The sequence below is a fragment of the Streptomyces sp. OZ13 genome (genome assembly GCF_052068155.1).
GTDB lineage: Bacteria > Actinomycetota > Actinomycetes > Streptomycetales > Streptomycetaceae > Streptomyces.
Window position 1 is genome coordinate 167,730 of the sequence record NZ_JBQHCZ010000009.1, and the last position, 110,812, is coordinate 278,541.

102 protein-coding genes and 1 tRNA gene (2 of these 103 only partly in view) are annotated in these 110,812 nt (G+C 72.5%); 52 read left to right on the forward strand and 51 right to left on the reverse strand.

The window, feature by feature from the left end; translation table 11 throughout:
* The 4 genes in view from ACTMTU_RS21305 to ACTMTU_RS21320 are tightly spaced (each overlapping or abutting the next) and all read left to right on the forward strand, a layout consistent with a single transcriptional unit that may run on beyond the window.
* Positions 1-221, forward strand: partial view of a DUF742 domain-containing protein gene (locus ACTMTU_RS21305; RefSeq protein WP_441265090.1) — the 3' portion only. Its footprint begins 139 nt before the window's first position; 221 of the gene's 360 nt are visible here — the last part of the coding sequence; its start codon lies beyond the left edge, outside the window; the stop codon is at positions 219-221.
* Complete coding sequence (locus tag ACTMTU_RS21310) at positions 196-855, forward strand: GTP-binding protein (RefSeq protein WP_441265091.1); 660 nt, start codon at positions 196-198, stop codon at positions 853-855. Before ACTMTU_RS21305 ends, ACTMTU_RS21310 begins: the two co-directional genes overlap by 26 nt.
* Complete coding sequence (locus tag ACTMTU_RS21315; protein ID WP_441265092.1) at positions 852-2,093, forward strand: cytochrome P450; 1,242 nt, start codon at positions 852-854, stop codon at positions 2,091-2,093. Before ACTMTU_RS21310 ends, ACTMTU_RS21315 begins: the two co-directional genes overlap by 4 nt.
* Complete coding sequence (locus ACTMTU_RS21320) at positions 2,090-3,322, forward strand: cytochrome P450 family protein (protein ID WP_441265093.1); 1,233 nt, start codon at positions 2,090-2,092, stop codon at positions 3,320-3,322. Before ACTMTU_RS21315 ends, ACTMTU_RS21320 begins: the two co-directional genes overlap by 4 nt.
* Positions 3,323-3,380: 58 nt before the next feature.
* Here the strand turns inward: ACTMTU_RS21320 and ACTMTU_RS21325 are convergent, their stop codons facing one another.
* Positions 3,381-4,946: a FadD3 family acyl-CoA ligase gene (locus tag ACTMTU_RS21325; RefSeq protein ID WP_441265094.1), complete on the reverse strand. Its 1,566-nt coding sequence runs from the start codon at positions 4,944-4,946 to the stop codon at positions 3,381-3,383.
* 66 nt (positions 4,947-5,012) lie between these two features.
* Between ACTMTU_RS21325 and ACTMTU_RS21330 the strand changes: the two genes are divergently transcribed.
* From ACTMTU_RS21330 to ACTMTU_RS21340, 3 genes are read left to right on the forward strand one after another with little or no spacing between them, the layout of a single operon-like run.
* Entirely contained in the window at positions 5,013-6,161 is a 1,149-nt protein-coding gene (locus ACTMTU_RS21330) for a lipid-transfer protein (RefSeq protein ID WP_441265095.1), read from the forward strand.
* A gap of 1 nt (position 6,162) precedes the next feature.
* On the forward strand, positions 6,163-6,585 hold the full coding sequence (locus tag ACTMTU_RS21335; RefSeq protein ID WP_441265096.1) for a Zn-ribbon domain-containing OB-fold protein: 423 nt from the start codon (positions 6,163-6,165) through the stop codon (positions 6,583-6,585).
* Positions 6,582-7,358 (forward strand): enoyl-CoA hydratase/isomerase family protein, encoded by a 777-nt coding sequence (locus tag ACTMTU_RS21340; protein WP_441265097.1) that lies wholly within the window; start codon positions 6,582-6,584, stop codon positions 7,356-7,358. Before ACTMTU_RS21335 ends, ACTMTU_RS21340 begins: the two co-directional genes overlap by 4 nt.
* 27 nt (positions 7,359-7,385) lie before the next feature.
* On the opposite strand, the gene ACTMTU_RS21345 is transcribed toward ACTMTU_RS21340, so the two are convergent.
* Both ACTMTU_RS21345 and ACTMTU_RS21350 read right to left on the reverse strand, forming a co-directional pair.
* Complete coding sequence (locus ACTMTU_RS21345) at positions 7,386-7,877, reverse strand: hypothetical protein (RefSeq protein WP_441265098.1); 492 nt, start codon at positions 7,875-7,877, stop codon at positions 7,386-7,388.
* 180 nt (positions 7,878-8,057) lie between these two features.
* Positions 8,058-8,705 carry a TetR family transcriptional regulator gene (locus tag ACTMTU_RS21350; protein ID WP_441265099.1) on the reverse strand — a complete coding sequence of 216 codons (648 nt, stop codon included), beginning with the start codon at positions 8,703-8,705 and terminating at the stop codon, positions 8,058-8,060.
* Between the two features lie 282 nt (positions 8,706-8,987).
* Between ACTMTU_RS21350 and ACTMTU_RS21355 the strand changes: the two genes are divergently transcribed.
* The 3 genes from ACTMTU_RS21355 to ACTMTU_RS21365 all read left to right on the forward strand — a co-directional run bounded on the left by ACTMTU_RS21355 (position 8,988) and on the right by ACTMTU_RS21365 (position 13,479).
* On the forward strand, positions 8,988-9,911 hold the full coding sequence (locus ACTMTU_RS21355) for a VOC family protein (protein ID WP_441265100.1): 924 nt from the start codon (positions 8,988-8,990) through the stop codon (positions 9,909-9,911).
* Between the two features lie 265 nt (positions 9,912-10,176).
* A complete protein-coding gene (locus tag ACTMTU_RS21360; protein ID WP_441265101.1) occupies positions 10,177-12,525 on the forward strand; it encodes an outer membrane protein assembly factor BamB family protein in 2,349 nt (782 codons plus the stop codon).
* Between the two features lie 339 nt (positions 12,526-12,864).
* Positions 12,865-13,479 carry a hypothetical protein gene (locus ACTMTU_RS21365; RefSeq protein ID WP_441265102.1) on the forward strand — a complete coding sequence of 205 codons (615 nt, stop codon included), beginning with the start codon at positions 12,865-12,867 and terminating at the stop codon, positions 13,477-13,479.
* A 3-nt stretch (positions 13,480-13,482) separates the two neighbouring features.
* Here the strand turns inward: ACTMTU_RS21365 and ACTMTU_RS21370 are convergent, their stop codons facing one another.
* The gene (locus ACTMTU_RS21370) at positions 13,483-14,661 is read right to left on the reverse strand and encodes an acyl-CoA dehydrogenase family protein (protein ID WP_441265103.1); all 1,179 of its coding nucleotides are present in this window, start codon (positions 14,659-14,661) and stop codon (positions 13,483-13,485) included.
* A gap of 113 nt (positions 14,662-14,774) precedes the next feature.
* Between ACTMTU_RS21370 and ACTMTU_RS21375 the strand changes: the two genes are divergently transcribed.
* Both ACTMTU_RS21375 and ACTMTU_RS21380 read left to right on the forward strand, forming a co-directional pair.
* Complete coding sequence (locus ACTMTU_RS21375) at positions 14,775-15,944, forward strand: thiolase C-terminal domain-containing protein (protein ID WP_441265104.1); 1,170 nt, start codon at positions 14,775-14,777, stop codon at positions 15,942-15,944.
* Between the two features lie 37 nt (positions 15,945-15,981).
* Complete coding sequence (locus ACTMTU_RS21380) at positions 15,982-16,662, forward strand: pyridoxine/pyridoxamine 5'-phosphate oxidase (protein WP_441265105.1); 681 nt, start codon at positions 15,982-15,984, stop codon at positions 16,660-16,662.
* Here ACTMTU_RS21380 and ACTMTU_RS21385 read toward each other — a convergent pair.
* The gene (locus ACTMTU_RS21385) at positions 16,611-17,072 is read right to left on the reverse strand and encodes a Zn-ribbon domain-containing OB-fold protein (protein ID WP_441265106.1); all 462 of its coding nucleotides are present in this window, start codon (positions 17,070-17,072) and stop codon (positions 16,611-16,613) included. The genes ACTMTU_RS21380 and ACTMTU_RS21385 overlap by 52 nt on opposite strands.
* Entirely contained in the window at positions 17,072-17,521 is a 450-nt protein-coding gene (locus ACTMTU_RS21390; protein ID WP_441265107.1) for a DoxX family protein, read from the reverse strand. The genes ACTMTU_RS21385 and ACTMTU_RS21390 overlap by 1 nt, the downstream gene beginning before the upstream one ends.
* A gap of 152 nt (positions 17,522-17,673) precedes the next feature.
* Here ACTMTU_RS21390 and ACTMTU_RS21395 point away from each other — a divergent pair, with 152 nt between their 5' ends.
* The 4 genes from ACTMTU_RS21395 (at position 17,674) to ACTMTU_RS21410 (ending at position 22,778) form a co-directional block, all read left to right on the forward strand.
* Positions 17,674-18,837: a flavin-containing monooxygenase gene (locus ACTMTU_RS21395; protein ID WP_441265108.1), complete on the forward strand. Its 1,164-nt coding sequence runs from the start codon at positions 17,674-17,676 to the stop codon at positions 18,835-18,837.
* 488 nt (positions 18,838-19,325) lie between these two features.
* Entirely contained in the window at positions 19,326-21,557 is a 2,232-nt protein-coding gene (locus tag ACTMTU_RS21400; protein ID WP_441265109.1) for an acetate--CoA ligase family protein, read from the forward strand.
* Positions 21,548-22,339, forward strand: a complete 792-nt coding sequence (locus tag ACTMTU_RS21405; RefSeq protein ID WP_441265110.1) for an enoyl-CoA hydratase/isomerase family protein — start codon at positions 21,548-21,550, stop codon at positions 22,337-22,339. Before ACTMTU_RS21400 ends, ACTMTU_RS21405 begins: the two co-directional genes overlap by 10 nt.
* A gap of 139 nt (positions 22,340-22,478) precedes the next feature.
* Positions 22,479-22,778: a helix-turn-helix transcriptional regulator gene (locus ACTMTU_RS21410; RefSeq protein WP_441265111.1), complete on the forward strand. Its 300-nt coding sequence runs from the start codon at positions 22,479-22,481 to the stop codon at positions 22,776-22,778.
* A gap of 39 nt (positions 22,779-22,817) precedes the next feature.
* Here the strand turns inward: ACTMTU_RS21410 and ACTMTU_RS21415 are convergent, their stop codons facing one another.
* Positions 22,818-23,705 (reverse strand): hypothetical protein, encoded by an 888-nt coding sequence (locus ACTMTU_RS21415; protein WP_441265112.1) that lies wholly within the window; start codon positions 23,703-23,705, stop codon positions 22,818-22,820.
* Between the two features lie 125 nt (positions 23,706-23,830).
* Between ACTMTU_RS21415 and ACTMTU_RS21420 the strand changes: the two genes are divergently transcribed.
* Both ACTMTU_RS21420 and ACTMTU_RS21425 read left to right on the forward strand, forming a co-directional pair.
* A complete protein-coding gene (locus ACTMTU_RS21420; protein WP_441265209.1) occupies positions 23,831-24,421 on the forward strand; it encodes a flavin reductase family protein in 591 nt (196 codons plus the stop codon).
* Positions 24,422-24,460: 39 nt separating this feature from the next.
* Positions 24,461-24,967, forward strand: coding sequence for a DUF1203 domain-containing protein (locus ACTMTU_RS21425; protein WP_441265113.1), 507 nt, complete (start codon positions 24,461-24,463; stop codon positions 24,965-24,967).
* Here the strand turns inward: ACTMTU_RS21425 and ACTMTU_RS21430 are convergent.
* Entirely contained in the window at positions 24,957-26,267 is a 1,311-nt protein-coding gene (locus ACTMTU_RS21430) for an MFS transporter (RefSeq protein WP_441265114.1), read from the reverse strand. The genes ACTMTU_RS21425 and ACTMTU_RS21430 overlap by 11 nt on opposite strands.
* A 72-nt stretch (positions 26,268-26,339) precedes the next feature.
* On the opposite strand from ACTMTU_RS21430, the gene ACTMTU_RS21435 reads away from it, so the two are divergent.
* Complete coding sequence (locus tag ACTMTU_RS21435) at positions 26,340-27,326, forward strand: GlxA family transcriptional regulator (RefSeq protein WP_441265115.1); 987 nt, start codon at positions 26,340-26,342, stop codon at positions 27,324-27,326.
* A 78-nt stretch (positions 27,327-27,404) separates the two neighbouring features.
* On the opposite strand, the gene ACTMTU_RS21440 is transcribed toward ACTMTU_RS21435, so the two are convergent.
* From ACTMTU_RS21440 to ACTMTU_RS21450, 3 genes are all read right to left on the reverse strand, one after another.
* A tRNA-OTHER gene (locus ACTMTU_RS21440) sits at positions 27,405-27,524 on the reverse strand.
* Positions 27,525-27,713: 189 nt separating this feature from the next.
* Entirely contained in the window at positions 27,714-28,763 is a 1,050-nt protein-coding gene (locus ACTMTU_RS21445; RefSeq protein WP_441265116.1) for a Zn-dependent alcohol dehydrogenase, read from the reverse strand.
* Positions 28,764-28,876: 113 nt separating this feature from the next.
* Positions 28,877-29,857: an SDR family oxidoreductase gene (locus tag ACTMTU_RS21450; protein WP_441265117.1), complete on the reverse strand. Its 981-nt coding sequence runs from the start codon at positions 29,855-29,857 to the stop codon at positions 28,877-28,879.
* 83 nt (positions 29,858-29,940) lie between these two features.
* Between ACTMTU_RS21450 and ACTMTU_RS21455 the strand changes: the two genes are divergently transcribed.
* A complete protein-coding gene (locus ACTMTU_RS21455) occupies positions 29,941-30,867 on the forward strand; it encodes a cyclase family protein (protein ID WP_441265118.1) in 927 nt (308 codons plus the stop codon).
* Between the two features lie 90 nt (positions 30,868-30,957).
* Here the strand turns inward: ACTMTU_RS21455 and ACTMTU_RS21460 are convergent, their stop codons facing one another.
* From ACTMTU_RS21460 to ACTMTU_RS21475, 4 genes are all read right to left on the reverse strand, one after another.
* Positions 30,958-31,413, reverse strand: coding sequence for an ATP-binding protein (locus ACTMTU_RS21460; RefSeq protein ID WP_441265119.1), 456 nt, complete (start codon positions 31,411-31,413; stop codon positions 30,958-30,960).
* A gap of 446 nt (positions 31,414-31,859) precedes the next feature.
* Positions 31,860-32,786, reverse strand: coding sequence for an acyl-CoA dehydrogenase family protein (locus ACTMTU_RS21465; RefSeq protein ID WP_441265120.1), 927 nt, complete (start codon positions 32,784-32,786; stop codon positions 31,860-31,862).
* Positions 32,786-33,919, reverse strand: a complete 1,134-nt coding sequence (locus ACTMTU_RS21470; protein WP_441265121.1) for an acyl-CoA dehydrogenase family protein — start codon at positions 33,917-33,919, stop codon at positions 32,786-32,788. Before ACTMTU_RS21470 ends, ACTMTU_RS21465 begins: the two co-directional genes overlap by 1 nt.
* Positions 33,919-35,115, reverse strand: coding sequence for an amidohydrolase family protein (locus ACTMTU_RS21475; RefSeq protein WP_441265122.1), 1,197 nt, complete (start codon positions 35,113-35,115; stop codon positions 33,919-33,921). Before ACTMTU_RS21475 ends, ACTMTU_RS21470 begins: the two co-directional genes overlap by 1 nt.
* 131 nt (positions 35,116-35,246) lie before the next feature.
* Here ACTMTU_RS21475 and ACTMTU_RS21480 point away from each other — a divergent pair, with 131 nt between their 5' ends.
* Positions 35,247-36,743, forward strand: coding sequence for a class I adenylate-forming enzyme family protein (locus ACTMTU_RS21480; RefSeq protein ID WP_441265123.1), 1,497 nt, complete (start codon positions 35,247-35,249; stop codon positions 36,741-36,743).
* Between the two features lie 301 nt (positions 36,744-37,044).
* Here ACTMTU_RS21480 and ACTMTU_RS21485 read toward each other — a convergent pair whose 3' ends face one another.
* Both ACTMTU_RS21485 and ACTMTU_RS21490 read right to left on the reverse strand, forming a co-directional pair.
* The gene (locus tag ACTMTU_RS21485) at positions 37,045-37,560 is read right to left on the reverse strand and encodes an EF-hand domain-containing protein (RefSeq protein ID WP_441265124.1); all 516 of its coding nucleotides are present in this window, start codon (positions 37,558-37,560) and stop codon (positions 37,045-37,047) included.
* Between the two features lie 191 nt (positions 37,561-37,751).
* Entirely contained in the window at positions 37,752-38,126 is a 375-nt protein-coding gene (locus tag ACTMTU_RS21490) for an STAS domain-containing protein (protein WP_159695137.1), read from the reverse strand.
* Between the two features lie 286 nt (positions 38,127-38,412).
* Between ACTMTU_RS21490 and ACTMTU_RS21495 the strand changes: the two genes are divergently transcribed.
* Positions 38,413-38,994 carry a sigma-70 family RNA polymerase sigma factor gene (locus ACTMTU_RS21495; protein ID WP_364599567.1) on the forward strand — a complete coding sequence of 194 codons (582 nt, stop codon included), beginning with the start codon at positions 38,413-38,415 and terminating at the stop codon, positions 38,992-38,994.
* 35 nt (positions 38,995-39,029) lie between these two features.
* Positions 39,030-40,421 carry a maleylpyruvate isomerase N-terminal domain-containing protein gene (locus ACTMTU_RS21500; RefSeq protein ID WP_441265210.1) on the forward strand — a complete coding sequence of 464 codons (1,392 nt, stop codon included), beginning with the start codon at positions 39,030-39,032 and terminating at the stop codon, positions 40,419-40,421.
* A gap of 105 nt (positions 40,422-40,526) precedes the next feature.
* Here the strand turns inward: ACTMTU_RS21500 and ACTMTU_RS21505 are convergent, their stop codons facing one another.
* Positions 40,527-41,849, reverse strand: coding sequence for an MFS transporter (locus tag ACTMTU_RS21505; protein ID WP_441265125.1), 1,323 nt, complete (start codon positions 41,847-41,849; stop codon positions 40,527-40,529).
* Positions 41,850-41,905: 56 nt separating this feature from the next.
* On the opposite strand from ACTMTU_RS21505, the gene ACTMTU_RS21510 reads away from it, so the two are divergent.
* Entirely contained in the window at positions 41,906-42,895 is a 990-nt protein-coding gene (locus ACTMTU_RS21510) for an ArsR family transcriptional regulator (RefSeq protein WP_441265126.1), read from the forward strand.
* 55 nt (positions 42,896-42,950) lie between these two features.
* Here the strand turns inward: ACTMTU_RS21510 and ACTMTU_RS21515 are convergent, their stop codons facing one another.
* Positions 42,951-43,256 (reverse strand): trypco2 family protein, encoded by a 306-nt coding sequence (locus ACTMTU_RS21515; RefSeq protein ID WP_159690790.1) that lies wholly within the window; start codon positions 43,254-43,256, stop codon positions 42,951-42,953.
* Between the two features lie 35 nt (positions 43,257-43,291).
* Here ACTMTU_RS21515 and ACTMTU_RS21520 point away from each other — a divergent pair, with 35 nt between their 5' ends.
* The 3 genes from ACTMTU_RS21520 to ACTMTU_RS21530 are packed head-to-tail and all read left to right on the forward strand — an operon-like array spanning position 43,292 to position 49,468.
* Positions 43,292-46,954 carry a tetratricopeptide repeat protein gene (locus tag ACTMTU_RS21520; RefSeq protein ID WP_441265127.1) on the forward strand — a complete coding sequence of 1,221 codons (3,663 nt, stop codon included), beginning with the start codon at positions 43,292-43,294 and terminating at the stop codon, positions 46,952-46,954.
* A complete protein-coding gene (locus ACTMTU_RS21525) occupies positions 46,951-48,183 on the forward strand; it encodes a hypothetical protein (RefSeq protein WP_441265128.1) in 1,233 nt (410 codons plus the stop codon). The genes ACTMTU_RS21520 and ACTMTU_RS21525 overlap by 4 nt, the downstream gene beginning before the upstream one ends.
* Before the next feature lie 7 nt (positions 48,184-48,190).
* On the forward strand, positions 48,191-49,468 hold the full coding sequence (locus tag ACTMTU_RS21530) for an extracellular solute-binding protein (protein ID WP_441265129.1): 1,278 nt from the start codon (positions 48,191-48,193) through the stop codon (positions 49,466-49,468).
* Positions 49,469-49,488: 20 nt separating this feature from the next.
* Here ACTMTU_RS21530 and purU read toward each other — a convergent pair whose 3' ends face one another.
* A complete protein-coding gene (gene purU, locus ACTMTU_RS21535) occupies positions 49,489-50,340 on the reverse strand; it encodes a formyltetrahydrofolate deformylase (protein WP_441265130.1) in 852 nt (283 codons plus the stop codon).
* Between the two features lie 45 nt (positions 50,341-50,385).
* Positions 50,386-50,832, reverse strand: a complete 447-nt coding sequence (locus ACTMTU_RS21540; RefSeq protein ID WP_005316098.1) for an SCO4402 family protein — start codon at positions 50,830-50,832, stop codon at positions 50,386-50,388.
* A gap of 172 nt (positions 50,833-51,004) precedes the next feature.
* On the opposite strand from ACTMTU_RS21540, the gene ACTMTU_RS21545 reads away from it, so the two are divergent.
* Positions 51,005-52,318: an ABC transporter substrate-binding protein gene (locus tag ACTMTU_RS21545; protein WP_441265131.1), complete on the forward strand. Its 1,314-nt coding sequence runs from the start codon at positions 51,005-51,007 to the stop codon at positions 52,316-52,318.
* A 75-nt stretch (positions 52,319-52,393) separates the two neighbouring features.
* Here the strand turns inward: ACTMTU_RS21545 and ACTMTU_RS21550 are convergent, their stop codons facing one another.
* Positions 52,394-54,364, reverse strand: a complete 1,971-nt coding sequence (locus ACTMTU_RS21550) for a hypothetical protein (RefSeq protein ID WP_441265132.1) — start codon at positions 54,362-54,364, stop codon at positions 52,394-52,396.
* Positions 54,365-54,540: 176 nt separating this feature from the next.
* Positions 54,541-55,926 carry a transcriptional regulator gene (locus ACTMTU_RS21555; RefSeq protein WP_441265133.1) on the reverse strand — a complete coding sequence of 462 codons (1,386 nt, stop codon included), beginning with the start codon at positions 55,924-55,926 and terminating at the stop codon, positions 54,541-54,543.
* 282 nt (positions 55,927-56,208) lie between these two features.
* On the opposite strand from ACTMTU_RS21555, the gene ACTMTU_RS21560 reads away from it, so the two are divergent.
* The 4 genes from ACTMTU_RS21560 to ACTMTU_RS21575 all read left to right on the forward strand — a co-directional run bounded on the left by ACTMTU_RS21560 (position 56,209) and on the right by ACTMTU_RS21575 (position 60,492).
* Entirely contained in the window at positions 56,209-56,874 is a 666-nt protein-coding gene (locus tag ACTMTU_RS21560) for a bifunctional DNA primase/polymerase (RefSeq protein ID WP_441265134.1), read from the forward strand.
* Positions 56,875-57,013: 139 nt separating this feature from the next.
* Positions 57,014-57,826: an ABC transporter ATP-binding protein gene (locus ACTMTU_RS21565; RefSeq protein ID WP_441265135.1), complete on the forward strand. Its 813-nt coding sequence runs from the start codon at positions 57,014-57,016 to the stop codon at positions 57,824-57,826.
* Entirely contained in the window at positions 57,802-59,424 is a 1,623-nt protein-coding gene (locus tag ACTMTU_RS21570) for a transporter (protein WP_441265211.1), read from the forward strand. Before ACTMTU_RS21565 ends, ACTMTU_RS21570 begins: the two co-directional genes overlap by 25 nt.
* 204 nt (positions 59,425-59,628) lie before the next feature.
* Positions 59,629-60,492: a hypothetical protein gene (locus tag ACTMTU_RS21575; protein ID WP_441265136.1), complete on the forward strand. Its 864-nt coding sequence runs from the start codon at positions 59,629-59,631 to the stop codon at positions 60,490-60,492.
* Between the two features lie 2 nt (positions 60,493-60,494).
* Here the strand turns inward: ACTMTU_RS21575 and ACTMTU_RS21580 are convergent, their stop codons facing one another.
* From ACTMTU_RS21580 to ACTMTU_RS21590, 3 genes are all read right to left on the reverse strand, one after another.
* Positions 60,495-61,286, reverse strand: coding sequence for a hypothetical protein (locus ACTMTU_RS21580; RefSeq protein WP_441265137.1), 792 nt, complete (start codon positions 61,284-61,286; stop codon positions 60,495-60,497).
* Positions 61,283-62,146 (reverse strand): alpha/beta fold hydrolase, encoded by an 864-nt coding sequence (locus ACTMTU_RS21585; protein WP_441265212.1) that lies wholly within the window; start codon positions 62,144-62,146, stop codon positions 61,283-61,285. The genes ACTMTU_RS21580 and ACTMTU_RS21585 overlap by 4 nt, the downstream gene beginning before the upstream one ends.
* Positions 62,147-62,921: 775 nt before the next feature.
* Positions 62,922-63,614 (reverse strand): metal-dependent transcriptional regulator, encoded by a 693-nt coding sequence (locus tag ACTMTU_RS21590; protein WP_441265138.1) that lies wholly within the window; start codon positions 63,612-63,614, stop codon positions 62,922-62,924.
* 188 nt (positions 63,615-63,802) lie between these two features.
* Here ACTMTU_RS21590 and ACTMTU_RS21595 point away from each other — a divergent pair, with 188 nt between their 5' ends.
* Positions 63,803-64,558 carry an SIS domain-containing protein gene (locus tag ACTMTU_RS21595; RefSeq protein ID WP_441265139.1) on the forward strand — a complete coding sequence of 252 codons (756 nt, stop codon included), beginning with the start codon at positions 63,803-63,805 and terminating at the stop codon, positions 64,556-64,558.
* 39 nt (positions 64,559-64,597) lie between these two features.
* Here the strand turns inward: ACTMTU_RS21595 and ACTMTU_RS21600 are convergent, their stop codons facing one another.
* Complete coding sequence (locus ACTMTU_RS21600; RefSeq protein WP_441265140.1) at positions 64,598-65,986, reverse strand: PAS domain-containing protein; 1,389 nt, start codon at positions 65,984-65,986, stop codon at positions 64,598-64,600.
* Positions 65,987-66,490: 504 nt separating this feature from the next.
* Complete coding sequence (pdxH, locus tag ACTMTU_RS21605) at positions 66,491-67,225, reverse strand: pyridoxamine 5'-phosphate oxidase (RefSeq protein WP_441265141.1); 735 nt, start codon at positions 67,223-67,225, stop codon at positions 66,491-66,493.
* Between the two features lie 300 nt (positions 67,226-67,525).
* Here pdxH and ACTMTU_RS21610 point away from each other — a divergent pair, with 300 nt between their 5' ends.
* A complete protein-coding gene (locus ACTMTU_RS21610) occupies positions 67,526-68,626 on the forward strand; it encodes a citrate synthase 2 (protein WP_441265142.1) in 1,101 nt (366 codons plus the stop codon).
* 63 nt (positions 68,627-68,689) lie between these two features.
* Here the strand turns inward: ACTMTU_RS21610 and ACTMTU_RS21615 are convergent, their stop codons facing one another.
* From ACTMTU_RS21615 to ACTMTU_RS21655, 9 genes are all read right to left on the reverse strand, one after another.
* Positions 68,690-69,283, reverse strand: coding sequence for a TetR/AcrR family transcriptional regulator (locus tag ACTMTU_RS21615; protein WP_441265143.1), 594 nt, complete (start codon positions 69,281-69,283; stop codon positions 68,690-68,692).
* On the reverse strand, positions 69,271-70,002 hold the full coding sequence (locus ACTMTU_RS21620; protein ID WP_441265144.1) for an enoyl-CoA hydratase family protein: 732 nt from the start codon (positions 70,000-70,002) through the stop codon (positions 69,271-69,273). The genes ACTMTU_RS21615 and ACTMTU_RS21620 overlap by 13 nt, the downstream gene beginning before the upstream one ends.
* A gap of 3 nt (positions 70,003-70,005) precedes the next feature.
* A complete protein-coding gene (locus tag ACTMTU_RS21625) occupies positions 70,006-71,592 on the reverse strand; it encodes a 4-coumarate--CoA ligase family protein (protein ID WP_441265145.1) in 1,587 nt (528 codons plus the stop codon).
* A 44-nt stretch (positions 71,593-71,636) separates the two neighbouring features.
* A complete protein-coding gene (locus tag ACTMTU_RS21630; RefSeq protein WP_441265146.1) occupies positions 71,637-72,767 on the reverse strand; it encodes an acyl-CoA dehydrogenase family protein in 1,131 nt (376 codons plus the stop codon).
* Entirely contained in the window at positions 72,764-74,764 is a 2,001-nt protein-coding gene (locus ACTMTU_RS21635; RefSeq protein ID WP_441265147.1) for an acetyl/propionyl/methylcrotonyl-CoA carboxylase subunit alpha, read from the reverse strand. Before ACTMTU_RS21635 ends, ACTMTU_RS21630 begins: the two co-directional genes overlap by 4 nt.
* A gap of 10 nt (positions 74,765-74,774) precedes the next feature.
* Positions 74,775-76,373, reverse strand: coding sequence for an acyl-CoA carboxylase subunit beta (locus ACTMTU_RS21640; RefSeq protein WP_441265148.1), 1,599 nt, complete (start codon positions 76,371-76,373; stop codon positions 74,775-74,777).
* Entirely contained in the window at positions 76,370-78,079 is a 1,710-nt protein-coding gene (locus tag ACTMTU_RS21645; protein WP_441265149.1) for an acyclic terpene utilization AtuA family protein, read from the reverse strand. Before ACTMTU_RS21645 ends, ACTMTU_RS21640 begins: the two co-directional genes overlap by 4 nt.
* A complete protein-coding gene (locus ACTMTU_RS21650) occupies positions 78,076-78,900 on the reverse strand; it encodes a TIGR03084 family metal-binding protein (RefSeq protein WP_441265150.1) in 825 nt (274 codons plus the stop codon). The genes ACTMTU_RS21645 and ACTMTU_RS21650 overlap by 4 nt, the downstream gene beginning before the upstream one ends.
* A gap of 281 nt (positions 78,901-79,181) precedes the next feature.
* Positions 79,182-80,159 carry an EamA family transporter gene (locus tag ACTMTU_RS21655; RefSeq protein WP_441265151.1) on the reverse strand — a complete coding sequence of 326 codons (978 nt, stop codon included), beginning with the start codon at positions 80,157-80,159 and terminating at the stop codon, positions 79,182-79,184.
* Positions 80,160-80,258: 99 nt separating this feature from the next.
* Between ACTMTU_RS21655 and ACTMTU_RS21660 the strand changes: the two genes are divergently transcribed.
* The 3 genes from ACTMTU_RS21660 to ACTMTU_RS21670 all read left to right on the forward strand — a co-directional run bounded on the left by ACTMTU_RS21660 (position 80,259) and on the right by ACTMTU_RS21670 (position 81,862).
* Positions 80,259-81,116: a LysR family transcriptional regulator gene (locus ACTMTU_RS21660; RefSeq protein ID WP_441265152.1), complete on the forward strand. Its 858-nt coding sequence runs from the start codon at positions 80,259-80,261 to the stop codon at positions 81,114-81,116.
* Positions 81,117-81,207: 91 nt separating this feature from the next.
* Positions 81,208-81,636 (forward strand): pyridoxamine 5'-phosphate oxidase family protein, encoded by a 429-nt coding sequence (locus tag ACTMTU_RS21665; protein ID WP_441265153.1) that lies wholly within the window; start codon positions 81,208-81,210, stop codon positions 81,634-81,636.
* A gap of 43 nt (positions 81,637-81,679) precedes the next feature.
* Complete coding sequence (locus ACTMTU_RS21670) at positions 81,680-81,862, forward strand: hypothetical protein (protein WP_441265154.1); 183 nt, start codon at positions 81,680-81,682, stop codon at positions 81,860-81,862.
* Positions 81,863-81,995: 133 nt separating this feature from the next.
* Here ACTMTU_RS21670 and ACTMTU_RS21675 read toward each other — a convergent pair whose 3' ends face one another.
* Positions 81,996-84,812, reverse strand: coding sequence for an FAD-binding and (Fe-S)-binding domain-containing protein (locus ACTMTU_RS21675; RefSeq protein ID WP_441265155.1), 2,817 nt, complete (start codon positions 84,810-84,812; stop codon positions 81,996-81,998).
* Positions 84,813-85,031: 219 nt separating this feature from the next.
* On the opposite strand from ACTMTU_RS21675, the gene ACTMTU_RS21680 reads away from it, so the two are divergent.
* The 3 genes from ACTMTU_RS21680 (at position 85,032) to ACTMTU_RS21690 (ending at position 87,727) form a co-directional block, all read left to right on the forward strand.
* Positions 85,032-85,658, forward strand: coding sequence for a GTP-binding protein (locus tag ACTMTU_RS21680; RefSeq protein ID WP_441265156.1), 627 nt, complete (start codon positions 85,032-85,034; stop codon positions 85,656-85,658).
* A gap of 82 nt (positions 85,659-85,740) precedes the next feature.
* Complete coding sequence (gene serC, locus ACTMTU_RS21685; RefSeq protein ID WP_441265157.1) at positions 85,741-86,859, forward strand: phosphoserine transaminase; 1,119 nt, start codon at positions 85,741-85,743, stop codon at positions 86,857-86,859.
* Positions 86,860-87,097: 238 nt separating this feature from the next.
* Positions 87,098-87,727, forward strand: coding sequence for a Uma2 family endonuclease (locus tag ACTMTU_RS21690; RefSeq protein WP_441265158.1), 630 nt, complete (start codon positions 87,098-87,100; stop codon positions 87,725-87,727).
* On the opposite strand, the gene ACTMTU_RS21695 is transcribed toward ACTMTU_RS21690, so the two are convergent.
* Together ACTMTU_RS21695 and ACTMTU_RS21700 are read right to left on the reverse strand one after the other, a co-directional pair.
* Positions 87,717-88,550: an ABC transporter permease gene (locus ACTMTU_RS21695; RefSeq protein ID WP_441265159.1), complete on the reverse strand. Its 834-nt coding sequence runs from the start codon at positions 88,548-88,550 to the stop codon at positions 87,717-87,719. The genes ACTMTU_RS21690 and ACTMTU_RS21695 overlap by 11 nt on opposite strands.
* Complete coding sequence (locus ACTMTU_RS21700; protein ID WP_441265160.1) at positions 88,547-89,548, reverse strand: ATP-binding cassette domain-containing protein; 1,002 nt, start codon at positions 89,546-89,548, stop codon at positions 88,547-88,549. Before ACTMTU_RS21700 ends, ACTMTU_RS21695 begins: the two co-directional genes overlap by 4 nt.
* Before the next feature lie 49 nt (positions 89,549-89,597).
* Here ACTMTU_RS21700 and ACTMTU_RS21705 point away from each other — a divergent pair, with 49 nt between their 5' ends.
* A complete protein-coding gene (locus tag ACTMTU_RS21705) occupies positions 89,598-90,359 on the forward strand; it encodes a TetR/AcrR family transcriptional regulator (RefSeq protein WP_441265161.1) in 762 nt (253 codons plus the stop codon).
* Positions 90,360-90,395: 36 nt separating this feature from the next.
* Here the strand turns inward: ACTMTU_RS21705 and ACTMTU_RS21710 are convergent, their stop codons facing one another.
* Together ACTMTU_RS21710 and ACTMTU_RS21715 are read right to left on the reverse strand one after the other, a co-directional pair.
* Positions 90,396-91,370, reverse strand: coding sequence for a WD40 repeat domain-containing protein (locus tag ACTMTU_RS21710; protein WP_441265162.1), 975 nt, complete (start codon positions 91,368-91,370; stop codon positions 90,396-90,398).
* 32 nt (positions 91,371-91,402) lie between these two features.
* Positions 91,403-92,242: a class I SAM-dependent methyltransferase gene (locus tag ACTMTU_RS21715; protein WP_441265163.1), complete on the reverse strand. Its 840-nt coding sequence runs from the start codon at positions 92,240-92,242 to the stop codon at positions 91,403-91,405.
* A 96-nt stretch (positions 92,243-92,338) separates the two neighbouring features.
* On the opposite strand from ACTMTU_RS21715, the gene ACTMTU_RS21720 reads away from it, so the two are divergent.
* From ACTMTU_RS21720 to ACTMTU_RS21735, 4 genes are read left to right on the forward strand one after another with little or no spacing between them, the layout of a single operon-like run.
* Positions 92,339-92,947, forward strand: coding sequence for a TetR family transcriptional regulator (locus ACTMTU_RS21720; RefSeq protein ID WP_441265164.1), 609 nt, complete (start codon positions 92,339-92,341; stop codon positions 92,945-92,947).
* Between the two features lie 34 nt (positions 92,948-92,981).
* Positions 92,982-93,665, forward strand: coding sequence for a GDSL-type esterase/lipase family protein (locus tag ACTMTU_RS21725; protein ID WP_441265165.1), 684 nt, complete (start codon positions 92,982-92,984; stop codon positions 93,663-93,665).
* A 59-nt stretch (positions 93,666-93,724) separates the two neighbouring features.
* The gene (locus ACTMTU_RS21730) at positions 93,725-94,480 is read left to right on the forward strand and encodes a class I SAM-dependent methyltransferase (RefSeq protein WP_441265166.1); all 756 of its coding nucleotides are present in this window, start codon (positions 93,725-93,727) and stop codon (positions 94,478-94,480) included.
* A gap of 56 nt (positions 94,481-94,536) precedes the next feature.
* A complete protein-coding gene (locus ACTMTU_RS21735; RefSeq protein ID WP_441265167.1) occupies positions 94,537-95,544 on the forward strand; it encodes a hypothetical protein in 1,008 nt (335 codons plus the stop codon).
* Between the two features lie 31 nt (positions 95,545-95,575).
* Here the strand turns inward: ACTMTU_RS21735 and ACTMTU_RS21740 are convergent, their stop codons facing one another.
* The 3 genes from ACTMTU_RS21740 to ACTMTU_RS21750 form a co-directional block, all read right to left on the reverse strand.
* Positions 95,576-96,484, reverse strand: a complete 909-nt coding sequence (locus ACTMTU_RS21740; RefSeq protein ID WP_441265168.1) for an alpha/beta fold hydrolase — start codon at positions 96,482-96,484, stop codon at positions 95,576-95,578.
* Positions 96,485-96,624: 140 nt separating this feature from the next.
* Positions 96,625-97,041: an acyl-CoA thioesterase gene (locus ACTMTU_RS21745; protein ID WP_441265169.1), complete on the reverse strand. Its 417-nt coding sequence runs from the start codon at positions 97,039-97,041 to the stop codon at positions 96,625-96,627.
* Between the two features lie 121 nt (positions 97,042-97,162).
* Positions 97,163-97,672 (reverse strand): carboxymuconolactone decarboxylase family protein, encoded by a 510-nt coding sequence (locus ACTMTU_RS21750; protein WP_441265170.1) that lies wholly within the window; start codon positions 97,670-97,672, stop codon positions 97,163-97,165.
* Between the two features lie 23 nt (positions 97,673-97,695).
* Here ACTMTU_RS21750 and ACTMTU_RS21755 point away from each other — a divergent pair, with 23 nt between their 5' ends.
* Together ACTMTU_RS21755 and ACTMTU_RS21760 are read left to right on the forward strand one after the other, a co-directional pair.
* Complete coding sequence (locus ACTMTU_RS21755) at positions 97,696-98,220, forward strand: MarR family winged helix-turn-helix transcriptional regulator (RefSeq protein ID WP_441265171.1); 525 nt, start codon at positions 97,696-97,698, stop codon at positions 98,218-98,220.
* 89 nt (positions 98,221-98,309) lie between these two features.
* Entirely contained in the window at positions 98,310-98,897 is a 588-nt protein-coding gene (locus ACTMTU_RS21760; protein ID WP_441265172.1) for a Uma2 family endonuclease, read from the forward strand.
* Between the two features lie 51 nt (positions 98,898-98,948).
* Here the strand turns inward: ACTMTU_RS21760 and ACTMTU_RS21765 are convergent, their stop codons facing one another.
* From ACTMTU_RS21765 to ACTMTU_RS21785, 5 genes are all read right to left on the reverse strand, one after another.
* Positions 98,949-99,938 carry an aldo/keto reductase gene (locus ACTMTU_RS21765; RefSeq protein ID WP_441265173.1) on the reverse strand — a complete coding sequence of 330 codons (990 nt, stop codon included), beginning with the start codon at positions 99,936-99,938 and terminating at the stop codon, positions 98,949-98,951.
* 84 nt (positions 99,939-100,022) lie between these two features.
* A complete protein-coding gene (locus tag ACTMTU_RS21770) occupies positions 100,023-101,216 on the reverse strand; it encodes an outer membrane protein assembly factor BamB family protein (protein WP_441265174.1) in 1,194 nt (397 codons plus the stop codon).
* 205 nt (positions 101,217-101,421) lie between these two features.
* Positions 101,422-101,991: an RNA 2',3'-cyclic phosphodiesterase gene (gene thpR, locus ACTMTU_RS21775; RefSeq protein ID WP_441265175.1), complete on the reverse strand. Its 570-nt coding sequence runs from the start codon at positions 101,989-101,991 to the stop codon at positions 101,422-101,424.
* Positions 101,992-102,269: 278 nt separating this feature from the next.
* Positions 102,270-103,619 carry an MFS transporter gene (locus ACTMTU_RS21780; RefSeq protein ID WP_441265176.1) on the reverse strand — a complete coding sequence of 450 codons (1,350 nt, stop codon included), beginning with the start codon at positions 103,617-103,619 and terminating at the stop codon, positions 102,270-102,272.
* Between the two features lie 70 nt (positions 103,620-103,689).
* Positions 103,690-104,136, reverse strand: coding sequence for a MarR family winged helix-turn-helix transcriptional regulator (locus ACTMTU_RS21785; protein ID WP_441265177.1), 447 nt, complete (start codon positions 104,134-104,136; stop codon positions 103,690-103,692).
* Between the two features lie 130 nt (positions 104,137-104,266).
* On the opposite strand from ACTMTU_RS21785, the gene ACTMTU_RS21790 reads away from it, so the two are divergent.
* Positions 104,267-104,449, forward strand: a complete 183-nt coding sequence (locus tag ACTMTU_RS21790) for a hypothetical protein (protein ID WP_005315906.1) — start codon at positions 104,267-104,269, stop codon at positions 104,447-104,449.
* A gap of 111 nt (positions 104,450-104,560) precedes the next feature.
* Here ACTMTU_RS21790 and ACTMTU_RS21795 read toward each other — a convergent pair whose 3' ends face one another.
* Entirely contained in the window at positions 104,561-106,015 is a 1,455-nt protein-coding gene (locus ACTMTU_RS21795; protein ID WP_441265178.1) for an NCS2 family permease, read from the reverse strand.
* Positions 106,016-106,221: 206 nt separating this feature from the next.
* On the opposite strand from ACTMTU_RS21795, the gene ACTMTU_RS21800 reads away from it, so the two are divergent.
* From ACTMTU_RS21800 to ACTMTU_RS21815, 4 genes are all read left to right on the forward strand, one after another.
* On the forward strand, positions 106,222-106,521 hold the full coding sequence (locus ACTMTU_RS21800; protein ID WP_441265179.1) for a DUF2530 domain-containing protein: 300 nt from the start codon (positions 106,222-106,224) through the stop codon (positions 106,519-106,521).
* Positions 106,522-106,609: 88 nt separating this feature from the next.
* Complete coding sequence (locus ACTMTU_RS21805; protein ID WP_441265180.1) at positions 106,610-109,051, forward strand: HAD-IC family P-type ATPase; 2,442 nt, start codon at positions 106,610-106,612, stop codon at positions 109,049-109,051.
* Positions 109,052-109,164: 113 nt separating this feature from the next.
* Entirely contained in the window at positions 109,165-109,707 is a 543-nt protein-coding gene (locus ACTMTU_RS21810) for a GNAT family N-acetyltransferase (RefSeq protein WP_441265181.1), read from the forward strand.
* A 145-nt stretch (positions 109,708-109,852) separates the two neighbouring features.
* Positions 109,853-110,812 carry the 5' portion of a phytase gene (locus ACTMTU_RS21815; RefSeq protein WP_441265182.1) on the forward strand. Its footprint extends 348 nt past the window's final position, so 960 of the gene's 1,308 nt are visible here — the first part of the coding sequence; the start codon lies at positions 109,853-109,855; its stop codon lies off the right edge, out of view.

Below are 110,812 nucleotides of genomic sequence, written 5' to 3' on the forward strand. Positions count from 1 at the left end.
CCGCCCAGCACGCCGTACTCGAGGCGCTCGACGGCGGTTCGCTGACCGTGGTGGAGACGGCCGCCCTGCTGAAGCTGCCGGTCTCCGCGGTCCGTGTCCTGGCCGCCGCCCTGATCGACCAGGGTCTGGTGCGCGCACGCCCACCGGTCCCCTCCGCAGCCCTGCCCGACCGTGACCTTCTGAAGAGAGTGGCCGATGGCCTCCGCGCCCTCAAGCTTTAGCCCGCCCGCGAGCTCCGGCCCGTCCTCGCGTGAGCGGGGCTCCGCCGAGGCCGGTCTGCATCTGCCCGACACCGCGCGGGAACTGGTCAAGATCCTCGTGGCCGGCCCGTTCGGCGTCGGCAAGACGACGCTGATCGACTCCGTCTCCGAGATCCGGCCGCTGCACACCGAGGAACACCTCACGCAGGCGTCGGTCGCGGTCGACGACCTGGCCGGGGTGCGCGACAAGACGACGACGACCGTCGCCATCGACTTCGGACGGATCTCGCTGGGCGGCGGGATCGTGCTCTATCTCTTCGGCACCCCCGGCCAGGAACGTTTCCGCTCCCTGTGGAACGACATCGCCTACGGGGCGCTCGGCGCGCTCGTGCTCGTCGACACCCGCCGGATCGACGACTCCTTCGACGTCCTCGGCATGGTCGAGGAGTCGGGGCTGCCGTACGCCGTCGCCCTGAACACCTTCCCCGACTCCAAGAACTACGGCGAGGAGCAGCTGCGCCGCGCCCTCGACCTCGAGCACGACACCCCGCTGGTGATGTGCGACGCCCGCGACACCAACTCCTCCGTCGACGCGCTGCTCGCCCTGGTCCAGCACCTCATCGACCGCAACAGTCGCCGGACGGAGCTCCGTTGAACGCCGCCTATCCTGCCCGCGCCGACGCGTTCTCGCTGTCCGCGCCCGTACGACTGTGGGAAGAGGGCTTCGCGGCCGACCCGCACGCCTACTACGCTGCGCTGCGGGCGCAGGGTCCGGTCGGCTGGGCGGAGCTCGCCCCCGGTGTGCCCGCGTACGTCGTCACCGACCGCCGCGCCGCCCTCGACCTGCTGCACGACCCCGAGACGTGGTCGCACGACCCGCGGCCCTGGGAGGCCACCGTCCCGGAGGACTCCCCCGTCCTCGGCATGATGCGCTGGCGGCCCAACACCCTCTTCGCGGACGGCGACGCGCACATCCGCTACCGCCGCAGCCTCACCGACGCGTTCGACCTGGTGGAACCGCACGATCTGCGCGAACGCGTCCACCATGCGGTGGACGTGCTCGTCGGCCGCTTCGGCCCGGCCGGCTCCGCGGACCTCGTCACCGAGTTCGCCCGGCCGCTGATGGCGCTGATCTTCAACAACCTCTTCGGACTGCCCGACAGCGAGTCCGGCCGGCTCGACGCCGCGCTCGGCGCGATGATGGAGGGCGGCGACCGCGCGGCGGAGGGCGAGGCCGAGTACGGCAGGTACGTGCTGGAGCTGATCGCCGCCAAGTCGGTGCGGCGCGGCCCCGACATCACCAGCCGGCTCCTGGACCACCCGCTGGCCCTCACGCCGGAGGAGGTCACCTGGCAGGTCTTCCTCACCCTCGGGGCCGGCCACGAGCCGAGCGCCAACCTCGTCTCCAACGCGCTCTCGCGGATCCTCGGCAACCCCGACTACTACTCGACCCTCACCAGTGGTTCCCGGCCGGTGATGGACGCGGTCCTCGAGGTGCTCCGCTACGAGACCCCGCTGTCGAACTACGGCATCCACTTCGCCCGCGAGTCCGTTTCCTTCCACGGGGTCTGGGTCCAGGCGGCGGTGCCGGTCGTCGTCTCGTACGGAGCGCTGGGCCACTTCGCCGAGCAGGACTTCGCCGGGACGCACCACCGCCACGACGCCTCGCACCTGTCGTTCTCCGCGGGTGAGCACGCCTGCCCCGTGAAGCAGCCCGCCCTGCTGATCGCCACGGAGGCCATCGAGCGCCTCACCCAGTGGCTGCCCGACCTTCAGCCGGTCGTACCGCGTGAGCGGCTCAGCTGGCGGCCGGGCCCGTTCCACCGTTCGCTGACGGCGCTGCCCGTCAGATTCACACCTCACAGCCCCGACCAGGCAGGAGACCGTTCATGACCGTGTCCACCCGTGTGGCCGTCGATCCGTTCGGTGCCGACATCATCGCCGAGTGCGCGAAGCTCCGTTCCCTCGGTCCGGTGGTGCCCGTCGAGCTGCCCGGCGGCATACCCGCCTGGGCGCCGACCGGTTACGACACCCTCAAGGCCCTGATCCTCGACCCTCAGGTCAGCAAGGACCCGCGTAAGCACTGGTCGCTGTTCCCCGAGATCGGCGAGCGCCCGGAGTGGGGCTGGATCCTCGGCTGGGTGGGCGTGGTCAACATGCTGTCGACCTACGGCAGCGACCACACCCGGCTGCGCAGGCTCGTCGCCCCCAGCTTCACCGCCCGGCGCACCGAGGCGATGCGCGACCGGGTGGAGGCCATCACCGAGGAGCTGCTGACCGAACTGGACGCGGTCGGCGCGAACGGCGAAGTGGTGGACGTGAAGGCCGCGTTCGCGCATCCGCTGCCCATGCGGATGATCTGCGAGCTGTTCGGTGTGCCCGAGGAGCTGCGCGAGGCCACCGGCCGGCTGATCGCCGCCATCATGGACACCTCCGACCCGACCCCGGAGCACGCGGCCATGGTCCAGGAGCAGATCGGCACGGTCCTCGGCTCGCTCATCGCGCACAAGGCCGAGCACCCGGGCGACGACATGACCACGGAACTGATCAAGGTCCGTGACGAGGACGGCGACCGGCTCAGCGACGAGGAACTCCTCTACACCCTGCTCCTGGTCATCGGCGCCGGCTTCGAGACGACGGTCAACCTGATCGGCAACGCCGTCGTCGCGCTGCTCGAGCACCCCGAGCAGCTGGCCGCCGTGAGGGCCGGCGCGATCAGCTGGGAGCAGGTGATCGAGGAGGTGCTGCGGGTCCGCCCGTCGATCGCTTCGCTGCCGCTGCGGTTCGCGGTGTCCGACATCACCGTCGGCGGGGTCACCGTCCCGGCGGGCGACGCGATCCTGACGACGTACGCGGCGGCGGGCAACGACCCGTCGCGCTACGGCGAGGACGCGGCGGCCTTCGACGCCACGCGCGCGGCCGACGACCATCTGTCCTTCGGTATCGGCGTGCACCGCTGCATCGGCGCCCCGCTGGCCCGCATGGAGGCGATGACCGCGCTGCCGGCGCTGTTCGACCGCTACCCGGACCTCACCGCCGCGTTCACGTCCGACGAACTGAAGCAGGTGCCCTCGTTCATCGCGTACGGGTGGCAGGAGATCCCGGTCCGCCTCCACGGCTGACCCCTCGGACGGGCCCGGCCCGGTGCCGCGACAGCGCGGGACCGGGCCGGTGCCGCGCTCAGCCGCCGTGCCGGGCGCGCAGCTCGGTCTTCAGCACCTTCCCGCTCGCGTTGCGGGGCAGGCCGGCCATGAACTCCACGTGCCGGGGCACCTTGTAGTTCGCCATCTCCCGCCGTGACCAGGCGATCAGGTCGTCGGAGGTGAGCGTCGAGCCGGGCCGGCGGACCGCGTACGCCTTACCCACCTCGCCGAGGCGTTCGTCGGGCACGCCGACGACGGCGACGTCCGCGACGTCCGGGTGCAGGCCGAGCAGCTGCTCGATCTCCGCGGGGTAGGCGTTGAATCCGCCGACGATGAACATGTCCTTGATCCGGTCGGTGATGCGGAGGTTCCCCGCCTCGTCCAGGACGCCGACGTCGCCGGTGCGCAGCCAGCCGTCGGGAGTGATCGCGCGGGCCGTGGCCTCGGGGTCCTCGAAGTAGCCGCGCATGACGTTGTGACCGCGCACCAGGACCTCCCCCGGCTCCCCCGGCGGCGCGAGGACACGGACCTCGGTGCCGGGTATGGCACGGCCGGAGGTGGCGGCGACGGTGGCGGGGGCGTCGCCCCGGCGGCACATGGTCACGATGCCGCTCGCCTCGGAGAGTCCGTAGGCGGTCAGGACGGTGGGGATACGCAGTTCGTCGCGGAGCCGTTCCACCAGGTCGAGGGGGACGACGGCGGCGCCGGTGACGACGAGGCGCAGTGTGCTCAGGTCGTGCCGGCCGCGTGACGGGTGGTCGAGCAGCGACCGGTGCAGGGTCGGCGGGCCGGGGAGCACGGAGATGCGTTCCGCGGCGATGTTGGCGAGGACGGTCTCCACGTTGAAGACCGGCTGCGGGACCATCGTGGCACCGCGGGTGAGGCAGGCGATGATGCCCGCCTTGTAGCCGAAGGTGTGGAAGAACGGGTTCACGATCAGGTACCGGTCGCCCTCGCGCAGCCCTGCGAGCTCGCTCCACAGGTCGTAGCAGCGGAGGGTCTGGGCATGGGTGATGACGGCGCCTTTGGGGCGGCCGGTGGTGCCGGAGGTGAAGACGAGGTCGGAGGGGTCGTCGGCGGTGACGGTGGCGGCCCGCTCCCGCACCTGCCGTGCGCCGACGCCGTCACCGCCCGCGAGGAAGTCCTTCCAGGTCCGGTACTCCTCCGGCGCGCTCTCGGCGAGGACGACCACCTGCTCCAGGTCGGGCAGCTCCACGTCGCAGCGGCGCAAGGAGGCGACGTAGGAGGTGCCGAGGAAGGTGCCGGTGACGAAGAGGAGCCTGGCCCGTGAGCGCCGCAGGACGTCGGCCGCCTCGGGGCCCTTGAAGCGGGTGTTGAGGGGGACGAGCACGGCCCCCGCGGTGACGGCGCCCAGGGCGCAGACGATCCAGTCGAGGGTGTTGGGCGCCCAGACGGCGACCCGGTCCCCCTTTCGCACGCCGGCGGCGATGCACGCGGCGGCGGCGCGTTCGACCCGTTCACCGAGCTCGGCGTAGGGGACGCGGATGCGCCCTTCGACGACGGCCTCGCGCTGCCCGTACCGCAGGGCGGCGGTTCGTACCAGCTCCGGGACGGTGCCCCATGCCAGGTCGCCGCGTCGCATCAGATGCCTCCCGTACGTCCTCGCGCAGTAGCTGACGGTACGTCAGATTAGCTGTACGCTCCGGCCATGGCGACCCTCAAGGACAAGGCGGCGATAGTCGGCATCGGTTCGACGGCCTTCGCCAGGCGATTGCCCGAGTCGGAGAAGACACTGGCCTGCCGGGCGGTCCTCGCCGCTCTCGACGACGCCGGCATCGCCCCTTCCGAGGTGGACGGCTTCGCCTCGTACACGATGGAGGAGACCGACGAGGTCGAGCTCGCCAAGGCCGTCGGCGCGGGCGACGTCACCTTCTTCTCCAAGGTCGGCTACGGGGGCGGCGGCTCGTGCGCCACCGTCGCCCACCTGGCCGGAGCCGTCGCCACCGGGCAGGCCGGCGTCGGCGTGGCCTGGCGCTCACGCAAACGCGGCTCCGGGCCCCGGCCCTGGACCAGCACCACGGCCCAGCTGCCGACCCCCGCCCAGTGGACCCGCCCCTTCGGCCTGCTGCGGCCCGCCGACGAGATCGGCATCCTCGCCCGCCGCTACATGCACGAGTACGGCGCGACCCGCGACCACTTCTTCAATGTGGCCCTCGCCTGCCGCAACCGTGCCAACCAGAACCCGGCCGCGATGATGTACGAACGCCCGCTCACCCGCGAGATGTACATGACCGCCCGCTGGATCAGCGAGCCGCTCTGCCTCTTCGACAACTGCCTCGAGACGGACGGCGCGCTCGCCTGCGTGATCGTGAGCGCCGAACGCGCCCGCGACTGCCGGCACAGACCCGTCTACATCCACTCCGCCGCCCAGGGCCTGCCCGCCCAGCACCACGGCATGGTCAACTACTGGAACGACGACCCGCTCACCGGGCCCGCCTGGACGGCCGCCCGGCACCTGTGGAAGCAGGCCGACTTCGGTCCTGACGACGTCCATGTGGCCCAGATCTACGACGCCTTCACCCCGCTCATCCCGCTGTCGCTGGAGGGCTACGGCTTCTGCGGGCGGGGCGAGGGCGCGGCCTTCACCGAGGGCGGGGCGCTGGAGATCGGCGGTCGTCTGCCCCTGAACACCGCGGGCGGCGGACTCAGCGAGGCCTACGTGCACGGATTCAACCTGATCAACGAGGGCGTCAAGCAACTGCGGGGCGCCTCGACGGCACAGGTGCCGGACGCGCGGACCTGCCTGGTGACAGCGGGCGAGGGCGTACCGACGTCGGCCCTTCTGCTGAGGAGCTGAGATGCTGCGACCGGTCATCGACGACGACGGCGCGCCTTTCTGGAAGTACGCGGCGCGCGGCGAACTGCGCGTCCAGGCCTGCGCCGCACCCGCCTGCGGCGAACCCCGCTTCCCGCCGCGGCCCTGCTGCCCGCACTGCGGGTCCTTCGACAGCGCATGGCGCCGGATGAGCGGCCGGGGCCGTATCTGGTCGTTCGTGCTCCCGCACCCGCCGCTGCTGCCCGACTACGCCGAACAGGCCCCTTACAACGCGGTCGTCGTCGAACTGCTCGACGCCCCCCGCATCCGGCTCGCCGGCAACGTAGTCGCCGCACCGGACGCGCCGCTGAACTCCGTGGACCCGGCCCGGCTGCGCATCGGCGCCGGGGTGCGCGTGGTGTTCACCCGGGACGGGCTGCCCCGCTGGCGACTGGAACGCGCATGAGCCTGCGCGTGGAGACCGACAAGGACACCGGCGTCGCCCTGGTCACCCTCGACCGGCCCGCCAGACTCAACGCCGTCGACCTGGGGACGGCGGCCGAACTGGCCGCGGTGTGGCGGGAGTTCCGCCGCGACGACGCGGTCCGGGCGGCGGTGATCACAGGCGCGGGGACCAGGGCGTTCTGCACGGGCATCGACCGCTCGGCGGACGTGCCGCAGCCGTCATCGCCGTACTCCCTCGACGATCCGCTGCTGGAGATCGGCCCCAAGGCGAACGACCTGTGGAAGCCGGTGATCGCGGCCGTCGAGGGCATGGCCTGCGGCGGTGCGTTCTATCTGCTCGGCGAGAGCGAGTTCGTGATCGCCTCGCACGAGGCGACGTTCTTCGACCCGCACACCACGTACGGGATGGTCAGCGCCTACGAGTCCGTCTTCATGGCCCAGCGGATGCCGGCCGGCGAGGTGGCGCGGACGGCCCTGATGGGCACGGCGGAACGGCTGACCGCACGCCGCGCGTACGAAGTGGGCCTGGTCTCCGAGCTGACGGAGCCCGGCGGCGCGGCAGCGGCGGCACTGCGGGCCGCGGCGGTGATCGCGTCGTGTCCGACGGACGCCGTCCAGGGGACGGTGCGCGCCGTGTGGTCGGCCACCGAGGCGTCACGTTCCCGGGCGCTCGCCCTCGCCCCGCACCTCGTCACGCTCGGCAACCTGCCGCCGCGGCGGCAGGCCGAGCTGTTCGCGGAGGGGCGGGGCAAGGGCGGCTTCCGACTGCGTTAGCGCCCGACCGGGGCGCCGTGGTGCGGGTCAGCTGCGGGAAGCCCGCGAGACCTCGCACTTGGTGTACTCGGAGCCGTCGCCGGAGCCGGTGTACGGGGTGGTGAGCACGGTGGTCTCCGAGGCGCCCGCGGCGACGGCGATCGCCGTCTTGCTCGCGGTGGCCGGGACGGCCGTGCCGCCGGCACCACCGGTGAACTTCATGGTGACGTCGTAGTCGTAGTCCAGCGAGCCACTGTTGTTGATGGTGATCTTCGCGGTGAGTGCCTTCGTCGCGTCGTCGTACTTGCACTCGTCGATGGTGATGTCACGCGCGGCCTTGTCGGCGCTGGAACCACCGGGGACGGAGACGCCGCCGGTGCTGCTGGAGCTGTCGTCGTCGCGGTGGCTGCCGCCACTGCTCGAAGAGCTGCCGGAGCTGCTGGAGTTGTCACAGCCACCACCGCCGGAGCCACGCGCCCCGGTCAGTGCGACGAGCGCGATCCCGAAGACGGCAATGGCGCGGACATGACGGATCTTCACGTTTCAACCCCCGTTGAAAGTGTCGGCGAATGGGCCCGGTTGACGAGCGCACGTCACCCTAGCAGCGTCACGGGGCACTTCCGGACACGAGAACGCCGACGGCGGTCGCCCCCGCAGGGGAGACCGCCGTCGGCGTGACAGGACTCGCGCCCGGAACCGGGCGGACAGTTCCGTGGGCCGTTACTTCGCCGGCTTCTTGCCCGTGATGCCGAGGTGCACCAACAGGGAGAGGTTCGGCTTGAGTTCGGCCTGCTTGACACCCCAGGTCGTGAAGCCCTTCTGGTGCGAGGCGACCGCGGCAAGCATCGCCACCAGCGATCCGGCCATCGCTCCGGGGCTGACGTCCTTGTCGACCTTGCCCTTGCCCTGGAGCTCCTTGACTGCGTCCGAGAGGGAGTTGGTGACCGAGGTGAGGATCTTCATACGGATCTTGTAGAACCGCTTGTCGCCCTCGGCTGCGCCGAGGTCGACCACGCGGAGAATGGCGTCGTTGCGGCGCCAGAAGTCGAGGAATCCCTCGACCAGTTCCTCCGCCGTCTGCCAGCCCGCCTTGCCGACCCAGGAGCGGCCGGAGACGAGCTCGGTCAACTCGGCGCCCTCCTTGGCCATTTCCTCGGCGATTTCGAGAACGGCGCCTTCGACGTCGGGGAAGTACTGGTAGAACGTCGCCGGTGAAGTGCCCGCTTTACGGGCCACGTCGATGACTTTGACGTCCCGGTACGGCGACGAGCTGAGCATCTCGCTGAGGCAGTCGAGCAGTTTCTGCCGCGTCGCCTGCCCGCGTCGGCCGGCTACCCGGCCGTCGACGGTGCGCACTTGTCCTGTCATGCCGTCAGCTTACCGAGGGGTGATCGGCGCGCGATTCGGCCGACTGCAAATGGGGTGCCGACCACGGACAGCAATAGTGTTATCAACAGCCTGTGGACAACTTCGGTGGACAACTCGACGGAAACGGTCCCGCCGGAGGCGCCCGGCACACCCCTTTCGACCGTTCACCCCTTTCAGGGCCACCCATATCGACCAAGTGTTCGAATTGATTCCGCGCGCCCCGCGTGATGCGCCGTTAGCTTGATGGTGACGGGCACCACACCCAGGGAAGGAATCAGGTCCATGGCCGCATTCGCAGAGGGCACGCCGTGCTGGGTGGACGCATCGCTCCCCGACGTGGAAGCGGGCAAGCGCTTCTACGGCGAGCTCTTCGGCTGGACCTTCACCGAACGGGGCGGTGGCCACGTCCCCGGCGGCGTCCGCGGCCGTTACGCCGACGCGTTCAGCGACGGACGGCTGGTCGGGGCGCTGACTCCCAAGCGGGACGGCCGCATGCCCACCGTCTGGGGCGTCTACTTCGCCACCCCCGACGCCGCGGCCCTCGGCCGGCGCATCGCCGACCACGGCGGCCGGCTGATCAACGACCCGCTGCCCGTCGACTCCGCGGGGATCTCCGCGGTGGCGGCGGACCCCGGCGGCGCGGTGTTCGGCCTGTGGCAGGCGGGCACCCGGCAGGGCTTCGAGAAGCAGGGCGAACCGAACTCGTTCTGCTGGACCGAGGTGTACACCCGGGACCACGAGCGCGCGGACGACTTCTACGAGTCCGTGTTCCACTTCCAGGGCACGGACCTCACCGGAACCATGGCCGGCTTCCGCATGTGGTCACCGGCCGGCACGGAACCGGGCGAGAACACGGCCGTCGGCGGACGCAGCGCGATCACGGACGAGTTCCCGCCGGAGATGCCCGACCACTTCCTCGTGTACTTCTGCGTCACCGACTGCGACACGACGGCCGAGTCCGTCGTCCGCCTCGGCGGCCGGGTCCGTACCGTCCCCTCCGACACCCCGTACGGGCGGATCGCCGTCTTCGGCGACAACCAGGGCGCCACCTTCGCGGTGCTGGCGGAGCCGGACCGGTCGGCCGCGCCCGGCGGGACGCAGGAGACCGAGAACGGCGGGACGCGGCCGAAGTCCGGTACGGGCGGGACGGGAAGGCCCGACCGCGACGTGTCCGAGGAGGACGGAGAGGCCGCCAAGAGCGCCTGAGGCGACCGGCGGGCGACGCCCATGAGTGCCCCTCCGCGTACCCGCACCGGCCGGCGTCAGCCCGGTGCCGGCCGGTGACCGCGCTCACAGCGGTGCCCGAAACGCGGTGAGACACCCCGATCCGCCCCCGGGTTCGCAACCGTGGCTCCGTACAGGAAGAATCAGGGTGCTCACCGCTGAGGGGCTCGATGGTGAGACCCTGCACGGGGCTGTAAGTGACGGGCTCCATTTCGTGGGAGCCCGTACGGGGAGGTGGCACGCAGGTATGGAGCAGCTGACGCAGCACGACCCGAGACGGATCGGTCCGTTCGAGGTGCTGGGCCGGCTCGGTGCCGGTGGCATGGGACTGGTCTATCTCGCCAGGTCGGCGTCCGGCCGCCGGGTCGCGATCAAGACCGTGCGGACCGAGCTCGCGGAGGACCAGCTGTTCCGCGTCCGCTTCACGCGCGAGGTGGAGGCGGCCCGCGCGGTCAGCGGCTTCTACACCGCCGCCGTGGTCGACGCCGACCCGCGCGCCGCGGTGCCGTGGCTCGCCACCGCGTACGTCCCCGCCCCCTCCCTCGAGGAGATCATCAACGAATGCGGGCCGCTGCCCGCCCAGGCCGTCCGATGGCTCGCGGCGGGCATCGCGGAGGCGCTGCAGTCCATCCACGGCGCGGGACTCGTGCACCGCGACCTCAAGCCGTCCAACGTGCTGGTGGTGGAGGACGGGCCGCGCGTCATCGACTTCGGTATCGCGTCAGGCGTCTCGAACACCCGGCTGACGATGACCAACGTCGCCGTCGGCACGCCCGCGTACATGTCGCCCGAGCAGGCCCGAGACTCCCGCAGCGTGACCGGCGCCAGCGATGTCTTCTCCCTCGGCTCCACCCTGGTCTTCGCAGCCACCGGGCACGCCCCCTTCCACGGCGCGAACCCCGTGGAGACCGTCTTCATGCTGCTGCGCGAAGGCCCGGACCTCGAAGGGCTCCCCGACGAGCTGCGGCCCCTGATCGACTCGTGCATGCAGATGGAGGCCGGGCTGCGGCCCACGCCCGAGGACCTTCAGGCGCAGCTCGCGCCCCACCTCTTCTCCTCCGCCGGCGACGACAGCGGCACCGCCTCCGCGTGGCTGCCGACCTCGGCCACCGCCATGATCGAGACCCGTCGCGGAGGCGGCCGCCCGTCGGCCGCGTCCCAACGCCCCGCGTCCCCGCGCCCCACCCCGCCGCCCGTCCCGCCGGCTCCTCCCCAGCCGCAGGCCGCACCCCCGCAGTCCGTGGGCGGCCCGGTACGGCTGCCCGGCTCCAACGTTCCCATCGGACCCGGCCCCCGGGTCGCCGACACCGGCCGTGCCGTGGTCGCGGAGGCCGGACCGGCCACCGGCTGGGTCCGGCCGCCCGCCGGACTGGGCGGTACCGACGCCCACGGCGGCGCGGTGGCCGCGCCGCCGTCACCCGTCCCGCCCCCCGCGCAGGCGCCGGACCCCGGCCCCGCCCACTGGCGGCCCTGGCGTTTCCGCATGTCGAACGACGTGTGGGGAACACCGGTCGTCGACGGCGACCTGCTGTACGTCACCTCGTTCGAGGTGCACGCGCTGGACGTCGGGACCGGCCGCCGTCAGTTCAAGACACGGGACGTGGCCTGGGCGATGGCCGTCGCCGCCGGCCGTATCCACGCCTCCGACGGGCCGACGCTGTACGCGCTCGACGCCGCCACCGGCAACGAACGCTGGCGGCTCCAGACCGACGCCTGGGTGTACTCCCTCAAGGTCGACCGCGGCACCGTCCTCACCGGCACCCGCGGGGGCGGCGTGCAGGCATGGGAGGCCTCCAACGGCGAGAAGCTGTGGGAGATCACCGGCGCCCAGAGCGACTTCGAGACACCGGAGGCCGGCCCCGCGATCTTCGGCGACACGGTCTACGTGTGGAAGGACGCGCGGCTGCGCGCCCTCGAAGCCCGCACCGGCGACGAACGCTGGTCGTACCCGATCGGGGACGCCGCCTCGTGCGGGAACGTGCCCGTACGGGTGCAGCCCGCGCCCGACGGCTACGTGTACGTCTCCGCCGGCACGCGGGTGCTCGCCGTCGACATCACGTCCGGACTGGTGCGCTGGCACTTCGAGGCACCCGCGGTGTTCCTCTCGCCGCCCGCGTTCGCGCCCGGCCCCGCCGTGACCGGTGGCGGCGTGTACCTCGCCGACTACCTCGGCACCGTCTACGCGCTGGACGCCACCACCGGCAAGGACCGGTGGCGCATCGCGACGGAGGCCCGCCAGTCCAGCGAGCCGGTACTCGTCGCGGCCGGCAACGTCCACGTCGGCAGCGGCTCGGCGCTCTACACCCTCGACGCCGTGACCGGCACCCCCATGTGGCGCTTCGCGGCCGGCGGCGAGGTCGTCGGCACACCGGTCGTCGCGGACGGCCGCGTCCACTTCGGCTCCGCCGACCACGTCCTCTACACGCTCGACGCGAGCGGCGGCCAGCTCCGCTGGAAGCTGGCGACCGGCGGCGAGATCACGGGGTCGCCGGTGGCGCGGAACGGTGTGGTGTACGCGTGCAGCAAGGACCGGTGCGTGTACGCGCTGGACGCGGTGAAGGGCACGGCGACGGGCCGGGGCGCTACGACGCGCTGACGCGCAGCGCCTGCGGCGGGCCTGTTCCCCTCCCCGCCCCTTCCCGAACCGGGGGCTCCGCCCCCGGGCCCCCGCGCCTCAAACTCCCCCTACGGCCTGGCGGCCGTGGGAGGTGCCCCCAGCGGGGCTGATTTCGCGCAGCGAAATCCAGCCCGCCCGGCGCTTGAGGGCACCGCGCGAAGCACGGTACGGGGCCCGGGGCGTGCCCCGGTTCGGGAAGGGGCGGGGAGGGGAACGGCTCCGCGCAGCGGCACGCCCCCGCCGCCCCCGGTTCAAGACGGATCCGCCGGGTACCCGCCGCATGTCGCCGTCGGCTGCGGCGGCAGAAGGAGGCCGGCGATGATCCGCAACGTCATCGGCTCGATCCTCGCTCTCGTCGGAGCGACGGCCGCCGTATGGAGCCCCTTCCATGACTGGTACGACAGCCGTCACGGGCGGGACTACCGCATCCAGGACCTGTTCACCGGCATCACCTCGAACGAGGGCGAGCTCTTCGCGTCCCTCCTGCTGCCCATGGCCTTCGCCGCCCTGCTGACCCTGATCGGTCTGCTGCTGCGTTCCCGTTTGCTGGTGGCGCTGGCCGGTGTGGTCGTCCTCGGGTTCACCGTGCTGTGGATGGTCCGGCAGGGTCAGGCCGCCGGCAGTCTCACGGCGGGCGGTGACGGGGACGGGCTCGGCCTCGGCGTGGCGCTCGCCTTCGGCGGAGGTGTGCTGCTGCTGTTGGCCGCCGCGCTGATGAGCGGTCGCCGCGGGCTGCGCCGCAGGCGTGAGGAGCCGTACGACGAGGAGCCCCCGGGCCATGTCCCGGCAGCGGCGGACGACTGGGGTCCGTACGGTCGGGACCCGAACAGCCCCGGCCCCTATCAGGGCCAGGGGCAGCCCTATCAGGGCCAGGACCGGTACGACGCGGGCCCCCGCTACGGGGACGAGGAGCCTCCGCCCCGGCGGACGTAGGCGTCACCGGTGGCCGGCGGCCTCCTGGGAGGACGCGAACAGCCCGGCCCGTTCGGCCGCGGCGTCGCGCAGCCGGTGCACAGGGCCGAAGAGCAGTTCGTCGGCAGCGGCCCGTCTGGCGTACTGATGCGCCTCGTGTTCCCAGGTGAAGCCGGTGCCGCCGTGCAGCTGGACCGTCTCGCCCGCGACCGTGCGCAGCGTCTCGAGGCACTGGGCGAGTGCCAGGGCGGCGGCCGCCGGGTCCCCTGCCGCGTAGTACGCCGCGGAGCGGGCCGCCTGGACCTGGACGTACAGGCCGGCGAGCCGGTGTACGACGGCCTGGCGGGAGGCGACGCGGCCGGGCTGTTCCCGGGTCCTGACGTGCTCCACGGTTCTCGACAGCGCGCCCGCCGCCGCGCCCGCCGCTTCCGCCGCGAGGAGAGCCGCCGCACCGGAGCCGGTGGCTCGCAGAGCGCGGGGCACGTCGGCGCCGTCCTCGCCGAGGAGCCGGGCGGGGCTGTCGCGGAGTTCGAGGCAGGCCTGCGGGCGGGTCTCGTCGAGGGCCGTCAGCCGGGTGCGGGTCAGTCCGGGTGCGTCGGCGTCGACCTGGAAGAGGAGGGGGCGGCTGCGTGGGAAGCCGCCCGTGTGGGCGGCGACGAGCAGCAGCCGGGCGCTGTGGCCGTCGAGCACCTGCGGGGCCTCTCCGTAGAGGGTCCAGCCGTCGCCGGTCGACCGGGCCTGGATGCCGCCGGCCCGGCCGCCGCCCGCCCACGTTCCGGCCGTGTTGTCACCGGTCAGCGCGAGCGCCTCGGCGAGGTTGCCGGGGACGGCGAGCGTGCAGGTGAGCGAGGCGTCCGCGATGCGCGGCAGGAGCTCGGCGCGCTGTGCGGGGGTGCCGAGCGCCAGGATCAGGGGTGTGGCGAGGCCCGCGGTGGCGAGCAGGGGCGACGGCAGCAGGACCCGGCCGCTCTCCTCGCAGGCGAGCGCGAGTTCGGTGAGGGTGCGGTCCGCGCCGCCGTAACGGGCGGGGAGCGTGAGGCCGGGCAGGCCGAGCTGTTCCGCGAGGCGCGCCCACAGATCGGTGTCGTACCCGTCGGGTGTGCGGGCGGCCGCGGCGGAAGCGGCGGGATCCGCGTGTTCCGTCAGTGCTTCGCGCAGCGTGCGGCGGATCTCGTGCTGCTCGGTGGTGAAGGCGGCATCCATCGGCGGCTCCTGCCCACGACATTCTGACGGGCCGTCATGTTAGGGCGTCGAGGAGCGGATGCACAGACGTCTCCCGCCCCCTCGGCCTCATTATCTGATGTACCGTCAGATGCATGCCCTCCACTCCGCGCAAGGTCGCCGTCGTCGGCACGGCCCTCTCGGACTGCGGCCGCGTCGACGGCCTCACCCCCTACGCGCTGCACGCCCAGGCCGCCCGCCGGGCGCTCGCCGACTCCGGCCTGGACCGCTCCGTCGTGGACGGCCTCGCCTCGGCCGGTCTCGGCACGTTCGCGCCGGCCGAGGTCGCCGAGTACCTCGGCCTGCGGCCCCTCTGGGTGGACTCCACGGCCGTCGGCGGGGCGAGCTGGGAGGTCATGGCGGCGCACGCGGCCGACGCCGTCGCCGCCGGTCACGCCAATGTGGTGCTGCTGGTCTACGGGTCCACCGCCCGCGCCGACATCAAGGCGGGACGGCGCACCTCCGACCTGTCCTTCGGCACCCGCGGCCCGCTCCAGTTCGAGGTGCCGTACGGGCACACCCTCGTCGCCAAGTACGCGATGGCCGCACGCCGCCACATGTACCGGTACGGCACGACCCTGGAGCAGCTCGCGCAGGTGGCCGTTCAGGCGCGGGCCAACGCCGCCGCCAACGAGGACGCCATGTTCCGTGACCCGATCACCGTCGACGACGTGCTGGACGGCCCGGTGATCGCCGACCCGTTCACCAAGCTGCACTGCTGCATCCGCAGCGACGGCGGCTGCGCGGTGCTGCTGGCCGCGGAGGAGTACGTACCGGACACGGCGAAGGACCCGGTGTGGATCCTCGGCACCGGTGAGCACGTGTCCCACACCACCATGTCGGAGTGGGACGACCTCACCGTCTCCCCCGCCGCGGTGAGCGGCCGGCTCGCCTTCGAGCGGGCCGGTGTGCGGCCCGACGAGATCGACATCGCGGAGATCTACGACGCCTTCACCTACATGACCCTGGTGACGCTGGAGGACCTCGGCTTCTGCGCCAAGGGCGAGGGCGGCGCCTTCGTCGAGCAGGGACGGCTGCTGCGGGACGGGGAGCTGCCGGTCAACACCGACGGAGGCGGCCTCTCCGCCTGCCACCCGGGCATGCGGGGCCTGTTCCTCCTGGTGGAGGCCGTGCGGCAGCTGCGGGGCGAGGCCGGGGCCCATCAGGTCCGGGGGCCGGGCGGGCGGCTGCCGGCGCTCGCGGTGGCGTCGGGGACGGGCGGTTGGTTCTGCTCGTCGGGGACGGTGGTACTGGGGCGGGGCTGATCCCCCGCGGCGGAGGCCGGGGAGGTTGAATGCGTCCATGGACCATGAAGAGCGCGACCCGCAGGCGGCCTTTCGCGCCCTGCTGCACGCGCAGCGCGTCTGGGACGTCGAGCTGCCGGGGTTCGACCCGGCCGGTGCGCCCGGCGAGCCGCTGCCGCTGTTCCACCGGTGGTTCGGCGAGGCCGTGGCGGCCGGACAGCCGGAGCCGCACACCATGACCCTGGCGACGGTGGACGCCCAGGGGCGTCCGGACGCGCGGATCGTGATGCTCCACGACGCCGACGAGCACGGCTGGCACTTCGCCTCGCACGCCACCAGCGCGAAGGGCCGGCAACTGGCGGCCGGGCCGGAGGCCTCGCTCGTCTTCTACTGGGCGTCGCAGGGCCGCCAGGTCAGGGTCCGGGGCCGGGTCGTCCCCGCCTCCGCCGAGGAGAGCGCGGCCGACCTGCACGCCCGCTCGACGGGTGCGCTGGCCGCCGCTCTGACCGGACGGCAGAGCGAAGTGCTGGACTCCGTGGAAGAGTTGGAGCGCGCTTCGGAGGCCGCCTGGGAGAAGGCGCGGGCCGAGCCGGACGCCCCGGTGCCGACGTGGACGCGGTACGTGCTCCAGCCGCGCGAGGCCGAGTTCTTCCAGGGCGACGACCGGCGCCGGCATGTGAGGTTGCGCTACCGGCGGACCGGCGGCGGGGAGTGGGAGCGGGAGCTGCTCTGGCCCTGAGGGGATCCGGCCGGCCGGAAGACGGGGACGCTGACGCCGTTCTCCCCCGTACGGAAGGCGACCGTCAGCTCCATCCCGACGGCCAGCCGGTCCGGCACGCAGTCCACGACCTCGGTCATCATCCGTACGCCCTCGGCGAGTTCGACCAGCGCCGCCGTGTAGGGCACGCGGTCCGTGAAGGGCGGCAGATCGTTGCGGTGGACGACGGACCAGGTGTAGAGCGTGGCACGGCCGGCGGCCCGCTCCCAGCCGACGTCGTCGCTCCAGCAGTGCGGGCAGAACTCCCGCGGATAGTGGTGCGGCCGCCCGCAGTCGGCACAGCGGCGGATCAGCAGTTCGCCGGCGGCGGCCGCGTCCCAGTAGGGGCGGGTGAAGTCGTCGATGCCGGGCGCCGACGGATCCTGGGCCATCAGAAGAGTCCGATCACGTCGTCGAGCGACCACACCTGCCAGGACATGGCGAAGAGGGCGACGAGGGAGATCAGGGCCATCATGGCGTTCTGCCCCTGCTCCGCCCAGTCGTGGATCATGAGCACCAGGTAGAGCAGATTGAGCAGCAGCCCGCCGATCAGCGCCACCGGGGTCAGGAACCCGCTGACCAGGCCGAGTCCGAGGGCGAGTTCCGCGTGCACCACGAGGTACGCCATCACCCTCGGCCTGGGCGCCACCACCTTGTCGAAGCCGGTGCGGACGGCCTGCCAGCGGTGCTCCGCGGCGACGCCGGCCGCCCAGGTGATGCCCGTACCGCGTTCGAGCCAGCCCTTGCGGTCCTTGTGGCGCCAGCTCTCCAGCCACCACAGGCCGAGGCCGATACGCAGAACGGCGGTCCATTCGGCACCGGTGAGCAGAATCGTCCGCATACTCCGGCCTCTCCTCCCACTGGTTCCTGACGGTACGTCAGTTCAGCGGAAGGAGGCGGCGGGCGCAAGAGGGCCGCGACCGTGACCGATTCGCAACCGAACTCCGTCTTGACTGAGACCCATCAAACCGGCGGGTCATTACGCTCACGCTCATGGCCGACGAGAAGGACTCCGACAGACACCCGGGCATCGACCGGACGAACGACCGCCCGGTGTATGTCGTCGGCGGCGGCCCGGGCGGTCTCGCCGCCGCTGCCGCGCTGCGGGAGCGGGGCGTACGAGCGGTCGTGCTCGAGCGGTCCGAGTCGGTCGGCGCGTCCTGGCGGCGGCACTACGACCGGCTCCATCTGCACACCACCCGCAGGCTCTCCGCGCTGCCCGGCCTGCCGATGCCCCGCTCGTTCGGCCGCTGGGTCTCGCGTGACGACGTGGTCCGCTACCTGGACAAGTACGCGGAGTTCCACGCACTGGAGATCGTCACCGGTGTGGAGGTGTCCCGCATCGAGCCGGCCGGGAACGACTGGATGCTGCACGCCACCGGAGGCCGCCGGCTGACCGGGCGGGCGGTCGTGGTGGCGACGGGCTACAACCACACCCCGCACCTGCCCGACTGGGCGGGCCGCGACACGTACCAGGGCCGGCTGCTGCACGCCGGCGAGTACCGCAGCCCCGGGCCCTTCGCGGGCAAGGACGTGCTCGTCGTCGGCGTGGGCAACACCGGCGCCGAGATCGCCGTCGACCTCGTGGAGGGCGGCGCCGCGCGCGTACGGCTGGCCGTGCGCACCGTCCCGCACATCGTGCGCCGCTCCACCGCGGGCTGGCCCGCCCAGCGCACCGGCATCCTGGTCCGCCGGCTCCCGGTGCGGCTGGTGGACCGGGCGGGCAAGGTCATGAGCAGGATCGCCGTACCCGACCTCGCCGCGCAGGGGCTGCCGCGCCCGGACACGGGCCTGTACTCGCGCGTCAAGAAGGGCGCCATTCCCGTGCAGGACGTGGGCCTGATCGACGCCGTGCGCACGGGCAGGGTCGAGCCCGTGGCGGCCCTCGAGTCGTTCGACGACGGCAAGGCGGTGCTGGCCGACGGTACGCGGATCTCCCCGGACGCCGTGATCGCCGCGACCGGCTACCGGCGTGGACTGGAGGACCTGGTGGGGCACCTCGGCGTGCTCGACGAGCGGGGCCGGCCCGTCGTCCACGGCGGCCGCACGCCGGCGCAGGCGCCGGGCCTGTACTTCACCGGCTTCACCAATCCGATCAGCGGCATGCTCCGCGAGATGGCGATCGACGCCCGCAAGATCGCTAAGGCGCTGGCGTAGCGAGGCCGCGGTAGCCGGCACGCCGGCCCGGCCCATGACGCGGGTCCACCCTGCCCGTGCGACGCCTCCGCCGCCCGGCGGGCCCGGACTCGGGCACGGCCCCGCCCGTGCGACGCCTCCGCCACGGCGGACCCGTTTCTCCAGCCGGGCCATCCCTTCAGGGCGGCGGCCGGGGCCTGCCCGAACCGGGGCAGGCCCCGGCCCCCGTACCGCGCTCCGCGTGTGCCCTCGACCTCCCCCTACGGCCTGGCGGCCGTGGGAGTACCCCAGGCCACAGGGAGATCGAGGCGCGGCGCCCCCGGTCGGGGCAGGCAGCGGCCCGCTCCCCGGGCATCCCGAAGCGGCGCGACGCGCCAACCGTGACGTACGGGCCGCACACGTTCAAGCGCCGCACGACGGTTCCTGACTACCAGTCAGTTCGCTAACCTGACTATGCGTCAGTTAACCGGCCGGGCAGCTCGGCCATCGAGCAGGAGCGGAGACCAGCGATGCTCGGATCAACTCACGGCACCCTCACCTCCGACCTTCGCGCGCGCGTCGTCGCCTGCGGCGACCGCCCCGGAAACGCCGTCCACGAAGCCGCCGGACCCACCGCCTCCGCAGGCGACCTCGATGTGAGCGGCCGGCCCCTGCACGCGCCGGTGCCCGACCTGGACCGGTTCTTCCGCCCCTCCTCCGTCGCGGTCGTCGGGGCCTCGGACACCGAGGGCAGGCCCAACACCGGCATCACCCGCCAACTCGTCGGCTGGGCCGCCCGCGTCGGCGCCCGCCTGCACCCCGTGCACCCCACCCGGACCTCCGTCTTCGGCCTCGACTGCGTACCCTCCGTCGCCGATCTGCCCGTCCCCGTCGACCTCGCCGTACTGCTCGTCCGCGACCCGCTCCCGCTGATCCCCCAACTCGGCGAGGCCAAGGTGCCCTTCGCCGTCGCGTTCGCCTCCGGGTACGCGGAGACCGGCGACCAGGGCGCCGCAGCACAGGCGCGACTCGCGGCGGCCGTGGAGCGCGCGGGCGTACGGCTGCTCGGCCCCAACACCAATCTCAACGCCTTCGAGACGTTCCGCGACGACCTCGAAGGGCCGGCGATCGCGCTCATCACCCAGTCCGGCCACCAGGGCCGGCCCGTGTTCACCATGCAGGAACTCGGCGTACGGATGTCCCACTGGGCGCCCACCGGCAACGAGGCCGACCTCGAGACCGCCGACTTCATCTCGTACTTCGCCGAACGCCCGGAGGTCGGCTCCATCGCCTGCTACGTGGAGGGACTGAAGGACGGGCGCTCCTTCCTGCTCGCCGCCGACCGGGCGGCCCGGCGCGGGGTGCCGGTCGTCGCCGTCAAGGTCGGCCGCACCGACACCGGCGCACGGACGGCCGCCTCGCACACCGGCAAACTCACCGGCAGCGACCAGGTCGTGGACGCGGCGATGCGGCAGTTCGGCGTCATCCGCGTCGACGGGCTCGACGAACTCCAGGACACCGCGGCACTGCTGGCACGTGCGCGGCGCCCGGTCGGTGACGGTGTCGCCGTCTACTCGATCTCCGGCGGCACCGGCGCGCACTTCGCGGACCTGGCGACCGCGGCGGGACTGCGGATCCCCCGGCTGAGCGACGCCCGGCAGGCCGAACTGCACCAGTGGATACCGCCCTATCTGAACGTCTCCAACCCCATCGACAACGGCGGACATCCGGTGGGCGACCACCGCGGTCGCAAGATCATCGACGCGATCCTCGCCGACCCGGACGTGGACGTGCTGATCTGCCCGATCACCGGCCCCTTCCCGCCGATGAGCGACCGGCTGGCCCAGGACCTGGTGGACGCGGCGGAGGCCACCGACAAGCTGGTGTGCGTGGTGTGGGGGTCACCGGCCGGCACGGAGGAGGCGTACCGGACCACGCTGCTCGGCTCCTCCCGTGTCGCCACCTTCCGCACCTTCTCCAACTGCATCACCGCCGTGCGCGCCCATCTGTCCCACCACCGGTTCACGGCCCGCTACCGCTCCCCGTTCGACGAGGCGCCGCGCACCCCCTCCCCGTCGTACCGCAAGGCGCAGGCGCTGATGCGGCCCGGCGAGCAGCTCAGCGAGCACGCGGCGAAGCAGCTGCTGCGGGCCTACGGGATCCGCGTGCCCCGCGAACAGCTGGTGACGAGCGCGGCGGCGTCGGTACGGGCGGCGGCCCTGGTGGGCTACCCGGTCGTGATGAAGGCGTCGGCGCCGCAGCTCGCGCACAAGACCGAGCTGGGCCTCGTCAAGATCGGCCTCACCTCGGCGAGCCAGGTGCGCGACAGCTACCGCGAACTCACCGACATCGCCCGCTACGAGGGCGTGGACCTCGACGGCGTGCTGGTGTGCCAGATGGTGGAGCGGGGCGTCGAGATGGTCGTCGGGGTCTCGCCGGACGAGCTGTTCGGCCCCACCGTGACCGTCGGCCTCGGCGGGGTGCTGGTCGAAGTGCTGCACGACACCGCCGTACGCGTCCCGCCCTTCGGCGAGGACCAGGCGCGGGCCATGCTCGGCGAACTGCGCGGCCGGGCACTGTTCGAAGGCGTACGGGGCGGCCCGCCGGTGGACGTGGACGCGCTCGTCGAGGTGATCCTGCGGGTGCAGCGGATGGCGCTCGAACTGGGCGACCAGCTCGCGGAACTGGACGTCAACCCGCTGATGGTGCTTCCCCGCGGGCAGGGCGCGGTGGCGCTGGACGCGCTGGCGGTGTGCCGGTGAGCCCTGACGTGCGGCACGCCTTGTCGGACGGCGTCTCCTGGATCACCCTCGACCGCCCGGAGGTGATGAACGCCCTCACCTGGGAGCAGCGGGAGCGGATCATCGACCTGCTCGCCGCCGCCTCGTCCGACCCGGCGGTGCGCGCCGTCGTCGTCACGGCGACGGGGCGGGGCTTCTGCGCGGGCGCGGACCTTCGTGGGGCGCCCCCGCGTGAACACGTCCCGGGGGACATCGCCCGGACCATCCGGCTCGGCGCGCAACGGCTTATCGGGGCGGTGCTGGACTGCGAGAAGCCGGTGCTCGCGGCGGTCAACGGCACGGCGGCCGGCATCGGCGCGCATCTGGCCTTCGCCTGCGACCTGGTCCTGGCGGCGGAAGAGGCCCGCTTCATCGAGGTGTTCGTACGCCGGGGGCTGGTACCGGACGGCGGCGGTGCGTATCTGCTGCCGCGCCTGATCGGTCCGCAGCGCGCGAAGGAGCTGATGTTCTTCGGGGACGCCCTCCCCGCGCCGGAGGCGCTGCGCATGGGCCTCGTCAACCGGGTCGTCCCCGCGGCGGATCTGGAGCGGACGGCCCGCGAGTGGGCAGCCCGCCTGGCCGCCGGCCCCACCCGGGCGCTCGCCCTGACCAAGCACCTGGTGAACACCTCCCTGGACGGGGACCGCGCCACGTCCTTCGCCGCGGAGGCCGTGTCCCAGGAACTCAACATGACCACCCGCGACGCCCAGGAGGGCGTGGCGAGCTTCGTGGAGCGCAGGGCGGCGCGTTTCGAGGGGCGGTAGGTTCCGAGGCCCGACCCCACGATCGAGCTGACTGCCTTCCGCAAGCAACGCATGCGGGAACCCGGCGAGGTCGAACGGGCGCTGTGAGCCATGCGCGCATGCATGGCCGAGGAGCACACGGCGGACGAGGAGTGAGGCCATGAACGACCGGAAGCCGTGGGCGGAGCTGTGGGACGAGATCGTCGCCCACCCCGAAGTCCGTGACGCGTACGACGCGGCCCGTATCCGCTACGAACTCGGTCGCGGGGTGCGCGAACGGCGAGTGGCACTCGGCATGACCCAGGACCAGCTCGCTCGCGCCGCCGGCCTCCAGCAGCCCTCGGTGGCGCGCTTCGAAGCGGGCGGCACCATGCCGACGCTGCCGCTGCTGGAACGGCTCGCGGCAGCGCTCGGGGCACGGCTCAGCGTCGCGTTCGAGCCCCTCGACCGTGCGGGCTGACCCCGGCGGCGCAGTGCCCGAGCCCGGTACCTGTGCCGGTCACCCCTTGCGCAGGATGTAGAGGTCACCCGAGTCGGGGTCACCGATGACGACAAAGAGTTCGAGACGGTCCCGGGTACCGCTGAACGTCCATCGGTCGCGCGCGTCCTGGCAGCCCTGGACCGTGAACTCGACGGCGTCCCGGTCATCGGGGCCGTGCCCGCGCCACGACCAGGTGCCGTCGCCGTCGCAGAACTCCGTTTCCCCCACGGTGGATCCGAAGTACGGCAGGCTGCGGAAGGACCCACGGCCGTCCGCGACGAGACGGACCTCCGTACCGCCACCATCGATGCGCCACGTGCCCACAGCGTCGGTACGGCTGATCTCGGGGGGCTCGTACTGCTTGAGGTGGCCGGTCCGGAGCCCGAGCGTGATCAGGCCCATGGCCAGAGCCGCACAGACGGCGGTGCCCAGGGTGAGTTCACCGATCAGCCGCCGGTGGAGCCTCGGTCCGCCGAGGGCCGCGCGGTGTATCGCATGGTGCCCGAAGAGGATGGGGAGCACGCTCGAGCCCAGCGTCCACAGCAGAGCGACGGGATACGACGCGCCGTTCACCCACGCGAGCAGCGCGTACAGCAAGGAGAGCGATGCCGCTGCGGCCAGGCTCCAGCACCAGGCGGGTGGGCGCCGTCGGGCGGCGAGGCGGCCGAGCAGGATCGCGGGGAGGGACATCGCCAGTGCGTGGCCGAAGCCGACGACGGCAAGGAACAGCGGGGCGAGGGGAGCGACGAAGAGCAGCCCGACGGCCGGTCCCGGCGCGTAGTAGGTCTCCTCCTGCACGGGAAGCCACCAGTGCCCCACCATGAGCACGACGACCTGCGCGCCGAACGCGGACGCGGAGGCGAACAGCCCGGTTCCCATCCGGCTGCCGCGCGGTTCGTCCCTCACTCGCAACCCCCGAATTGAACACGTTCAAGCAACCGGAACACTACCCCGGCACCGGGAGCCACGCCACGGGGGTTCTGTTCTGACGCTCCGTCAGTTTCAATGGAGGCGTGATGGGACACGCCGCCATGGCCGCCACCGCCGTTCGCTACCTCCGTTCCGCCGGTGCGCCCACCGTCGGGGCGTACGAGGCGCTGTCCGCGCCCGTACTGCGAGCCGTCGGGGAGGACGAACGGGTGCCCGTCGGCAGGGAGGAGTTCCGGCGGGTGCTGGGGCACTTCGCCAGCGGGGTGACCGTCGTGACGGCGGCCGGTGAGGACGGGCCGGCGGGGTTCGCCTGCCAGTCGTTCGCTTCGCTGTCGCTCGATCCGCCGCTCGTCGTCTTCATGGTGGGGCGCACGTCCACGACCTGGCCACGGATCGCCCGCGCCGGAGGCTTCTGCGTCAACATCCTCGGCGAGGACCAGGGCGCGCTGTGCCGGGGCTTCGCCGTGAGCGGGGCGGACAAGTTCGCGGGGGTCGCGTACCGGCCGGCGCCCGTCACCGGCGCGCCGCTGCTGGACGGTGCGCCCGCCTGGATCGACTGCACCGTCCAGGCCGTGCACACCGGCGGCGACCACCTTCTCGTCGTCGGACGGGTGGCGGCACTGGACGCCGAGGAGGACGGCGCGCCACTGCTGTTCCACCGCGGGCGGTTCGGGCGGTTCGACGTCCGATAGCCGCCGGTGCAGGCCGGTCCCGCCGCGGATGCTGGTCGCATGACCACGACGACCTACGAATCCCTCGCCATCGACCCCACCGTCCTGAAGCAGCTGCGGGAACGTGACGACGCGGGACTCGTCCCGCGCCCCGCCGTCGACCCGCAGGGCGGCGCCCCGCTCCGCTGCTGCCTGCGGCACAGCGAGGCGGGCGAGCGCATCGCGCTCGTCGCGTACGCGCCGCTGCGCCGCTGGGCGGCCGGGACCGGCGCGGAGCCGGGACCGTACGACGAGTGCGGGCCCGTCTTCGTCCACACGGAGGAGTGCGCGGGGCAGACGTCCGGGCCCGGCTACCCGGTCGGGCTCCACGGCCCGCGCAGGGTGCTGCGCGCGTACGACGCCGGCGGGCGCATCCTCGGCGGGACGCTGGTCCAGCTTCCCCGGGAGCGGGCCGCCGAGGTGGACGGCGTCCTTCGGGACGTCTTCACCGATCCGGCGGTGGCGCTGGTGCACGTGCGGGCCCGTTCGGGTGCTTCATGGTCGAGATCCGCCGCCGCTAGGGCGTGACGGCCGGGACCACCTTCGGGAGCGGCTTGCGGCGGATGACGAGCGCCATCAGGGCCGCCGCCGCGCACAGGGCGCCGGAGGCGTACCAGACCACGTCGTACGAGCCGAAGACATCGCGGGCGACGCCGCCCGCGAAGGCGACGACCGCCGCGCCGACCTGGTGGGAGGCCAGTACCCAGCCGAAGACGATCGCGCTGTCGTCGCCGTAGTGCTCGCGGCACAGGGCGATCGTCGGAGGCACGGTGGCGACCCAGTCGAGCCCGTAGAAGACGATGAAGAAGACCATCGGCGGGTCGACCGACGGCGCCAGCAGCATGGGCAGGAAGAGCAGTGAGACGCCGCGCAGCGCGTAGTACACGGCGAGGAGGCGGCGCGCCTCGAAGCGGTCGGTGAACCAGCCGGACGCGATCGTGCCGACGATGTCGAAGACACCGATCACGGCGAGCAGCGACGCGGCAGCGGTGATCGGCATGCCGTGGTCGTGCGCCGCGGGTACGAAGTGTGTCTTGACCAGGCCGTTCGTCGAGGCGCCGCAGATCGCGAAGGTGCCGGCCAACAGCCAGAACGGACCGGTGCGGGCGGCCCGGAAGAGAACGGTGAGCGCCCTGCGCGCCGCGCCGGGAACCGGTTCGGGCTTGGGCGTGAAGCCCTCGGCGCCGTACGCGGCGAGGCCCACATCGGCCGGGTGGTCACGCAGCAGCAGCCAGACGAAGGGGACGACGGCCAGCGCCGAGAGCGCGACGGTGATGGAGGCGGGCTCCCAGCGGTGGTTCTCGACCAGCCAGGCCAGCAGCGGCAGGAAGACGAGCTGCCCGGACGCGCCCGCCGCGGTGAGGATGCCGGTGACCAGCCCGCGGCGCTGCACGAACCACCGGTTGGTGACCGTCGCGGCGAACGCGAGCGCCATGGAGCCTGAGCCGAGACCGACGAGGACGCCCCAGTACAGGACCAGTTGCCAGGCCGCGGTCATCGTCACCGTCAGCGCCGACCCGATCGCGATCACACTCAGCGCGACGGCGACGACCCGGCGGATGCCGAAGCGGTCCATCAGGGCCGCGGCGAACGGCGCGGTCAGCCCGTACAGGGCCAGGTTGACCGACACGGCGAAGCCGATGGTGCCCCGCGACCATCCGAAGTCTTCGTGCAGCGGCTCGATCAGCAGACCCGGCAGGGACGCGAAGGCCGCGGCGCCGATGATCGTCACGAAGGTGACGGCCGCGACGAACCAGGCGCGGTGGATACGGGGCGGGCGGCGAAGCGGCAGCTCGGAGCCGGTGCTGTGAGCGGTTGTCTGGGTCACGTCACCCAGCTTCCGGTCCGGGGTCCGTCCACAACGAGTGGCCCGGAGGACAGCATTCGATAGGATCGGGCCATGACTGCTGCGAAGAGGCACCGGATCGTGGTCCTGGCGCTGCACGGCCTGCTCCCCTTCGAGCTCGGCATCCCGCACCGGATCTTCGGCCGGGCCAAGGACGCCGCGGGCAACACCCTGTACGACATCGTCACCTGCGGCATCAGGCCGGGGCCGGTCCTGACGGACGCCGACTTCGCCGTGAACGTCGAGCACGGGCCGGAGGCGCTGGCCACGGCGGACACGGTCGTCGTCCCGGCGTCGTACGAGCTGGGGCCGGTCTACGACGAGGGCCGGCTCCCCGAAGATCTGGCGGCCGCCCTCGCGCACATCCGGCCCGGCACCCGCATGGTGTCCATCTGCACCGGCGGATACGTACTCGCCGCCGCCGGGTATCTCGACGGCCGCCCCGCCACCACGCACTGGTCGGCGGCCGAGCACTTCCAGCGGATGTTCCCCTCCGTCAAGGTCGACGCGGACGTCCTGTTCATCGACGACGGCGACGTGCTCACATCGGCGGGGGTCGCGGCCGGACTCGACCTCTGCCTGCACGTCGTGCGCCGCGACCACGGCGCCGCCGTCGCCAACGAGGTGGCGCGCCGGACCGTCGTACCGCCGCACCGCGACGGCGGCCAGGCCCAGTACGTCCACCGGCCTGTGCCGGAACCGCAGTTGGCGACCACCACGGCCGCCCGCGCCTGGGCGCTCGACCGGCTGCACGAGCCGCTGCAACTGCGGGACCTGGCCGACCAGGAATCGATGTCCGTGCGGACCTTCACCCGCCGCTTCCGCGAGGAGGTCGGCATCAGCCCGGGACAGTGGCTCACCCAGCAACGGGTGGAACGGGCCCGGCATCTGCTGGAGTCCACGGACCTGTCGGTGGACCAGGTGGCGCGGGACGCGGGTTTCGGCACGGCCCAGTCGATGCGCCAGCATCTCCAGGCTGCACTCGGCGTCCCGCCCACGGTGTACCGGCGCACCTTCCGCGCGAGCGCGGGCAGCGCCTGACGCCGGGCGGGGCGGGGCGGGGCGGGAAGCACAGGGCGTGGACTCCGGGCCGGGCGTGCGGACCAGGGCCGGCGGTCACGGAGCCGGCGGGATTCGAACCCGCGGACAGGGAGGGGCAGGCCCGCCCCTTACCCCGTCAGTCGGCGTGGGAAGGGCCTCCCCCACGCCGATCGCAATGGGCCGCTCTGCCACGGCCCCGGGACCTGTGGGGCCGCGCGCGGCCCCGGTCCCGTGAGCCTACGGTCGGCGGCCCGGCCGGGGCCACCCTTCAGTGCCGCGTCGGTCGATGATGACCGCGCCAGGTGGCGGATACCGAGGGCGCGGGCCCTGCGTCTGGTCGCTCGTCACGATATTGCGTTCTTCTTCGGGGCCCCGTACCTCGGGGACTCAGAACGTCAACACACCGCGCGCCACGCGGCCCTGCCTCGCGTCCTCCGCCGCCTTGGCGAAGTCCTCGACGGGGTAGGTGGCGGTGACCAGTTCGTCGAGCAGCAGGCCGCCCCGGCGGTACAGACCGGCGTAGAGCGCGATGTCGTGCTGCGGACGGGAGGAGCCGTAACGGCAGCCGAGCACCGACTTGTCCAGGAACATCGAAGCGGGCAGGAAGGACGCCTCTGCCGTCGGGGCGGGCATCCCGAGCAGGATCGCCTGGCCGCGCCGGTCGAGCAGTTCGATCGCCCGCCGCACGAGCGCGGCGCTGCCGACGCACTCGAAGACATGGTCCGCGCCGGTCGGCAGGATGTCGCGCACGCCGTCGGCCGACCCGAGGAAGTGCGTCGCGCCGAACTGCCGTGCCACGGCCTCCTTGGCCGGATTGGTGTCGACGGCGAGGATCGCGGAGGCACCGGCGATCCTGGCACCCTGGAGGACGTTGAGCCCGATGCCGCCGGTGCCGATGACGACGACGGTGTCACCGCGCTGCACCTCGGCCCGGTTGAGCACGGCTCCGACACCGGTCAGGACGCCGCAGCCGATGAGCGCGGCCGAGGTGAGGGGGATGTCCGCGGGAATCCTCACGGCCTGCACGGCCTTGACGACCGTGCGCTCCGCGAAAGCGGAGTTGGAGGCGAACTGGAACAGCGGCGTGCCGGCCCGGGAGAAGGGACGGTCCGGACGGCCGATCGCCCGGCGGCACATGGTGGGGCGCCCGCGGTCGCAGTCGGCGCAGGCGCCGCAGTTGGCGAGGGTGGACAGCGCGACATGGTCGCCGGGGGCCACATGGCCGACCCCGTGGCCGACCGCCGCGACGACGCCGGCGCCTTCGTGGCCGAGCACCACCGGCACGGGGAAGGGGATCGTCCCGTCGATCACCGACAGGTCGCTGTGGCAGAGCCCGGCTGCCGCGATGTCGACGGCGACCTCACCCGGCCCCGGGTCCCGTACGTCCAGGTCCGTGACGACCTCGTCCTGTTCACCGTCGAACACGACACCTCTCATCACGGCTCCTTCGGCAGGCCGAGCATCCGCTCGGCGACGGTGTTCCACCGGCTCTCGTCCGAGCCGCCGTGGATCGTGCCGGCCCGGGAGGTGGTGAGTTCCACGGCGGCGGCTCAGTCCTGGGGCCGGGCGCCGGGGCGCCGGACGGTGTCGGCGCGGGCGGTGTCGGCGCGGGCGGTGTCGGCGCGGGCGGTGTCGGCGCGGGCGGTGCCGCCCCCACGGGGCGCGTCCAGCCGCTCCAGCAGCGGCATCGGGTCGGTGCCGACCGTGCCGGGGAGGAAGTCGGCTATCCGGTCGGGGGTCCAGGGCCCTTCCCCGTAGGCGGCCCGCAGCTCCCTCGGCTGCGCCCAGACCGCGATCTTGGGGCCGGCGATCGTGTAGACCTGCCCGGTGATCCGCTCGGCGCGGGCCCGCTCGGAGAGCAGGTAGACGACGAGGGCGGCGACGTCCTCGGGGTCGCCGATCTCCTTGAGCTCCATGGGGACGTTCGCCGACATGCGGGTACGGGCCACCGGGGCCACCGCGTTGGCCGTGACCCCGTACTTGTGGAGGCCGAGCGCCGCACTGCGGACCAGCGAGATGACGCCTCCCTTGGCGGCGGAGTAGTTGGCCTGCGACACGCTGCCCTGGTGGCTGCCGCTGGTGAAGCCGATCAGGGTGCCGGACCTCTGGGCCCGCATCACCGCCGACGCGGCGCGGAAGACCGTGAAGGTGCCTTTGAGGTGGGTGGCGAGGACCGGGTCCCACTCGTCCTCCGACATGTTGAACAGCATCCGTTCGCGCAGGATGCCGGCGACGCAGACGACGCCGTCGAGCCGTCCGTACTCGGCGAGCGCCACGTCCACGACCCGTGCCCCGCCCGCCATCGTCGCGATGTCGTCGGCCACGGCGACGGCCGTGCCGCCGGCGGCCTCGATCTCCTTCACGACGCCGTCGGCCACGGCCGACGTGGGCGAGGAACCGTCGATCGAGACGCCGTGGTCGTTGACGACGACCTTCGCCCCCTCTGCCGCGCAGGCCAGCGCCACCGCGCGCCCGATGCCACGGCCCGCCCCGGTCACGGCGACGGCCCTGCCTGCCAAGAAGTTCCCCACGACCGGCCCCTTCCCGCAATTTCTGACGGACCGTTAGATTCTAGGCCCAGTCCGCCGCACGAGCACAAGCCCCGGGAGGCCAGATGTCATTGCCGGCCGCGTTCCACGACATCGCGAAACGCGTCAACAACTGGGGGCGCTGGGGTGCGGACGACGAGATCGGCACCCTGAACCTGATCACCGGCGAGGTGGTCAGGAACGCCGCCGCCACGGTGCGCAGCGGCCGGCGCGTGCCGCTCGCGCTCCCCCTCCGGCAGGACGGTGTGCAGACCGGCGTCATCCCGGGCCGGGTGAACCCGCTGCACACGATGGTCCAGATCAACCAGGAGCTCTTCGGGCCCGGGACGATCGCCACCAGCGACGACACCGTGACGATGGGGCTCCAGGCGGCCACCCACTGGGACGCCCTGACCCATGCCTCGCACTCGGGCCGCATCTACAACGGCCGCCCGGCCGACACGATCACGCCGCACGACCGCGCCCGCTTCAGCGGCATCGACAAGGCCACGCCCGTGGTCTCACGGGGCGTACTGCTGGACGTGGCACGGGCGAAGGGGCTGGACCGGCTGCCCGTCGACCACGCCGTCACGCCGGAGGACCTGGAGGAGGCCGCGGAGTACGGCCGGGTCACCGTCCGCGCCGGCGACATCGTCCTCGTACGGACGGGGCAGGTGCGGCTGTGCCTGGAGGGCGACCGGCACGGTTACGCGTTCCCTTCGCCCGGCCTGTCGGTGCGCACCCCCGAGTGGTTCCACGCCCGTGACGTCGCCGCCGTCGCGAACGACACCCTCACCTTCGAGATCTTCCCGCCGGAGATCGAGAACCTGTGGCTCGCGGTTCACGCGCTCGACCTCGTGGAGATGGGCATGATGCAGGGCCAGAACTGGAATCTGGAGGAACTGTCCACAGCCTGTGCACAAGAGCGTCGGTACACGTTCCTGCTGTCGGCGATGGCGGAGCCGTTCGTCGGCGGGACCGGCACGCCGGTCGCACCGGTGGCCGTACTCTGACGCCACTCCCGCACCCGGCGGCGGGGACCGGACGCCGCACACGCCGGTACGCGCGGGCGAGGGCTCCGCCCCGGCGCCCGCGGGCGGCGGTCAGGCTCCGCGCGCGGCGACCGGCGGGCCGGCCAGCCGTGCGGTGTCCGCCGGCAGGTCGCGGTCCACCTCGCACCAGATGGACTTGCCCGCGCCCTCCCGCTGCCAGCCCCAGCGGTCCGCGAGGCCGTCGACGAGCTCCAGGCCGCGTCCGCCGGTGTCCTCGCCCTGCGCGTGCCGCGGTCTCGGCGGGCAGGCACTGACGTCGGCGACCTCGACCCTGACCGTCCCCGCCTCCGCGGTGCCGGCGCCGAACAGCATCCGCAGCACGGCCGGACACCCGGTGTGCACCACGGCGTTGGTGACGAGCTCCGAGATCAGCAGGATCAACGTCTCCGCCAGCGGCTCGTCGTCTCCCATGCCGGACTTGAGGAGCCGCGACCGGGCCCATCTTCGGGCCCGCCCCACCTCCGAAGGGTCGGATCCGATCTCCAACTGCACCTGAAGCACCTGCACCGCTCACACCACCCGAACCGGCGGACACATAGCCTCGCGCCTCACAGCCATAACGGAATGTGATTCCCTTACAGCACAGCATGATTGACTGTCAGTCACCGCAACAAGCGCTTCGGGCATATTCCAGCGTGAAGGAGTACGCATGGTGCATACTGTGCGACCCGCGTCCCGGAGAGTCGAACACAAGGCCGCAGAACGCTTTCGCAACCCGGCCCGCCTACCGCCTGCCGACCGCCGGAGGGGCCCCCACCTGCGGCCCGACGACTGCGAGAGATCGCCCCGGACAATGCGCACCGACGGGCTCGGGACCGCCTGACCGGCGACACCGTGAGACCCCGTCATCGCAGCGACTCTCATCCCACGGAGAGTACCGGAGTGGCGCCCCGACTCCACCCAGTGACGAGTCCTCTGAAGGACACAACCCGATATCGACGCACGGTGACGCTTCAGAATGTGGAGGCCAAAGCCTGCGCCTGGATCTCCTCCGCCAAGGCCGTCGTCAGCCACATCCGGGCCCGCAGCAGGGCGCGTTTGAGGTGGAGGTGCACGTCCGACTCCCAGGTGAAGCCCATGCCGCCGAACACCTGGAGGCAGTCCTTGGCGCCGCGCACCGCCGCCTCGTCGGCGAGCAGTTTGGCGCCGGCGATCTCCGCCGGGTCCCCGCTGACGGCCGCCGCGTAGACGGCCGCCCGCGCGACCTCCGTGCGGACGAGCATCTCCGCGCACAGGTGCCCCACGGCCTGGAAGCCGCCGACCGGCTGCCCGAACTGCACCCGTCCCTTCGCATGGCGCACCGCCTCCTCGGTGCTGCGGGCGGCGCTGCCCAACTGCTCCGCGGCCGTGAGAAGCACGGCCGCCCCCGTCCCCGGACCGGGCGCCAGGGGCGCGCGGGGGTGTGGAAGGCGGTGCAGGGGTGTGAGCGGGTCCAGTGACCGCACGGCGACCGCTGCCGAGGCGTCCACCGCGCGCGGCACGCCGTCGGACGTGAACGCGACGACGGTGTCGGCGTTCTCGAAGTGCTGCACGAGGGAGGGGAGTTCGGACACGGAGGTGACGACCACCGTGCCGTCGGCCGCTCCCGGCACATGGCCCGCCGCCAGATGCGTCGCCACCAGCGGTCCCGGCAGCAGCACCCGGCCCGCCTCCTCGAAGACCAGCACCGCCTCCGGGAGGCCCGCACCGGCGCCGCCGGCGTCCTCCGGCATCCGGAGCGCGAAGAACCCCGCGTCGCCCAGTTCGCGCCAGAGCTTCCGGTCGAGCCTGCCCGCGCGGTCCACGGCGGCCCGCAGCGCCTCGCCCCCGAAGTGGCCGGCGAGCAGGTCCCGTACGCCGCGGCGCAGCGCCCGCTGGTCGTCGCTGAGCCGGAAGTCCATCAGCGCCCTTTCGGCAGGCCGAGTACGCGCTCGGCGAGGATGTTCCGCTGGATCTGGGAGGTGCCGGCGGCGATGGTGTACGAGAGGGACGAGAGCCGCTCCCGCGTCCAGGGCAGCGACAGGTCGAGCGCGCCTGGTCCGAGGACCTCCGCGGCGGCGTCGTACAGCTCCTGGCGGGCGTGGGAGTAGCGGAGCTTGAAGACGGAGCCGCCGGTTCCGGGCACGCCGCCGGTGGCGGCGGCCTCGCTGACGTTCCACTGCACGAGCCGCCACAGCGCCGTGAACTCGGCGTGCAGCCTGCCCAGTCTGCGGCGCAGCACCGGATCGTCCCAGCAGCCGTTCGCACGTGCCCGCGCGGCCACCTCGCCGAGGGTGCGGCGGCAGGCGACGACCTCGCCGGCGAAGGCGGTGCCGCGCTCGAAGGACAGCGTGACCATGGTGACGCGCCAGCCGTCGTTCTCCGCCCCGACGCGGTCGGCGGCGGGCACGCGGACCTCGTCGAGGAACACCTCGGCAAACTCGGCGGACCCGGCCAGTGTGCGCAGCGGCCGTACGGTGACGCCGGGCGCGTCCATCCGCATCGCGAGCCAGGTGATGCCGCGGTGCCGGGGTGCGCCGGGGTCGGTGCGTACGAGCAGTTCGCACCAGTCGGCCACTTCCGCGTGCGAGGTCCAGATCTTCTGACCGGTGACGACGTAGGCGTCGCCGTCGCGGACGGCCTTGGTGCGCAGGGAGGCGAGGTCGCTCCCCGCGTCCGGTTCGCTGAATCCCTGGCACCAGATCGCCTCGCCGCGCAGGACGGGTCCGAGCCAGCGTTCCCTCTGCTCGGGGGTGCCCTCCGCGGCGATGGTCGGCCCGGCGTGCAGCAGTCCGACGAAGTTGGCGCCGACGTAGGGCGCTCCGGCCTTCTCCGTCTCCTCGAGGAAGATCAGCCGGAGGGTCGGGGAGGCGTCCCAGTGCACGTTCCCGTAGCCCGCGTCGTACAGCCTCCGCTGCCAGGCGCAGTCGTAGGCCCGCCGCGCCGGCCAGTCGCCGGCCGGCGGCGGTGGAGGCAGCGTGGGCAGCGCGTCCGCCAGCCAGTCGCGCAGCCGGGCACGGAACTCCTCCTCCTCGGCGGTGTACGCCAGGTCCACTACGTGTCCAGGTCCAGGCCGAGCATGCGAATGGCATTGCCGCGCATCAGCTTGTACACGGTCTCGTCGTCCAGGTCCTTCACATGGTCGAGGGCGACCTGCTTGGTGTGCGGGAAGGTCGAGTCGACGTGCGGGTAGTCGGTCTCGAAGGTGGCGTTGTCACGGCCCACGGTGTCGAGGGAGGCGACGCCGTGCTTGTCGCGGAAGAAGCAGCAGAAGATCTGCCGGTAGTAGTACGTGGAGGGCGGTTCGGGGACCAGGTCCCGCACACCGCCCCAGGCCCGGTGCTCCTCCCAAACGTCGTCGGCGCGTTCCAGGGCGTACGGGATCCATCCCATCTGCCCCTCGCTGTAGGCGAGCTTGAGCCGCGGGAAGCGCACGAGGACGCCGCTGAAGAGGAAGTCGGTCATCGAGGCCATGGCGTTGTTGAAGGAGAGCGCGGCCTGCACGGCGGGCGGCGCGTCCGGAGAGGCGGCGGGCATCTGGGACGACGAGCCGATGTGCATGTTGACGACGGTGCCGGTGTCCTGGCAGACGGCGAAGAACGGGTCCCAGTAGCCCGAGTGGATCGACGGCAGCCCGAGGTGGGTGGGGATCTCGGAGAAGGTGACGGCGCGCACGCCGCGCGCCGCGTTCCTGCGGACCTCGGCGACGGCCAGGCCGATGTCCCACAGCGGGACGATGCACAGCGGGACGAGCCGGCCGCCGCTGTCGCCGCACCACTCCTCGACCATCCAGTCGTTGTAGGCGCGGACGCAGGCGAGCGCGACCTCCTTGTCGTGGGCCTCCGCGAAGGTCTGGCCGCAGAAGCGGGGGAAGGTCGGGAAGCAGAGCGACGCCTCGACGTGGTTGAGGTCCATGTCCTTGAGGCGCTCGGCGGGATCCCAGCAGCCGGGCCGCATCTCCGCCCGGGTGATGCCCTCGAGGGTCATCTCGTCGCGGTCGAAGCCGACGGCTGCGATGTTGCGCTTGTACGGGAACTTCAGGTCCTCGTAGATCCACCAGTCGGTGGGCGGTCCGTCCGGGTCCATCGTGATCCGGTACTTGCCGCCGACGTAGGCGAGCTCGCCGATCCCGGCGGTCAGCGGCTTGGGCCCGCGCTCGCGGTACTTGGCGGGGAGCCAGGTCTCGAAGAGGTGCGCCGGTTCGATGACATGGTCGTCGACGCTGACGATACGGGGCAGTTCCTGTTCCATCGGGACCTTCCTCCGCTCCTGACGGTACGTCAGTTCTGGCGCTCAGGCTAGCTCCGCACCCCTGGACCGACAAGGCGCGCGACCCTACGATCTGACGCACCGTCAGACCATTTCCGCGGAGGTGTCCGGGCATGGAAGAGACCGCTCACACACTGGGATCGGCCCGCACCCTCTGGGAACTCGTCGCACGCCGGGCCGCCCTCACCCCGCACCGCCCCGTCCTGCTCCAGGACGACCGCGCCCTCACCTTCGGCGAGCTCCGCGACCGCGCGGAGCGGACCGCCGCCGGGCTGTACGCGCGGGGCGTCCGCCCCGGCACCGTCGTCGCCTGGCAGCTGCCCACCCGGATCGAGACGGTGCTGCTGACCGTGGCGCTCGCCCGCCTCGGCGCGGTCCAGTCGCCCGTCATCCCCTTCTACCGGGACCGCGAGGTCGGCTTCGCGCTCCGCGAGTCACACGCCGCGTACTTCGCCGTGCCGGGCGAATGGCGCGGCTTCGACTTCACGGCCATGGCCCGGCGGGCCGGCGCCCGCGGCGTCTTCGAGGCGTACGCGTCCCTGCCCGACGGCGATCCGTCCCTACTGCCGGCACCGCCCGCCTCCGGCACGGACGTGCGCTGGATCTACTGGACCTCCGGCACCACCTCCGACCCCAAGGGCGTGCTGCACACCGACCGTTCGCTGATCGCGGGCGGTTCGTGCCTGGCGCACGCGCTGCGCCTGTCCGAGGACGACATCGGCTCGATCGCCTTCCCGTTCGCCCACATCGGCGGCCCGGACTACCTGGTGATGCTGCTGCTGTACGGGTTCCCCGCGGTGCTCTTCGAGAAGTTCGCGCTGCCCGACGCGCTCGACGAGTACCGCAGGCACGGCGTCACCGTCGCCGGCGGCTCCACGGCCTTCTACGCGATGTTCCTCGCCGAACAGCGCAAGCAGCCCGGCCGCAAGCTGATCCCCACCCTGCGGCTGCTCGCGGGCGGCGGCGCGCCCAAGCCGCCGGAGCTGCACCGCGCCGTCGTCCGCGAGATGGGCTGCGTGCTCACCCACGGCTACGGCATGACCGAGGTTCCGATGATCACCATGGGCTCGCCCGACGACAGCGAGGACGACCTCGTCCAAACCGAGGGCAGACCGCCCGCCGGCATGGAGATACGGATCGTCGACGGTGAGGTGAGGCTGCGCGGGGAGGCCGTCTGCCAGGGCTACCTCGACCCGGTCGCGACGGCGGCGGCCTTCGACGCCGACGGCTTCCTGATCACCGGCGACCTCGGCCTGCTCACCGACAGCGGCCACCTCGTGCTCACGGGGCGGGCCAAGGACGTCATCATCCGCAAGGGCGAGAACATCTCGGCCAAGGAGATCGAGGACCTGCTGCACGGCCACCCCGCGGTCGGCGACGTGGCCGTCGTCGGCCTGCCGGACGAGGAGCGCGGCGAGCGGGTGTGCGCGGTCGTGGAGCGGACGCCGGGCGTGGCGGATCCCGTACTGGAGGACATCACCGCCTTCCTCCGCGGCACGGGCCTCGCGCTCCACAAACTCCCGGAACAGCTCGAGGTGGTGGACGCCCTTCCTCGCAACGAGGCGTTGCGGAAGGTACTCAAGTACAAATTGCGCGAACAGTACGCATGACCACATTCCGGGCCCTGCCGGGTCCGGCCCGGCCGGGAGGGGGCCCGCTCGGAGGCGCATCCGGCCCGGCCGGCCGGGTCGGGTCAGGTCCGGGCCCTTCGCGGGGCGTCCGCCGGCGGGTCCGGAACTTGCCGGTCCTGTCGGGGCTCCGCCCCGAGCCCCGCGCCTCAAACGCCGGCGGGGCTCGAGTTGCCCGGCGATCGGGGCCACCGCGCAAAACGCGGTACGGGTCCGGGGCGCGGCCCCGGAAGGCCAGGCGGCGGGGCAGCCGCGCACGGATGACGCGGCCGCCCCCGGAACGTCAGTCGGGCTCGGGTGTGACGTAATACGCGGCGAACGCGGTCAGTACGTCATCCTCGGTGATCCGCCCGTCCCCGTCCGTGTCCAGCGCCGCCCCGGCCGCCGCCGCGACGCCCGCGTCGACGCCGAGCGCGCCGAGCACGCGTTCCACGGCCGCGGGCGTGACGCCGCGGCCGTCCTCGTCGGCGACCCTGATCACGGCGTGCACGAACGGGCGGGCGATCTCGCCGAAGCGTTTCGGGTTGTCGCGCAGTCTCTTGACCGCGCTCGTCACGAACTCCTGGCGGGTCACCCGCTGGTCGCCGTCCACGTCGGCGATCCCGGCCATACCCTGCCAGAACGCCTCCGCGCCGCTGTAGAGGTCCTGTCCCTTGTCGGACCGGGCCGTGACGGAGAACTCGGCGAGCAGCTTGGCCGCGGCCGAACTGAAGTCCTCGCGGTCGATATAGCCGTTGCCGTCCTGATCGAAAGCGGCGAAGCGGGAAGCGATCTTCCGCTCGTACTCTGCGCTGTCCATGCGGGGAGCGTAAAGCCCCGGAGGCGGAGGTGTGTACGCACCCGGGCAATTGCACGGCGGCAACGGCTCGGCAAAGCGCAGGTGACGGGAGTGCGACGGGGCGTACAGGGGCGCGCGCACGGGGCACGGGGCGCGCGTACGGGCTTACGGCCGACGGGAGTTCGTGAGCTTCGCCGCGGGCCCGGCCGGCGTCACGCGGTCAGCGGCTGCGCCCCGTCGTCCGTCGCCGAACCGGTGTCCGCGTAGACCTCGAAGAGCCGGCGCACACCCAAAGCCCCCAGCACCCGGTTGACGTGCGACCCGTCCTCCGCGCCGCGCGCCGGGAGGATCAGCCGCAGCCGGCCCCGGCACGAACGCATCAGCCGCCGCGCGGCGATCAGCACGCCGACGCCGCTGGAATCACAGAAGAACACCTCGGAGAGGTCCAGCACGACGTCGTGGTGACCGGCGGCGACGGCGTCGTGGACCCGCTGGCGCACGACCGGCGAGGACACGAGATCGAGCTCCCCGCGTACGTGCAGCACGGTCCACGCGCCCTGCCGGGACTCGGCCACCTTGAGCATCACCACGTTGGACCCCTCCTCAGGCCGGTCACAGAAGACCGGAAGCTGTCCTTCCACTGCCGCTGCCCCACCGTCCGTCGCTGAAACGCGACATTCGTCACGGAGTGCGTTTCCACTCGTCCCCCCGGGGGTTCTTCCCCGGACGCGGCCCTACCATCCCGGACGCCGGCAGGGGCGTACTTGACGCAAAGGCACGTGCGTATTTCGTCCGGCGCACTACATTCGAATGAGCAACAGTCACGAGGGCAGAGGCAGCAGGCACGGAGCGAGCGCAGAGCTTGGGGGCGGTATGGCGAAGGACGCACCACCGCGCTGGGACCGCAGGATGCAGCAGCGACTGGCCCGCGGCGAGGCCGCGGCGCTCGGTGAGCTGTACGACAAGTTCGCCGCGCTCGTGCACAGCCAGGCCCATCGCGTACTCGACGACGAGGAGGCCGCCGACCAGGTCACCCGCGAAGTCTTCGGGTACATATGGGAAAATCCGGACGCCTACGACCCCAAGCAGGGCTCCATGCGCTCCTGGGTGGCACGGCTCACCAACAGCCAGGCCGTGCACCGGCTGCGGCAGAGCGAGGCGGCGGCGCTCGCCGAGGGCGGCGGGGGCACGGCGGAGGAACTGGAGCAGAAGGTGCGCAGGGCCGCCGTCGCGGCCAGGGCCGACTACATCGTGACGTCCATGCCCGCCCCGCTGCGCGCCGCGCTGGAGCTGGCGTACTTCCAGCGCAGGGACTACCGCCAGACCGCCGCCGACCTCGGCGTCACGGAGGACGAGGCCCGTCGGCGGCTGAGGCTGGGCCTGCAACTGCTGGCGACGGCTCACACCCGCTCGCTCGAGGGCTCGTCACCGCCCGGGTACGGACGAGCGCTGTGAACGGCCCCCTGGACAGCGGTGGCGACGGGGAGGAGGTGCGGGGCGTGCCGCGCATACCGTCCCCGCGCGCCGCGGCGGACGACCTGCGTCCGGATGCGTACCGGCCGGCACCGCCCGTTTCTCCGGAGCCGGCTCCCGGCGGCGAACCCGCCGACGCCATGGACGGCCCCTGCCCGGCGGCCGGGTCCGGCACGACCGACAGTGCGGCGGGCAGCGGGTCGGACGGCGCGGTCGACGACTCGGGGAACCGCTCGGTGAACGGCGCGGCCACCGCCGGCGATCCGGCGGCCGGTGACACACCCGCCGCTCCCGAAACCCCCGCACCCGCCGCCCCCTCGCACGGCGTGCTGAAGTCCCTGCTCGGCGCCTGGGCCCTGTCCGCGTGCTCCGCGGAGGAGACCGCAGCCGTCGAGGAGCACCTCGGCGACTGCGCCCCGTGCGCGGAGGAGGCCCTGCGGCTGCGTGACGCGGTCGGGCTGCTGCACACCGACCGGGACCTCGACCTCGACCCGCTGCTGCGTTTCCGGGTGCTGGAGAACTGCCTGGGCCGCAGACCCGCCCGTATCCCCGTGCCCGCCTGGGCCGATCCGTACGACGCGGAGACCGCGAGGCTCGACGCGCTGCTCCGGGACATCGGGGACTCGGAGTGGCACGCGCCGGTGCGGCTCAAGTGGTTCGAGGGCGAACGCCGGATGAGCCGCCGCACGACGGTGGCCGGTGTCATCGGGCACCTGCTGACCGTCGACGGCATAGTGGCCGGCGCGATCGGGCTCGACGACCCGCTGGGGCCGCACGCACCGCTCCTGCCGACCGCGCGCACCGAGGCGTTCTGGGACGACAGGGAACTGCCGCCCACCGGCACGATCCGCGAACCGTGGCGCGACCAGAGCCACGACCTGATCCGCACCGTGTCGTTCGCCGGTCCCGCCGCCGCTGAAATGTCCGTCTCGTACGGCTCCTTCGCGCTTCCGCTCCGGGACGCGCTGCTCGACCGGGCCTTCGAGTGCTGGATCCACGCGGACGACATCGCCGACGCGGTGGACTACCCGTACGCACCGCCGAGCGGCGCCCACCTCAACCGGATGATCGACCTCGCGGCGCGGCTGCTGCCCGCCGCCCTCGCGGAGCGCAGGCGCGCGGGGCTGGCGGCGCCGCCGCAGCATCTGGTCGCGGCGGGCGCGCCCGGACGGTCGCTCCATCTGGAGGTCGAGGGCTCCGGCGGCGGCAGCTGGTACATCGCCCTGGACTCCCCTGCGGCGGTGGGCTCACCGGACAAGTCGGTCGCGCAAGTGGCCCTGGACGGCGTCGAGTTCTGCAAGCTGGTGGCCGGACACGTCTCCCCGGAGGAGGCGGCCGCGGGCCAGGACGGCGACCGCCAGGCCATCCGTGACGTGCTGTTCGCGGCGGCGGCTTTGAGCCGGCTCTAGGAGAGCCACTGCCGGATCGCCCCATGTCAGGGGCCGGTTCCCTGGTTCCGGGGCCGGCTCCTCCGTCGGCGCGGGGCGGGTTCGGGTGGTCCCGGACGAAAGAGCCTAGGCGCCGGGCGTCCGCTCCTTCGGCGGGCTGCCCGCCGGCCGGGCAGGGGCCCACGGCTGCGGCAGTTCCTTTCGGCGGCGCACCGGGGAGAGGAAGACGGGCAGGAAGGCGAGCGTGAGGCAGCCCGCGCCCACCCACATCGCGACGCGCAGACCCGCGAGTTCACCGATCAGGCCGGCCACGGCCGAGCCGACGGCGATCGCGCCGGTGAGCATGAAGCGGAAGGTGGCGTTCATCCGGCCGAGCAGCGGGTCCGGCGTGAGCCGTTGGCGCAGGCTCACACCGAGGACGTTGTCGACGCCGATCTTGAAGGTCACCAGCATCCATCCGGCCCCGGCGAGCCACAGCCAGGGGCCGCGGTCGATGAGCGGCACGAGCAGCGCGGTCGGCGCCATCACCAGTCCCGCGACGCCGAGGGTACGGCCGTGGCCGAAACGGCGGGCCACGGGGCGGGCACAGCGCGCGCCGAGGAGGATGCCGGCGCCGCCCGCCGCCCAGTAGAGGCCGAGCACCCCGGCGGACAGGCCGAGTTCGCGGGTGAACAGGACCGGCAGGAGCTTGTTGACGATCTGTGAACCGAGGTTGGTGAGGGACGCGGTGAGGGCGAGTGCGCGGAGCTCGGCGTTGCGCAGGACGTGCCGCAGTCCCTCCGCGATCTGCGCCGCCAGTCCCCCGCGCGACCCGGCGCGCCCGCCGTCCGCCCCCTGCGGCACGACGCCGTCCGTCTCCCTGCGGGTACGGCCCGCCGACGGCAGCGCGAGACGGACGGCCGAGGCCAGGTAGAGGACGCCGACGCCGATGACGGCCACCGGCGCCGTGAACATCTGCACGATCCCGCCGCCCGCGCCCCGGCCCGCCACATTGCCCGCGGCCTGGAGGCTCACCACGGCGGCGTTCGCCCGTACCAGGCTCTCGCGGCCCACCAGCCGGGGCAGGATGCTCTGCGAGCCGACGTCGAAGAAGACCGTGGCGCAGCCGTTCAGCAGGACGACCGCGTAGAGGTGTTCCAGGGTGAGAGCGTCCAGCGCCCAGGCGGAGGGGACCGAGGCGAACAGGGCGGCCCGCACCAGGTCCGCGGTGATCAGCACCCGGCGGTGGCGCATCCGGTCCACCCAGGCACCGGCCGGCAGGCCGATGAGGAGGAACGCGACCGTGCTCAGCGTCGCCAGCAGACCGACCTCGCCCGCGCTCGCGTCGAGCGCGGACACGGCGATCAGCGGGACGGCGACGTAGCCGATGTTGGTGCCGAGCTGGCTGAAGGCGGTGGCCGTGAAGAGTGTGCGGAAGTCACGGGAGCGCCAGGGACTGTCGCTGGTCATGGTCCGTACGCTGCCTCGGACTCCGCGTCGGGCTCCAATGATTTAGCCTCGGCCGAATGGTGCTGGAGAGCCGCCCGGAGGGCGGCACACTGGAGATCGGTTTCTCCGCCGAGGACGTGGCCCGCATACGCTTCGCCGTGTCCCCACTGTGGGAGGTCGTCGCGAGCCTGCGGGTGCTCAGGGACACCGGGCCGGGTGCGCACCGGCCGTGGGCGGAGCGGGTACGGCCCGCCCTCGCCGCCGCGAAGCTGGACCTCGCCCCGCTGTCCTCGCTCATCGGCCCGCCGCCGGCCGGCGTCCCCGGCTTCCTGGTGGCGCCGCCCACGACCCCGCAGCCCTCGCTCGACGTGGAGTTGGCGGCGCTGCGTTCCATGCCGCACGAACTGCTCCGTACGACGACGCCCGCCGCGAGGGAGGGGGTCGCCGCACTGCGCGCGGACCCGGATCGCGGTCTCGGGCGGCTCGCGGACGTGATCGCCGCCTACTGGGAGGTGGCCATGGCCCCGTACTGGCCGCGGATCCTCACCGTGGTCGAGGGCGACATCCTCTACCGCGCCAAACGCCTCGCCGAGGGCGGTGCCCGGCGTCTCTTCGACGACCTCGATCCGCGGGTCACCTGGGACTCGGGCACGTTGCAGGTGATGCACCGCTGTGTGCGCGGCGAACGGCGTCTGGACGGCCGCGGGCTGGTCCTGGTGCCTTCGGTCTTCGGCGGGCCGCGGATCTTCTCCGACGTGGACAGCCCGGACTGGCAGCCCACTCTGCGCTACCCGCCGCGGGGCACCGCCACCCTGTGGGAAGCGCGGGCGGAGCCGCTCTCGGACGCCCTGGCGGGTGTGCTGGGCCGCAGCAGGGCCCTGCTGCTGGCCGAGCTCGCGGCCCCGGCGTCGACCACCGACCTCGCCCGCCGTACCGGCCTGTCGGCGGGCGGTGTGTCGCAGCACCTCACGGCGATGCGCGCGGCCGGTCTGGTCAGCGCGCACCGTACGGGTCGCGTGGTGCTCTACGCCCGTACGAGCGTGGGCGAGGCGCTGGTGACCGGCTGAACCCGGGCGGTACGCGCGGTGCGTCCCGCCCCGGCCGACGGTGGTCCGTGCCGCGTCACTCGCCGCCGACGCTGATGTTCGGGTCGCCGTCGGGTCCGTGCGGCTTCAGCTCCACCTGGATGGTGTGCGTCGTGTCGCGCGCCGCGGAGCCGCCGCCGCCGGCCGTCAGCACCCCGATCCGCAGCTCGGCCCGCCCGCTGCCCTCCCGGCGCACCTGCACCGCGAACTCCAGGTGCACGCTCTCCACGCTGAACCGCAGATCGCGTCCCTCGCCCGCGCGTTGGGCCCGCTCGAGCTCGTCACGGACCTGCCCTATGACCTCAGCCAGCCCCACGACCGCCGTTTCGTCACGCTCAGCCATCGCGCCCCCCGTCTCCCGTAGTTATCGTGAGCAGTATGAGCGAGCCGATTCGCACATCCAACTCCCAGATACATGACGAGAGTTGGCGGGTACGTCTGCTCCGCGGACCGGATCGGGCGGGCCGGCCGCTCGGCGCCGGGGTGCTGCTCCCCGGCGGCCTGGTGCTCACCTGCGCCCATGTCGTCCTGATGCGCCCGGACTCCTCCGGCATCCGTACCCCGCTGGAGGAGGTCTACGTCGACGTACCCCACGCCCCGGCCGGAAACACCACGGAGCCCCTGCGGGCCCGGTTGCTCAGGGAGTACCTGGTCATGCCGACGGGCCAGTTCGGCGGGGACCTGGCGCTGCTCAAGCTGGACCAGGAACCGGCGGTCCCGCACGCCGTCCTGCACCGGCAGATCCCCGCACGCGGCGACATGGTGCATTTCACCGGATATCCGGAGGACCTGCCCGGCGGGGAGCACCTGGACGCCCGGCTGATGGGGCGGGGCGGTCCCGCGCCGACGCCGGAGTGGGTGCAGCTCGACGCGCTGAACGCGCCGTACGTGGTGCGGCGCGGCTACAGCGGATGCGCCGTCGTGCACAGCCGTTCGCGGCGGGTCATCGGCATCGTGGCGCACCAGTTCGGCACGCCGCAGGCGCGGGTGCGCCGGGACCACGCGTACATGATCCCGACCGAGACGGTGCTGAAGCACCTGCCGCTGGAACGGCTGGGGCTGACGGTCACGGGGAAGCCGGCCGTGTCGCACGACGTCGCGGTCGACCACGACAGGACCGCCTCCGGACGTGTCCCGGGACTGCACCGCCGGCTGACGCGCTGGCTCGACGGCGCCCCGGACACCGACCCGGTGGAGCCCGTGTTCGCCGGCGAGGGGGAGCACGACCTGCTGCACACGGTCAGATCGGTGCTCACCCTGGCCGACCGTGAGCAGAGCCCTCCGGACGCGCCGTCCGCCCACGGCAGCGCGACGGGCCCGGGGCAGGTCGCGGCTGAGCCGCAGGCGGGCAGCATCGACATCGCGGTCGACGCGACGAACCGCACCGTGGCGGAACTGGCCAGGGACGCGGCGGACCGTATCGGCCTCGACCCCCTCCCGGACGGCCCGCCGGCCGGTGCCGGCGACACGGACGGGGACCTGGTCGGACGGATCGCGGCCGAGAGCCCGCCGCTGATCGCCGCCTTCCTGTCCGTCGACCGGTCGGCCTCCACCGACGACGAGATGCTGCGGCTCCTCTCCGCGCTCCTCGCCCGCGGCCGGAGCCGGCTCCTGCTCGTCTTCAGCGACCCCCGCTCACCCCTCCTCGCCCGGGTGCGCGACGAACTCCTCGGCCCCGACTGGGCCGCCCGCCGCACCGAACGGCTCGGCACGCGGGTGAGCCGGCTCGCGGAGACGGAGCAGCGGCTGCGGCAGCTGTCCGGCCGGCGGCCCGCCGCCCTGGCCCCGCGACTGCGCCGGATGCTGGAACAGCTCGGCCCGGCGGGCCCGTTGAACGCTTCCCCGGAACAGCCGCACGCCCTGTTCCGCTGCGCCGTCGACATCGAGTCGGCGCTGCTCGACGCGGAGACGGCCGAGCAGGAGCTCACCGGTCCGGCGGGGCCCCGGGAGTTCGTCGTCGGGCCGCCCGGTGACGGACTGACCGACCTGCCGTCCGTCGCCGTGCGCGACCCGGACGCACTCGTCACCGAGCAGGCCGGGGACCGCCTCGCGGGCGGCGAGCGGCTGCACCAGCAGTACGAGGTGGTGGGGCCGATCGGGCAGGGCAGCCACGGCAAGGTGTATCTCGCCCGCGATCTGCTCCTGGAGAACCGTCCCGTCGCGCTCAAGGGCATCCTCGACCCCGGTGATCCGGCGGCCGTGCTCCAGGCCCACCAGGAGCGGCTGCGGCTCGTCAGCCTCAACCATCCCTCGGTCATCCGGGTGGTCAACTACGCGCGCCACGAGCCGACATCGGCCGAGTTCATCGTGATGGAGTTCGCCGACGGGGCGTCCCTGTCGTGGGTCGGCTCCCGCATCGCCCGCGGCGTCGAGCCGTTCGCCGGGCCACGGGTCCGCGAGTTCATCGTCGTGTACGGGCTGCTCGTGCTGGAGGCCTTCGACCACCTGCACCAGGAGGAGAAACTGGTCTACGGCGACCTGTCGCTCACCAACGTCCTGCACTGCGGCACCGGCATCAAACTCATCGACGTCGCGGGCGTACGCGAACCTCGAGCACCGGGACCCGTCAGCCACCGGCCGCCGGAGAGCGGACCCGGCGGCGGGATGACCACCGCGGGCGACCTGTACACCGTCGGCGCCGTCCTCGGTGAGCTGCTCGCCAAGGACCCGGCGCCGCCGTCCGACCTCGGCACCGAATCGCTCCGGCGCGCCCTCGCGCGTGCCACGGCCACCGACCCGAGGCGGCGCTACGCCTCCGCGCAGGAGATGGCCGTCCAGCTGCGGGGTGTGCTGCGCGAACTGCGGTCGCTGCGACTGGACGAGGAGACGTTCGAGCCGTCCCCGCTGTTCCACTCGGCCGCGATCGCGCTGGACGGCCGGCTGGGCAAGCCGCCGCCGCTGGAGCGCTGGCGGGCCGACGGCACGGCCGACCGGCTGGGCGCCCATGTGCCGGAGCCTGCGGAGGCCGCGGTGGCCCTGCCGGTGCCGAAGGCCGACGTGCGGGACCCCAACTGGAAGGAACTCCAGCGCACCTCCTACGACGACCCGGCCGGTCTGCTCCAGCTCAGCGACGAGTGGCTGCCGTCGCCGGAGCTGCATCTGCTGCGCTGCCGGCTCCATCTGGAGCTGGCCGGTGTCCGCCGGCACGGCCGTGACAAGGAACTGGTGACCGCCGCGGTGGAGCTGGAGAGGGCCGGGCGGCTGCTCGGCGACCGGGCCCGCTACGACTGGCGCCTGGACTGGCACCAGGGTCTGGCGCAGCTGGCCCACGGCCGCCTGCACCGGGCGCTGAACTGCTTCGACACCGTGTACGCGGCGATCCCCGGCGAGTACGCGCCCAAGCTCGCCCTCGGCTACTGCCACGAGAAGCTCGCCGACGAGTGGCGGACCGGCGAGCGGGCCTCCGCGCCCGAGGCACCGGCGGCGCGTGAGGCGCACGAGCAGCAGGCCATGCTGTTCTACGACGCGGTGTGGCGGCGCAACCACGCGCTCGGCGCCGCCGCGTTCGGGCTGGCCCGTATCCATCTCGCCCGGCACAGCCCCGACCGCGCGCTGGCCTCCCTCGACGGTGTGCCGCCCGACTCGCGGCACCGCACGGCCGCGCGGACGGCGATGGTGCGCATCCACGCCGGCACGCCCACGGTCGCCTCCGCGGTACGAGCCCACGCCGCCCTGCACCGGCTCGCGGGCCACGAGGGGCTCACCGACCGGCAGGCGCAGGAACGGCTCACCGCGGAGCTGCTGGAACAACTGCTGGAGCTGGTGCGGTCGCAGGGCGGCGGCGTGCTCGAGCAGGTGCGCGCCGCGCTGCCGGCGGCCGTCCCGCTCCCGCGGACCGAACGGGAACTGCGCGAGCAGTTGTCCGCGAGCTACCGCCAACTGGCGAAACAGGTACCGGACACGGACACCGCGGAGGGCGCCGCACTGGCGGAGGCGCTCCTCGACAACGCGTACAGCACCCGCCCGCTCGGTCTGCGCCATGCCCGCCACCACGACCGCGGCCCCTGGCTGCGCCGCCTGACCCTCGGGGGCCGTTCATGACCACGCGCCCGTACACCGGCCCGCCGGCGGACGCCGCCGGAGGGACGGCCGGCGGGAGTGACGTGCGGCCGTCCGCGCGGCGAAGGGTGGCCGCGCTGTGGCGGCGCCCCGTCACGGCGGTGCGCCGGCCGCCGGCGACGAAGCCCGCCCCGTGGATCAGGGCCTGGCGGATCCTCGGGCCCGGGCTGTGGGCGCGGGCCACCGGACGAGGACCCGGGGGGCGGCGGGCGACGGCCGCGTTCCTGCGGCGCCGGATGCTGGTGCTGCCCGCCCTGGCGCTCGTCGCGCTCGCGCTGTGCGCCGCCGCGTACAGCGACGTGCACGATCGCTCGGACCGGCTGCGCCACCGGTCGGTGCCGGCGCTGGAGGGACTCGCGCAGGCCCGCACGTCGCTGGTCCTGGCGCGGGAGCAGGCCGAGCTGCGGTTGCTGAGGACCGGGCATGCCGGCCGGGTCGAGCTCGGCGAGACGTACCGCTCCCGGCTGACGGAGGCGTCGCAGAGCCTGAACCGGGTCGCCCAGACCGGTGCCCTCGGCCGGGGACAGGAACAGGAGTTGCGGGTGGTGTCCGGGCTCGTCGTCGCCTACGGGGACAAGATCGCCTGGGCGGACCGCAACCGGTCCAGCGAACTGCTGCGCACGGCCGGTGTCGACTACGCGGCGGGACTGCTCGGCAGCTCGGGCACGAGTCCGGAGGAGCAGCAGGAACCGACCACCGTGCTGGACCGGATCGAGAAGATGGAGAGCCTGCTGCGGCAGGAGAGCGGCGACCTCGCCGCCTGGAGCCCCCTGACGCTGACAGCCGCCGGAGCGGCCGTGGTCACGACCGCGCTGTTCGGCTTCATGACGGTCGGCACGGCGGTGTTCCTGCGGGACCGGCTGCGGCTCGTCAGCCTCCAGCTGGCGGCGGGCGCGCTGCCGGTGCTGGTGACGCCGTTGCTGCTGGCGTTCGGCGGCGCCCAGGAGCACGACGCCCAGCACGATGTGCACGCGAAGGTCGCCGAACTGGCGGAGGTGGAAGCGGACGAGGCCGCCCCGCGGGCGATCGAGCGGGCGGCGGACGCCGCGTACGCGCGGATGAGCGTGGCGGACCCGGACGGCTGGTCGCTCACGGCGGGCATCACCGTGCCGGCCGCGGGACTCGGGGCCATCGCCTGCGGCGTCACGCTCCACCTCTACGGCAGGCCGTACCCGGCGGCCCGCACCCGACGGACGTCCACCGACGCGTGAGGAACCCATGAGGAGACGCAGGGGCCTGAGAACGCTGCTCGCGGGAGTTCTGCTCGCCGTGGCCACGGCCGGGTGCGGCGGCGGCCCGCCGGAGGAACGCACCCTGGTCGTGCTCGGCCCGTGGACCGACGGCGAGGAGAAGCCTTTCGTACAAGCGCTGAACAGCATCGGGCAGCAGACCGGGAACCGTTACGTCTACAAGGGCACCCGCTCGCTGCGCGAGACCCTCGTCGCCCAGCTCCAGGCCGGCGCGCCGCCGGACGTGGCGATCCTCAACAGCCCCGGTGAGCTGGCCGAGTACGCCAGGGCGGGCGATCTCCGTCCGCTGCCGGAACATGTCGCGGGGGCCGCCGTCACCCCGTGGGCGCCCACCGTCACGGTCCAGGACGCGGGCGGCCAGGCGCGGACCCGCGCCTACTGGGCTCCCATCCGGGTGGACCTCAAGTCGCTGGTGTGGAGCAGGAGGGAGGTGGCGGACTCCGCTCCCGTTTGGTGCGTGGGACTCGGCTCCGGCGCCACCTCCGGCTGGCCGGGCACCGACTGGATCGAGGACCTGATGCTTCAGCGCAGGGGCTCGGCGAAGTACGAGGAATGGGCCACGGGCAGGATGCCCTGGGAGGAGACCCGCGCGGTCTGGGAGGAGTGGGCACGGATGCTCACCGCGGACGGGCGCACCCCCGACGCCCGGTGGCTGCACGACTTCGCGGTGATCGGCGACCGCCGCCACGGACTCCTGAACCGCGGTGACTGCACCCATGAGCACCAGGGCTCCTTCATCCGCAGGCACTACGGCGACGACGTGCGGCCCCTGCCGACCGCCGACTACCTGGACAGGCTGACGGCCGCGGAGGAGGACGAGGAGGACGAGAACGCCTTCGAGGTGTCGGGCGACATGGCCGCGGTGTTCAGGAGCAGTGCGGCCGCCTGGGACCTGCTCGACCGGCTCACCTCCGAGGAGGCCCGTAAGAGCTGGGCGGCCGCGGCGCTGCCCGGTGAGCGGCCGTTCTTCCCGGGCGCCACGGCACTCGCCGCGGAGCCGTCGGCCACCAGGGACGTCCAGCGGTTGTTCCGCTCGGCGAGCCGGATCTGCTTCGACGCCTCCGACGCGATGCCGCCGACCTTGCGCGACGCGTTCTACCGGGCGGTGCTGGAGTTCGTCGTCCGCCCCCGGGACAAGGCGCTGCTGGACCGGCTGCTCATGCAGCTGGAGGCGGAACGTCAGCTCCAGAACGAGGAGAAGGCGTTCGTCCTGGACGACCTGTGCGGCACCCCGGTCCACGGGTAGGGCGCGGTCAGGGTCACCCGTCAGGCGAAGACGACGGTCCTGCGGCCGTTGAGCAGGATGCGGTGCTCGGCGTGCCACTTCACCGCGCGGGCCAGCGCCTGGCACTCCACGTCGCGGCCGACCGCGACCAGCTGTTCCGGGGTGACCTCGTGGCCGACGCGTTCGACTTCCTGCTCGATGATCGGGCCCTCGTCGAGGTCGGCCGTCACATAGTGGGCGGTCGCGCCGATGAGCTTCACACCACGGGCGTGCGCCTGGTGGTAGGGCTTGGCGCCCTTGAAGCTCGGCAGGAAGGAGTGGTGGATGTTGATGATCCGGCCGCTGAGCTGCTTGCAGAGGTCGTCGGAGAGCACCTGCATGTAGCGGGCGAGGACGACCAGCTCCACCTGCTCGGCGTGCACCAGGTCCAGGAGCTGCGCCTCGGCGGCCGCCTTGTTGTCCTTGGTGACCGGAATGTGGTGGAACGGGATGTCGTAGGAGGCGACGAGCTCGGCGAAGTCGGTGTGGTTGGAGACGACGGCCGCGATCTCGACGGGCAGGGCGCCGGTACGGGAACGGAACAGCAGGTCGTTCAGGCAGTGCCCGAATTTGCTGACCATCAGCACGATCCGCATCCGCTCGTCGGCGAGATGGATCTGCCAGTCCATCTGGAACGCGTCGCCGACGGCGGCGAAGCTGGCGCGCAGTTTGTCGACCGTCACCGGGGCCTCGGCGGAGAAGTGGACCCGCATGAAGAACAGACCAGTGTCCCGGTCACCGAACTGCTGGCTGTCCTCGATGTTGCAGCCGGTGATGAACAGGTAGCTCGAGACGGCGTGCACGATGCCCTGTTTGTCAGGACAGGAGAGCGTCAGGACGTACTGGTCGGTCATCCTTGTAGCCTGCCACATCCGGCCGTCCGGCCAGGACCGCGTCCGTCAGGCGGACCGCGTCATGATCCGCAGCACCTCGAGGGAACGCGGCGGGGTGTCGGGGTCCTCCCCGTCGCTGGTGGCCATCCGGACGTGCGCGTCCCGCGCCGCTCGCACGGCCTCCGGCCAGCCGTGGTGCTCCATGTACGCGGAGACCGGGGCGTCGGCGCCGACCTGGTGCATGATCCGCAGCACACGGAGCACGGCGACGTCGACGAGCGCGGCCTCGCCGGAGTCGCGGAAGATCGTCCCGACGTACTTCTCCGCGGACCAGTTGTCCAGCCAGGTGTCCTCGACCAGACGGTAGACGGCGTCGGTGACGTCGCCGTATCCCTCGCGCCCCGCCAGCCAGCACTCCTGATGGAAGACGGGGTCGGAAAGCATGTGCAGCGCCGAGCGCACGTTGCTGCGCCAGCGCCACCAGGGCATGTCGTTGAGCGGCATGCCGCCCATGGTGGAGGAGCGACGGCCGCGACGGGAAGGGTTGACCGAACCTTGCTGCACGCCTTCGATCGTACGTTCCCTTTCCGTCCGCCCGAACGCCCCCCTGCAATTCACCTGGACGTCACCCGCCGTTGAAACATGCTCACTGTGCCGTTACCTGGAAACGGAAGCGTGCACAGTCATGACCGGTAGGCGTCGTCCCTCCTCCCCTCGCCCGTCCAAAACCTTCTCAGTCCGTACCGCGTGTACGGCGGTGGTGGCGACCGGGGCGTCGCTCATCGCCGGCTGTGGCGTACTCCCTGGAGATCCGGGGGGCTCCAGGGAGCCCGTCACCGTCATGACCTTCGCCCCGGAAGACACCAGAGCAACCAATATGCCCGGCATGCCCGCCATGGCCAAGGCCTACGCCCGCTGGGCAGAGGCGCAGGGCGGCATCGACGGCCACGAGCTGCGGGTCATCACCTGCAACGAGCAGAACACCCCCCAGGGCGCGGCCACCTGCGCCCGGCGCGCCGTCAAGGAAGGCGCGGCCGCGGTGGTCGGCTCCTACAGCCAGTACGGCGACGCTTTCATGGCTCCCCTGGAGGCAGCGGGCATCCCCTTCATCGGCGGATTCGGCATCTCCGACGAGGAGTTCACCAGCTATCTGTCCTACCCCGTCAACGGCGGTCAGGCCGCCCTGCTCGCCGGGAACGGCCAGCAGCTCGCTGACGTCTGCCACAAGGTCGCGCTCGTACGGCCGGACAGCCTCGCCGGCGACGACCTGCCCGACCTCCTCAACGCGGGCCTGGCCCGCGGCAAGGCCCGGGAGTCGGCGGACATCCTCGCCGCCGACGACGCCACCGACTACTCCGACGACGCACGGCGGGCACGCAGGCAGGCGGCGGAACCGGACTGGACCACGACCGCGTCCGACGGCGACAGGCCGGGCTGTGTCACGGCCGCGCTCGGCGAACGCACGGAAACCTTCTTCGACTCCTACCGGCGGCTGCCCGAGGACGGACGGCAGGTCCGGATCTCGTCCGTGATGGGCAGCGTCGGCCAGCCCCTCATCGACCGCACCGGTGGACGCAACGGCCCTTACGAGGGCGCCTACATCACCGGCTGGTACCCCGACGCGAGCGACGCCCGCTGGGACCGGATGCGCGACGTGGTCCGGACCCACGCGTTCGGCGACAACAGGATCGACCCGGCCGACGCGGGCGTGCAGACCACGTGGATCGCGTACAACGTCCTCAACAAGGTCGTCCGCTCGATCGACAGCGACCAGATCACCCCCGGCAAGATCTCGCACGCCCTCGACCAGGGGGTGGAGGTGTCGACCGACGGCCTGACTCCGGCCCTGCGGTGGAGCTACGAGGACATGCTCGGCGCTTCCCGCTACCCGAGGATCGTCAACAGCAGTGTGACGTTCCAAGTGGTGCGCGACGGACGGCTGGTGACGCAGCGGAAGGACTTCGTGGACGTCGCCCGGACCCTGATGGACGCCTCGTAGGGCGACCAGGACCCCGCACCCGCCGTCCGGCGCCCCGGCCCGCTCCCCACGGGGAAGCAGGCCGGGGCCTCGTCGTCAGAGCTGGCTGCTGCGGCGCTCCGTCAGGCCGTACTTGCGGGCGATGGAGTTCCACAGCGGCGACGCCGCGTTCTTCGCCGCCGTGGCCTCTCCGCTCGCCGCGTTGGCCTGGGCCGTGCGGCTGGTCACCCGCGCCTTGCCGTCCTTGCAGCCCTTCTTGCCCTTGACCTGCTGCGCCCAGGCCGCGTAGTGGTCGTCGGCGGAGGCGGACGCCTGCCACGCCTTGACCAGCGAGGCGGTCAACTCGGCGTTGCGGGGCAGCTTGTCGACGGACAGGGTGCCCAGCCGTGTCACCAGGCTACGGCGCTGCTGCGCCGCGCCCTTCAGGTCGGCGGTGGCCTGGTCCAGGTTCTTGCAGACCTTGATGTTCTCCACGGAACGGATGACCGCGTCACGACTGTTGTTGCTGTCCGCGAGGAGCTTGTCGAGCTCCTTCGCCTGCGGCTCCGCGGGGTCGGCGGCCTGCGTGGTGGGGCTCGCCTCGCTGGGCGCCGGCACGTCGGCCGCGACGTTCTTGTCCGGGCCCGGGTCCTTCGGCTCGTCCCCGTCGCTGAACATCACGGCACCGACGCCGAGTCCGAGGACGGCGCACCCGACGACGAGCGCGGCGACCACCGGCGCCAGGGACCGGCGGCGCGGCTCCGGCTCCGGGTCGTAGTGCGGCTCGTACCGGGCCGCCGGCCGGCGGTCCTGCGGATGACCGTGACCGGGCGGTTCCTCGAAGCGGGGCATCTGCTGGGTGGCGTCCGCCGTCTGCGCACCCTGTCCCTCGGAGCGGAACAGGCTGTCGAACTCGGCGGGCGGCTGCCGGTCCCCGGGGGCGCCGGGGCGGATGCCGAACGGCTGCCCGGGGGGAGCGGGCGGCACGGCCCCGCCGGGCACCGGAGCGATGTACTGGGTGGCGTCGGAGTCGGAGACCTGGCCGGCCCCCTCCGGCGCACCGCCCTGCGCGGCGCCGGACGCCAGGGGGCCCGTGCCGAGGAACGTGGTCGACTCCGCGGGCATCTCCGGCGGCAGCGCACCGGGCGCGACGGGCGCGATGTACTGCGTGGCGTCGGCGTCGCCCCCGGCGGTGTGCGGCGCGGCCTGAGGGAAGCCGCTCGGCGCGTTCGGGCCGGCGGCCTGCGGGGAGCCGCTCTGCGAGTACGGGTCGTGCGGTGCAGGGGCCTGCGGGCCCTGAGCGGGCTGGAAGGGCTGCGCCCCCGCGCCCGGCCCGCCGAACCCGGCACGGCCGGCGTCCTGAGGGGCTTCCGGGTACCGCCCGTAGGCGTCCGGGCCCTGAGGGGCGGAGGACTGCGCCGCCGGGGCGTCCTGCGGCGGGAGCGGCTGCCGGTGCACACCCGGCTGCGGTACCGCCGGCACCTGCGCGCCGTACGACGGCTGCCCCTGGTGCCCGCCCCCCGCCGGGTAGTGGCCCTGCCCGGCGGGCGCGGGGCCCGCCGGCGGGGCGGCGTGGGCGCCCTGCCCGTGATGCGCGTCCGCCTGCTGCGGCGGCGTACCGGGAGCCCCGTAGCCGGCCTGCTGAGCGGGACCGCCGGGGTGGTTCTGCGGAGCGGCCTGCGCGGGGGCAGCCGGGTAGCCCTGGGGGCCGGCCTGCCCGGGGGCCGCCGGGTAGCCCTGGGGGCCGGCCTGCGCCGGGCCGCCGGGGTGGCCGTAACCGCCCGGCTGCGGCGGGGCGGCCGGGTAGCCGTAGCCGCCGGGCTGCGCGGGGGCCGGGTAGCCGTACCCCTGAGGCGCGCCGCCGCCGGGGGGCGGCGGGCCCGGGTATCCGTACGCGGCGCCGGGCGCGGGAGCCGACTGCTGCGGGCCCCACGGCTCCCCCCACGGCTGCCCACCCGCCGGAGCCGTCTGTGCGCCTGCCGCGCCCGGTATGAGGGGCTCACTGCCGTCGGCGGGCAGCACGACGCCTTCGTGCGCGGGCCGCGCGGCGGGTAGCCGCTGCTCGTCACCCTGTCCGCTGTGCGTCACCGGGACTCCTACGTGTGGACCTACTGCGATCGTCGGCTCACGCTACCGGGTGCCCGGAGTGGTCCGCACACACGTGCCGGAGCGGTAACAAGATGCGGACACAACTCGCCTTCCGTTCCTGGGAGAAAGCCCTTGTGCACCACCCGCCACTTGCGCCTCTCGCGCCCCGCTCGACGTCAGGCCGCGGCGCGCAGTTCCAGCCGGGTGGCGAACTCCCGTACCGACGGCTCCTCCGCGTACGGCTCCAGCCGCAACTGAAGGTCGTCGAGATACTCCGCGCCCCTGCTCGAGCGCAGCGTGTCCAGCAGCTCCACCGCCCGCGTGCCCGTATAGCAGGCCTGTTCCACCTCGCGCTGCTGCACCTGCGCGGAGGCCAGCAGGACCAGGCCGATCGCCCGTCGGCGGGCCCGCGACTCCGGGTGGCCCGCCAGCGCCTGCGACGCGTAGCGCGCCGCGCTCTGCGCCTCACCGAGGTCGCGGTGGCAGTGCGCCAGTTCGTCCGCCAGATACGCGCCGTCGAAGTGGGTGATCCAGTCCGGGTCGTCGCCGCTCTCCGGCTCGGCCCGCTCCAGCGCGGCGAGCGCCCGGCCGGCCGCCTCGTGGCAGGTGCGGGCGTCGCCGAGGAGGGCGTGCCCGCGCGCCTCCGCCGCGTGGAACATGGCCTGCACCCGCGGGGTGACCCGCCCCCGCGCCCCTTCCTGCGCCGCGCGGGCGAGCTGGGCGATCTCGCGCGGGTTGCCGAGCTCAGCCGCCAGGTGGCTCATCGAGGCGGCCAGCACATAGCCGCCGTACGCCCGGTCACCGGCGGCCTGCGCCAGGCGCAGCGCCTGGATGTAGTACCGCTGGGCGAGCCCCGGCTGACCGGTGTCCACGGCCATGTAGCCGGCGAGCTCCGTCAGCCGCGCCGCGGCGGCGAACAGCTCCCGGCCGACCGCCTCCCGGTACGAACCGGACAGCATCCCGGAGACCACGCTGTTCAGGTAGTGCACGACGACCGGCCGCACATGGCCGCTGCCGAAGCGGTGGTCCATCTCCGTCAGCGCGGCGGTCATCGCCCGGACCGCGTCGACGTCGGGCGGGCCGACCCGCGCCCCGGCGGTGCGGGCCACCTGGGTGTCCGCTCCCGTGATCAGCCAGTCGCGGCTCGGCTCCACGAGAGCGGACGCGGCGACCGCGGAGCCCGACAGGAAGTCCCGGCGGCCCACGTCGCTCCGCCACAGCTCGCAGACCTGCTCGATCGCCCCGACGACCGTCGGCGCGAACTGGAGGCCGACACCGGTGGCGAGGTTCTTGCCGTTCGCCATGCCGATCTCGTCGATCGTGACCGTGCGCCCGAGCTTGCGGCCGATCGCCTCCGCGATGATGCCCGGCGCCCGGCCGCGCGGCTGCTGGCCGCGCAGCCATCGGGCGACGGACGTCTTGTCGTAGCGCAGGTCGAGGCCGCGCTCGGCGCCGACCATGTTGACGCGCCGGGCCAGCCCGGCGTTCGAGCATCCGGCTTCCTGGATGAGCGCCTGAAGCCGTTCGTTCGGCTGGCGGACGACGAGAGGCCTGGCTGCCATGAACTACCCCCTGATGTTGATCAATGAGTTGATCAATGCCCGGCTGATATACGGAGAATGCAGGGTTGGTCGGGTTGGTTCGCTTTTGCCGTGGCGCGGCCCGGTCACGGCCGCTGACGTGCGCGCCCCGCACTCCTACCCGCCCGTACGGCCCCCGGCCCGTGCGCGCCCCCGGTCGTGCACCCGTGCGCCCCACGTGCAGGATCGATGCTCCATCGCCCACCGCATCACGCCCCGTAACCCGTCGTTGCGGCGGTAGTTGAGTGTGTCGTGGAAGAGACCATGGCAGTCACGGAAGCCGCCCGGATCCCCCAGCAGCGAGGCGAGCAACTGCTGGACAGCGCTGTGCGGTACGCGGAAGAGAGGCACTGGGACGTGTTCCCCGGCACCTGGCTGGAGGCCGTCGAAGGGGGGCAGCGCTGCTCGTGCGGCGACCTGCGCTGCCCCCTCCCCGGCGCGCACGCCGGCCGCCCGGACTGGGCGAACCAGGCGACGGGCAGCGCCACCGCCGCGCGCCGGATGTGGACCAAGCAACCGACGGCCTCGATCCTGCTGCCCACCGGCCGCACCTTCGACGCCATCGAGGTCTCCGATTCGGCCGGCTTCCTGGCGCTCGCGCGCATGGAGCGGATGGATCTGCCCCTCGGCCCCGTGACGTGCACTCCCGACCGCCGGATGATGTTCTTCGTCCTGCCCGGCGCGGCGCTCAAGGCCCCCGAGCTGATCAGGAACCTGGGCTGGCTCCCGAGCTCCCTCGACCTGGTCACCCGTGGCGAGGGCCACTACGTCGCCGCCCCGCCCACCCGGATCGGCGGGCACGGCGCCGTGCAGTGGGCGCGCCGCCCCACCCCGGCCAACCGCTGGCTCCCGGACGCCGAGGAGCTCATCAGCCCGCTCGCTTACGCGTGCGGCAGGGAAGCGGCGTCGGGGCGGGTGCGCCAGGGATAGCGGCAGCGCCGAGCGGATGCCCGGGAGGAGGCGGGTGGGACGGGGACAGGTCGGCCGCCCCGCACCCGGGCGTCCGTAGGGTGGACCCGTACACCTGTGCCGCAAGGCACGTACGGGGACTCCGAAAGGCGCGGAACACATGCCGGACCAGGCAGTTGAGGAGGCGGGCGGGGTGCGGACGGCACCGCCCGCAGTGCAAGTCGAAGGTCTGTGGAAGCGGTTCGGCGAGCAGATCGCCGTCGCGGGGATCGATCTGACCCTGCCGGCCGGCAGCTTCATCGGCCTGGTCGGACCGAACGGCGCGGGCAAGACCACGACCCTGTCGATGGTCACCGGCCTGCTCCGCCCGGACCAGGGCCGGGTCCAGGTCGCGGGACACGACGTATGGCGCGACCCGGTCGAGGTCAAGTCGCGCATCGGCGTCCTGCCGGAGGGCCTGCGGCTGTTCGAGCGGCTGTCCGGCCGCGAACTGCTCGCCTACAACGGCCGGTTGCGCGGCCTGCCCGGCGACGAGGTCGACAAGCGCGCCGGTCAGCTGCTGGACGTGCTGGACCTTGCGGGCGCGCAGCACAAACTGGTCGTCGACTACTCGACCGGCATGCGCAAGAAGATCGGCCTGGCGGCGGCACTGCTGCACAACCCGGAAGTCCTGTTCCTCGACGAGCCGTTCGAGGGCGTCGACCCGGTGTCCGCGCAGACGATCCGCGGGGTCCTCGAGCGGTACACCGCCTCCGGCGCGACCGTCGTCTTCTCCAGCCATGTGATGGAGCTGGTCGAGTCGCTGTGCGACTGGGTGGCGGTCATGGCGGCCGGCACGATCCGCGCACAGGGCCCGCTGGCCGAGGTCCGCGGCGACGCCCAGTCGCTCCAGGCCGCGTTCCTCGAACTGGTCGGCGCGCAGGGCAGGGACAACGGGGAGTCGCTGGACTGGCTCGGCGGCGGTGCGCGTTGAGTACGGCGTCCCTGACCTCCGTCTTCGTACGTCTGAAGCTGTCGCTGCTGCGCAACGGGCTGCGCCAGTCGTCGGGCCGCAGGACCGCGTTCGTCATCTCGATGGTGTTCGTACTGCTGCTCGCCGCCGTCCAGCTGCTGGGCCTGATCATGCTGCGCGGCAACGAGCACGCCATGTCGCTCGTCGTCCTCCTGACCGGGCTGCTGGCGCTCGGCTGGGCGGTGCTGCCGCTGTTCTTCCCGAGCGGCGACGAGACCCTGGACCCGACGCGCCTGGTGATGCTGCCGCTCCGGCCGGGGCCGCTGGTGACCGCGCTGCTCGTCGCGTCCCTGATGGGCATCGGCCCGCTGTTCACGCTCTGCATGGTCGTGGGTTCGGCGTTCGCGCTGTCCCACGGCGTCGTCGCGGCGCTGGTGTCCCTCGTCGCCGTCCCGCTCGCCCTGCTGGTGTGCCTGGCCCTCGCCCGCACGGTCGCGGCGGCGAACATCCGGCTGCTCACCTCCCGCAAGGGCCGCGACCTGGCGGTGCTCAGCGGACTCTTGATCGCCGTGGGCATCCAGTTCGTGAACTTCGGCGCCCAGCGCCTCGGCGACGCGGGCGGCCTTGCGGCACTGGACCCGGCGGCGGCGATCGTACGGTGGGTGCCGCCGGCGTCCGCGATCGGCGCGGTGGACTCGGCGAGCGACGGCGCGTACGGCCGGGCCCTGGCCCAGCTCGCCCTCTCCGCGGTGGCGCTCGTCCTGCTGCTGCGCGCCTGGCGGCACAGCCTGACGAAGCTGATGACCGCCCCGGACGGGTCCACGCTGGCCGCGGCGTCCGAGCCGACCCGCAAGGGCACCGCGTCGGGTCAGCACCGGCTGCTGCCGGAGGGCCGCACGGGCACGGTGATGCAGCGCAGCCTCAAGTACATCTGGCGCGACCCGAAGACCAAGGGCGCCTGGGTGTCATCGCTGGCCATCGGGCTGATCGTGCCCATATTCAACGCCCTCCAGGGCACCGGCTCGATCTACTTCGCGTGCTTCGCCGCCTGGATGCTCGGCATGATGATGTACAACCAGTTCGGCCAGGACACCTCGGCCTTCTGGATGGTGGCGCTGACGATCTCCTCCACGCGTGACGCGTACGAGGAACTGCGCGCCCGGACCCTGGCGCTGCTCGTCATCACCCTCCCGTACACCGTTCTCGTCGTGGTACTCACGGCGGCGGCGCTCGGTCAGTGGCACGACCTGCCGGAGGCGCTCGGCCTGTCCTTCGCCCTGCTCGGCGCGATGCTGGCGACGGGCGCGGTGGCCTCGGCCCGTTTCCCTTACTCGATCCCGCAGGACAGCGCCTACAAGAACGTGGCCCCGGGGCAGGGCGGGCTGGCGTGGCTCTCCATCTTCGGCGGCGTGGTCATGGCGGCGCTGCTCTGCGCACCGGTGATCGTCCTCACGATCATGCTGAACGCCTCCGCCGGCTCCGGCAGCGAGACCCAGTGGACGGTGCTGCCGGTCGGCGCCGTGTACGGGGCGTTGCTCACCTGGGCGGGCGTGCGGCTCGCGGCACCGCAGACGGCGAGGCGCCTGCCGGAGATCCTCACGGCGGTCAGCAAGGGCTGACACCCCCGACCCCGGCCGGCTCACGCCGCCTGCCGCCGCAACACTGAACGGCCGCCGTCCGCCCCCTGGCAGGGGCGGGACGGCGGCCGTCGGGCTGTACGGGGAGCCGCGCTGCTCAGGTTCGCTGACCAGGACCTTGAGCAAGACATGAGCCGGGCCGGTGCCGGGAACCCGGTCGGGTGGCCATGACGTAGCGTCATGGTCATGTCGACGCCGCAGAATCCGTACGGGCAGCAGCCGAATCCATACGGCGGGCCGCCGCAGCCGCAGCCGCCGTACCCGGGACACGCGGCACCGCCCGTGCCCCCGCAGGCCGGGTACGGCGGGCAGCCGTACCCGCCCGCGGGCGGGTGGGGCGCCCCCTCGCCCTACCCGTACGCCCCGCCGGTCCAGCCGCCGAAGAAGGACCACACCGCCAGGAACGTGGTCATCGTGATGGCGTCGGTCATCGGGCTCCTCGCCTTCGGCTGGTTCGCGTCCAATGTCCTCCGGCCGGCCGGAGGGGGCGGCGGAGGCGGCGGGGGCGGCGGCACCGCGTACCCGGCTGCCGAGTACGGGCTGACCGCACCGCAGACCCTGCTCGACGGGAAGTACGAGCTCGCCGACGACCAGTCCGCCCAGCGGCAGAAGGAGCTCGAGTCGTCACCGGTCGACGAGACCGACATCCGCGACCCCCAGGCCACGGTGGCCCAGTACACGTCCGCGTCGGAGGGCGGGGTCCTGGTGCTGTCCGGTATGCACGGCCGCATCAAGAACCCCGACACGGCCCGGGAGAAGATGCTCGACGGCGCGGCCACCGCGGACGGCGCCACGCTCGCCGTGCCGGCGACGGACGTCACCCCGGCCGGCTCCCACGTCACCATCACCTGCCAGGTCGTGACGATGGCACAGGACGGCGGCGGCACCAGCTCGTTGCCCATCTGCGCCTGGGCCGACGACAACACCAGCGCGTCGGTGACGGTGGTCACGGGCGCCACGGCGGCGAAGTCCCCGCAGGACATCGACCTCGACGCGGCGGCCGAGACGACGGCTCAGGTCCGCGAGCAGACCCGCAAGCCGCTCAGCTGACGTCACGCCGGGGCGCGCCGCACCGGCAGGTCCTCCCCGCAGAAGACGCACACGAAGTGGTCCTCCCGCACGATGTTGAACTCCGCGCAGCCCGCGCAGCGGCGGAAGACGATCTCCTGCGTGAACCGCGCGGGCCGCGGGATCCCGGCCCGGTCGAGGGCGGCGGCGACGGACGGCCAGCAGTCGGGGTCGGGGCAGTAGCCGGTGGACTGGTTGCTGACCTCGACCACCTCCCAGCCGTCGCCGTCCCGCCCGAAGGCGACCTCCCCGGCCGCACGGACAGCGGCCCGCCCGGCACAGGCGACATGCTCACCGCGCCGGGCGGCCGGCCGAAGGAAACCCTCATCGTCGACGACGTACGTGAACGGTTCCGCCCACTCCGCCGGCTCCCGGGCCCCCGCCCACTCCCGGAAGTCGTCGCTGCTGCGGATGACCCGCCCCTCCGGGGCGTCCCCGGCGGCATGCCAGATCGCGCGCGGGCCCACGTACCCGAAGCGGCGCGGGCCGTCCGTGGAGAGGATCGTGCGTTCGCGGATCCGGTCCGCGCCCGCGCCGTTGAGGCGCACCTTCGCGCTGTGCGGCGGATCCACCCGGTCCACCGGCCGGCCGTACTGGTCCATCGACTCGAGGACCAGGCGCCCGCCCTCGTACGCCTGCCCGGCCCGGGCGACGCCGGCCACACAGCGCACGACGCACACCGCGCCCCGTGCGTCCACGGACAGGATGTCGGCGATCTGGAGCTCCGCCGGACCGGGAGGGAGGGGCGACGCGGCGGGCGGGCCGAGGGCTGTCACTGTGTCAGGACCCCGTCCAGGAACGGCTCGATCGCGGTCCGCCAGCCGGACGGGCAGTCGTAGTGGACCAGGTGGCCCGCGTCGGACACCTCGCCGTACTGGCCGCGGGGCAGTACGCGGACCATCTCCTGGGCCTCCGCGCGGCCCAGTTCGCCGTCGAGGCCGCGGACCACCAGGGTGGGGCAGCGGACCTGGGCCAGCTCCTCCCAGTGGGCGTCGTGGACCCACGTCTCCCGTGACGTGAGCATCTGCCGGCGGGAGAACACCGGGCGCCAGCCGTCGGCCCGCTCCGCCATGACCTCGGCGAAGAACTCGCCGCGGGCCGGGTTCGGCCGCTCGACGCGTGGATCGTCCTCGCCGAACCACTTGCGGACGTCGGCCAGGGTCGCGAACGGGACGGGCCAGGAGCGGAACCACACCTCCCACTCCCGCTGGGACGCGGCGCCGAGCGCGGAGGCCCGCATGTCGCAGATGATCAGGGCCTGGACCAGGTCGGGCCGCTTGGCCGCGAGCTGCCAGGCGGTGAGGGCGCCCATCGCGTGACCGATCAGGGTCACGGGCGCGAGGCCGAGTTGTTCGATCGCGGCCTCGGCGTCCGCCACATACGCTTCGCGGGTGAACGGCCCTTCCGCGGGTTTGTCGCTGCGGCCGTGCCCCCGCTGGTCGAGCGCCACCGCGCGGTGCCGCTCGGTGAGCCACCGGGCCGTCGAGGCCCAGTGCGATGCCCGGCCCATCAGGCCGTGGAGCAATAAGACCCCCGGGGCGGGGTCCCCTTCCGCGCGGCCCTTCGGCGGGTCCGCGAACTCCCAGGCAGCCAGGCGTACGCCACCTGCTCCGGTCACGTCGATGCGCCGCACCATCGGCCCTGGCACCCCCTTCTCTCCCCCGAGTAGGACTGGCTCGTGTGAGCCCCGTGTCGAACTCCGTCAGACTATCGAACCTGTATTCGAAAACGCGGTTCTGCCACGCAACACCGCTCGTTCGAGTGACCACATGCCGGGATTGACTCGCGCTGCCGAGGGGAGATCTTCTGCGGGAGGCGGACCGCTCGGGGAAAAACGGTCCGTGGGGACTGACCCTGGGAGCTCGGGGCTCCGGGTCAGCACAGGGGAGGACAGGTCCCGGCGCCCTCGGGCGCCGGGACCCCTTCCTGTCAGCGGGTCCCCGCAGAAGCGGCAGCACAAGGAGGCACCCGCAAGTTCGCGCGGGCATCCGCGCCGGTTCCCGCGCGGGGCGTACGACGGGCGCATTTCCGGTTCCCTCCCCTGCCCTCGGTGGGGGTCCCCACCCCCCGGCCGTGGTCATATGCCTCAGCCTCAGGGTGGCACGCGATTGCCCCGGCCGCTGCCATTCCGGACGGAAAACGGTTTCATCCATGTGAAAAAACGGACCGGCCCCGCTCCCTCCGGTGAGGGGGACGAGACCGGCCCGGACGCAAAGCAGCGCGGACAAGCAGCGCATCAGCACGACAGCGCAGGCGTCGATGCTCAAGAGCCGCTCCCACCTCCAGGGCGTCGGCGTCTCATGACGTCAGCGCCCCGAGACGCTTCGGTCTCACGGCGTCGGCATCTCACGGCGTCGGCGCCTCAAAAACGTCAGGGTCTCAAGACGTCGGCGCCGCAAGACGTCGGCGGCTCAGCGCTTCGCGACGAACACGTGGGAAGCCACCTCCGCGTCCAGCTCCGCCGCCTCACCGCTGCTGCCGACGAGCACACCGCCCGCCGACTCCGTCACGCTCACCACGGAACCGGGCTGCACGCCCGCGCGCCGCAGCGTGTACATCAGCTGGGCGTCGGTCTGGATCGGCTCGCCGATCCGCCGCACGACGACCGTCTTGCCGTCCGGACCCGGGTCCAGCTCGGCCAGAGAGACCATGCTGTCGTCCAGGAACGGGTCGGCCTCGGCCTTCTCCCCCAGCTCCTCCAGGCCCGGGATCGGGTTCCCGTACGGAGACTCCGTCGGGTGACGCAGCAGCTCCAGCACCCGCCGCTCCACCGCCTCGCTCATCACGTGCTCCCAGCGGCAGGCCTCCGCGTGGACCTGCTCCCACTCCAGCCCGATCACGTCGACGAGCAGACACTCGGCGAGCCGGTGCTTGCGCATCACGCGTGTGGCCAGCTGCCGGCCCTCGCCGGTCAGTTCCAGATGCCGGTCGCCGGCCACCGTCACCAGTCCGTCGCGCTCCATGCGCGCCACGGTCTGGCTGACCGTCGGACCGCTCTGGTCGAGCCGCTCCGCGATCCGGGCCCGCATGGGCACCACACCTTCCTCCTCGAGCTCGAGGATGGTGCGGAGATACATCTCCGTCGTGTCGATCAGTCCGGACATACGTGCCCCTCGATGCTGTGACTTGAAATCAGTCGTTCGCTGGCCCCAGGTCAATTCTTGCGCATCGCGCCGACAACCGTGCCCGGCTCCGCCAGGGCCGTATTGACAGGGCAATGGTCCAGACCGCAACGTGATCCGCGACACGGGTACCACCGGTATTCCCCCCACCCTGCGGAAAGGGCTCGGCGATGAGCGAGAGCAAGCTGGCCGGTCAGTTCTTCGACGCCGCGATCGGTCTGCTGCAGCACGTGCGGGACGAGGAGTCCCGGAACATCGCGGCCGCCGGCGCGGCCGTCGCAGACACCGTGGAAGCGGGCGGACGGCTCTTCGCGTTCGGTGCCGGGCACTCCTCGCTCGCCGCACAGGACGTCGTCTACCGGGCCGGCGGTCTCGCCGTGATGAACCTGCTCGCCGTCCCCGGCGTCGTCGGCGTCGACGTCATGCCCGCCACGCTCGGCTCAGCCCTCGAGCGCGTCGACGGGCTCGCGGGCGCGGTGCTCGACTCCAGCCCCGCGCGGGCCGGCGATCTGCTCGTGATCATCTCCCTCTCGGGCCGCAACGCGCTGCCCGTCGAGATGGCCATGAACGCCCGCGCCCTCGGCCTCACGGTCATCGGTGTGACCTCCGTCTCCTACGCCACGGAGACGAAGTCCCGCCACGCGTCCGGCACGTTCCTCAAGGACCACTGCGACATCGTGCTCGACTCCCACATCGCCGTCGGCGACGCGGAGCTGACCCACCCGGGCATCGAGGCGCCATTCGCCCCCGCATCTACCGTCGTGACCAGCGCGCTCATGCAGGCGACGATGGCCGCCGCAGCGGAGCAGCTCGCCGATCGGGGCATCGAGCCGCCGCTGCTGCGCTCGGGCAACGTCGACGGCGGGCACGAGTGGAACGGCCGCGTGATGGCCGAGTACCGGGACCGCATCTTCTTCCGGCACTGAGGCGAACGGCCCGGGCAGCCGGCCGCCGTGCCGGCGCCCTCAGTCGCCCGTCGACTGCGCCAGGTCGAGTGCCGAGGCCGTGAGCACCGCGACGCTCTCCGCGTACACGGCGTCCGGGCGCTCGAACGCAGGACGGGCCGCGCCGCGCAGGAAGGTCAGCACGCCGACCGTCCGCCCGCGGCTGCGCAGCACCGTGCACAGGGCGTGCGCCGCGTCCTCGGGCCACTGCCGGCGCTCCGCCCACTCCCCGGGCGTGCCCTCCGCGCCCGCGCTCGCCCGCACCGAGCCGAGCCGCTCCACGGCTTGGAGCGCCGGGTGCCCGGGCGCGTACCGCACCGGAAGCCCGCCGCCCGACACTCCCGCGGCGGGGCCGGGCGCGCCGGCCGGTGACGCGACGGCCCGCACCAGACGTTCCCCGCCGCCCTCAGTACCGTCGCCGTCCGCGCCGCCGCCCTCGGCCACGTCGAGCAGGGCGTGGTCGGCGAAACCCGCCAGCGCGAAGTCGAGATACGCGGTCGCCGCCTCCAGCGGGTCCTCGCACTCGGAGGCCGCACGCCCCGCCCGGTGCAGCTGACTCGACCTGAACCGCAGCCGGTTCGCCTCCTGCTCTGCCAGCTTGGCGTCGGTCACGTCGTGGAACAGCCACCCCACCCCGAGCGGAACCGGCTCCTCCGCCAGCGGGGAGGCGAGCCGCACGAACCCGCTGCGCCAGCAGCGCCGTTGCTCCCGCCCGCCCGTCGACGCGACGGCCACCCACAGGTCCACCAGACCCCGCGGCGCGCCCTCCGCCAGCACATGGTGCAGCGCGCCCTCGAGCTCCTCCACGCCCTGCTCCAGCAGCTCGCCGAGCGGCCGCCCGAGCGCGGACGTACGGCCCGCCGCGAGCGCACGGGCCGCCTCGCCGTTGACGACGGCCGGCCGCAGATCCACGTCGACCAGCACGACGCCCCACGACGCCTCCTCGAAGAGCGCCTCGCTCAGCGCGATGGACCGCTCGAGGTCGATCTGGGTGTGCACCTCGCTGAAGGCACAGTAGACCCCGGCCGGCTTGCCGTCCCCGCCCAGCACCCGCGCGGACTGGGTCCGTACGAGCACCCGCCCGCCGTCCTTCCGCAGCAGCGCGAACTCGTGCACCTGCCGGCCCGGCGCCTCCATCGCGGCCATCAGCCGGCCCTGCACCTCGGCCGCGTCCGCGCTGCGCACGGCCCACCCGGCGAAGCCCCGCCGCCCGACGGCCTCCCGCGCCGACCAGCCGAGTATCCGCTCCGCCTCGCGGTTCCAGTGCGTCACGACCCCCGCGGCGTCGAAGGCGCACAGCGCGGCGTCCATGCCGTCGAGCAGCGCCGCGAGCAGATCCGCCCCCGGCGGCCCCGACTCCCGCCCGCCGGCACCGGGCGCGTCGGTGATCTCACTCCTGGAAGCACTCATCCCGGGACCCCCTGCAGGACGTGTCCACGTGTGCTGATGCCCGTCACGAACCATTCAACTTCAACGTGACGCACAACACATACGGTTCCCGGAAATCACCCGGGTCCGGCGGCGCCTGACGGCGCCGTCGGCGAGCTCATGGAGGAACTGCCTCCGCCGGGTTGCCCTGTGATCGCCGCCCGGCCGGAATTCCGGGGGAACGGGCGGGTCGCGGAGGGTCGGGAAAAACGCACAGAAAAAACAGGTTGATCCTGCCGCCGACGCTTCTTAGTGTGTGGGCACACGCGAAAGGAGGTGATCCGGAAACATGGTTTCTTTTCGGACTCGTGAGGTGACTGCGGGCTGACGCCTGCCGTCGCACTCTGTGCACCTCGGCAGTCGTCTGCCGAAACCCAAGCAGTCACCCGACCCGTGGGCCGCCGGTAAGTCCGGCCGGCTCCCTCCGTCCGGACGGAGGGACCAAAGGCCCACGGGTCGTCTGCGTTTCCAAGGGCCGGCGCCCGCTCAGGGGGCGAGCCGTTCGATCGTCCAGCCGCCGTCCGTGCGGACGTACCGCAGCCGGTCGTGGAGGCGGTTCTCGTGGCCCTGCCAGAACTCCACCGCGTCGGGTACGACCCGGATGCCGCCCCAGTGGGCGGGCGCGGGAACCTGGGCGCCCTCGGGGTAGCGGGCGGACAGCTCCTCGTACCGGCGCAGCAATTCCTCGCGGGAAGAGATCACCCGGGACTGGTCGCTCGCCCAGGCGCCGAGCTGGGAGCCGTGCGGGCGGCCGCGGAAGTAGGCGGCGGTCTCGTCGCGGCCGATGCGGGCGGCCCGGCCGGTGACGATGATCTGGCGCTCGAGCGGGTGCCACGGGAAGAGAAGCGAGACGTGCGGGTTGGCGTCGATCTCGCGGCCCTTCCGCGAGTCGTAGTTGGTGAAGAAGACGAAGCCGCGTGCGTCGTACTGCTTCAGCAGCACCGTGCGCGAGGAGGGCCGGCCGTCGGGTGTCGCCGTCGAGACGATCATCGCGTTGGGTTCCAGCAGGGCGGCCGCGGCGGCCTCGGCGAACCACTGCGCGAACTGTTCCATGGGGCCGGCGGCCAGCGCGTCCTCGTCGAGCGGTGTCGAGCGGTACTGCTCACGCATGACGGCCGGGTCCGGGACGACGAGTTCCGTCTCTGCCGGGTGGGGCACGGGCAGGCCCGCGACGGTCACGTCCGAGGGGCGGGGTTCGGGAGCGGCGGCGTGGTCGGTCACAACGCCATCCTGCCGTAGGGACCGAGTTTGCCCGGCACGGAGTGCCGTCAATCCTCCTCGGGCGAAATGGGGCAGTGTGCCGGATGTCACGCTTCCCCGCATCGGCCGGACCCGCCAAAATCTTGGGTCCGGCCACTGTGGCCTCCATACACCAGGGGATATCGTGCCTGCCTCCCCGGCGGTTGGGTGACCACCGGCCGCACGGGGCATCACGGGAGTGTCCGACCTGTCCGTCGGCCGCCGTATGCCGCACCCCTTTGCCGCAAACGTCTTGCCGCACACGTCTTGAGGAGCCGCCTGATGTCCGACTTCGTACCTGGACTCGAGGGAGTCGTCGCGTTCGAGACGGAGATCGCCGAACCGGACAAGGAGGGCGGCTCGCTCCGCTACCGGGGCGTCGACATCGAGGAACTGGTCGGGCACGTGTCTTTCGGGAACGTGTGGGGCCTGCTCGTCGACGGCGCCTTCAATCCGGGTCTGCCGCCGGCAGAACCGTTTCCGATCCCGGTGCACTCCGGCGACATCCGGGTCGACGTCCAGTCGGCGCTGGCGATGCTCGCCCCTGTGTGGGGTCTCAAACCGCTCCTCGACATCGATGAGGCGCAGGCCCGTGACGACCTGGCGCGGGCGGCCGTGATGGCGCTCTCGTACGTGGCACAGAGTGCCCGTGGCCAGGGTCTGCCGATGGTTCCGCAGAGCGAGATCGACAAGGCGGAGTCCATCGTCGAGCGGTTCATGATCCGCTGGCGCGGCGAGCCCGACCCGCGGCACGTCAAGGCCGTCGACGCGTACTGGACGTCGGCCGCGGAGCACGGCATGAACGCCTCGACGTTCACGGCCCGTGTGATCGCGTCCACCGGCGCGGACGTCGCGGCGGCGCTGTCGGGCGCGGTGGGCGCGATGTCCGGTCCGCTGCACGGCGGGGCGCCGTCCCGGGTCCTCGGCATGATCGAGGAGATCGAGCGGACCGGTGACGCGACGGCGTACGTGAAGCGTGCCCTGGACAAGGGTGAGCGGCTGATGGGCTTCGGGCACCGGGTCTACCGAGCGGAGGACCCGCGGGCCCGTGTGCTGCGCCGTACGGCGAAGGAGCTGGCCGCGCCGCGCTTCGAGGTGGCGGAGGCCCTGGAGAAGGCGGCGCTGGAGGAGTTGCACAACCGCCGCCCGGACCGGGTGCTGGCGACCAACGTCGAGTTCTGGGCCGCGATCATGCTGGACTTCGCGGAGGTCCCGGCGCACATGTTCACGTCGATGTTCACGTGTGCCCGTACGGCCGGCTGGTCGGCGCACATCCTGGAGCAGAAGCGCACGGGCCGGCTGGTGCGTCCGTCGGCGCGTTATGTGGGCCCGGGGGCCCGCAGCCCGCGTGAGATCTCCGGCTACGAGGACATCGTGGGCTGACGGCGGGCGGCTCTGCCGGTCCCAGGCCGCCGGGCGGGGTGTGCGCCGCGCCTCCGCCCGGCCTCAGCCGAGCGCCTCCCCGACCAGCGCCGCCCACTGCGCCACGACCCGTTCCCGGCGGGCCGCGTCGTCGGTGAGGAGGTTGGCCAGGCCCAGGCCGCGGGCCATGTCCAGCAGGCCCTGCACGGTTTCGCGGACGCCCGGGCGGGACTCGTCCGCGTTCAGCAGGCGGACGGCGATGCGGTGGGTCTCGCGGCCGACCTTCGCCTCCAGTTCGGTGACCCTGGGGCGCAGCTGCTCCTCGTTGGAGGCGGCCACCCACAGGTGGAGCGCGGCCCGGAAGAGAGGACCGGTGTAGAGGTCGACAAGTGCCGCGACGACGGCGGCGCGGTCCTGCGACGGGAGGTCCCGCAGTGCTTGCGAGCGTTCCTGGGCCACGTATTCGACGGCGGCCGTGAACAGGTCCTCGCGGGTCGGGAAGTGGTGCTGTGCCGCCCCGCGTGAGACGCCGGCCCGTTCGGCCACCACGGAGACCGTGGAGCCTGCCCAGCCGACCTCGGCCAGGCAGGCCACCGCGGCCTCCAGCAGCCGCTGCCGGGTGGCCCGGCTGCGGTCCTGCTTGGGGGCCTTGGCGGTCGGTGGCGTCACAACACCCATGCGGGGTCCCGTCGTTCGAGGAAGGCCGTCATCCCTTCGCGCGCCTCGGACGATGCGAACAGCGACGCCGAGCGCTGGACCAGGTCCTCCGCGTCGCGGTCGAAGGTTTCCAGCACCCTAGCCGTGACCAGTTCCTTCGATGCCGCCAGCCCCTGGGGGGAGGCCCTGCGCAGTCCGTCGAGGAGCGGCGCGAGGGCCGTGTCGACGTCGTCCGCGGTGAGGGTGAGCAGCCCGGTGCGGGCGGCTTCCGCTGCGTCGAAGCGTTCCCCGGTGAGGTAGTAGCGTCCGGCGGCCCGCGGGTCCATGCGGGGCAGCAGCGGCAGGGAGATGACGGCGGGTGCGACGCCGATGCGCACTTCGGTGAACGCGAAGTCGGAGTCGCTGCTGGCGGCGGCGATGTCGCATGCGCCGACGAGGCCGAGGCCGCCGGCCCGCACATGGCCGGCGACCCTCGCCACCACGGGCTTGGGCAGTGTCACGATCTGCCGGAGCAGTCCGACGAACGTGTACGGGTTGGGCGGTGACTTGAGGTCGGCGCCGGCGCTGAACGTGGAGCCGGTGTGCGTGAGCACGACGGCGCGTACGTCCTCGTCGTGGGCGCACTTGCCGAGCGCTTCCGTGAGTTCGCCGACGAGCCTCGCCGTCAGGGCGTTGCGGTTGGCCGGCGAGTCCAGGGTCAGGGTGGTGATGCCGCGCTCGTGCGTGGTGGCGATGGTCACGTGCTACTGCTCCTTCGTACCGTTCTCGCGGACCCGCAGTTCCCGTCGGAGGATCTTCCCGGACGCGGCGCGGGGGACGGCGTCGATGAACTCGACGCGGCGGACCTTCTTGTACGGGGACACCTGGGCGGCGACGAAGTCGAGGACGTCCTCCTCTTTCAGGTGTTCGGTGCCCGGCTGCCGTACGACGTACGCCTTCGGGATCTCGTTGCCGTCGTCGTCGACGACGCCGATGACCGCCGCGTCCGCGATCGCTCGGTGGGTGAGCAGCAGCGCCTCCAGCTCCGCGGGGGCGACCTGGTAGCCCTTGTACTTGATGAGTTCCTTGACGCGGTCGACGACGAACAGCCAGCCGTCTTCGTCGACGCGCCCGATGTCGCCGGTGTGGACCCAGCCGTCGGCGTCGATCATCGCGGCGGTGGCGTCGGGGCGGCCGAGGTAGCCCTTCATCACCTGCGGGCCGCGGATGGCGATCTCGCCTTCTTCTCCGGTGCCCAGTTCCCTGCCGGAGCCGTCGAGGTCGAGGATGCGCATCTCGGTGCCGGGCAGCAGGAGGCCCACGGTGCCGGGCGGTGGGTTCTGGGCGGTGAGGGGTACGACGTGGGTGCCCGGTGAGAGCTCCGTCATGCCGTAGGCCTGCCGTACCGGCGGCAGCCCGAGCCGTTTCGAGCATGCTTCCGCGAGGCTCGCGTCGAGCGGGGCGGCGGCGCTGAGGATGTACTCCAGCGACGAGAGGTCGTAGGAGGCGACCGCCGGGTGCTTGGCGAGCGCGAGGACGATGGGCGGGGCGACGTACAGCCCGTTGATGCGGTGTTCCTGGATCGCGCCGAGGAAGGTGTCGAGCTCGAAGCGGGGCAGGACGACGACGGTCGCGCCCTGTTTGAGCGGGGCGTTCATCAGGGCGGTGAGCCCGTAGATGTGGAAGAAGGGCAGGACGGCCAGGATGCGGTGCCCGGGTCCCGCCGGGGCGACCGGTTCGAGCTGCGCCAGGTTGGTGGCGATGGACCGGTGGGTGAGCATCACGCCTTTGGGGACGCCGGTCGTGCCGGACGAGTACGGCAGGGCGGCGACGTCGTTGGACGCGTCGATGGTGACGTCGGGCTCCGGCGCGGTGGAGCCGAGCATGTCGAGGACGCTGACGTGTCCGTCGGCGCGGTCGCAGACGAAGATCTCCTGGATCCCCGCGGCGAGTTCGGCGGCCCGGCGGGCCACCTCCAGCAGCGGGGAGACGGTGACGATCCAGCGGGCGGAGGAGTCGCGCAACTGCTTGGCGAACTCCTCCGCCGTGGCCAGCGGATGGACGGTGGTGACGGCGGCACCGGCGCGGGTGGCTCCGTAGAACACGGCCGGGTAGGCGACCGTGTTGGGGCTGTGCAGTGCCAGGACGTCGCCCTTGCGCAGGCCGGCGTCGGCGAGCGCGGCGGCGATGCGCCTGTGGAACCGGTCGAGTTGCCCGTAGGTGACGGTGGTGCCGTTCACTCCGTCGACGAGGGCGACGGTGTCTCCGTACTCGGCGGCTCTTCCGAGCACGCTCTCGTGGATGGGTTCGACGACTGCCGGGACATCTGCGTAGCTGCTGCGGAACACCATGTGTGCGCTCCCTCGGCGTGTGTGGACGGCCAGAATGTCGTCTCTCAGTACGACTTGGGGAGACCCAGGGACTGGTGGGACACGTAGTTCAGGATCATTTCGCGGCTGACCGGGGCGATCCGTGCGACGCGGGCGGCCGCGATGAGCTTGGCGAGGCCGTACTCGCGTGTGAGTCCGTTGCCGCCGAGGGTGTGGACCGCCTGGTCGACCGCTTTCACACATGCCTCACCGGCGGCGTACTTGGCCATGTTCGCGGCCTCGCCGGCGCCGATGTCGTCGCCGGCGTCGTACAGGGCGGCGGCCTTCTGCATCATCAGCTTCGCGAGCTCGAGTTCGATGTGGGCCTGTGCGAGGGGGTGGGCGACGGCCTGGTGGGCGCCGATGGGTGCCTTCCAGACCTGGCGGGTCTTCGCGTACTCGACGGCCTGGGTGAGGGCGTAGCGGCCCATGCCGATGGCGAAGGCGGCGGTCATGATGCGTTCGGGGTTGAGCCCGGCGAACAGCTGGAGCAGGCCCGCGTCCTCGTCGCCGACGAGCGAGTCGGCGGGCAGCCGAACGTCGTCGAGCACCAGCTCGAACTGCTTCTCCTGCGCCTGGAGTTCCATGTCGATCACCGACCGGCCGAAGCCTTCGGCGTCGCGGGGGACGATGAACAGGCACGGCTTGAGACTGCCCGTCCGCGCGTCCTCCGTGCGGCCGACGATCAGGGTCGCGTCGGCGATGTCGACGCCGGAGACGAAGACCTTGCGGCCGCTCAGTATCCAGCCTTCGCCGTCCCGGCGGGCGGTGGTGGTGATCCGGTGGGAGTTCGATCCCGCGTCGGGTTCGGTGATCCCGAAGGCCATGGTGAGGCTGCCGTCGGCGAGGCCGGGCAGCCACTGCCGCTTCTGCTCGTCGGTGCCGAAGCGGGCGATGACGGTGGCGCAGATGGCGGGCGAGACGATCATCATGAGGAGGGGGCAGCCGGCCGCGCCGGACTCCTCGAGGACGATGGACAGCTCACTGATGCCGCCGCCTCCGCCGCCGTACTCCTCGGGGAGGTTCACGCCGAGGTAGCCGAGCTTGCCGGCCTCGGCCCACAGGGTGGCACGGTCGAAGCCGGGGCCGTGCCGGCGTCCGAGCGCGGCGACGGCTTCCCGCAGGTCCTTGTGCTCCTGGGTCTCGATGGCGTTCATGACGCGGTGTCCTCCTGTGCGTTGGCGGCTTCGCGGACGGTTTCCGTGGCGGCGTCGGCGACCGGTCGGGAGTCGGCTTCCGTGGGGGTCTCCGTGACGACGGCGAGCAGGGCGCCGACCTCGACCTGGCGGCCGGGTACGGCGTGGAGTGCGGTGAGCGTGCCGGAGGCGGGCGAGACGATCCTGTGCTCCATCTTCATGGCCTCCAGCCAGACCAGCGGCTGGCCCTGGGTGACCGCCGCGCCTTCGACCACGCCGTCCCCGACCCGGACGACGGTCCCGGGCATGGGCGCGAGCAGCGATCCGGGTTCGGCCCGGTCCTGGGGGTCGGTGAAGCGGGGCCGGGGGGTGAGGGCGGACGCCCCGGCGGGCGAGTCGACGTACACGGTGCCGCCGCGGTCGGTGACGTCGTAGGTCCGTACGACCCCGTCGATCTCGAGGGTGACGCGGTGCGGCTCGGCCCGCACGACGCGGGTGCCGGGGCGGTCCACGAGGTCGAAGCCGCCGTCCCTGGTGGGCCGGTAGCGGACCTCGTGGTCGCCGTAGCCCTTGACCTGGTCCGTGGAGGGCAGGTTTCGCCAGGCACCGCCGAACCGGCCCGTGCGTCCGGCCGCGTGGGCGAGGGCCGCGGCGACGGCGGCGTGCTCCTCGCCGGGGGCCGGCCGGGTGAGGTCGGCCAGGTTCCGCTCGTAGAACCCGGTGTCGAGCAGGCCGCCGGTGAAGTCGGGGTGCTCCAGCGACGCGACGAGCAGCTCCCGGTTGGTGACGGGGCCGTGCACCCGTGCCCGGCGGAGGCTGTGTGCGAGCCTGCGCACCGCTTCGGCGCGGGTGGGCGCCCAGGCGATGACCTTGGCGATCATCGGGTCGTAGTGGACCCCGATGACGTCCCCGTCCGCGTATCCGGCGTCGACCCGCACCCGGGGCGTGCCGCCTGCGGGGTCCGGGCCGCCCGGAGCCGCGTCCGTGGGGAAGCTCAGCTCGTGCAGCCGCCCCGCCTGCGGGGTCCAGCCGGAGGACGGGTCCTCCGCGTAGAGGCGTGCCTCCACGGCGTGCCCGTCGGCGGAGGGCGGGTGCGGCGGCAGGGCCGCGCCTTCCGCGACCGCGATCTGCAGGGCCACCAGGTCCACGCCGAAGACCGCTTCGGTCACCGGGTGTTCCACCTGGAGCCGGGTGTTCATCTCCAGGAAGTGCGCGCGGCCGTCCTCGTCGAGGAGGAACTCGACCGTGCCGGCGCCCCGGTAGTCCACGGCGCGTGCCGCCGCCACTGCCTGTGCGTGCAGTGTCCCGGCCTGTTCGGGGCCGAGGCCCGGTGCCGGGGCCTCTTCGATGACCTTCTGGTGGCGGCGTTGCAGCGAGCAGTCCCGGGTGCCGAGCGCCCACACCGTGCCGTGGGCGTCCGCGAGGATCTGGACCTCGACGTGGCGGCCGGCCTCGATGTAGGGCTCGACGAAGACCTCGCCGTCGCCGAAGGCCGATGCCGCCTCCGAGCGGGCCGCCGCCAGCTCCGCCGGGAGCGCGGCGAGCGAGCGGACCACGCGCATTCCCCGGCCGCCGCCGCCCGCCGCCGCCTTCACCAGGACGGGAAGGTCGTCGTCGGTGACCGAGGCGGGGTCCAGGGACGTGAGGCCCATGAGCTGCTTGGCGCGGGTCTTGGACGCCATGGCATCGATGGCGTCGGCGGGCGGGCCGATCCAGATCAGACCGGCGTCGGCCACGGCCCGCGCGAAGTCCGCGTTCTCCGAGAGGAATCCGTATCCGGGGTGGACGGCGTCGGCGCCCGCGGCCTGGGCCGCTTTGACGATCGCCTCGCCCCGCAGGTACGTCTGGGCCGGTGTGTCGCCGGGCAGCCGCACCGCCGCGTCCGCCTCCCGTACGTGGAGGGCGGTGGCGTCGGCGTCGGAGTGGACGGCGACCGTCGTGATGCCCAGCCGGCGACAGGTGCGGAAGACACGGCAGGCGATCTCGCCGCGGTTGGCGACAAGGACAGTGGAAATCACAGGAGGGTCCTCACATCCGGAAGACGCCGAAGCCGCCGCGCGCGCCTTCGACCGGTGCCGTGTGGATGGCGGACAGGCACAGACCGAGCACCGTCCGGGTGTCGCGCGGGTCGATGACGCCGTCGTCGTAGAGCCGCCCGGACAGGAACATCGGCAGCGACTCCGCCTCGATCTGCTGCTCGACCATGGCGCGCAGGCCGGCGTCCGCCTCGTCGTCGTAGGGCTGTCCCTTCGCCGCGGCGGACGCCCGGGCGACGATGGACAGCACGCCGGCGAGCTGCTGGGGGCCCATGACCGCGGACTTGGCGCTGGGCCAGGCGAACAGGAACCTCGGGTCGTAGGCCCGGCCGCACATGCCGTAGTGCCCGGCGCCGTAGGACGCGCCGATGAGGACCGACAGGTGCGGGACACGGCTGTTGGACACCGCGTTGATCATCATGGCGCCGTGCTTGATGATGCCGCCCTGCTCGTACTCCTTGCCGACCATGTAGCCGGTGGTGTTGTGCAGGAACACGAGCGGTACGTCGCGCTGGTTGGCGAGCTGGATGAACTGCGCGGCCTTCTGGGACTCGGCGGAGAACAGCACGCCCTGGGCGTTGGCCAGCACGCCGACCGGGTAGCCGTGCAGCCGCGCCCAGCCCGTGACCAGACTCGGCCCGTACAGCGGTTTGAACTCGTCGAAGTCGGAGCCGTCGACGATGCGGGCGACGACCTCGCGCGGGTCGAACGGGGTCTTCAGGTCCTCCGGCACGATCCCGAGCAGTTCCTCGGCCGCGTACTTGGGCGGCTCGGCGGGGCCGGGGTCCGGGTGCGCCTTGCGGTGGTTGAGGCGGGCGACGATCCGCTGGGCCTGGCGCAGCGCGTCGGGCTCGTCGAGGGCGAAGTGGTCGGCGAGTCCGGAGGTGCGGGCGTGCATCTCGGCGCCGCCGAGCGACTCGTCGTCGCTCTCCTCGCCCGTCGCCATCTTCACCAGCGGCGGACCGCCCAGGAAGACCTTCGACCGGTCCTTGATCATGATGGTGTGGTCGGACATTCCGGGCACGTAGGCGCCGCCGGCGGTCGAGTTGCCGAAGACGACGGCGATCGTGGGGATGCCGGCCGCCGACAGGCGTGTGAGGTCGCGGAACAGGGCCCCGCCGGGGATGAAGATCTCTTTCTGGGAGGGGAGGTCCGCGCCGCCGGACTCGACGAGCGAGATCACCGGCAGCCGGTTGGCGTAGGCGATCTCGTTGGCGCGCAGGGCCTTCTTGAGGGTCCAGGGGTTGGAGGCGCCGCCGCGTACGGTCGGATCGTTGGCGGTGATCAGGCACTCGACGCCCTCCACCGTCCCGATGCCGGTCACGATCGAGGCGCCCACCGGGTAGTCGCTGCCCCACGCGGCGAGCGGGGACAGTTCGAGGAACGGGGTGTCGGGGTCCAGCAGCAACTCGATGCGTTCGCGGGCGAGCAGTTTGCCGCGGCCGCGGTGCCGGGCCACGTACTTCTCGCCGCCGCCGGCGAGCGCCTTCGCGTGCTCGGCGTCCAGTTCGGCGAGCCGGCCGAGCATCACGGCGCGGTGGGCGGTGTATTCGGGGCCGGTCACATCGACGGCCGAGGCGAGAACGGTCACAGCAGAGCCTCCGGGATGTCGACGTGCCGGGCGCGCAGCCACTCGCCGAGCGCCTTGCCCTGTGGATCGAAGCGGGCCTGCGCGGCGACCCCTTCGCCGAGGATCCCGGCGACGGTGAAGTTGAGGGCGCGCAGGTTGGGCAGTACGTGCCGTACGACGGACAGTTCGGCGGTCTCGGGGAGCAGGGCGCGCAGCCGGTCGACGGTGAGTTCGTGGGCGAGCCAGCGCCAGGCGTCGTCGGTGCGGGCCCATACGCCGATGTTGGCGTCGCCGCCCTTGTCGCCGCTGCGCGCCCCGGCCACCAGTCCGAGCGGGGCGCGGCGCGTCGGGCCGTGCCGCGGCGGCTCGGGCAGCGCGACGGGCACGGCGTCGGTGAGCTCCCGGGTGACCCGCGGGTGGGGGACGGTGACGCGCCCGCCGTCGTGCAGGACGGCGGTGTGCGGGACGCCGGCCGCCTCGGTGTACGCGGCCTCGAACACGCCGTACGGGGCGCCCTTGCCGGGCGGGGCGGTCACATGGAAGCCGGGGTAGCTGCCGAGCGCGAGCTCGATCGCGGCGCTGCTCACGGCGCGGCCGACGCGTTCCGCGTCGGGGTCACGGACGACGAGCCGCAGATAGGCGGCGGCGCGCTCCTCTGTGTCGGGGTCGGCGCTCTGGGTGCGGGCGAGTTCCCAGCGCACCTCGGCGGGCGGCTGCTTGCCGAGCGCGTCCTCCATCTGCTCCCGTACGAGCCGGGCCTTGGCGTCGATGTCGAGGCCGGTCAGCACGAAGGCGACCTCGTTGCGCCAGCCACCGAGGCGGTTCAGGCCGACCTTGAGCGTGGGCGGCGGTGCCTCGCCGCGCACTCCGGAGATCCGCACCCGGTCGGGGCCGTCCTGCTCGAGGCGGACGGTGTCGAGCCGGGCGGTCACGTCCGGGCCGGCGTACCGGGCGCCGCCGGTCTCGTACAGCAGTTGGGCGGTGACGGTGCCGATGTCCACGAGGCCGCCGGTGCCGTCGTGTTTGGTGATGACGGAGGTGCCGTCGGCGTGGATCTCGGCGACGGGGAAGCCGGGCCGGCGGATGTCGTGGCCGCCCTCGGCGAAGAACGCGTAGTTGCCGCCGGTCGCCTGGGTGCCGCATTCGAGGACGTGCCCGGCGACGACGGCGCCGGCGAGGGCGTCCAGGTCGTCGGGGCCCCATCCGAAGTGGGCGGCGGCTGGGCCGGTGACGAGGGCCGCGTCGGTGACGCGTCCGGTGACGACGATGTCGGCCCCCGCGCGCAGACAGGCGGCGATCCCTCCGCCGCCGAGGTAGGCGTTGGCGGTGAGCGCGCCGGGGAAGCGGGCGGTGAGGTCGTCGCCCTCGACGTGCGCGACGTTCACGGGGACGCCGAGACGGGCGGCCAGGGCACGGACGGCGTCGGCGAGGCCGGCGGGGTTGAGTCCACCGGCGTTGGCGACGATGCGCACGCCTTTGTCGTGGGCGAGGCCGAGGGTCTCCTCGAGCTGCCGCAGGAAGGTCCTGGCGTAGCCGAGTCCGGGGTCCTTCAGACGGTCGCGGCCGAGAATGAGCATGGTGAGCTCGGCGAGGTAGTCCCCGGTGAGCACGTCCAGCGGCCCGCCGGTGAGCATCTCGCGCACGGCGTCGAAGCGGTCGCCGTAGAAGCCGGACGCGTTGCCGACGCGGAGCACCCGTGCGCTGTGCGCGGCCTCGGGGCCGGTCACGGCCTGCCGCCTTCCGGCACGTCGCCGGCCGGCGCGCCCGCGCCGGGCGCCCGCCCGGCACCGGGCGGGCCGGCGAAGGCCTGGGCGATGTCCAGCCAGCGGCTGGCGTCGGCGCCTTCGGCCCGCAGGGCCAGGTCGTCCCGGTGGGCGCGTTGGGTCACCAGCAGGCAGAAGTCGATCGCCGGGCCCGTCACGCGCTGTGCCGCGTCCTCGGGTCCGTAGGTCCACAATTCTCCGCCGGGGCCGGTCAGTTCGACGCGGAACGGTTCGGCGGGCGGGGTCAGCCCGTGCACGCCGAACGCGAAGTCCCGTGTGCGGACACCCAGTCGGGCCACCTGTGCCAGACGCGCCGTCGGCCGCCGTACGACGCCGAGAGCGTCGGCGATGTCCTGGCCGTGCGCCCAGGTCTCCATGAGCCGTGCGGTCGCCATCGACGCGGCGCTCATCGGCGGCCCGTACCAGGGGAAGCGGGTGCCGGCGGAGGCCGAGCGGAGTGCCTCGGCGAGTTGTTCGCGGCCGGTCCGCCAGCGGGCGAGCAGCTCGCCGGGCGGCAGGGCGGCGCCGGCCTGTGCGCCGTCGTCCACGAACGAGTCGGGGGCGGCGAGCGCCTTCTCCACCTCCGCGGCGAAGCCGCCGGGGTCCGTGACGGCCGTCAGGGCGGCGGCGTCGGTCCAGGCGAGGTGGGCGATCTGGTGGGCGACGCTCCAGCCGGGGGCCGGCGTCGGGGCGGCCCACCGCCCGGGATCCAGCTCTCTCACCAACTGGTCGAGGTCTTCGCTTTCGCTGCGCAAGTCGTCGAGTACGACGGCCGGGTCGGACACGGAGCGCTCCCCTGTGGGACGACGGTCTGTGCCCCGGAGCATGGCAGCGCCCCCGGAAACAAGCAAGCATGCTTGCTTTGATTCAGTCCGGTCGTCGGCCCGCGGACGCGCCGAACCGCAGGTCAAACCGCATGGCATCGCAGAATTGAATCTCTGTGAACCTCAAGGGCGGTTCGGCCGGCGCTCACCGCGGGCCCGTCCGGCACAGCAGGACCCGGCACCGACACCCCGACGACCGGACGGAACAGCCCGCCGACACGCCGGCGGGCTGTTCCGGCGCGTCACGCCCCGGGCGCCCGCTTCCCGGCCGCCTGCGTCCGCACCGCGCCCATGCTCGCCACGATGACCAGCACGATCGCCAGCCCCTCCGCCGGCGAGAGCGCCTGGCTCAGCAGGAGGAACCCGGCCGCCGCGGCGATCGCCGGCTCCAGGCTCATCAACACCGCGAACGTCGCCGCGGGCAGCCTGCGCAGCGCCAGCAGCTCCAGGGTGTACGGCAGGACCGACGACATCAGCGCCACCGCCAGCCCCAGCCCCAGCGTCGAGGGCACGAACAGCCGCGACCCCGCCTCCACCAGACCGAACGGCAGGCTCAGCAGCGCGGCGAAGCCCATCGCCAGCGCCAGGCCGTCCGCCTGCGGGAAACGCCGCCCGGTGCGGGCACTGAAGACGATGTACGCCGCCCACATGCCGCCCGCAGCCAGGGCGAACGCGGCACCGACGGGGTCGAGCCGGTCGAAGCCGCCGCCGCCGAGCAGGACCACGCCGCCGAGCGCCAGCGCCGCCCACAGGAGGTTCACCAGCCGCCGGGAGGCGATCACGGAGAGGGCGAGCGGTCCCAGCACCTCGAGCGTGACCGCCGCACCGAGCGGGATCCGGTCGACGGCCTGGTAGAAGAGCATGTTCATCCCGCCCATGGCGGCACCGAAGGTGATCACGGTGGCCCAGTCGGTGCGGGAGTGTCCGCGCAGCCGCGGCCGGCAGATCACGAACAAGACCAGGGCCGCGAGCACCAGCCGCAGCGTGACGACGCCCAGCGCACCGGCCCGCGGCATCAGCATCACGGCGACGGCGGCCCCGAACTGCACGGAGAGCCCGCCCGCGACGACGAGCGCGACGGGCCCGAGGGAACGCCGGTCACCGGACGGCGGCGCCCCGCCGGGGCCCTGCGCCGCGGCGCCCGCCGCCTCCGGCAGCACCACCGCCGCGGCACCGGCCTGCGCCCCCGTGCCCGTGCCCGCGGACTGCGCGTCCTTCACCCCGGCCTCCCTGAACCGTCGCCGCCTTCGTCCTCCCAAGCTACGGATCGGTGCGCCGCGCGTGAAATGCGTTTCTCGCTGCGGTTATGCTCCACGCGTATGAGCATCGAGCTGCGCCATCTCCGCTGCTTCCTGGCCGTCGCCGAGGAGTCGAGCGTGACCAGGGCCGCTGCCCGGCTCGGCCTCACCCAGCCCAGCGTCTCCCGCGCGCTCGCCTCGCTGGAGCAGCATGTGGGCGTCCGGCTGGTCGACCGTTCCACCCACCACGTCGCCCTCACGGCGGCGGGCCGCGTCTTCCGCGACAAGGCGGCCGTGGCCGTCGCCGCCTTCGACGACGCGCTCGACACCGGGCGGCTCCCGCACCGGCCCCTGCGCCTCGGGCACGCCTGGTCCGCCCTCGGGCCGTACACGACCCCGCTGCTGCGCCGATGGCAGCGCGAGCGCCCGGACGTCCCCCTCGAACTGCTGCGGGTCGACGACCGTACGGCGGGGCTCGCCCGCGGCGAGGTCGACGCCGCCGTACTGCGCGGACCCGTGGACACCCCCGGTCTGGCCACCGAGCTGCTGTTCACGGAGCCCCGGGTGGCCGCCGTGCCGTCGGACGACCCCCGCGCGGCGGCGGCCTCGCTGACCCTGGCCCACCTGGCGGCCGGCCCGGTCGTGCTGAACACGGTGTCCGGCCTGACCACCCTGGACCTGTGGCCGCCGGAGATCCGGCCCACGGCGACGATCACGGTCGCCAACACCGACGACTGGCTCACCGCGATCGCCGCGGGCCGCGGCGTGGGCGCCTCGGCCGCCTCCACCGCCCAGATGCACGCGCACGGCGGTGTCACCTACCTGCCGTTGTCGGACGCCCCTCGGGTGCCCGTAATCCTCGCCTGGCGCAGCGCCTCGCCCCACCCCGCCGTGCGGCAACTCGTCGCGCTGGCCAGAGCGGTGACCCGGCCGCGCTGACGCACACCGTCCTGGCGCGACGGACCGGGGTGCCGGCCCTGCGGGAGACGAGTGCCGAGCCGCCCGGCGCGGCCCGTGATAGGCAGGTCGTATGAAGCGCGACGAGCTGGTGTGGTTCCTCCGCAGGAACAGGCTCGCGGTCCAGGCCTCGGCCGCACCGGACGGATCACCTCAGGCGGCGGTCGTCGGATTCGCCGTCAGCGACGACCTCGAGATCGTCTTCGACACCGTCGAGACGACCCGCAAGAGCCTCAACCTGCGGGCCGACCCGCGTATCGCCCTCGTGATCGGCTGGGACGACGCGATCACCGTGCAGATCGAGGGGCTCGCGGACTTCCCCGACGGCGACGAGCTGACGCGCCTCCAGGAGTGCTACTTCCGCGTGTACCCGGACGGCCGGGACCGGCTCTCCTGGCCGGGGATCACCCATGTGCGGGTGCGCCCGACGTGGGTGCGGTACAGCGACTTCACCCAGGAGCCGCCCCATGTCGTCGAGGTCTCCCCCGCGCAGCTCGGCTGAGACGCCCGCCTTCGCCGCGTCCCCCTTCCGCCGGCGGCCCGCCATGCGCCTCACTACCGCCCTGGCGCCCCGTCCGGCCACCACCAGCAGCAGGACGGCCGCGACGCACAGCGCCGCACCGAGCGCACCGGCCGTTCCGCCGCGCAGCACCGAGACGACGAACGACCCGAGGCCCTTGTCCGCCGGGTCGACCGGGTCCACCGCGATCGCGGACACCAGCAACTGACCCACCAGGGCGGCCAGGAGCAGGACCGCGCAGGACCGCGCCAGCAGACCTACGACGCCGGTCCGCCCGACGGTCTTCCGCATGGCATCCGCTCCTTACTGGCCGGCCGCCCATCCTGCCGGATGCCGGGGGATCACGTCGTGACCGGTCCCTCGTCCAGAGCTTCCGCCAGGACCTCCGCCAGGTGCCGGGCCCGGCGGCCGGCGAGCTGCTCGAGCTGGGTGCGGCAGGAGAAGCCGTCGGCCAGCAGCTCGGTGCCCGCGGCGGCCGAGCGCACGGCGGGCAGCAACTGCTCCTCCGCACACGCCACCGACACTTCGTAATGCCCCTTCTCGAACCCGAAGTTGCCCGCGAGACCGCAGCAGCCGCCGCTCAATGCGCCTTCAAGCCCCGCGCGTTCCCGCAGGCGGCGTTCCGCCGCGTCACCGAGGACCGCGTGCTGGTGGCAGTGGGTCTGGCCCGCAACCGGGCGGTCGATCCGAGGCGGTTCCCATCCGGGGGCGCAGTCCTCCAGGGCCTGTGCGAAGGTCCGCACCGACGCCGCCAGGCGGGCCGACCTCGGGTCGTCGCCGAGCAGCTCGGGCAGATCGGTCTTCAGGGTGGCCGCACAACTCGGCTCCAGCACGACGACGGGCATCCCGCGTTCGAGCAGCGGCTCGACGACGTCGAGCGTGCGCCGCATGACCGTGCGCGCCAGGTCGAGCTGGCCGGTCGAGACATAGGTGAGTCCGCAGCAGACCCGCCCGGCCGGCAGCGTGATGCCGATGCCCGCCGCCTCCATGACCCGCCACGCCGCCTCCCCGACGTGCGGCGAGAGGTGGTCGGTGAAGGTGTCCGGCCACAGCACGGCCGTGGGCCGGCCGGCGGGCCGCCGCCCGCGCAGCCGGCGGCGCAGCGTCCCGCGCGCCAGGCGCGGCAGGTCCCGTTCCGGCGCGATGCCGGCGAGCCGTTTGGCGAGCGCGGCCAGCGGCCGCACCCGGGCCGCGGCGTCGAGCAGCGGCGCGAGGGGGGCGGCGGCGCGCAGCCACTGCGGGAGACGGCCCATGGCGTAGTGGGCGGCGGGGCGGCGGCGGCCCGCGTAGTGGTGGTGGAGGAACTCGGCCTTGTAGGTGGCCATGTCGACGCCGACCGGGCAGTCGCTCCGGCAGCCCTTGCAGGACAGGCACAGGTCGAGCGCGTCACGCACCTCGGGCGAGCGCCAGCCGTCGGTGACGATCTCCCCGGCGAGCATCTCGTGCAGCAGCCGCGCCCGGCCCCGGGTGGAGTGCCGCTCCTCGCCGGTCGCCCGGTACGAGGGGCACATCAGGCCGCCGCCCGCGGCGGCGTCCTCGGTGCGGCACTTGGCGACGCCGACGCAGCGGCGCACCGCGCCCGCGAAGTCTCCGCCGTCGTGCGGGTAGCCGAAGGCGACGTCGACGGGCCGGGCGGGGAGCACGGCGAAGCGCAGGTTCTCGTCCAGCGGCGCGGGACGTACGAGCATGCCCGGGTTCATGCCGCCGGCCGGGTCCCACAGGTCCTTGAACCTGCCGAAGAGGCCCACCAGTTCGTCCCCGTACATCTTGGGCAGCAGTTCGGCGCGGGCCTGGCCGTCGCCGTGTTCGCCCGACAGGGAGCCGCCGTGGGCGACGACGAGGGAGGCGACCTGTTCGGAGAACGCGCGGAAGCGGCGGACGCCCTCCTTGCTCAACAGGTCGAAGTCGATGCGGACATGGACGCAGCCGTCGCCGAAGTGCCCGTAGGGGGTGCCGCGCAGGCCGTGTTCCGCCAGCAGGGCGCGGAAGTCGCGCAGATAGGCGCCGAGGCGCGCGGGCGGCACGGCGCAGTCCTCCCAGCCGGGCCACGCCTCGCCTCCGTCGGCCCGCCGGGTCGCGGTGCCCGACGCGTCCTCCCGCAGCCGCCACAGGGCGCGTACGGCGGCCGGGTCGTCGACGACGGCGCCGTCGAGGGCGTCGGCGGCGCGCGTGATCCGCTCCGCCCGGTCCCGCGCCTCCGCGGCGCTGTCGCCGCCCGTCTCGACGAACAGCCACGCGCCGCCGCGCGGCAGACCGTGGCCGGGGGGCACCAGGTCCTCCGCCATGCCTTCGACGGTGAGCGGGCCGTGGGGCAGGAGGCCGGCGGCGGCTTCCGCGGCGGCGCTCTCGTCCCGGTAGCCGAGGACGGCCAGCGCCCGGGCGGCCGGGGCGGCGACTAGGCGCACGGTCGCCTCCGTGATCACGGCGAGGGTTCCTTCGCTGCCGCAGAACGCGCGGGCGAGGTCGGTGCCCTTCTCCGGCAGCAGCGCGTCGAGCGCATAGCCGGAGATGCGGCGCGGCATGCCGTCGGGGAAGCCGGTGCGCAGCAGGGCGAGGTTGCGGTCGACGAGGTCGGCCAGGCCGGGCGGGGCGTCGTCCGGCGGACCGCCCCGGGCGAGCCGGTGGCGGACGCCGGCGTAGGTGAGGACCGACAGGGCGTGGACGTTGTCGGCCGTGGTCCCCCAGGCGACGGAGTGGGATCCGCACGCGTTGTTGCCGATCATCCCGCCGAGCGTGCAGCGGCTGTGCGTCGACGGATCGGGGCCGAAGAGCAGGCCGTGCCCCCGTACCGCGTCCTGGAGCCGGGCCTGTACGACTCCGGGCTGGACACGGGCGGTCCGCTCCTCCGGGTCGACGGCCAGGACCTTGTTCATGTGGCGGGTGAAGTCCAGGACGACACCGGTGCCGGTGGCCTGACCGGCGATGGAGGTGCCGCCGCCGCGCGGCACGACGGGGACGCCGTGGTGCCGGCACACCTCGAGCACCGCGGCCACGTCGTCGGCGTCGCGGGGGGCGACGACACCGAGCGGGACCCGCCGGTAGTTCGAGGCGTCCATGGTCGTCAGGGCCCGGGCGGCGGCCGAGAAATCCACGTCACCGCCGACGGCGGCCTTGAGCGCGCGGGCCAGTTCGCCCGTATCCCTGGTGTGTTCAGCCATGCGCTCCAGGATGACTCCTCCGGCCGCCGACGCACCGGCAGGAAACGTGTCACTTGCACACGTTGTGCGCCCTCCGTGAAGTGGGAAGCGCCACGACCTTCCCCAACTGATCGTCAACCCTCCTATAGTGACGACGACTTCGCCAGGAAGCAGCGGCTCCAGTTGCGCCCCCCGTCACCCCGGAAGGCACCACTCGATGACCGGCACCTCCGAGAAACGATGACCCGCGCCACGACCCGGGAGACCCCCGGAAGCGCGCTCGCGGGCGCGGACGCCCCCGTGGGCGACGGCGCGGACTTCTGCGCGCTCAAGATCGCTGTGGTCGGCGGCTTCGGCGCCGGCCGGTCGACGATGGTGCGTTCGGTCAGCGAGATACGTCCGCTGCACACGGAGGCCGCGATGAGCGCGGCCACCCCCGTGAGCGACGCCGCCGTCCGGGTCCCGGCCAAGACGGCGACGACGGTCGCGCTGGACTTCGGCCGCATCACGATCGACGAGCAGAGGGTCCTCTATCTGTTCGGCACCCCCGGACAGGAACGTTTCCGCTTCCTGTGGGACCGCCTGCTCCGCGGTACCACCGGCGCCGTCGTCCTCATCGACACGCGGGCCCTGACCGACGCCTGGTACGCGATCGACCGCCTGACGCACCACGGCACGCCGTTCATCATCGCCGTCAACGACTTCGGCGGCCCGTTCCGTTCGGAGGAGGAGATCCGTGCCACGCTCGCCCTCCCGGCCGGCGTGCCGCTCGTCGAGTTCGACGCACGGGACCACTCGTCCAGCAAGTTCGTGCTGATCGCCCTGGTGGAACATCTGCACGCACTCGGTGGCGGCCACGGTGCATGACCCTGCGGCGGGGCGCGGGCGCCCCGTCTCAGCCGCCGGACCGTGTCCCCGCCCCGCGGCCGGAGCGGTATACGCTCCGAACGTGGCTGATATCCAGATTCCCGCTGACATCAAGCCCGCCGACGGCCGTTTCGGCGCGGGCCCCTCCAAGGTGCGTACGGAGGCGCTGGACGCGCTGGCCGCCACCGGCACCTCCCTCCTCGGCACGTCCCACCGCCAGGCCCCGGTCAAGAACCTGGTCGGCGAGGTCCGTGACGGCGTGCGCGAGCTGTTCTCCCTCCCCGAGGGATACGAGGTGATCCTCGGCAACGGCGGATCCACCGCCTTCTGGGACATCGCGACCCACGGCCTGATCGAGAACAAGTCCCAGCACCTGTCGTTCGGCGAGTTCTCCTCCAAGTTCGCCAAGGCCGCCAAGCTGGCGCCGTGGCTGGCGGACCCGACGGTCATCTCCTCCGACCCGGGCACCCACCCGGAGCCGCAGGCGGAGGCGGGCGTCGACGTCTACGCCTTCACCCACAACGAGACCTCCACCGGTGTCGCCGCCCCGATCCAGCGGGTCGCCGGCGCCGACGACGGCGCGCTGGTCCTGGTGGACGCCACCTCCGGCGCGGGCGGCCTGCCGGTCGACACCGCCCAGACGGACGTCTACTACTTCGCCCCGCAGAAGTCCTTCGCCTCCGACGGCGGCCTGTGGATCGGCGTCTTCTCCCCCGCCGCCCTCGAGCGCGCGGCCCGCGTGCACGGCTCCGGCCGGCACGTCCCGGAGTTCTTCTCGCTGCCCACGGCGATCGACAACTCGCTGAAGAACCAGACGTACAACACCCCGGCGCTGGCCACCCTCTTCCTGCTGAACGAGCAGCTGAAGTGGATCAACGGCCAGGGCGGCCTCGACTGGTCCGTCCGCCGCACGGCGACCTCCTCGCGCACCCTGTACGGCTGGGCGGAGGCGTCCAAGTACGCGACGCCGTTCGTCGTCGACCCGGCGAAGCGCTCGCAGGTCATCGGCACGATCGACTTCGCGGACGAGATCGACGCGTCCGCGGTCGCCAAGGCACTGCGCGCGAACGGCATCGTCGACACCGAGCCGTACCGCAAGCTGGGCCGCAACCAGCTGCGCGTGGCGATGTTCCCGGCGATCGACCCGGCGGACGTCGAGGCGCTGACGGCGTGCATCGACTACGTGATCGAGAAGCTCTAGCACCGGCCGTGACACGAAGGGCCCGGCGTCCGTGACGCCGGGCCCTTCGCGTTACCCGCGTCGCCGCGGTCCCTCACCCCGACTCGCCCCGGCGGCTCCCCCGGTCGAGGCACCAGGAACCGCGCCGGCCGGCGGCCCCGTGCATGATCGCTCGATGGTGTGACGATCCGCCTTACGGACGCCGGTGGGTGCCGCGTCCTACGATGATGCTCTCGACACCAGCCACCAGGAGGCCCGCATGTCTGCCGCAGCGGTCGAGCACCCCTGTGACGGCGAGCCGCCGACGCTGCTCGAAGAGGCGAATCGCCTCATGGAGCTGCTCCCCGGCCATCGCGTCGAGATCATCGGAGGCATCCTCACCGTGACTCCCTCTCCGGACAGTGCGCATGCCAGGGCACTCACCAAACTCATGCGCCCGTTCATGCTGGCCGGGCTGGACGGCGGTGGGACCGAGGTACTCCAGGGTGTGGGGCTGTGGCTGCCGGACGGCCCCGAGGACTACGCCATCCCGGATCTCGCCGTTGTCGACGCCGACATCGACGAGCATCTGATCCGGAACAACTGCTACGACCCCACCGTCTTCCGGCTCGTCGTCGAGGTCACCTCCAGCAACTACCGCAACGACCTCCGGAACAAGGTCATCGCCTACGCCCAGGCGAAGGTCCCCGTTTATGTGATCGTCGACCGTAAGCACACCAGGATCCACGTGCTCACCAACCCGCTCACCAGCGAGTACGACAGCCATGAGGTCTACGCCCCGGGCCAGCAGATCGCCCTCCCGGCCTCGATCGGTGCCGAGGTGAAGCTCGACGCGGCCGAACTGCTGAAGGCCGGGGCGCCTCGCCGGTCCGACGACGTCAGCGGCTGAGCCGCTGGAAGCGCCGTACCGCGAGCGGTGCGAAGACCGCCGTGACGACGACCGGCCACACCACCGCCATGAGCAGCGAGTTCTCCTGGATCCAGCTGCCGTCGCTCGCGACCGGGTTGCCGAACAGCTCGCGGGCCGCCGCGGCCGTGGAGGAGATCGGGTTCCAGGCGGCGATCGTGCCCAGCCAGTCCGGCATCGTCGACGGCGGCACGAAGACGCTCGAGATCATGGTCAGCGGGAAGGCCACCGCGTACAGGCCGCCGGCCGCCTCCGGGGTGGGCACGAGCAGGCCGAGCAGGATGCCCACCCAGATCAGGCAGAACCGCAGGAGCAGCAGCAGTGCGAACGCCGTGAGTGCCTTCAGCGGTCCGGCGTCCGTGCGCCAGCCCATCGCGAAGGCGGTCGCCGCGAGGATCGTCAGCTCGGCGCAGGCGACGATCAGGTCGTTGACACCCCGGCCGGTGACCACGGCGGAGGGCGCCATGGGCATCGACCGGAAGCGGTCGATCACGCCCTTCGTCGCGTCGGTGACCACGGCCATGGCCGTGTTCATGAAGCCGAAGGCCATCGTCATGGCGAACATGCCCGGCATCAGGAAGTCACGGACGCTGCCGCCCTCGGGCGACTTCATCGCGCCGCCGAAGACGTAGCCGTAGAGCAGCACGGAGATGATCGGGAAGCCGAGCTGCCAGGCGATGAGGACGGGCTGGCGCCGGTAGTGGGTCAGTCCGCGCCGGACCACGTTCCAGCAGTCGGCCACCGCCCAGTAGGCGCGCCCGTGCCTGTCGTCGAGGCTCAGGTCCACCAGGTCCGTCGTACTCACGCCGCCTCCTCGGTCTGTGTGCCGTGTCCGGTCAGGCGCAGGAACACGTCGTCCAGGCTGGGCCTGCGCAGCCCGATGTCCTCCACGGGGATCCGTTCGTCCTGAAGGGTGCGGGCGACCTCGGTGAGGGCCGCGACCCGGTCGGTCACCGGTGCGTGCACCCGGCGTTCCGGTTCGTCGGTGGTCGGGTCGGTGTCGGCGACCCGGGCCACGGTCTTGGCGATCGCCGGGAGGTCGGCCGCCTCGCGGGCGACGACCTCGATCCGGTCGCCGCCGACCCTGTTCTTCAGACCGTCGGGCGTGTCGTCGGCGATGGCCCGGCCCTGGTCGATGACGGTGATACGGGAGGCGAGCCGGTCGGCCTCCTCCAGGTATTGGGTGGTGAGCAGGACGGTCGTGCCGCCTGCGACGAGCCGGCGCACCGCGTCCCACACCTCGCCGCGCGAACGGGGGTCGAGTCCGGTCGTCGGTTCGTCGAGGAACAGCACATCGGGTGCGAGGATCATCGACGCGGCGAGGTCGAGCCGGCGGCGCATTCCGCCGCTGTACGTGCCGACGCCCTTGTCGCCGGCGTCCACCAGGTCGAACTGCGCCAGCAGTTCCGTGGCCCGCAACGCCGCGCGCCTGCCGCCGAGATGGAAGAGGCGGCCGAACATCTCCAGGTTCTGCCGGCCGGTCAGCACCTCGTCGACCGCCGCGTACTGGCCGGTGAGGCCGATGCGCCGGCGCACCTGCCGCGGTTCGCGCCGCACGTCGGCGCCTGCCACCCGCGCCCGGCCGCCGTCGAACCGCAACAGGGTCGCGAGGGCCCGGACGGCGGTGGTCTTCCCCGCGCCGTTCGGTCCGAGCAGGCCGTGCACGGTGCCCTGGCGCACGGCGAGATCGAAGCCGTCGAGGGCCCGTTTGTCCCCGTACCGCTTCTCCAGTCCTTCTGCCGAGACGGCGTATTCGTCCACTGAGCCCCTCCGAGACGAGTCAACTGAGTACGGCGTACCCATATGAGAGTACACCGTACTCAGTTTCTGTTCAGGCGATTACGCTGACCCCATGACGACTGAGACGAGCGGCAGCAAAGACGTCTCGCGCAGCCTCGAACTGCTCTGGGGCACCGGCGAGCGACCCTCACGCGGCCCCAAGCCGGGCCTCACCCTCGACCGGATCGTCGGCGCCGCGATCGGGATCGCCGACACGGAGGGCCTTGCCGCCGTCTCGATGCGCCGCCTCTCCACCGCGCTGGGCACCGGCACGATGTCCCTCTACCGCTACGTCCCGGGCAAGGCCGAGCTGCTCGACCTGATGCTCGACCGCGTCACGGGCGAGCCCCTGGAGAACGACGCGCACCCGCCGGAGTCCGACACCTGGCAGGACGCCGTACGCGCGATGGGCCGCGCCCACCTCGAGCTGTTCCGGGCGCACCCCTGGCTGCTGAAGGTCAACCAGTCGCGTACGGTCCTCGGCCCCAGCGCCGTACGGGGGTTGGACGCCTCACTGTTCGCGCTGCGGGAGATGCGGCTGACGGACCCGGAGCTGATCTCGGTGATCATCGCGGTACAGAGCTTCGTCACCGGCATCGCGCGCATGGAGCTCGACGCCGCTGAGGCGGCGAAGGAGACCGGGCAGAGCGAGGAGGAGTTCTGGCGCGCTCAGGAGCCGTTCCTGTCGAAGGCCATGGTCAGCGGCGAGTACCCGACCCTGGCGCATCTGTCGGAGGACGCCTTCACCTCGGACTTCGACCACTTCGCCTTCGGCCTGGAACGCCTGGTCGAGGGTTTCGAGACGCTGGTCCGCGCACGGGCGAAGGGCGTCTGACGGCCGCGAGGCCCGTCGGGCCCGCGGCCGGACGCCTCAGCCCCGGCGCCGGCGCAGCGCGAGGACCAGCACCGCGCCGCCGCCGAGCACGAGCAGGCCGTACGTCGTGACATCGCCCTTCTCGTCGTTCCCGGCGGCCTTCCCGCCGTCCGCCGGCGCGCCGGGCCTCTTCGCCTCGCCTCCGGAGCCCGGTTCCTTCTCGACCGGCACGCGCTCGACGGGGCTCTGCTCCCCCTCGGTGCCGATCATCAGCGCCGTGCCGTCCGTCGTGTACGTAACCGACTCCGACTGGCCCTGGATGGGCGCGCGGACACGGTGGTCGGCCCCGAGGCGGCCGTCCTTCCACTCGTAGCCGCGGGCACTGAAGTAGGAGCGGAGCACCAGCTCCGTGCCGTCCGGCGAGAAGGCGCCGTCGGTCACCCACGGCACCTCCCCGATCCGCCGGAAGACGTTGGTGGCCTTGGCGTCGAGCGTGGCGGGGCCTTCGTAGAGGCCGCCGCCGTCCTCGTTCTTCGAGGCGATGTAGACGCGGCCGGTCTTCGGATGCACCATCAGCGCCTCGGCGTTGCGGGCGCCGTCCGCGTACTTCACGTCGAACTGGGTGGCGGTGACGGTCCGGTCGCGCAGCCGCTCCGGCTCGGGGAAGCGGTAGATCCAGACGTGGTCCCAGCTGCCGTCGAGGTTGTCGCCGATGTCACCGACGTAGATGTTGCCGTCGGGGCCCACGGAGATCGCCTCCATGTCCCTCGGCTCGCCGACGCCGCGCAGGGTGATCGTCGCCACCGTCTCGCCCGTCGCCGAGTCGACGCCGAAGATCCGCGGCTGGTCCTGGTCGTTGTGCGTCCAGTAGATCCCGGGGTGCGCCCGGCTCGCCGCAAGCCCGCTGGACTCGGTGATCCGCGGGTCCTTGATCGTGAACCCCTCGGACCCGTCGTCGGCCGCGGCGACGGGGCAGGCGGCGGCGAGCACGAACGCGGCCGCCAGGCCGGTGACGTACGGAAGCGAACGCATGCCCCAAGCCTGCCATCCCCGCCGGGCGTCTCCTACGGGCGTACGGCGGTGACCAGCCACGCCGTGCTGCGCAGCCGGACGGCGCCGTCCTTCTCGCACGGCCGCAGGATGTCCGTGAGCCGGTGCCGGGCCCGCTCGCCGGTCGCCTCGTCGACCTGGCTCAGCAGATGGCGGCCGGGTCCCGAGCCCATGAGGAACGCGGTGGCGTCCTCGGCGTCACGTCCCCATCTCCCGTACGCATCGACGGGCTCGACCGCGACGCCGGTGAACCCGGCTTCCGTGAGGACCTCGCGGACGCGGCCGGGATCGGCCAGGGAGAACATGCCGGGCCCGCCGGTGGCGCCGAAGCCGCCCATCGGCAGCAGGTCCCGCAGGCCGGCCAGCGCCTGGATCCACTCGTTGCCGTCCCCGCCGGCGACGAGGAACGCCGCACGGCCGCCGGTGCGCAGGCCGCCGCCGATGTTGGCGAAGGCGGCCACCGGGTCGGCGAAGAACATCACGCCGAAGCGGCTGATCGCCACGTCGAAACCCCGGCCCGCGAGGGGATGGACCTGGGCGTCGCCGTGCTCGAAGGTCACGTTGACGAGGTGTTCGGCGCGTGCGGACTCCCGGGCGCGCTCCAGCATCGGCCGCGACAGGTCGAGGCCGGTGGCGTGCCCGTCGGCCGTGCGGCGGGCGGCGAGCCTGGTCGTGGCGCCGGTGCCGCAGCCGACGTCGAGGACCGAGTCCCCGCGGCCGAGGGCGGCGGCAGCGAGCAGCGCCTCGTTGAAGCCCTCGTTGACGGCGTCCCAGCGGTCCTGGTTACGGGCCCAGTGGGTGCCCTCGTACCCGTTCCAGGCCTGCTCCTGCTCGGTGTTCACGATGTGTTCCACGACGGTGCCTCCCGCTAGAATGGGCGTACGCCCAAACAGTATGGGCGCTCGCCCATACTGTCCATCGCGCCACGCAGAAGACCCGGAAGGCCCTGGATGTCACCCCGTGGAGTAGCCGTCCCCGACGCCCGCGAACGCCTCTTCGCCGCGGCGGAACGAGTCGTGGCCCAGGGCGGCCCCGGCGCCCTGACCAGCAGGGCCGTCACCGAGGAGGCGGGCTGCTCGAAGGGGCTGCTGCACGCGCACTTCGCGGGCGGGCTCGACGAGTTCGTCGCCGAACTGGTCCTCGACCGGCTCGCCCGCACGGCCGCCCTGGCGGACCGGCTCCCCTCACGTGCGGGCGAGGACACCGTCACCGCGAACCTCACCGAGGTCGCCACCGCGCTGTTCACCTCCACGGGGCCGGCCGTCTCCGGGCTGGCCCTCACCCGCCCCGGCGTCGCGATCCGCTTCCGCGAGGCGATGGCGGCGGGCGCACCGGGCTTCACCACCGTCCAGGAGGCGGTCACCGCGTACCTGCGGGCCGAACAGCGCCTCGGCCGCGTCGACGGCCGGCTCGACGCGGAGTCCGTCGCCCTCGCGCTCGTCGGCACGGTCCACCACCTGCTGATGACGAGCCATCCGGGCACTCCCGACCCCCACGCGCAGATCCGGCGACTGGTCGCGGCACTGGCGGGTGGCGGGCCTCACATCGCCCACCAGTGACGGGTTACCGGTGGGTTCAGCGATGATGTCGACCATGCGATTCCTGTTCGTCGGCGACTCCATGACCATCGGACGCGCCGGCGACTTCACCTGGCGCTACCGGATGTGGCAGCACCTGACCACCGTCGGCGAGCCCTTCGAGATCGTCGGCCCGCGCCGCGAGCTGTTCGACACGGAGGCGAACGCACCCGTGTCCCACCGGTATGCCGACCCCGGCTTCCCCGGCCCCGCCCGCCGCCATCTGGCCGGCTGGGGCGAGGGCTGGCTGCACATGGCTCCCCTGATCCGCGGGACCCTCGCCGCGGAAGGGGCCGACGTCCTCCTGGTCTCGCTGGGCCTGATAGACCTCGGCTTCTACACGGACAGCGACCAGACCGCCCGGAACGTACGGGAGTTCATCGCGCAGGCCCGCCTGGCCAACCCGCGCGTCCGGATCGTCATGCTCCCGGTCATCCCGAACATCCGCGCCCGGTCCGACCGGCCCTTCGCCGCCGAGTGCGAACGGTTCAACGACCTGCTCGCCAAGGCGGTGGCCGACCTGGACACGTCCGCGTCGCCGCTGCTGCTGGCCTCGCACCCGCCGTCGTACGACCTCGACACCGACACATATGACGGCACCCACCCCGGCCCGAGCGGCGAGATCAAACTGGCCGGGGCGTTCGCGACGGCGATGCACCAGGCATGGGGACTGGGCGGGGCGTACGGCGTCGCCGCCTGAGCGGCCTCCCCGCGGAAAATCCGGGTGCGGGCGTCTGCCCCGGCTGCGAGGCTGCCCGTATGTCCACGTTCGAAGACCTCCTCGCCGAAGGCGAAGCCGTCCCCACAGAGGGCTGGGACTTCTCCTGGTTCGCCGGCCGCGCGACGGAGCAGCGCCCGTCGTGGGGCTACGCGAAGCTCCTCGCCGAGCGTGTACCGAAGGCCGAGGCGGTCCTCGACATCCAGACCGGCGGCGGCGAGGTCCTCGCCTCGGTCCCGGCCGCCCCGCCGGTGCTGGCGGCGACGGAGTCCTGGCCGCCGAACCTGGAGATCGCCCGGCGCAATCTCGCCGGGCTGGGCGCGACGGTCGTCCACGCCGACGACGCGGCCGATCTGCCGTTCCCCTCGGCCCACTTCGACCTGGTCGTCAGCCGCCACCCGGTCGTCACCCGCTGGGACGAGGTGCACCGCGTGCTGCGCCCCGGTGGCACGTACCTCTCGCAGGCCGTGGGCGACGGATCGGTCCGCGAGCTCACCGACTTCCTGATGGGCCCGCAGCCCGTCGACCCGTCACGCAGTCCGTTCACGACCGTCACGGCCGCGGAGGCCGCCGGCCTGGACGTGGTCGATCTGCGCCAGGAAGCACTGCGGACGGAGTTCCACGACATCGCCGCGGTGGTCCACTTCCTGCGCAAGGTGATCTGGATCGTCCCGGGCTTCACCGTGGACGCGTACCGCGACCGGCTCGCGGCCCTCCATGACTTCATCGAGCGCCACGGGCCGTTCGTGGCCCACTCCAACCGTCTCCTGATCGAGGCCCGCCGCCCGCGCGACTGACGCCGGCCGGTCCGCGATACGGTGCCGCGGAGCCGCCGAACCTGGAGATCACGCAGATGACCGTCATACGCCGCCTGGCGCTGTACGTGGCGCTGCCGCTGGCACTCGCCGTCGTCGCGGGCTACGGCTGGTACCGGCTCAGCGACACGGGCAAGCGCTGGCGCTACGAGGACAAGCTGGCGACGTACTGCCAGGGGCTGATCCCGCCCGAGGAGTCGGCGGTCTTCACGGGCTACGACACGGAGCAGGGACTGCCGAACGACCTGCACCACGGCGGGTCCGACGGCTACGAGTTCTGCGTGGTCGGGAAGAAGACGCTCACCATCGCCCTGATCCCGGAATCCGCCCGCGCCGACGACGGCGCCCGCGGCGTGTTCGACGAGCTGCGCTCGAGCAGGACCGGCACCCTGCCGATGCCGCTGGGCGGCGGCTGGCACGGTTACAACGACCTCGACAGCACAGCCGTGGTGCTGAGTTGCGGCAACAAGGACGCGTCCGTCGTCGTCGGCACGGCCGGCCGCGGCCGCGCGGTGGCGGGCCGCACCACCGCCGAACTCACCGCTGCCACCGCGGTCCGGGCGGCCGAGCACTGGAACTGCGAGGCCGAGCCCGGCGGCCGGATACCTCCCGTCGCCGCGGAGCCGGAGGAGAAGTCCCGCTTCGAGGCGAACGGAACGTGCGCCGGCATCCCGATGCGCGACATGGACACCGTCCACTGGATCAAGGAGACGCCGACGGCGGACTCCTTGGTGACGGAGAGCTGCGTGCTCGGCGAGACCAAGGCCCGTGCCGAGGAGCTGTTCCAGGTCCGCGCCTACTTCGGCCCCTTCGCACAGGCCTGGTACCCGGGTGACGAGCCCGGCCGGGACGCGGGCCGGAACGGCAGCGACTTCCTCTGGGCCACCGCCGAGTGCCCCGGGACCAGCGCCCGCGCGGTCTTCACGATCTCCAGCACGGTCTACGTCCACGAGGACGTCGAGGACTTCACCCGCGCGGCCCTCAAGGGCTTCGCCGAACGCTCGGCCGGGCAACGCGGCTGCACGGACCTGAAGATCCCGGGCTGAAACCCCGACGCCGCCCCTGCCGCGACGGGTCTCAGCCGGTGCGCCCGGCCCGCTCCAGGACGGCGAGCACCGCCCGGGTGACGACGTCCGGCCTGCTGCTCTGGATGTAGTGCCCCGCCGCCGGAACCACCGCGTGCTCCCCGCCCGCCACGGACGCGGCCACGGATTTCTGGAGCTCCGTCCACCGGCGTCTCATCCCCTGCGGCATCCCCCGGCTCGCGCTGAGGACGGTCACGGGCACGTCCGGCAGTCCCGACGCGGCGCGGCGGCGCCGGATCTCGGGCGTGGCCTTGACGATCATGCGGTACTCGTCGACGGCTGTACGCACCTGCTGCCGGCCTCCGGAGGCTGCGAGCCAGGCGGTGACCAGCAGTTCCCGCACCCGCGGATCGTCGGACGCACGGGAGGCCTCACGCACGGCACGCCGGTGGTTCGACCGGCCGGTGAGCCGGAGCGAGGTACGGACCGCGAGCTGACGCGCGTACGTTCCTTCGGCCATCCGTCCGGCCCACGGCTGGAACTCCTCGTGCGAGGGGTCGAGGAGCACGAGCCCCGCCACCAGGTCCGGCCGGGCCCACGCGACGAGCTCGGCCAGCTGGCCGCCCCAGCTGTTGCCGACGAGGACGCAGGGGCCGCCGCCGGCCCGGGAGAGCAGCGCGGTGAGATCCTCGACGGCCGAGTCGAGCGAGAGCCGGGGAACCGGGTCGCTCAGGCCGAGTCCCGCCCGGTCGTAGGCGATCACCCGGGTGCAGCGGGCGAGAGGCGCCAGCACCGGCGTCCACATCATCGACGACTCGGCGCTCGGGGCGTCCAGCACGACCGCCGGCGCGCCCTCGCCCGCCTCGATCCAGCGCAACTTCCGGCCGTGCCGGTCCAGTTCGCCGCGCAGCGCCCCGCCGGGCACCAACGCTCGGACGGCCTCGACAACCGCGTCGTCCACGACTTCCCCTCCAGATCTCGCAACCGGCGCTTGCGCCAACGAATCCGCGCGGGCGTCGGTTCCGCCGGGGGAGCTGGAGGGTGCTTCCTGGCCGGTACTTGATCCTCTGCCGGCGCCGGACCGGTTCCGCGCCTTCGGCGTCAGCCGGTGAGCAGGTCCGGGTTGTCGGCCAGGGAGGCGAGGTGGGCGCGCGGGTCGGCGATCAGCCTGCGGGTGGTGAGGTCGAGCATGCCCGCCACGCCGGAGATCTCGGCGGCGACCGTGCCGTCGTCCTTGACGATCTGCTGCTCGACGGTGAAGGTCTTGCCCTCTCCGTAGACGAACCGGCAGGTCACCCGCACTTCGTCGCCGCCGCGCAGCTCGCGCAGGAACTTGACCGTCACTTCGAGGGCGACCGGCCCCACGCCGCTGGCGAGCAGCTTCTCCTGCGGCAGACCGGCGGCACGGAGCAGTTCCCAGCGTGCGTGCTCGGCGTACTGCAGATAGACGGCCTGGTTCAGATGGCCCTGCGTGTCGAGCTCGTAGCCCCGCACGGTCACGTCGGCGAAGAAGGTCATGCCGACGGCAACAAGGGTGGTCCGGGCCGGTATTCCCGCCGGCGGGGCCCGCGGGGCAACGGGGCGTGCGTGCCCGGCCCTCGGTGGGGAGCGGTCCACAATGGCCGGATCCCGCCGCTCCTCAGAGCGCGGCCCGCGTCAGCCGGTTCGCGAACGTCGACATCGTGTACGTGCCGATGCCCATGACCACCTCCAGCGCGTTCCGCGAGGTGAAGCCGTGCGCCAGGAAGTCGCGCAGCTCCTCGTCTCCGACGGCGCCGGCGGTACGGAACACCTCGAGCGTGAACCGCCGTACCGCCTCGAGCCGTTCGTCGTTGAGCGCACGCTGCTCGGACAGCGCCGCGATCAGTTCCTCGCCGGCGCCGAGCGTGCGCAGTTTCCCGGTGTGCATGGCCACGCACACATGGCATTCGTTGCGCGCGGCGACCGTCATGACGACGACCTCACGGGCCACCGGGTCGAGCGTCGTCGTCTCGAAGGCGGCGCTCAGCTTGAGGAAGCCCTCCAGCAGGTGCGGCGACTCGGCGAGCCTGGCGACCGCCGACGGCAGACGGCCGAGCCTCGCGGCGGTGGCCTCCATGGCACGGCGGGACGCGGGTGGGGCGGATTCCAGGGTGTGTTCGGTGAACATGGCCGGCTCCTACAATGGACAACATGGTTGACGAACCGCTCCCCGAGAACGTAAACCAGGTTGTCGAACGGCGCAAGACGATTGCGGACCCGCCCGGCTACGAGCTGCCCCTGCTCCTCTTCGCCGGGTTCCGCTCGCTCATCGACAAGCTGCACGCCGAACTGGCCGAGCAGGGCCACCCCGACGTACGGCCCGCCCACGGCTTCGCCATGCAGGCCATCGGCGCGGAAGGGGCCACCGCCAGTGACCTCGGCCGACGCCTCGGCGTCTCCAAACAGGCGGCCGGCAAGACCATCGACCGCCTGCTCTCCCTCGGTTACGCGGAACGCGCCGACGACCCGGCCGACGCCCGCCGCAAGCTGATCCGCCTCACCCCGCACGGCTTCGACGCCCTCGCCCGCTCGGCGGCGATCTTCGACGAACTGCGCGCGGAATGGGCGCGGGCGATCGGCCCCGACCGCCTGCGCGACCTAGAATCCGCCCTGCGCACACTCATCCCGCCGGGCAGCATCCGCCTGGACGCGGCGGGCTGGCTGAGCGGCGCCTGACCCGTTCCGGGGTCGCGACCGGTCACTGTGAGTATCGTTGTGCCGCGCGGCTGCACTCGTTCGAGCGGCAGCCGGGGTGGAGCGCCACGATGACCGCCTTGGACGAGCGCAGGATCGAAATGGCCGAGAACAGCGACGAACGCACCCTGGACGAGATGTTCCAGTGGCTCGAGTCCGCCCCCGAGGGATTCAAGGTCGAGATCGTCGAGGGGGCCGTCTTCATGTCGCCGCAAAGGGACATTCACTGGCAGATCATTCGCCGGATCGTGCGGGCGCTCGAGGACCGCTTCGGCATGGACGTAACGGTGATGTCGGACGTACGGATCGACTTTCCCGGAACGCTGAACGGCTTCGCTCCCGAGGTCGCCAAGATCAAGGATGGCGCCGGGAAGGACGAAGCGGGCCGCTGGCGCCACCAGGACGTCGAGTTCGTGGCCGAGGTCATCTCCAAAGGCACGGGGCACAACGACTACGGCCCCAAGAAGGCCGCGTACGCCGCAGCGGGGGTCCCCGCCTACCTCGTCGCAGACCCGTACCAGCGCAAGTGCCACCTCTACACCGCCCCGAAGGAAGGCGACTACACGACGGAGACGGCCGTCGCCTTCGGCACGGACCTCGATCTCACCGATACGCCCGTCGGCCTCACGCTCACCACCGCCGACTTCCCCCGCGACTGAGGCCGCGCCGGGCGTGGGCCGCCGCTCCCGGCCGGGAGCGGCGGCCGAGGCTCACCAGGCGAAGGCCTCCGGGGAGGGACCCGGCCCCGGGAAGATCTCGTCGAGACCCGTGAGCACTTCCTCGCTCAGCTCCAGCTCCAGCGCCCGCAGCGCCGACTCCAGCTGCTCCGCCGTGCGCGGGCCGACGATCGGGCCCGTCACACCCGGACGGGTCAGCAGCCAGGCGAGCGCCGCCTCACCGGGCTCCAGACCGTGCTTGTCGAGCAGGTTCTCGTACGCCTGCACCTTCTCCCGCACGGCCGTGTCGGCCAGCGCGTCCGCGCTGCGGCCGGTCGCCCGCCGGGAGCCCTCGTTCTGCTTCTTGAGCACCCCGCCGAGCAGTCCGCCGTGCAGCGGCGACCAGGGGATGACGCCGAGGCCGTACTCCTGGGCGGCCGGGATGACCTCCATCTCGGCGCGGCGCTCGGCCAGGTTGTACAGGCACTGCTCGCTGACCAGGCCCAGCGAACCGAGACGGCGTGCCGTCTCGTTGGTCTGGGCGATCTTCCAGCCGGGGAAGTTGGAGGAGCCCGCGTAGAGGATCTTGCCCTGCTGGATCAGTACGTCGATGGCCTGCCAGATCTCCTCGACCGGGGTGCTCCGGTCGATGTGGTGGAACTGGTAGAGGTCGATGTGGTCGGTCCGCAGGCGCTTGAGCGAAGCGTCCACCGCACGGCGGATGTTGAGCGCCGAGAGCTTGTCGTGGTTGGGCCAGACCTCGCCGTCCGTGCCCATGTTCGCGTACACCTTGGTGGCGAGCACGACCTTGTCACGGCGGCCCTCGCCCTTGGCGAACCAGCTTCCGATGATCTCTTCCGTGCGGCCCTTGTTCTCGCCCCAGCCGTAGACGTTGGCCGTGTCGAAGAAGTTGATGCCCGCGTCGAGGGCCGAGTCCATGATGCCGTGGCTCGTGGCCTCGTCGGTCTGGGGGCCGAAGTTCATTGTGCCGAGGACGAGTCGGCTGACCTTGAGTCCGGTGCGTCCGAGCTGCGTGTACTTCATGACGTCCAAGCCAACGCCTTCGAGCGCGCTCGAAGCAAGCACCACTCGCGCGGGGACGGGTCCTGAGGGACACCGGACGCGGAGTCAGCCCCGGCGGCCGGTCTCCGCGTCCGCGCAGTGCAGGAGCCCCCCGGTCCCGTCCCGGCTCGAGGCAAGGAACAGCACCCGGTCGGCTCCCAGCGGGACCGGCCGCTCCCACACGCCCGAGGCCGCCGCCCACAGCAGCCGGCCGTCGCGGACGGCCCCGACCGCGTCCCCGTCGCGGACGAACAGGTGCCGGTGGCCCGCCGCGATCTCCTCCGGGTGCACCGCACGGCCGTCAGGGGCGGTCAGGCGCAGTCGCCGCAGCCCGCGCCGCCCGCCGGCCTCGGCGACGTACAGCCGGTCCCGCCAGGTCGTCGCGTACACCCGGTCGCCCACACACACGGCGGGCTGCGAGAACGAGGTGAAGCGGCGGAGACCCAGCCGGACGCCGATCAGGGGCGTCGCCCCGTCCCGGCCCGACCAGGCGAAGAGCCGGATCCGCCGCCCGAGTGCCTCGGAGAACAGCGCCCGGCCGCCGTCGACCAGGGCGGGCGGGGGGCCGAGGTCCTTCACCACCCGCTTCGGGAACGAGGTCCGACTCAGTACCTCGCCCGTGTCCGTCGCCCGCACGCAGAGCTCGCCGCGGCGCCAGGTGTGGAACAGAGCGGCGTCGGCCTCCTCGCCCTGCCCGAGCAGATCGCCGTAGCCGTTCTGCCACAGCTCGTCGCCGGTACGGGCGTCGAGGGCCCGGAAGCCCGCGGTGTCGATGATCACGGTCCCACCCCGCACCAGCAGGCCGTAGATCTTGCTGAACTCGTCCTCCCAGAGGGTCTCACCGGTCGAGGCGTCGACCCCGCTGATCTGACCGCCGTCCTCGTCGTTCCACAGCACGACGGCCGAACCGGCCGCCGCGGCCTGCCGCAGCCGGCTCCTGCGGCGCTTCCACCGCACCTCGCCCGTCTCGGCGTCCAGGGCGACGAAACCGCTGCGCTCGTAGTCCCGGTTCACAGGGACGACCACCGTCCCTCCGGCGCGGAGGATGCCACCGCCGTCCGGTTTCGTCAGCTCGTCGCTGCACCAGCGGATCCGGCCCTCGTGCGCGTCCACCGCGCCTATCCGGCTGTCGGAGACCACGACATGGACGGTGTCGCCCACGACCACGGGACTGCTCAGCGTCCCGCCGGGCGCGCGCAACGTCCACCGGCCGCTCCCACCACCCGCGCTGATCGTCAACGGCGGTCTGTCGTCCGGCATGTACGGCTCCTTCGACGGCGAGCCGCCCGGCGCCGGATCCCGGCGCTGCGGGCCCGTCGCCGCGCGGAGGCGGATACCTGCGTGTTCGGCCGGCCGGTCGCGGGACGCGTCAGCCGACGGCGGCGGCCACGGCGACGATCACGAACATCAGCACCAGCGCCGCGGCCATGATCTGGTTTCTGGTCTTGGGATTCACCCGTCGAGGTTAACCCGCGCCCCCGAGGGGCCAGGAACCGACCACTTCGTACCGGGGCTGCTCGCCCGCCACTCCGCTGACCGGCAGGTTGCTGCGCACGAGGGCGAGGTCGGCGACCTGCCACGGGGTGCCCTCGAATGCGGCCAGCGCCTCGACGTACGGACGCAGGTCACCCGCGTCACGGGCCCGGGCGATCGTCAGATGCGCCTGGTAGCGGCGGTGCTCCTCCATGCTCACGCCGGCGCGGCGGGCAGCGGCGTCCGACCGCTCGGCCAGCAGCCTCATCTCCTCCAGACCGCCGGCCGCCCCGACCCACAGCGCACGGTGTCCGAACCGCCCGCCCCGGTGCAGCCGCAGCGGAAACGCCGACGTCCTGTGCGCCGCCCGCGCCAGCCGCTCCCGTAGCTCGGGCACGAGCTCGTCGTCGACCTCCCCCATGAACGCGAGCGTGAAGTGCCACCCGGCATGCCCGGTCCAGCGGAGACTGTCGGCGTCGGGAAGCCGACGGAGGACTGCGACCTCGGTGGCGAGTTCGTCGACGGCCGTGGGGGGCGGGAGTACGGCGGCGAAGAGTCTCATGGGGTTCAGTGTGCCGCGCGGGGGCTCCGCTGCGCGGGTCGTTTTCCCCTCCCCGCCCCTTCCCGAAACCGGGGGCTCCGCCCGGACCGCCGCGCCTCAATCGCCGGCGAGGCTGACACAGCCAGCCCGCCCGGCGTTTGAGGGCATCGCGCGAAGCGCGGTACGGGTCCGGGCGGAGCCCGGTTTCGGGGAGGGGCAAGGCCCGCCGCAGGCGCCACCCGCACCCCCGCAACCGCCCTCCCTCGCAGCCCTTCGGGCCCCGGGAGGTGCCCGAAGGGCTACGCCGCCGTCGTCAGCTTCTCCCGCTCAACGAACCGCACCTGCGGATGCCCGCGGTGCCAGCCGACCGACAGTCGCAGGCCGCCGACCCGCGCCAGCATCACGCCGACGCCGGCCGCCGCCACCGCGGCCACCGCGCCGCCCGCGGCGAAGCCGACGCGGGCGCCGTACGTGTCGGTGATCCAGCCGACGAGCGGCGCGCCCAGCGGCGTGCCGCCGGTGAAGACCATCATGAAGAGGCTCATCACACGGCCCCGCATCAGCGGGTCCGTCGCCATCTGGATGCTCGAGTTGGCGGTCACGTTGACCGTCAGGCCGAACATGCCGATCGGGACCATCATCACCGCGAAGATCCAGAACGCCGGGGCGAAGGCGGTCACGATCTCCAGCACTCCGAAGAGCACCGCGGCGCCGACGAGCAGCCGCAGCCGCGAGGTGCCGCGCCGGGCGGCGAGCAGCGCTCCGGCCAGGGAGCCGGCGGCCATCAGCGTGTTGAGCAGGCCGTATGTACCGGCGTCGCCGTGGAAGACGTCGTCGACGAACGCGGACAGCCAGATCGGGAAGTTGAAGCCGAAGGTGCCGATGAAGCCGACGAGGACGATCGGCCAGATCAGCTCGGGCCGGCCGGCGACGTACCGCAGGCCTTCGCGGAGCTGGCCCTTGCCGCGCGGGGCGCGCTCGACCTTGTGGAGTTCGGAGGCCCGCATCATCAGCAGTCCGGCGATGGGCGCGATGAAGGAGAGGCCGTTGAGCAGGAAGGCGTATCCGCTGCCGACGGCGGTGATCAGCACACCGGCCACGGCGGGTCCGACGAGGCGCGCGGACTGGAAGTTGGCCGAGTTGAGGGAGACGGCGTTGCGCAGCTGGTCGGGGCCGACCATCTCGGCGACGAACGACTGCCGGGCCGGGTTGTCGACGACGGTGACGAGGCCGAGCAGGAACGCCGTCAGGTAGACGTGCCAGACCTGGACGTTGCCGCTGAGCGTGAGCACGGCGAGCGCCAGGCCGGTGAGGCCCATCGCGGCCTGGGTGGCGAGCAGCAGCGGCCGCTTGGGCAGCCGGTCCGCGAGCACCCCGCCGTACAGGCCGAAGAGAAGCATGGGGAGGAACTGCAGCGCGATGGTGATGCCGACGGCGGACGCGGATCCGGTCAGGCTGAGCACCAGCCAGTCCTGGGCGATGCGCTGCATCCAGGTGCCGGTGTTGGACACGACCTGTCCGGTCGCGAAGAGCCGGTAGTTACGGATCTTCAGCGAGCTGAACATGCTCTGCTTGCGGTCGTGCCGGGTGGACGGGGTGTCGGGGTCGGTCGGTGCGGGGGCGGAGTCTGCTCCGGATCCCGTACTCAAAAGGGTTCGCCTCCTCAGGTGGCATTACGTGTGGGGCGTGCGGGTGGACGCGCTGCGCTTCCACCCGCGGTCATTGCATGTGTGCGAGCTTCTCCAGGACGGGGGCGGCTTCGCGCAGCTTCGCCCACTCCGCCTCGTCCAGACCTTCGGCGAGCGAGGCCAGCCAGGCGTTCCGCTTGCGGCGGGACTCCTCGAGCATGGTCTCCGCCTGTTCGGTCTGGCTGACCACCTTCTGCCGGCGGTCGTCGGGGTGCGGCTCGAGCCGGACGAGTCCCTTGGCCTCGAGCAGCGCCACGATGCGGGTCATCGACGGCGGCTGCACGTGTTCCTTGCGGGCGAGCTCACCGGGGGTGGCCGAACCGCAGCGGGCGAGTGTGCCGAGCACCGACATCTCGGTGGGGCTCAGCGATTCGTCGACGCGCTGGTGCTTCAGGCGGCGGCCCAGCCGCATGACGGCCGAGCGGAGCGAGTTCACGGCGGCGACGTCCGCGTCAGTACCGTGGGACAGGTCAGGCATGTTGTTAGCGTAACTCATTACTCTGGCTAAGGACCAGCGGGTTACGGGCCTGATAGATGTGTCACCCATATGAGTGAGAGACAGCCGGAAAGTGACGTCCTGGCGGCGGGAGTCCGGCGACCCTGACCGCATGAAATCGACTGTGCTCAGCCTGCGCATGGACGGTGAGCTGCTCGACCGGCTCCGGCAGCATGCGGCGAAACGACAAATGAGCGTCCAGGACTATGTGGTCCGGACGCTCATTCGCGACGACTTCGACGAGCGCTTCAAAGCGGCGGTCGACGAGACGGAGAAGTTCTACGGGGTCACGTGAGGGCCCCTTGAGGCGGCCCCGCCGGACGGCCCCGCAGAAACGATCACGCGGCAGCCGTTCCGGCCAAGGCGGTCCGTCAGGCAGGGACGGCCCTCACGCGAGGGCGACCCGTCAGGTGAGACCGAGAGCCGGCATGGCGTAGTAGAAGACGAACACCGCCGACACCGCGTACATCGCCACGGGCACCTCGCGCCCGCGTCCGACGGCCAGGCGCAGCACGCTGAACGTGATGAAGCCGATGCCGATGCCGTGGGTGATCGAGTAGGTGAACGGCATCATCACCATCGCCAGGAACGCCGGCGCGGCGATCGTGAAGTCGCTCCAGTCGATGTCCTTGACCGAACCGGCCAGGATCAGGAAGCCGACCGCGACCAGCGCGGGCGTCGCCGCCTGGGACGGGACCATCGTGGCGAGCGGCGTGAGGAACAGCGCCAGCGAGAACAGCGCGCCGGTGACGACCGACGCCAGACCCGTACGGGCGCCTTCGCCGACGCCGGCCGTGGACTCCACGAAGCAGGTGTTGGCGGAGCAGGAGGCGCCACCGCCCGCGGCGACGGCGAGGCCGTCGACGACCAGGACCTTGTTGATGCCCGGGTAGTTGCCGTCCTTGTCCATGAGCTTCGCCTCGTCGCCGACGGCGAGGATGGTGCCCATCGCGTCGAAGAAGCAGGACAGCAGCACGGTGAAGACGAACAGGACGCCGGTCAGCAGGCCGACCTTCTCGAAGCCGCCGAACAGGCTGACCTGGCCGAGCAGGCCGAAGTCGGGCGTCGAGAGCGGATTGCCCGGCCATTCGGGCGTCGTCAGGCCCCAGGACTCGATGTCCGCCACGGCGTGGATGATCATCGCGAGCACCGTCATGACGACGATCGAGATGAGGATCGCGCCGGGCACCTTGCGGATGATCAGCGCGAGCGTGAGCAGCGTGCCGAGGGCGAAGACCAGGACCGGCCAGCCGAGCAGATGACCGCCGGTGCCCAGCTGGAGCGGGACGGTGGTGTGGGCGGCGTCCGGGATGCGGGTGATGAAGCCCGAGTCCACGAGCCCGATCAGCATGATGAACAGGCCGATACCGATCGCGATCGCCTTGCGCAGGCCGAGCGGGACGGCGTTCATCACGCGCTCGCGCAGGCCGGTGGCCACCAGCAGCATGACCACGACACCGGCGAGCACGACCATGCCCATCGCGTCCGCCCAGGCCATCTGGGGCGCGAGCTGGAGGGCGACGACCGTGTTGACGCCGAGGCCGGCGGCGAGCGCGATCGGGACGTTGCCGATGACGCCCATCAGGAGGGTCGAGAAGGCCGCGGTCACCACGGTGGCGGTGACCAGCTGGCCGCCGTCGAGCTGGTGGCCGTACATGTCCTTCGCGCTGCCGAGGATGATCGGGTTCAGCACGAGGATGTAGGCCATCGCGAAGAAGGTGGCGAATCCGCCCCGGACCTCGCGGGCGACCGTGGAGCCGCGTTCGGTGATCTTGAAGAAGCGGTCCAGACCGCCGGACGGCTGCGGGGGCGTGGACGGCAGGCCGGGAGACCCGACTTCGACGGTGGCCGTGGGGGGCATGCGGAAACCTCAGACGTACGCGAAGGGGGGCGACACGAGAAGGGCAGAGAAAACCGGCCAGACTTGGATGATCCAACGAAGGAATCCAGTCAGCCGGAATCAGTTTCAGTATGAACATATGAACGAAAGATCGCCACTCTCCGCGCGTAGACCCTTGTGGTTCCTGGCCCCTCAGCCGTCCCGCCCGCCCCGCCTACACTGTGCGCATGGCGAAATGGACCCCCCGGCACGAGGCACCCGAACCCCTTGAGGGACCGATCGTCGCCACCATCACCGGCGGCACGATCCTGTGGTTCGTGATGTTCCTCGTCCAGGTCCCCTTCTACGGCTGGTTCGACGACCGCGACCTGACCTGGTGGGTGTGGACCTGCCTGGCCGGCGCGGGCCTCGGGCTCATCGGCATCTGGTACGTACGCACCCGGGAAGCCGCGATCAAGCGCGCCAGGACCTCCGACGCGGCCGGCGCCGCCGAGCACCCGGAACCGGGCGCCCCTCCTGCTCCGTAGTCCCCCAGGGGGATTCGTGTCCGACCGTGGTCCGATCTTCCGGCCGCCCGGGGGGTGAACGGACCGGCCCGGCCGTAACGTCGGAACCATGACGCAGCGGGCGGACATGGGCCGCGGCCCCGAGCCGGAAGGACCCGTCATCGACGCGGGCGCAGAACTCGACCCCGTACACCCCCGGCGGCCACCGGGCGGCGGGCCGCCCGCCACCGGTCTGACGTCCGCGGAGGTGGCGGAACGGGTCGCACGGGGCGAGGTCAACGACGTACCCGTGCGCAGTTCGCGCTCCGCCGTCGACATCGTCCGCGCCAACGTCCTCACCCGCTTCAACGCCATCATCGGCGTCCTGTGGGTGATCATGTTCTTCGTCGCGCCGATCCAGGACAGCCTCTTCGGCTTCGTGATCATCGCCAACACCGGCATCGGCATCATCCAGGAACTGCGCGCCAAGAAGACCCTGGACTCCCTCGCCGTCATCGGCGAGGCGAAACCGAGGGTGCGCCGGGACGGTGTCGCCGCTGCGGTCTCCACCTCCGAGATCGTCCTCGGCGACCTCGTCGAACTCGGCCCCGGCGACAAGGTCGTCGTCGACGGCGAGATCGTGGAGGCCGACAACCTGGAGGTCGACGAGTCGCTGCTGACCGGCGAGGCCGACCCCGTCCTCAAACAGCCCGGCGACCAGGTCATGTCCGGGAGCTTCGTGGTCGCGGGCGGCGGCGCGTTCACGGCCACGAAGGTCGGGCGCGAGGCGTACGCGGCACAGCTCGCGGAGGAGGCGTCCCGCTTCACGCTCGTCCACTCCGAGCTGCGCTCCGGCATCTCCACGATCCTCAAGTACGTGACGTGGATGATGGTCCCCACCGCGATCGGACTGATCATCAGCCAGCTGGTGGCGAAGGACAACAACTTCAAGGACTCGGTCGCGCGGACCGTCGGCGGCATCGTGCCGATGATCCCCGAGGGGCTCGTCCTGCTCACCTCCGTCGCCTTCGCGATCGGCGTCATCCGCCTGGGCCGCAAGCAGTGCCTGGTGCAGGAACTCCCCGCCATCGAGGGCCTCGCCCGTGTCGACGTCGTCTGCCTCGACAAGACCGGCACCCTCACGGAGGGCGGCATGGACGTCACCGAACTGCGCACGCTGGACGGCGCGGACGAGCAGCACGTACGGGCGGTCCTGGGCGCGCTCGGAGCGTCCGACCCGCGGCCGAACGCCTCGCTCCAGGCCGTCATCGCGTCCTACCCGGACGGCGGGGAGCACCACTGCACCGCCGCGCTGCCCTTCTCCTCCGCCCGCAAGTACAGCGGCGCGACCCTCGCGGACGGCGGCGGCGCGAGTACGACCTGGCTCCTCGGCGCGCCCGATGTACTGCTGCCGGCCGGCAACCCGTCCCTCGCCGAGGTCGACCAGCTCAACCGGGAGGGCCTGCGGGTGCTGCTCCTCGCGCGGGCGGAAGGCACCTTGGAAGCCCCACAGGAGAAGTCGCCTGCCGCTCTGGTCGTGCTCGAGCAGCGTCTGCGCCCCGACGCCTCGGCGACCCTGCGCTACTTCGCCGACCAGGACGTGGCGGCGAAGGTCATCTCCGGCGACAACGCGGTCGCGGTCGGCGCGGTCGCGGCGAAGCTCGGCCTGCCCGGCGCCGGGGCGACGCTCGACGCGCGCAGGCTGCCGGCCGAGCGCGAGGCGATGGGCGCGGAGCTGGACGGGGCCGCGGTCTTCGGCCGGGTCAGTCCGCAGCAGAAACGCGACATGGTCGGCGCGCTCCAGGCCCGCGGCCACACGGTGGCGATGACCGGCGACGGCGTCAACGACGTCCTCGCGCTGAAGGACGCGGACATCGGCGTGGCGATGGGGTCGGGCTCGGAGGCGACGAAGGCCGTCGCCCAGATCGTGCTGCTCAACAACAGCTTCGCGACGCTGCCTTCGGTGGTCGCGGAGGGCCGCCGGGTCATCGGCAACATCACCCGCGTCGCCACCCTCTTCCTGACGAAGACGGTGTACTCGGTGCTCCTGGCGATCCTCGTGGTCTGCAGCCAGGTCGAGTACCCCTTCCTGCCCCGGCATCTGACCCTGCTCTCCACCCTCACCATCGGTGTCCCGGCCTTCTTCCTCGCGCTCGCCCCCAACAAGGAGCGCGCCAAGCCCCACTTCGTCCGCAGGGTGATGCGCTACGCCGTACCGGCGGGCGTGATCGCGGCGGCGGCGACCTTCTGTGCGTATCTGCTGGCCCGCTCGCACTACTCGGGCCCGGCCTCGCTGGCCGCGGAGACGAGCGTGGCGACGCTGACCCTGTTCCTGGTCGCCATGTGGGTCCTCGCGATCATCGCCCGCCCCTACACGTGGTGGCGGATCGGCCTGGTGGCGACGATGGGACTGGGCTTCCTGCTGGTGCTGACGGTGCCGTGGCTCCAGGACTTCTTCGCGCTCAAGCTGGTCGGTACGACGATGCCGTGGACGGCCGTCGTGATCGCGGCGGTGGCGGCGGCGCTGCTGGAGCTGTCGTGGCGGGTGGTGGGGCGGCGCTTCCCCGCCTAGGGCCTGCGGCCGGGCCGGCGTCGTGTCCGGGTGCACCTGGTCCGTCCCTTCGGCCGGCCGTTGACGTGCCTGTTCGGTAGCCGCCCGCCGACGCGGTCGGATAAGAAGCCTGCATGCTGAAGGGCAACAAGGTCGGGCTGAGGGCCCGCCACGAGGACGACATCCCGGTCCTGCGGGCCGAACTCTACGACGACGTGGTCAACTCCTCGCGGGCCGAAGGCGGGCCGTGGCGGCCGATCACGCCCGGCTCGAAGGACCCGCGGCTCGTGGTGGACGACAAGGAGCAGGGGCACGTCCCCTTCTCCGTGGTGGAGCTGGACGGCGGCACGCTCGTCGGCACCGCGACGCTGTGGGGCATCGACAACCACAACCGGTCCGCGCACATCGGCCTCGGACTGCTCCCGTCCGCCCGCGGAAAGGGCTACGGCACCGACGTGGTCGCGGTGCTGTGCCACTACGGCTTCGTCGTGCGCGGCCTGCAGCGGCTGCAGATAGAGACGCTGGCGGACAACGCCGCGATGCTGCGCTCCGCCGAGCGCAACGGCTTCGTCCGCGAGGGCGTACTGCGCTCCTCGGCCTGGGTGTTGGGCGAGTTCCTCGACGAGGTGCTGCTCGGGCTCCTCGTCGAGGACTGGAAGGCGGAACTGACGGCATAGGCCGGGCCGGTTCGTGAGCCCCGGCGCGCGTCGGCTCTGCCGAATTCACCTGCGCGTCATACGGCCATCACGCATTGCCCACCGGGTGCAACGAGGGTCCACTACGACGAGCGAAGCGTCATGTACTCGACATAGAGGAGCTCATGTGACCCCGCGCCGCCCCCTCCGCACCGCCGCTCTCGTGGCAGGCACGGCCCTCGCGGCCGTCGCCGCGACCGTGCCCGCCGCGGCTCACCCGCACGGCCGGGCCGAAGCCCTGCCCGCCGTCCAGCCGCGGGCGGAGACGGCCACGCTCTACGACGACGAGGCGGGCGGCAACGCCAACGCCGACGACCCCGCGATCTGGCGCAACGCCGCCGACCCGGACCGCAGCCTCGTCGTCGCCACGGCGAAGGAGGGCGGCCTGCGGGTCTACGACCTCGACGCACGACAGGTCCAGTCGATCGCGGCACCCGCCCCGGCCACGGAGGACGACGCCCCCGGACGCTTCAACAACGTCGATCTCCTCCAGGGCCTCCGGCTCGGGACGGGCCGGGCGGACCTCGCCGTCGTCAGTGACCGCGGCAACGACCGGCTGCGCTTCTACCGCATCGACCGCGACCGCCCCGGCGGCCCGCTGACCGATGTCACCGACCCCGCGGCCGCGCCCGTGTTCTCGTCCGGCCAGGACGAGATCAACGAGCAGGCGACCGCATACGGCCTGGCCACCTGGACCGACCGGTCGACGGGCCGCTCCTACGCCCTGGCCAGCCGCCGCAACCGGACGGGCATCGCCCTGCTGGAGATCACCGCCCGTCCCGACGGCACGGTCGGCTACCACAGGATCCGCACCGTCGAACTGCCCTCCGCCTTCCGGCTCCCCGACGGCACGTCCTGGTCCCCGTGCGGCGAGCCCGGTGAACTGCCCCAGGTGGAGGGCATGGTCGTCGACCCGGCGAACGGCATGCTCTACGCGGGCCAGGAGCGCGTGGGCGTCTGGCGGATGCCCGCCGACCTCACCAGCAGGCCCGTCCTCGTCGACAAGGTCCGCGAGTACGGCGTCCCCGGCACGTACGACGAGGAGACCGAGGAGTGCACGCCCGGCGCCGACCCCGGTTACGGCGGC

What these genes read in the sequence shown, in the direction of transcription:
- ACTMTU_RS21720 (WP_441265164.1), top strand. Translation starts at nt 92,339, where the DNA reads ATGTCACCCCGTGGAGTAGCCGTCCCCGACGCCCGCGAACGCCTCTTC.
- ACTMTU_RS21790 (WP_005315906.1), top strand. Translation starts at nt 104,267, where the DNA reads ATGAAATCGACTGTGCTCAGCCTGCGCATGGACGGTGAGCTGCTCGAC.
- ACTMTU_RS21560 (WP_441265134.1), top strand. Translation starts at nt 56,209, where the DNA reads ATGGCAGTCACGGAAGCCGCCCGGATCCCCCAGCAGCGAGGCGAGCAA.
- ACTMTU_RS21735 (WP_441265167.1), top strand. Translation starts at nt 94,537, where the DNA reads ATGACCGTCATACGCCGCCTGGCGCTGTACGTGGCGCTGCCGCTGGCA.
- ACTMTU_RS21710 (WP_441265162.1), bottom strand. Translation starts at nt 91,370, where the DNA reads ATGCGTTCGCTTCCGTACGTCACCGGCCTGGCGGCCGCGTTCGTGCTC.
- ACTMTU_RS21310 (WP_441265091.1), top strand. Translation starts at nt 196, where the DNA reads ATGGCCTCCGCGCCCTCAAGCTTTAGCCCGCCCGCGAGCTCCGGCCCG.
- ACTMTU_RS21540 (WP_005316098.1), bottom strand. Translation starts at nt 50,832, where the DNA reads ATGGGCGGCATGCCGCTCAACGACATGCCCTGGTGGCGCTGGCGCAGC.
- ACTMTU_RS21365 (WP_441265102.1), top strand. Translation starts at nt 12,865, where the DNA reads ATGATCCGCAACGTCATCGGCTCGATCCTCGCTCTCGTCGGAGCGACG.
- ACTMTU_RS21705 (WP_441265161.1), top strand. Translation starts at nt 89,598, where the DNA reads ATGACGACTGAGACGAGCGGCAGCAAAGACGTCTCGCGCAGCCTCGAA.
- ACTMTU_RS21495 (WP_364599567.1), top strand. Translation starts at nt 38,413, where the DNA reads ATGGCGAAGGACGCACCACCGCGCTGGGACCGCAGGATGCAGCAGCGA.
- ACTMTU_RS21770 (WP_441265174.1), bottom strand. Translation starts at nt 101,216, where the DNA reads ATGCCGGACGACAGACCGCCGTTGACGATCAGCGCGGGTGGTGGGAGC.
- ACTMTU_RS21660 (WP_441265152.1), top strand. Translation starts at nt 80,259, where the DNA reads ATGAGCATCGAGCTGCGCCATCTCCGCTGCTTCCTGGCCGTCGCCGAG.
- ACTMTU_RS21425 (WP_441265113.1), top strand. Translation starts at nt 24,461, where the DNA reads ATGACCACGACGACCTACGAATCCCTCGCCATCGACCCCACCGTCCTG.
- ACTMTU_RS21700 (WP_441265160.1), bottom strand. Translation starts at nt 89,548, where the DNA reads ATGGGTACGCCGTACTCAGTTGACTCGTCTCGGAGGGGCTCAGTGGAC.
- ACTMTU_RS21730 (WP_441265166.1), top strand. Translation starts at nt 93,725, where the DNA reads ATGTCCACGTTCGAAGACCTCCTCGCCGAAGGCGAAGCCGTCCCCACA.
- ACTMTU_RS21760 (WP_441265172.1), top strand. Translation starts at nt 98,310, where the DNA reads ATGACCGCCTTGGACGAGCGCAGGATCGAAATGGCCGAGAACAGCGAC.
- ACTMTU_RS21785 (WP_441265177.1), bottom strand. Translation starts at nt 104,136, where the DNA reads ATGCCTGACCTGTCCCACGGTACTGACGCGGACGTCGCCGCCGTGAAC.
- ACTMTU_RS21370 (WP_441265103.1), bottom strand. Translation starts at nt 14,661, where the DNA reads ATGGATGCCGCCTTCACCACCGAGCAGCACGAGATCCGCCGCACGCTG.
- ACTMTU_RS21355 (WP_441265100.1), top strand. Translation starts at nt 8,988, where the DNA reads ATGGCCGCATTCGCAGAGGGCACGCCGTGCTGGGTGGACGCATCGCTC.
- ACTMTU_RS21530 (WP_441265129.1), top strand. Translation starts at nt 48,191, where the DNA reads ATGAGGAGACGCAGGGGCCTGAGAACGCTGCTCGCGGGAGTTCTGCTC.
- ACTMTU_RS21395 (WP_441265108.1), top strand. Translation starts at nt 17,674, where the DNA reads ATGGCCGACGAGAAGGACTCCGACAGACACCCGGGCATCGACCGGACG.
- ACTMTU_RS21595 (WP_441265139.1), top strand. Translation starts at nt 63,803, where the DNA reads ATGAGCGAGAGCAAGCTGGCCGGTCAGTTCTTCGACGCCGCGATCGGT.
- ACTMTU_RS21325 (WP_441265094.1), bottom strand. Translation starts at nt 4,946, where the DNA reads ATGCGACGCGGCGACCTGGCATGGGGCACCGTCCCGGAGCTGGTACGA.
- ACTMTU_RS21445 (WP_441265116.1), bottom strand. Translation starts at nt 28,763, where the DNA reads ATGAGAGGTGTCGTGTTCGACGGTGAACAGGACGAGGTCGTCACGGAC.
- ACTMTU_RS21505 (WP_441265125.1), bottom strand. Translation starts at nt 41,849, where the DNA reads ATGACCAGCGACAGTCCCTGGCGCTCCCGTGACTTCCGCACACTCTTC.
- ACTMTU_RS21520 (WP_441265127.1), top strand. Translation starts at nt 43,292, where the DNA reads ATGAGCGAGCCGATTCGCACATCCAACTCCCAGATACATGACGAGAGT.
- ACTMTU_RS21610 (WP_441265142.1), top strand. Translation starts at nt 67,526, where the DNA reads ATGTCCGACTTCGTACCTGGACTCGAGGGAGTCGTCGCGTTCGAGACG.
- ACTMTU_RS21675 (WP_441265155.1), bottom strand. Translation starts at nt 84,812, where the DNA reads ATGGCTGAACACACCAGGGATACGGGCGAACTGGCCCGCGCGCTCAAG.
- ACTMTU_RS21340 (WP_441265097.1), top strand. Translation starts at nt 6,582, where the DNA reads ATGAGCCTGCGCGTGGAGACCGACAAGGACACCGGCGTCGCCCTGGTC.
- purU (WP_441265130.1), bottom strand. Translation starts at nt 50,340, where the DNA reads ATGACCGACCAGTACGTCCTGACGCTCTCCTGTCCTGACAAACAGGGC.
- ACTMTU_RS21725 (WP_441265165.1), top strand. Translation starts at nt 92,982, where the DNA reads ATGCGATTCCTGTTCGTCGGCGACTCCATGACCATCGGACGCGCCGGC.
- ACTMTU_RS21690 (WP_441265158.1), top strand. Translation starts at nt 87,098, where the DNA reads ATGTCTGCCGCAGCGGTCGAGCACCCCTGTGACGGCGAGCCGCCGACG.
- ACTMTU_RS21545 (WP_441265131.1), top strand. Translation starts at nt 51,005, where the DNA reads ATGACCGGTAGGCGTCGTCCCTCCTCCCCTCGCCCGTCCAAAACCTTC.
- ACTMTU_RS21585 (WP_441265212.1), bottom strand. Translation starts at nt 62,146, where the DNA reads ATGGTGCGGCGCATCGACGTGACCGGAGCAGGTGGCGTACGCCTGGCT.
- ACTMTU_RS21455 (WP_441265118.1), top strand. Translation starts at nt 29,941, where the DNA reads ATGTCATTGCCGGCCGCGTTCCACGACATCGCGAAACGCGTCAACAAC.
- ACTMTU_RS21625 (WP_441265145.1), bottom strand. Translation starts at nt 71,592, where the DNA reads ATGGTGTTCCGCAGCAGCTACGCAGATGTCCCGGCAGTCGTCGAACCC.
- ACTMTU_RS21665 (WP_441265153.1), top strand. Translation starts at nt 81,208, where the DNA reads ATGAAGCGCGACGAGCTGGTGTGGTTCCTCCGCAGGAACAGGCTCGCG.
- ACTMTU_RS21810 (WP_441265181.1), top strand. Translation starts at nt 109,165, where the DNA reads ATGCTGAAGGGCAACAAGGTCGGGCTGAGGGCCCGCCACGAGGACGAC.
- ACTMTU_RS21615 (WP_441265143.1), bottom strand. Translation starts at nt 69,283, where the DNA reads ATGGGTGTTGTGACGCCACCGACCGCCAAGGCCCCCAAGCAGGACCGC.
- ACTMTU_RS21350 (WP_441265099.1), bottom strand. Translation starts at nt 8,705, where the DNA reads ATGACAGGACAAGTGCGCACCGTCGACGGCCGGGTAGCCGGCCGACGC.
- ACTMTU_RS21575 (WP_441265136.1), top strand. Translation starts at nt 59,629, where the DNA reads ATGTCGACGCCGCAGAATCCGTACGGGCAGCAGCCGAATCCATACGGC.
- ACTMTU_RS21485 (WP_441265124.1), bottom strand. Translation starts at nt 37,560, where the DNA reads ATGGACAGCGCAGAGTACGAGCGGAAGATCGCTTCCCGCTTCGCCGCT.
- ACTMTU_RS21335 (WP_441265096.1), top strand. Translation starts at nt 6,163, where the DNA reads ATGCTGCGACCGGTCATCGACGACGACGGCGCGCCTTTCTGGAAGTAC.
- ACTMTU_RS21480 (WP_441265123.1), top strand. Translation starts at nt 35,247, where the DNA reads ATGGAAGAGACCGCTCACACACTGGGATCGGCCCGCACCCTCTGGGAA.
- ACTMTU_RS21330 (WP_441265095.1), top strand. Translation starts at nt 5,013, where the DNA reads ATGGCGACCCTCAAGGACAAGGCGGCGATAGTCGGCATCGGTTCGACG.
- ACTMTU_RS21745 (WP_441265169.1), bottom strand. Translation starts at nt 97,041, where the DNA reads ATGACCTTCTTCGCCGACGTGACCGTGCGGGGCTACGAGCTCGACACG.
- ACTMTU_RS21475 (WP_441265122.1), bottom strand. Translation starts at nt 35,115, where the DNA reads ATGGAACAGGAACTGCCCCGTATCGTCAGCGTCGACGACCATGTCATC.
- ACTMTU_RS21750 (WP_441265170.1), bottom strand. Translation starts at nt 97,672, where the DNA reads ATGTTCACCGAACACACCCTGGAATCCGCCCCACCCGCGTCCCGCCGT.
- ACTMTU_RS21630 (WP_441265146.1), bottom strand. Translation starts at nt 72,767, where the DNA reads ATGAACGCCATCGAGACCCAGGAGCACAAGGACCTGCGGGAAGCCGTC.
- ACTMTU_RS21435 (WP_441265115.1), top strand. Translation starts at nt 26,340, where the DNA reads ATGACTGCTGCGAAGAGGCACCGGATCGTGGTCCTGGCGCTGCACGGC.
- thpR (WP_441265175.1), bottom strand. Translation starts at nt 101,991, where the DNA reads ATGAGACTCTTCGCCGCCGTACTCCCGCCCCCCACGGCCGTCGACGAA.
- ACTMTU_RS21670 (WP_441265154.1), top strand. Translation starts at nt 81,680, where the DNA reads ATGCGCCTCACTACCGCCCTGGCGCCCCGTCCGGCCACCACCAGCAGC.
- ACTMTU_RS21390 (WP_441265107.1), bottom strand. Translation starts at nt 17,521, where the DNA reads ATGCGGACGATTCTGCTCACCGGTGCCGAATGGACCGCCGTTCTGCGT.
- ACTMTU_RS21375 (WP_441265104.1), top strand. Translation starts at nt 14,775, where the DNA reads ATGCCCTCCACTCCGCGCAAGGTCGCCGTCGTCGGCACGGCCCTCTCG.
- ACTMTU_RS21385 (WP_441265106.1), bottom strand. Translation starts at nt 17,072, where the DNA reads ATGGCCCAGGATCCGTCGGCGCCCGGCATCGACGACTTCACCCGCCCC.
- ACTMTU_RS21465 (WP_441265120.1), bottom strand. Translation starts at nt 32,786, where the DNA reads ATGGACTTCCGGCTCAGCGACGACCAGCGGGCGCTGCGCCGCGGCGTA.
- ACTMTU_RS21360 (WP_441265101.1), top strand. Translation starts at nt 10,177, where the DNA reads ATGGAGCAGCTGACGCAGCACGACCCGAGACGGATCGGTCCGTTCGAG.
- ACTMTU_RS21555 (WP_441265133.1), bottom strand. Translation starts at nt 55,926, where the DNA reads ATGGCAGCCAGGCCTCTCGTCGTCCGCCAGCCGAACGAACGGCTTCAG.
- ACTMTU_RS21420 (WP_441265209.1), top strand. Translation starts at nt 23,831, where the DNA reads ATGGCCGCCACCGCCGTTCGCTACCTCCGTTCCGCCGGTGCGCCCACC.
- ACTMTU_RS21565 (WP_441265135.1), top strand. Translation starts at nt 57,014, where the DNA reads ATGCCGGACCAGGCAGTTGAGGAGGCGGGCGGGGTGCGGACGGCACCG.
- ACTMTU_RS21510 (WP_441265126.1), top strand. Translation starts at nt 41,906, where the DNA reads ATGGTGCTGGAGAGCCGCCCGGAGGGCGGCACACTGGAGATCGGTTTC.
- ACTMTU_RS21800 (WP_441265179.1), top strand. Translation starts at nt 106,222, where the DNA reads ATGGCGAAATGGACCCCCCGGCACGAGGCACCCGAACCCCTTGAGGGA.
- ACTMTU_RS21410 (WP_441265111.1), top strand. Translation starts at nt 22,479, where the DNA reads ATGAACGACCGGAAGCCGTGGGCGGAGCTGTGGGACGAGATCGTCGCC.
- ACTMTU_RS21590 (WP_441265138.1), bottom strand. Translation starts at nt 63,614, where the DNA reads ATGTCCGGACTGATCGACACGACGGAGATGTATCTCCGCACCATCCTC.
- ACTMTU_RS21380 (WP_441265105.1), top strand. Translation starts at nt 15,982, where the DNA reads ATGGACCATGAAGAGCGCGACCCGCAGGCGGCCTTTCGCGCCCTGCTG.
- ACTMTU_RS21805 (WP_441265180.1), top strand. Translation starts at nt 106,610, where the DNA reads ATGACGCAGCGGGCGGACATGGGCCGCGGCCCCGAGCCGGAAGGACCC.
- ACTMTU_RS21600 (WP_441265140.1), bottom strand. Translation starts at nt 65,986, where the DNA reads ATGAGTGCTTCCAGGAGTGAGATCACCGACGCGCCCGGTGCCGGCGGG.
- ACTMTU_RS21525 (WP_441265128.1), top strand. Translation starts at nt 46,951, where the DNA reads ATGACCACGCGCCCGTACACCGGCCCGCCGGCGGACGCCGCCGGAGGG.
- ACTMTU_RS21765 (WP_441265173.1), bottom strand. Translation starts at nt 99,938, where the DNA reads ATGAAGTACACGCAGCTCGGACGCACCGGACTCAAGGTCAGCCGACTC.
- ACTMTU_RS21320 (WP_441265093.1), top strand. Translation starts at nt 2,090, where the DNA reads ATGACCGTGTCCACCCGTGTGGCCGTCGATCCGTTCGGTGCCGACATC.
- ACTMTU_RS21755 (WP_441265171.1), top strand. Translation starts at nt 97,696, where the DNA reads ATGGTTGACGAACCGCTCCCCGAGAACGTAAACCAGGTTGTCGAACGG.
- ACTMTU_RS21400 (WP_441265109.1), top strand. Translation starts at nt 19,326, where the DNA reads ATGCTCGGATCAACTCACGGCACCCTCACCTCCGACCTTCGCGCGCGC.
- ACTMTU_RS21680 (WP_441265156.1), top strand. Translation starts at nt 85,032, where the DNA reads ATGACCCGCGCCACGACCCGGGAGACCCCCGGAAGCGCGCTCGCGGGC.
- ACTMTU_RS21515 (WP_159690790.1), bottom strand. Translation starts at nt 43,256, where the DNA reads ATGGCTGAGCGTGACGAAACGGCGGTCGTGGGGCTGGCTGAGGTCATA.
- ACTMTU_RS21795 (WP_441265178.1), bottom strand. Translation starts at nt 106,015, where the DNA reads ATGCCCCCCACGGCCACCGTCGAAGTCGGGTCTCCCGGCCTGCCGTCC.